Raw genomic sequence first — 115,343 nt, 5'->3', positions numbered from 1 at the left:
ATCTAAGCGGACACCGGGTATATCATAAGAGATTGCTTTTTGAGCAATCGTCTTCGAATTCATTTGTTTTGAAATAGGAAGTGAAATAGCATAGCCATTGTTTTGATTAAAGAAAACGACCGGCGCCTGATAAACGCTAGCGAAATTCAAGCCTTCATGAAAATCTCCTTCAGACGTAGCACCGTCACCAAAATAAGCGATTACTGCTTCCGACGTGCCTTTAAATTTGGCCGCCATTGCGGCTCCAGCAGCAAGAGGAAGCTGAGTGGCAATAGGTACAGATGGCGGCAATATTTTTTTCCCTTCTGGAGGAAGGTTGCCTTCTACTCTTCCATTCCACGAGGATAAAATGGCATAGGACTTTCCAAACGTAATGCTAGCCGCATGGTCACGGTAGGTTGGAAACATCCAGTCATCTTCAGCAAGGGCAAATGCACTGCCAACCTGTGCGGCTTCCTGGCCTTCAAATGGTGGATATGTACCTAGCCGGCCCTGGCGTTGCAGGCTCTTAGCTTTGCGGTCCAATGTTCTCATACAGATTAGCTGTCGATAAAACTTCTTTACTAATCCTTCATTGATAACGCTTTCATAGGAGGGGGCTGTTATCTCTCCTTTATGGTTAAGGATTTGCCGCATAGGAAAATGAGTATTGACTTCTTTTTCATACAAGTTGGGAGGAAGTATTGTTTTCTCAGCCACTCTCTACACTCCTTTTTAATTTCTTAATAAAATGAATTTTATAAATTATCTGTGATGATGTTCTACATCTTAATACATAAAAAAATATCGCGCAAATACCTACTTTAACGCGTTTTTTCTTTATGGTATCAGCCTTTTACTCTATTAAAGGATGAATACAAGAAACGGAGAGAGTGTGTTTAATAAAGAAAAAAGCCGGCAATTCCTATAGTAGGAAATTGTCGGCTTTACTTATTTTTTTACAAGAATACAAAATAAATAACAGCTGCAATAACAATCCGGTAGATGGCGAACGGCGTCAATTTGATTTTATTAATAAGTGCCAGGAAGAAGCGGATGGATAGCAGGGCAAAGATAAAGGCACTGATAAAACCGACGATAAAAAACGGAAGAACATCGATCGTAAAGTATTCCCAATTTTTAATGAGAGACACAGCGCTCGCTCCTGCCATGATCGGCATGGCCATAATAAATGTAAAGTCCGCCGCTGCTCGGTAGCTCATGCCAAGCAAGACGCCCCCGGAAATAGTAGAACCAGAGCGGGAGAAGCCGGGCCATAAGGCTATACATTGGAATAAGCCCATGAGAAAAGCCTGCTTGTACGTAATATCGTCCACCGTTTCTGCTTTCACCCGTCCCGGCGCAAGCCAGTCCGCTGCAAGCATGAGCAGGGCACCGGCAACGAGTCCGATTAATACGGTGTTTATGCTAAACAGATGTTCATCGATATAATCTTCAAATGCTAGTCCGAGTACCATTGCAGGGATTAGTCCGATAAAAATGTGCACCAATGTCAGCCTTGAGCCGGTTTGGTTAGCTGTCCCGCTGCTTTTTTGTAATCCAAGCAGATTAAGGATTCGGTCTTTAAAGACAAAGACAACAGCTAAGATGGAGCCCAGCTGGATGACTACTTTAAATGTATTAGCCACCGGCTCTGAAAACAAGTCCTTCGATTTCAGCAAAATATCATCTACAATAATCATATGCCCTGTAGAAGACACAGGAGCAAATTCGGTTGCCCCCTCCACAAGTCCGAGGATTAGAGCAACAAATAGTTCCCACAAATTCATTTTTTCACCTCAAAGAGTAAAATAAATAGCCACTTAACGATTGTAGGGCTACAATGAAAATATGTCTAGGAATTCGAATAAATGTCCTTATTTTTTTCTAATGCTTATCACAGTTGTGGAAAGGAAGGATCAGTTTATGGGGATACATAATTATTTTAAGAGTTTGTCGGACCTGGAGCAGCTGTTTAGGCTGCCGGGAAAGTTTAAATATCAATCGCATAACGTAGCAGCACATTCATTTAAGGTAACAAAGATTGCTCAGTTTTTAGCAACGATTGAAGAATTAGAGGGAATGGAGGTAAATTGGCGGGCCCTGTACGAGAAAGCTTTGAACCATGACTATGCAGAGTTGTTCACAGGAGATATTAAAACGCCTGTGAAATATGCTACCAAGGAATTAAAGGATTTGTTTTCACAAGTAGAAGAGCAAATGGCAAAAAAGTTTGTTGAGCAGGAGTTTCCAGAAGAATTGCAAGGCATTTATCTAGAACGATTTAAAGAAGGAAAAGACGATACACTGGAAGGGCGAATTTTGTCAGTAGCAGATAAAATTGATCTGCTGTATGAATCTTTTGGGGAAATTTTAAAGCGCAATCCGGAACCGCTTTTTTTGGAGATTTACAAAGAAGCCCTATCCACGATTATGGAATTTTCCGATTTGAATTGTGTAAAGTATTTTATCAAGAATATCTTACCAGATATGCTTTCTGAAGAATTTATTCCGTACAATGAATTGAATTACATGACAGAAATGATTGTTAAAAAATATGAAAAAAAGTAACTTGTTTTTCGGAAAAGGGCTTTCTAAACCGGTCGTATTTCAGTATGATGTAGGGAGTAAAAGCTGCTTGCTGGGAGTGAAAACATGGTAGGTAAAATGATAATGGCAATGTTTTTGCCCGGCTTTCTCGTTGTTTTTTTTACGAGAGTAACATTTAACCATTTTTTAGGCCTGGGCTTAACTGTTGCTTTAATTGCAGCCTCTGCTTATAAAGGATATACACACACATGGCCACTCATTATTATTGATGCTGCTTCATTGACGATAGGTTTTTGGCTGTCCAATCTGATGATGAAAAAAAGAAAACAACCTAAATAACAGATTCCGGTACCATCAATGGTAGCCGGAATTTTTTATGGAGAAAAATAGAATATTGAACGTGTGACTTGTTTTAAAATACATGCTTGCTTTTTTATACCCCATAGGGTAATATGGGATTACAATAACATACCCTGTAGGGTAAAGGAGGGTCAAGCAATGTTTTTTCGTTCTTATTTTGATGAAAAATTAGCTCAATATTCTTATATGGTCGCTTGCCAGAAAACAGGAGAAGCCATCGTGATTGACCCAGCGCGTGATATTACGCCTTATGTAGAAACAGCAAAAAAAGAGGGCTTCCGGTTAACAGCAGCAACTGAAACGCATATCCATGCTGACTTTGTTTCCGGAGCGCGCCAGCTGGCAAATGATTATGGTGTGACATTATATCTATCAGATGAAGGGGATGAAAATTGGAAATACCAGTACACTGATCACCTTTCTGCTAAGCTTGTAAAAGATGGCGATGTTTTCATGATTGGAAACGTGGAATTTAAAGTAATGCATACTCCTGGACATACCCCAGAAAGTATTTCTTTTATTTTGACAGACAGAGGCAGCGGTTCAGCTGAGCCAATGGGTATTTTCACAGGAGATTTTGTCTTTGTTGGTGATGTTGGCCGTCCGGACTTATTGGAAAAAGCAGCTGGAGTAAAAGGAACAGCTCATTCCGGAGCCGCACAAATGTATGAATCCATTCAAAAGTTTAAGCAGCTGCCGGATTATTTAGTTGTCTGGCCGGGGCATGGTGCCGGAAGTGCCTGCGGCAAATCGCTTGGTGCAGTTCCGCTCTCAACGGTTGGCTATGAAAAGGCGAACAACTGGGCCTTGCAGGAAATGGATAAAGAACAATTTCAAAAAGAACTGCTGAAAGATCAGCCAGAGCCTCCAAAGTATTTTGCGGTCATGAAAAAAGTTAATAAAGTCGGCCCTGCTGTGCTAACGAATGAAACAATTCCGTATGTAGAAAGCTACGAAAGCTTGGAGCAATATTTAAGTCAGGAAGATATCATTGTCATTGACACCAGATTCGGCAATGAGTTTGCTCAAGGACACATTGAAGGTACGATCAACTTGCCGTATACAAAAATCTTCACAAACTGGGCCGGCTGGATTCTTGACTATGATAAAAAGCTTGTCGTCATTGCAGCAAGAGAACAAACAACTGAAATTCAGCATTCTCTTGAGTCCATTGGGCTTGATAAAATTGTGGCATTTGCCAGCCCAAGAACAGTAAGTGAAGCACCTGATCTCGAAAAGTATATAAACATTGATGTTGACCAGTTAAAAGCTCAATATGAAAAGGATGATGTCTACGTAGTGGATATTCGTCAACAGGGAGAATGGGAAGCCGGACATATTCCAACCGCCCATCATTATATGCTTGGCTATTTGGAAGAGGAGGCAGCCAACCTGCCGAAAGATAAGAAGATTATTGTTCATTGCCAATCCGGGGCCCGTTCTGCAATCGGCACAAGTTTGCTCCAGGCAAAGGGATTTAAAAACGTCGAAAACATGGCAAGCGGTTTTGCCGGCTGGAAAAAAGAAAACGGCCCGATTGTACAACTATAACGAGGAGGAGTTTAAATGAACAAAGTAACCGTCTATTCAACAAATACTTGTCCATATTGCACGATGATGAAAAACTTTCTAAAGGAACAAGGTATCCCGTTTACTGAGGTGAATGTTCAGCAAGATCGGCAAGCTGCACAGAGACTTGTAGAAACGACAGGACAAATGGGAGTACCACAGACAGAAATAAACGGTCAGTGGATTCTTGGTTATGATCCAGATGCCGTGATGGAGCTGCTTAAATAATTGATTTAATCTGGGTGTCCAACAAGCATTGATATGCGGACACCCTCTGCTTTTTTAAGAACGGCCCAGAAATGTGCTGTTTCACGGAGATAATAGGAAGATACACTGCGTATTTTGATAAAATCTATTGTTATAATGTGTGGAGGTGATTCTCTGTGGAGTACGGCAAAGACTTGAAAAACCGATTGAAACGCATTGAAGGACAAGTGCGCGGGGTCATGGGCATGATGGAAGAGGGAGTAGACTGTACAGCCGTTGTTACGCAGCTAAGCGCAATAGAGAGTGCAATCAGCCGTGCAATGGGCCTCATTGTCAGCCGGAATTTAGAGCAGTGCGTACGTGCGAATATCGAGCAGGGAGAACCGACAGATTCTCTTGTAAAAGAGGCAGTTAACCTGCTTGTAAAGAGCCGTTAATTTTTTGATTGAAAAAATACCCCCATATGTAAAGGGAGAGCGAAGATGACGCTTATTTTTTATCTTATATTAGCTATCTTTATTTTTATAACCATTAAAAATATGATGCCGGCTGCAGGAGTGCGCAATGCCGCTGCTGACGAGTTAAAGAAGGAGATAAGAAAGAAAGATAAACAATGGATTGATGTCCGGACACCTGGAGAATTTAAAGCCAGTCATATCAAAGGCTTTAAAAACCTTCCGCTGCAGCAGCTATCTGCGCGCATAAAAGAACTAGACCCTGAAAGAGAAGTTGTTGTTATGTGCCAAAGCGGTATGCGCAGTCGGAAGGCAGCCCGCCTACTAAAGAAAAAAGGATTTAAGAAGATTACGAACATAGCAGGTGGTATTACCACGTGGAAATAGAGGGACAGGAAAGGGGAGACAAATGAATGGATTGGTCATTCGGATGGCTGGCAGCTCTTTTTTTTATTGGCTTTATTGGTTCTTTCCTGTCAGGGATGGTTGGAATTGGCGGCGCTATAATTAAATATCCAATGCTTTTATACCTCCCGCCCATGCTTGGCTTTGGCGCTTTCACTGCTCATGAAGTGGCGGGTATCAGTGCAGTGGAAGTGCTTTTCGCTTCGCTGACCGGCGTGTGGGCCTATCGGAAAAGCGATTATTTAAACAAAAAATTAATTATGTATATGGGGATTGCCGTGCTCGCCGGAAGTTTTGTCGGAGGATTTGGTTCGGAACATCTGGCGGAATCGACGGTCAACGTTATATATGGCTTACTGGCAGCCCTTGCTGCAATCATGATGTTTATTCCGCGGAAAAATGTGGATAATCGGTCGATGGAGGAAGTAGAGTTTAATAAATGGCTTGCTTCTTTCTCTGCTCTTATCATAGGGATCGGTGCCGGGATTGTCGGAGCGGCCGGCTCCTTTTTACTTGTGCCGATCATGCTCGTAGTTTTAAAAATCCCGACAAGAATGACGATTGCCAGCTCACTCGCAATCACATTTATTTCGTCGATTGGTTCGGCGGGTGGGAAGCTGATGACCGGACAAGTGATGTTTGTCCCGGCGCTTGTGATGATTGTTGCTAGCGTGATCGCCTCGCCGCTCGGCGCCAAAGCGGGACAAAAAATGAATATCAAAGTGTTGCAGTGGCTGCTGGCAATCTTAATAGCAGCTACGGCTATTAAAATATGGATGGATATCTTAATGTAAAAAAGCCTCTCTGCTTAAAGGAGAGGCTTTTTTTACGATGGAAAAATACAGGAACATACGTACGCTTATTAATAGCCATTCAGGTTTTATTTATGCTAAAATGGGGATTATGATTACTAACCTTAGAAAATTGCACAGACTTTAAGAGGATGTTTTAGATAAAAGAATCAATATATTTGCCAGAAGTCAGGGGGTTGAAAGGTGAAAAACCAATTTGAAATTGTGTCTAAATACAGTCCGCAAGGGGACCAGCCAGGAGCTATCGCCGAGCTTGTTTCAGGGATAAAAGAAGGGAAAAAACATCAAACGCTGCTTGGAGCGACAGGAACCGGGAAAACTTTTACGATCTCTAATGTAATCAAAGAAGTAAATAAGCCGACACTTGTCATTGCCCACAATAAAACACTTGCCGGCCAGTTGTATAGTGAATTCAAGGAATTTTTTCCGAATAATGCTGTTGAATATTTTGTCAGCTACTATGATTATTACCAGCCGGAAGCCTATGTTCCGCAGACGGATACGTTTATTGAAAAGGATGCGAGCATCAATGACGAGATTGATAAGCTTCGCCACTCAGCAACTTCGTCATTATTTGAACGGAATGATGTCATCATCATTGCCAGTGTATCATGCATTTACGGTTTGGGTTCTCCAGAAGAGTATCGGGATCTTGTCATTTCGTTGCGTAATGGAATGGAGATTGAACGCAATCAGCTGCTGCGCAAGCTCGTTGATGTGCAATATGAACGGAATGACATTGATTTCAAGCGCGGAACATTCCGCGTTCGCGGAGATGTTGTGGAAATTTTTCCTGCCTCCCGAGATGAGCATTGTATCCGCGTGGAATTTTTTGGAGATGAAATTGACCGGATCCGTGAAGTGGATGCATTGACAGGAGAAATCATGGGTGACCGTGAACATGTAGCCATTTTTCCGGCGTCTCACTTCGTTACGCGGGAAGAAAAAATGAAAATAGCGATTGGCAATATCGAAAAAGAGTTGGAAGAGCAACTCGCTATTTTGCGTTCAGAAAATAAATTGCTTGAAGCACAGCGGCTTGAGCAGCGCACACGCTATGATTTGGAAATGATGCGCGAGATGGGTTTTTGCTCGGGGATTGAGAATTATTCCCGCCACTTAACTTTGCGGCCCCCTGGTTCTACGCCTTATACGCTTCTTGATTACTTTCCAGATGACTTTTTAATTGTTGTCGATGAGTCGCACGTTACTCTTCCGCAAATCCGCGGTATGTTCAATGGTGACCAGGCGCGTAAGCAGGTGCTTGTCGATCACGGTTTTCGTCTGCCATCCGCCAAAGACAACCGTCCGTTAAAATTTGAAGAGTTTGAGGATCATGTAAATCAAATCGTCTATGTATCAGCAACGCCAGGACCTTACGAGATCGAACACACGCCGCATATGACAGAACAAATTATCCGCCCGACCGGCCTGCTTGATCCGACAGTGGATGTCCGCCCGATTGAAGGACAGATCGATGATTTATTGAATGAAATTAACGAACGAACTGCTCGGAACGAGCGGGTGCTTGTGACTACATTGACGAAGAAAATGTCCGAGGATTTAACAGATTATTTAAAGGAGATTGGTATAAAAGTTCAATACTTGCATTCGGAAATTAAGACGCTTGAACGGATAGAGATCATTCGTGATCTCCGGCTTGGCAAATTTGATGTGCTTGTTGGCATTAACTTGCTGAGAGAGGGACTGGATATTCCTGAAGTATCACTTGTAGCTATATTGGATGCTGATAAAGAAGGTTTCCTTCGCTCTGAGCGTTCACTTATCCAGACGATGGGTCGGGCAGCTCGCAATGCTGGCGGGCACGTCATTATGTACGCAGATAAAGTAACGGACTCGATGGCTAAAGCCATAGAAGAAACAAAACGGCGCCGGGAGATTCAGCAAACATATAACGAAGAGCATGGCATTACACCGCAGACCATTCAAAAAGATATTCGTGATGTTATTCGGGCCACCCACGCTGCTGAAGAAGTGGAGAGCTATGAAACAGCAGCTTCTAAGAAAAAACTTACACCTCAAGAGAGAAATCGCCTAATTGCCAACATGGAAAGCGAGATGAAAGCAGCAGCCAAAGCGCTTGATTTCGAATTGGCTGCCCAGCTGCGCGACGCATTGCTAGAGTTGAAATCGGAAGGATGACTTTGATATGGGAATAGATAAAATTACTGTAAAAGGGGCAAGAGCGCATAACTTAAAAAATATTGATATTACCATCCCGCGGGACAAGCTCGTCGTTTTGACGGGCCTGTCTGGATCGGGGAAATCATCGCTGGCGTTCGACACAATTTATGCGGAGGGACAGCGCCGCTATGTGGAATCTTTATCTGCGTACGCCCGCCAATTTCTTGGACAAATGGATAAGCCAGATGTTGATGCTATTGAAGGGCTGTCCCCGGCTATTTCTATTGATCAAAAGACGACAAGCCGGAATCCCCGTTCAACGGTTGGAACTGTTACGGAAATCTATGATTATTTACGTCTATTGTTTGCTCGTATTGGCCATCCGTTTTGTCCAGTTCATGGGGTCGAAATTACCTCTCAGACGATCGAGCAGATGGTAGACCGCATTATGCAATATGAAGACCGGACGAAACTGCAGGTGCTGGCTCCTATTGTTTCCGGCCGTAAAGGCACACACGTGAAAGTGTTTGAGGACATTAAACGGCAAGGATATGTCCGTGTGCGTGTAGACGGAGAAATGCGAGAAGTAGAGGAAGAAATTGAACTTGAAAAAAATAAAAAGCATTCTATTGAAGTAGTTATTGACCGTGTTGTTGTTAAAGAAGGCATTGAATCAAGGTTGGCTGATTCTCTTGAGGCCGCTTTAAAGCTTGGTGAGGGCAATGTAATTATCGATGTTATTGGCCGCGAGGAATTATTGTTCTCAGAGCATCACGCCTGTCCGCATTGCGGATTTTCCATTGGAGAACTGGAACCGCGCATGTTTTCTTTTAACAGTCCATTCGGAGCTTGCCCGACGTGTGATGGACTTGGGTCTAAATTAAAAGTAGATGTTGATCTTGTCATTCCTAATCCTGATTTGAGTTTAAAAGAACATGCGATTGCCCCATGGGAACCGACAAGTTCTCAATATTATCCACAACTGCTGGAAGCGGTCTGCCGCCATTATGGCATCCCTATGGATGTACCAGTAAAGGATTTATCGAAAGAGCAGCTTGAAAAGATTTTAAATGGCTCTGGACGGGATCGCATTCATTTCCGTTATGAAAATGATTTTGGTCAAATTCGCGAAAACCATATTATTTTCGAGGGAGTTCTTACTAACATTGAGCGCCGATATAAAGAAACAAGCTCGGATTTTATTCGGGAGCAAATGGAGAAATACATGAGGGAGCAAAAATGTCCGACATGTAAGGGCTACCGTTTGAAAAAAGAAAGTCTCGCCGTCAAAATTAATGGCCTGCATATTAGCGAAGTAACCGACTTTTCAATTGAAGAAGTGAAGCAGTTTTTCGCGGATCTGTCCCTGACAGAAAAAGAAACGCAGATTGCTCAATTAATCTTACGGGAGATCTGTGAACGGCTTGGTTTCTTAGTCGATGTCGGTCTTGATTACCTGACATTAAGCCGCTCAGCCGGTACGCTTTCAGGCGGGGAAGCGCAGCGGATTCGTCTTGCTACCCAAATTGGTTCGCGGCTGACAGGTGTTCTTTACATTCTTGATGAGCCATCAATCGGTCTGCACCAGCGGGACAACGATCGCCTGATCAGCACGATGCAAAATATGCGCGACATCGGTAATACATTAATCGTTGTCGAACATGACGAGGATACGATGATGGCAGCCGATTATTTAATAGATGTAGGACCGGGTGCTGGCGTACATGGTGGGCAGATTGTTTCAGCAGGTACGCCAGAAGAGGTGATGAATGATCCAGCCTCGCTGACCGGCCAATACTTATCAGGGAAGAAATTTATCCCGCTGCCGGCAGAACGCCGCAAGTCGGATGGACGATGGGTTGAGGTGACCGGGGCAAAAGAGAACAATTTACGCAATGTAAAAGTTAAATTCCCGCTTGGAACATTTATTGCTGTTACAGGCGTTTCTGGTTCAGGTAAAAGTACGTTAATCAATGATATTCTGCATAAAGCACTTGCTCAAAAGCTGCAGCGTTCCAAACAAAGGCCAGGTAAGTATGGGACAATCAAGGGGATTGAACACCTTGACAAAGTGATTGATATTGACCAGTCACCGATCGGGCGGACCCCGCGCTCAAATCCAGCCACATACACAGGTGTGTTTGACGATATTCGCGACGTATTTGCTACGACGAATGAAGCGAAAGTTCGGGGCTATAAAAAAGGTCGTTTCAGCTTTAATGTCAAGGGTGGCCGCTGTGAAGCTTGCCGCGGTGACGGGATTATTAAAATTGAAATGCATTTCCTGCCGGATGTGTATGTACCGTGTGAAGTCTGCCATGGCAAGCGTTATAACCGTGAAACGCTTGAAGTGAAATATAAAGGCAAAAACATCGCTGATGTGCTCGCTATGACAGTCGAAGATGCGCTTGAGTTTTTTGAGAATATCCCTAAAATCAAGCGCAAGCTGCAAACCATCGCTGATGTTGGTCTTGGTTATATTAAGCTGGGCCAGCCGGCAACGACGCTGTCAGGAGGGGAGGCGCAGCGCGTAAAACTCGCTTCTGAATTGCATCGCCGTTCGACCGGACGTTCATTTTATATCTTGGATGAGCCGACGACGGGTCTTCATGTAGATGATATTTCCCGCCTGCTAACTGTTTTACAGCGCCTTGTCGAAAATGGTGATACTGTTCTCGTCATTGAGCATAATCTCGATGTGATTAAGACAGCCGATTATATCATCGATCTTGGACCTGAAGGTGGCGATAAGGGGGGAACCATTGTTGCAGTCGGTACACCTGAGGAAGTTGCAGAAGCAGAAGGGTCATATACCGGCCGTTATTTGCATAGAGTGTTAGCGCGCGAACGAGAAAGAGAGCAGTACATCGAAAGCTGAAAAGATTGAGCACTTTTCGGAGGCTATCCGTATAATTGGCTTCCGCACGGCTATCAGTCTAATTAGAAACGCTTGTTTTTCGAGAGTAAGGTCCAATGGAGAGCCTGTGAAAATAAAACCAAGAAAGCAAGCGTTTCGTAACAGCTTAGGAAAAGAATGAAACCTTTTTCTTTTATCTTCGTAAGAATGAACAGAAAACCAATTCCTAATGAATGGAGTGCCTGAAATGAACGAAGAGAAAAAAAGAATTTTGGAAATGGTAGAAGCAGGCTTAATTTCAGCAAGTGAAGGGTTAACCTTGCTGGAGGCGCTTGATAAGGAGCCTTCCCAGCAGGCCCGTAAAGAGCGCAGAGATAATTTCTTTGATGAATTGCTCAACTTGGGCCAAAAGTTGACTGGCAGCGGAGAAAAGCAAAGTGAGCAATCACATAGCCAAGCAGACAGTTCTGTTAACCAGCCGAAAGACAAGCTGTTTCAATTTGTTCAGTCCACTGTACAAAAATTAAAAGACTTTGAGTTTCCACTTGGAAAAACAGTAGAATTCACTCACACATTCCAAGAAAATGATTTTTTACCGAAGCGCATTAAGGCAGAGACTGCAAGCGGCAGCTTCACTATTAAGCCTTGGCAGGAAAATGGGGTAAAAGCAGAGTGCCAGATCAAGATGTACGGGGCGGATAGTGAGGATGAAGCGCGGGAGTCATTTATTAAAAATAGTGTCTTTTACGCACGTGAAGATAAGCTCTCATTCTCAGTCGGTTTAAAACTGATGAAAGTTGATACGGTTTTGTATGTGCCTGAAGCGGCTATTAACAACATTTCTGTCAAGTTGTTTAATGGGTCATTTAGCATGCGTGATATGGAAGTGCAGGATCTCGAGGTAAAAACAGCAAACGGCAAAATTGAAGTAAAGAAATCACAAGTAAATGAATTTGAAGCAGAAACAGGTAATGGCCAAGTTTATTTTATTGACTGTGAAGCAAGGAAAGTAGAAGCCAGTTCCTTTAATGGAGCCGTTCACGTAGTCGGTTCTGTTGGCTACACGGAGATTAAGTCATTTAACGGAAATGTGCTTTGCGATTTAAAGTCTGATGCAGCCCATACAGTAAAAGCCCAAGCTGTGACCGGCAATATTGAAATATATGTGCCTGAACATATGGCAATGAAAGGGATTTTACGCACAAATCTCGGCTCTTTACATCTTCCTGAAACGGGGCTGAAAAAAGTAACGGAAAAAGAGGAAATGGTTCAGAAGCTTATTCGTTTTGAAAGTGAAAAGGAAACACTTGGGCAAGTGACGATCGAGGCAGAAACGAAAACGGGATCTGTTTCTGTCAAGACAACAGCTTTTCATGAAAACGATAATAGCGGAGATGATGAACCACCGTCTATTTTTGAAGGTAAGTGATTAAGATGAATTGGATTATAGGCATTTTAGTGAATGCAGTGTTGTTTATTGCCATTTCAGGCTATTTTTCGGGACTGCATGTAGATAATTTTTCATCAGCGGTTATCGCCAGTTTTATCTTATCAATCCTAAATATGATTGTTCGGCCGCTGCTTGTTCTTTTTACTTTGCCTATTACCTTTTTAACACTCGGGCTGTTTCTATTTGTTATCAATGCTATCACCTTGCTTTTAACAGACAATATTATGGGATCGGCGTTTGACATTGCCGGTTTTGGAATGGCATTGTTCATTGCGGTGATTATGGCATTAGTCAATCTTATCCTTCAGGTGACAGTATTTAAAAAAAATAAATAACTGTTCCGGAAGAAAGCCAGGTAACTCTCATTCTCTTTGTTCGACTAAATGTTTGAAGAGAAGAGGAGAAGCCTGGCTTTTAGCTGTTAGCGAATAGACAGCTTATATATTTTTTCTATAGCTTCGACTATTCCACGGGCGCATAGTTCTCTATACGTGTCTGTTCGCAGAAGGCGTGCTTCTTCAGCGTGGGTCATGAATCCTGCTTCCACAAGAACAGCTGGCATGAGAGTCTTTTTGAGTATATAGAAGTTTGCGGTCTTTACCCCACGGTTTTTACGTCCCGTGAGCGCAACCAGGCGTTTCTGGATGGCTGTTGCTACAGTTTCTGCCTGTTTGGGGCGTGAAGAATGGATAAACGTTTCAATACCATTAGCGTTATTCCAGTCGTTTCCATAAGCATTTGCATGGATGGATAGAAAGAGATCGGCTTTCCAGTTGTTTGCTTTCCACACCCTTCTATCGAGGAGGACATCTTCTGTGTCTGAGTGAGAGAAAGTGATACTTGCTCCTCTTTCCTCCAGCTTTTTTCTAATCAAGATAGCCACACTTCGGTTAAATTCAAATTCCTTCATGCCATCCGGCGTTCTTTTGCCTGGAGTAGAATAGCCATGCCCCGCATCGATCATAATTTTCATCAGCTTTCCTCCCTATCATTTTTTCATTTTATACATGCTGATTAGCAAAGAAAAAGGACACTTTAACAGCCTGTAAATAAAAAATTCTAATTCTTCATTTTAATTGCCCCCCGCAAAAATGTTACAATGGAATCAGACTGCCATGATGAGGAGGAAAAACAGTGGCTAAAGTGCGTACATCTGATTTGCTAGAAAACCTAGACTTGGAGCTAATTAGCGGTGAAGACGGCATCCATCGTCCGATTATAACGAGCGATCTTTCTCGCCCAGGACTTGAGCTTGCCGGCTTTTTTGATTATTATCCAAAAGAGCGTGTGCAGCTGCTTGGCATGACAGAGCTGACCTTTTTTCAAAAGCTTCATCCAGATGAAAAGCTGGAGAGAATGGAAAGGCTATGTGATGACCAGACACCAGCAATTATTATCTCACGTGAACTGGAAGTGCCGAAAGAATTAATTGAAGCTTCTGAACGGCATGCAGTCCCCGTAATGAAGTCAAAACTGACTACTACAAGGCTCTCCAGCAAACTGACGAATTACTTGGAAAGAATGTTGGCACCGACAACAGCCGTTCATGGTGTGCTTGTTGATATTTATGGTGTAGGCGTGCTCATTACCGGGCAAAGTGGTGTCGGTAAAAGTGAGGCCGCCCTTGATCTCGTTAAAAGAGGGCATCGCCTCGTGGCCGATGACTGTGTAGAGATCCGCCAGGAAGACAACGATACGCTTGTCGGCAGCGCACCGGAACTTATTGAGCATTTACTTGAGATTCGCGGGCTCGGCATTATTAATATCATGACCTTATTTGGCGCGAGTGCTATTAGGAGTACAAAAAGAATTACCCTGAATGTCCACTTGGAGCTGTGGAATTCTAAAAAACAATATGACCGTCTGGGCATTGAGGAAGACAAGCTGAAAATAATTGACACGGAAATCACAAAAATCACTATTCCTGTCCGTCCAGGCAGAAATATAGCCGTTATTATTGAAGTAGCCGCAATGAATTTCCGCTTAAAACGTCTGGGAATTAATACAGCGAAGGATTTTACAGATAAGCTAGCCAATGTCATCAGTGAGCGCGACACTGATTTTATGTAACAAGGGCTGCAAGCAGAAAGGGGAAAAAGAATGGAAGGCTATCCGCTTGATCCGATTGCGATCGCGATTGGGCCGCTTCAGGTTCATTGGTACGGTCTCATTATCGGTCTTGGTATTGCACTCGGTTTTTATTTAGCTGTAAAAGAAGGCGACCGGCTTGGGTTGCCAAAAGATACATTTGCCGATTTGCTGATTTGGGCCATCCCGATTGCTATTATTTCAGCACGTATTTATTATGTTTTATTTCAATGGGAATACTATTCCCAGCATCCGGGAGACATCATTAAAATTTGGAATGGCGGAATTGCCATCCATGGTGCGTTAATCGGTGCAGTTGTTACCACTGTTATTTTTTCGAAAGTCAAACGTGTTTCGTTCTGGAAGCTGGCTGATATAGCGGCCCCCAGCATCATTTTAGGGCAAGCAATTGGCCGCTGGGGAAACTTTATGAATCAGGAGGCCCATGGCGGCGAAGTGACAAGGTCTTTTTTAGAGGGCCTGCACTTGCCTGACTTTATTATTAATCAAATGTATATAGACGGTCATTACTATCACCCGACTTTTTTGTATGAATCGATATGGAATTTTGTCGGTTTGATATTGCTGTTAAGCTTGCGGAAAGTGAATTTAAAGCGGGGAGAATTGTTTTTATCTTACGTTATTTGGTACTCCATCGGGCGTTTCTTTATTGAAGGACTCCGGACAGATAGTCTGATGCTGACTGATTCACTGAGGATTGCTCAGGTGATTTCACTTGTCCTTTTAGTATCAGCTGTCCTTATTTTGCTTATCCGCCGCAGGCAAAAAGGCAAACAGCTGCCTTACAATAGTTTAGTGAATGAATGAACAAGGGGGATAATATGGGGAACACGTTAAGAAACGGTCTGTTTTCAGGGGTAAAAACAACATGGCTGCTCGGTAAAATTATTTTTCCAATTACCCTCATTGTCACGCTGCTCCAATATACACCGATATTGCCGTGGCTGATGAATGCGATCAGCCCAGTTATGCGGATATTTGGATTATCAGGTGATGCTTCCATTCCGCTTGTGCTCGGCAACTTTTTAAATTTATATGCGGCCATTGGAGCCATTTTATCATTGGATTTGACAGTTAAAGAAGTGTTCATTTTAGCTGTCATGCTGTCTTTTTCACACAATCTGTTTATTGAATCAAGCGTGGCTGCTCGGGTTGGCGTAAAATTGCCCGTCATTTTAGCAGTAAGGCTAGGGCTTGCGGTTGCATCCGCCCTGATTATTAACTTGGTTTGGCGTGGAGGGAGTGGCATAGCGCAATATGGTATGGCTCCGCCGCTGCAGGCAGAACCCAATGGCTGGGGGGAAATTTTCATGCTTGGTCTTGAAAAAGCAGGGTATGGCATTTTTCAGCTGGCTTTAATTGTTATGCCCTTGATGCTCGCTATCCAAATTTTAAAGGACTTAAAGTGGCTTGATGCCTTTTCGCGCTGGATGGCTCCTGTGACCCGTTTACTTGGAATGAAAGAAAATACGTCTATGACATTGGCATCCGGCTTGCTTTTCGGACTCGCGCTCGGATCTGCTGTCATGATTCAAGCGGTGAAAGAGGATGGGGTAAGCGGCAGGGATGTGACGCTTGCAATGATTTTCCTAGTAGCATGCCATGCAGTCGTAGAAGATACGGTAATATTCATGCCGCTCGGTATTACAGGTTGGCCATTACTCGCTCTATTTTTAATTCGCTTAGTTACAGCTATTCTACTGACGCTTGTTGTGTCTTCCCTATGGAAGCCGACTGAATTGGTTCAAAGAAAGGAAGCAAAACTATCATGACAAAAATAACAACATTGCTTTTTGATTTGGATGGTACCCTTATTAATACAAATGAATTAATTATTTCTTCTTTTTTGCATACGTTGAATCATTATTTTCCTGAACAATATAAACGTGAAGACGTTTATCCATTTATGGGACCCACTCTCGTTGAAACGTTTTCCAGTATTGATGCTGAACGTGTAGAAGAAATGGTGACTCGCTACCGAACATTTAATCTTGAGAACCATGATTTGCTCGTCACTGAATTTGACGGTGTATATGAAACAATTCGTACATTGAAAGAAAATAATTTTAAGCTCGCTATCGTTTCAACCAAGCTGCGAGACACAGTCATTAAAGGGCTTAAATTAACTAACTTATATCCATTTTTTGATACGATTGTAGCTTTAGACGATGTCACTCATCCGAAACCACATCCAGAACCGTTATTAAAAGCATTACAGGAGGTTGGTTCTCAGCCAGAGGAAGCGATGATGATCGGCGATAACTTCCACGACATTGAAGGGGGAAAAAATGCCGGTACCCTAACAGCTGGTGTAGCCTGGTCTGTTAAAGGAAAAGAGTTTTTGCAGTCTTTTCAGCCGGATTATATGCTCGATGCGATGCCTGATCTTTTAGATATTGTAAAGATCGGGGTACCGGAAAAGTGAGAAAGACGAAACGGTATAAAGTGGAAGGGGCCAATTCGCTCTGGAATATTTATAAAACCGTCTCGTTTTGGAAAACGTTTAAAAATACAGCAATTATTGAAATCGGCCGTTTTATCCCTTTTATGAGAGTGAAAAATAGCCTATACCGCACATTTCTTGGCATGAAGATTGATAAACAAACAGCGCTTGCCTACAAGGTAGTCCCAGATATTATGTTTCCGGAACTCATCTCGATTGGCCGCAATACGATTATTGGCTATAACACCGTTATTCTCGCCCATGAATATTTAATTGAAGAATATCGTCTTGGAGAAGTGATCATCGGTGATAATGTAATGATCGGTGCCAACAGCACCATACTTCCTGGTGTAACGATTGGGGATGGCGCCATTATTTCAGCTGCTACACTTGTCCATCGCGATGTGCCGCCTGGTGCTTTTGCTGGCGGGAATCCGATGCAGATAAAAGAAAAGAGAGAGCCCGTTAAGCCTTAAGGCTTAACGGGCTTTTAATTGTTCATTTGCTGCACTGTCTGATCTGACATCGCATTTTTCCTCTTCTAAAATATTTGCTTTCTATGATAAAATTTCGAAATAAAAGGATGTGAAGTTATGATAAATATCGTTACTTTTGTGATTATGTCTTTCTTTTTGGTTATTCTTCCGGGACCTGATAACGTAATTTTAACGAGAAATACGTTAAGAGAAGGGAGGAAAGGAGGGCTAAGAACCATTTTAGGGATCTGTTTGGCGCTGTTAGTTCACACATTAATAGCAATCATTGGATTATCTGCTATTATCGCCAGTTCCGCTTATTTATTTTCAATATTCAAATTTGTAGGTGCTACTTATCTCATTTACTTAGGTGTGAGAGCCTTTTTATCCGTCAGAGATAACAAATTAAAGGCCCCTGCTCTAAGTGAAAGCTGCCAAGCGGCAGACGAAAATTTCTTTCGGCAAGGGTTTTTAACCGATTTGTTAAATCCTAAAGTGGCTGTATTTTTCTTAACATTTTTACCTCAATTTGTAGAGCCGCATGTGCACAGCTTTGTTCCCTTTCTTCTGTTGGGTTTTATTTATACAGCCCTAACTTTTCTATACTCTCTTTTTTTCATTTTGCTCATAGATCAAATAAGTGGGTTTATGCAGAAACAATCCACTCAAAAAGTCATTCAGGGAGTATCGGGCGCTGTGCTTGTAGGCTTTGGTTTAAAGCTTGCTTTTGAAAAGGCCCCTGCATAAGAAAAGCTGAAGTGATCCAATCCTAATAGGATCACTTCAGCTTTTTTATTTTAAAGGGAAAGTTAAAGGGAATGGCGTATTTATTTCTCTTGACGGAAATTGTCAGAAACGTTAAACTACTTGTAATTACTTCATCATGTTAGCATATTAGCGAACTAAAGCATGCTGCGTGAAATCTACAGATGATCGGGTGATAGACCATGTCGAAGCTGTTAATGTTTGAAAAACCTGTCGGGATGCGTGACACGCTCCCTCATATATATGAAACGAAGCGAAAGCTAAAAGAAACAGCGGAAACAGAGATGAGAAGCTGGGGATATCGATTTATTGAAACACCTGCTTTGGAATATCATGAGACCGTAGGAGAAGCCTCTGCTATTTTGGATCGCCAGTTGTTTAAATTGCTTGATCAGCAAGGAAATACTCTTGTGCTGCGTCCCGATATGACAACGCCGATTGCGCGAGTGGCGGCCTCAAAGTTATTGAAGGAACGTGTGCCGTTGCGGCTCGCCTACTCAGCGAGCGTCTACCGAGCACAGCAGCGTGAGGGAGGAAGAGCAGCTGAATTTGAGCAGATTGGTGTAGAAGTGATTGGTGACCAGACGGTGAGCGCCGATGCAGAGCTTATTGCACTGCTTGTATCTATCCTAAAGAAAACTGGTATGGAGCGTTTTCAAATTTCTCTCGGCCACATTCGCTTTACGGACGAGCTGTTCCGCCAAATTCTTGGTACAGAAGAGCGGGTTGAACATCTACGCCGTTTTTTATACGAAAAAAATTATGTCGGCTACTGTGAACATGTAAAAAGTCTCCCGCTTTCTTCCATTGACCAGCAGCGCCTTCTGCGTTTTCTAGATTTAACAGGGGAACTGAACTGTCTTGAAGGGGCGGCTGATCTAATTGAGGGCGGGGCAGGTAGCGAGGCGATTGCTGAATTGCGCGGTTTATATGAAAGATTGCAAGAATATGGTGTAGCGGAGTATATACAATTCGATTTACCGCTCGTCAGCCATATGAGCTATTATACAGGGTTAGTGTTTGAAGTTTACGTTGATGGAGCCGGAACATCGGCGGGCAACGGAGGCCGTTATGATCATTTGCTCGAAAAGTTCGGCCAGCCAGCCAGTGCTACAGGATTCGGACTTCGTGTTGATGTATTGCTTGGCGCTCTTGAACAGCTGGAAGAGGAAGAAAAAGTACATTGCATCTTATTCAGCAATGAGCGCCGAGTAGAAGCTATTCAAGAGGCAAGAAAACGTCGTGAAGCAGGAGAAGCGGTGCTTTTGCAGGATGTAGCCGGCGTAGAAGATGTAGACCGGTTTACAGAAGCATGCAAGAGTGTCTCCTTCTTCGTAGGAAAAGCAACAAGCGGAAGGGAGTTCTGATCGCCATGTTAACAATTGCGATGCCCAAAGGGCGAATTTTTGAAGAGGCAGCTGAACTGCTCCGTGAGTCAGGCTATCAGCTGCCTCCGGATCTCGATGAATCACGCAAGCTAATTATTGAAGTGCCGGAAGAGCATTTACGCTTTTTTTTAGCGAAACCAATGGATGTGGCAACATATGTCGAATATGGTGTCGCAGATCTCGGAATTGCGGGCAAAGATGTGCTCCTTGAAGAGGAAAGAGATGTGTATGAGCTGATCGATTTAAAGATCAGTCCATGCTACCTGGCTGTGGCTGGTTTGCCTGATACTTCTGTGGATGAAGTAGCTCCTAAAGTGGCAACGAAGTATCCAAACGTCGCTTCTTCTTATTTTCGCGGAAAAGGGGAGCAAGTTGAAATTATCAAATTAAACGGTTCTATTGAGCTTGCTCCAATGATTGGGCTTGCAGATCGGATTGTTGATATCGTATCGACCGGCCGGACTTTAAGAGAAAATGGGCTTGTTGAATATGAAACAATTGTAGATATTACTTCCCGGCTAATTGTTAATCCAGCCAGTTATCGTTTAAAGGGTAAGGAAATTAGCCAGCTTGTCAGCCGGCTGTCAGAAATTATTGCAGAAAAGGCAGTGTGAAAGAGATGAAGATCCAAAATATCACACAAGAATTATCGTTAAAGCGTTCTGTGGATAATGGAACGAATGAACAGCGTACCGCTGTACAAAAAATTATTCAAGCAGTCCGTGCAGAGGGAGACGCTGCGCTGTTAGCCTACACGAAGCAATTTGACGGAGCAGAACTGAACAGCATGAGGGTCACGCGTGGTGAAATTGATGAAGCCTATAACGAGTTTCCTGAGGAGATCACACAAGTGATTAAAGAGGCGGCTGACAATATTTTTACGTTTCATCAAAAGCAGCTGAGGGAAACGTGGACTTATACAGATCAGAATGGGACAATGCTTGGCCAAATGCTGACACCGCTTGACTCCGCTGGTGTATATGTACCAGGGGGAACGGCTGCCTACCCATCCTCTGTGCTCATGAACGTTCTGCCTGCAAAGGTTGCCGGAGTGAAGCGGATTGTGATGGTCTCGCCTCCTGGTCCTGATGGCCGTTTGCCAGCAGGAGTTCTCATAGCTGCTGATATTGCGGGAGTAGAAGAAATTTATAAAGTTGGCGGTGCTCAGGCAGTGGCTGCACTCGCTTATGGAACTGAATCAATCCGTCCAGTCGATAAGATCACTGGTCCCGGCAATATTTATGTAGCATTGGCGAAACGTGAAGTGTTTGGTGATGTGGATATTGATATGATTGCCGGACCGAGTGAAATTGCCGTTCTCGCTGATGAAAGTGCAAGGCCAGCAGAAATTGCGGCAGATTTATTGTCTCAAGCAGAGCATGATCCGCGTGCAAGCAGCGTGTTGGTTACACCTTCATGGAAGCTCGCTGAAGAGACGGCAGCAGAAGTTGAACGACAGCTTTCGGGCCTTCCAAGGGAAGAAATTGCCCGGGAATCTATTGAAAACTATGGAGCCATTTATGTCGCAAAAGACATGAAGGAGGCGATAAGCGTAGTGAACCAGCTGGCGCCGGAACACTTAGAAATCATGACAGAGAACGCGCTGGATGTCGTGAAAAGCATTCGCCATGCCGGGGCCATTTTTATTGGTCGCTTCAGTTCTGAGCCTATTGGCGATTATTTTGCAGGCCCTAATCATGTCTTGCCAACAAACGGAACTGCCCGTTTTTCTTCACCGCTCAATGTGGATGATTTTATGAAGAAATCGAGTTTAATTATGTATAGCGAGAAAGCTTTCAATGAGAATGTTGATAAAATCGCTGCTTTTGCCCGCTTAGAGGGACTCGAAGCTCATGCCCGAGCTGTAGAGGCACGCAAAGAAAAATAAAGTAAACAAAAGATATAGCAAAACTAGCAGAAGAAGGAGTGGCCCAGTTGAGTAACCGGACGTCAGAATTAACCCGCAACACGAATGAAACCAAAATACAGCTTGCTTTTTCTATCGATGGTGAGGGCCAGGCAGATATTCAGACGGGCGTGCCGTTCATGGATCATATGCTTGATTTGTTCACAAAGCATGGCCAATTTGATTTAACAGTCAAAGCCGACGGAGATGTGGAGATAGACGATCATCATACAACAGAGGATATTGGTATTTGTCTTGGGCTTGCTTTGAAAGAAGCCCTTGGTGACAAAAAAGGAATTAAACGTTATGGAAATGCATTTGTTCCTATGGATGAGACGCTTGCCCAAGTGATTGTTGATTTAAGCAACCGTCCGCATTTTGAGATGCGCGGAGAGTTTCCGGCGCAAAAGGTCGGCACATTTGATACGGAACTTGTCCGCGAATTTCTCTGGAAGCTTGCTTTAGAGGCACGAATGAACCTTCATGTCATCATTCATTACGGCAGCAACACACATCATATGATTGAAGCGGTCTTTAAAGCACTCGCCCGGGCGCTCGATGAAGCAACAATCGTGGACCCGCGCGTTAAAGGCGTGCCATCAACGAAAGGAATGTTGTAAATGATCGGCATCGTTGATTACGGAATGGGCAACTTGTTCAGCGTCAGTAAAGCGCTTGAGAGGATAGGTGTGCCTTATATTATTAGTGAGTCGCCGGAAGAACTGAATGAAACGAAAGGATTGATTCTGCCGGGAGTTGGTTCTTTCAGAGATGCTATGTCTTTATTGAAAGAAAAAAAACTCGATAGCTTTTTGCATACATATGTAGAAAGTGGCCGTCCGCTTTTAGGTATTTGTCTCGGCATGCAGCTATTGTTTCAGGAAAGTGAAGAAAACGGCCGGACACAGGGCCTCGGATTGTTAAGAGGGAGTGTGGTACGTATTCCGATTGACAGCGGTGACAAAGTAAAAGTTCCGCATATGGGATGGAATCAGCTTGCTTTTCATCTAGAGTCGCCTGTACTTCACGGTGTGGAAGAAGGCTTTGTCTATTTTGTCCACTCTTATTATGTGGACGGGATGGATAGAGAGTCGCTGCTTGCCAGCACCGTCTATAGCGTAGAAATTCCTGCTGTTGTTGGGAATAACAATGTGTTCGGCATGCAATTTCACCCTGAGAAAAGCAGCCGGGTCGGCATGCAGCTATTAACGAATTTTACAAAAGCAATGGAGCAATCGGAGGCGATTATATGAGCTTTACCATCTACCCGGCTATTGATATGCGCGGCGGCAAGTGTGTCCGTCTAAAGCAAGGCGACTACAGTCAGGAAACCGTGTATGGTGATTCTCCTTTTGATATGGCGAAATCATTCGTGGAAGAAGGCGCAGAATGGATTCACATGGTTGATCTGGACGGAGCGAAAGACGGCAGGCGGATCAATGACCAGTTTGTGATTGAAGCAGCACAAAAGCTTGAGGCGAAAGTGCAGATTGGCGGAGGCATTCGTACAGAAGAAGATATTCGCCATTATTTAGAAAATGGGGTTGATCGGGTCATTATTGGCAGTCTTGCTGTTTCAGAGACGGAGCTTGTTAAACAATGGCTCAATAGGTTTGGTGACAAGATCGCTATCGGTCTTGATGCAAAGGATGGATTCGTTGCCACGCATGGCTGGATTGAAACGTCTTCTTTAAAGGCGGTAGATCTTGGCAAGGAGCTGGCAACAGCCGGAGCAGAAACCTTCATTTTCACAGATATCGCCACTGATGGAATGCTCTCTGGACCCAATATCCAAGCGGTAGCCGAGCTTGCCCGGAAAACTGGTAAACGTGTGATTGCTTCCGGAGGCGTCAGCTCGCTCCAAGATTTAAGGGAAATTAAACGCTTTGAGCAAGAGGGTGTCAGCGGAGCGATTGTAGGAAAAGCTATTTATACCGGCCAATTTACTGTTCGCGAAGCGCTAAAGGAGGCAAGAGGCCAATGATCACGAAACGGATTATTCCATGTCTCGATGTGAAAGACGGCCGTGTTGTGAAAGGTATTCAGTTTGTTGAATTACGCGATGCCGGTGACCCAGTGGAGCTGGCGAAAGTGTATGATGAACAGGGGGCAGATGAGCTCGTATTTCTTGATATTTCTGCTTCTCACGAAGGCCGGAAGACAATGGTGGAAGTTGTTCAGGATGTTGCTTCGCAGCTTGCCATTCCTTTTACAGTAGGCGGAGGCATTAATTCACTTGAAGACATGAAACGCATTTTGCGTGCGGGGGCTGATAAGGTTTCGTTAAACACGGCAGCTGTTCTTGATCCGGAACTTATCACAATCGGTGCCGATTACTTTGGTACACAGTGTATAGTTATCGCAATTGATGCTAAGTGGGACGATGAGCTTGGCTCATGGCGGGTTTATACGCATGGCGGCCGGCAGGCGACTGAGCGAGAAGTCATTAGCTGGGTTCGGGAAGCAGTTGAGCGAGGAGCTGGTGAAATTCTGCTGACGAGCATGGACAGTGATGGTGAAAAACGTGGATTCGACCTTGCGCTGACGAAAGCAGTCAGTGAAGCAGTTTCCGTCCCTGTCATTGCTTCTGGTGGGGCAGGAGATGCCAAACACTTTTTTGAAGTGTTCACAGAAGGGATAGCAGATGCTGCGTTAGCTGCTTCTATTTTCCATTACAAGGAAACAAGCGTGAACGAAGTGAAAAACTTTTTGAAAGACCGGGGAGTGAATATACGATGAGTGTAACCGTGGAAGAGATTCGATTTGATGAGAAAGGGCTAGTTCCTGCTATCATCCAGGATGCCACTACATATGAAGTGCTAACGCTTGCTTATATGAATAAAGAGTCTTTGCAGCGGACGATAGACAGCGGCGAAACATGGCTGTTTAGCCGTTCACGTCAAGAACTGTGGCACAAAGGAGAAACGAGCGGCCATACCCAAAAGGTTGTGAACATTAAATATGATTGCGACCAGGATGCACTCGTCGTACTTGTAAAGCCGGAAGGGCCTGCCTGTCACCTTGGAACAACAAGCTGTTTCGAGCAATCTTTATATGGTGAACAGACGGAAATGCTGCCGTATACTATTTTGCAAAAACTAGAGGAAGTGATTGCTGACAGGGAGCAAACCCGTCCGGAAGGAGCATACACGACTTATTTGTTTGAAAAAGGCGTCGATAAGATCCTAAAAAAAGTTGGAGAGGAAGCAGCCGAAGTGATTATTGCGGCGAAGAACCGTGATAAGGATGAACTACAGTGGGAAGCGGCTGATTTGCTCTATCACCTGCTTGTCCTTCTTCGTGAGCAAAAGGTAGAGCTTGCTGATGTGTTAGGTGTGCTTGCTAAGCGCCATGAAGAGAAGAGCGGCAAATAGAGTCGAATAAAGCTGTCCTGAAGCCTTGGAGATAGGCTTCAGGACAGCTTTATTCTTGTGAAATGAGAATCCACACAGGCGGATGAACGAAGTGTATAGAACAATGACTGACGTGTATCGCTGCCTATCTGCCGTACTTGCATCTTATTTTTATTCTTGTTTCTTTTCTTCTTTATTAACGAGGCTTTGACATCTATGATATACTCAATAGGTTAATTAACAATGCTCGGAGGACTTACATGACAAAACACTCAAAGCTACGGAAAGAAAAGGGAAAGGTCATCTCTTTTTTGCCGACAGGTGAGTATTACTATACAAAAGGCTTGAAAGCACTGCGGAAGAGAGAGCTGTCAAAAGCGAAGAAGTATTTGTCACGCGCGATGGATTTAGAGCCGATGGAACCAATGATCGCTTGCCAATTAGCGATTGTAGAAACGGAGCTCGGCAATTTTGAACAATCAAATGGCTTGCTGCATTTTGTGCTGGATGATCTAGATCCGCTGATCAGTGAGTGCCATTATTTTTTAGCTAATAATTATGCTCACTTAGGCTTGTTTAAAGAAGCTTTTAAGCACGCCAAGGCATATTTGGAGCAGGACGAAACCGGGGAATTCACAGAGGATGCCGAAGAACTACTCGATTTAATTGAGCTTGACAGTGAAGAAGGTTTTGATGAGTTGGATGAACAGGATGAGTTGATTGCTCTGCAGGAAGAGGCTCGTTATCTGCTTGAGGGCGGCAGTTTCGAGAAAGCAATAGAATGCTTGGAGGGATTGATTGCTAAGCATCCGGATTTTTGGCCCGCTCATAACAACCTGGCTCTTGCTCATTTCTATCTTGGAGAAATTGAAGAAGCCCATGGAGTGTTGGAAAGCGTATTAGAGAAGAACCCAGGGAACTTACATGCCCTATGTAATCTAGCTGTTTTTTTCTTTTACGAAAAGCAATACGGTCTGTTGAGACAACTGGTGGATTTGCTAAGAAAGACATACCCGCTTTTGCCGGAGCAGCAATTTAAGCTCGGCGTAACATTTGCTCTGATCGGCCAGTATGAAGATGCTTATCGATGGCTTAAAAAGCTTCAAAAAAGCGGTTTTGAAGGCGAGCCGGCTTTTTATTATTGGCTCTCTCACTCAGCTTACTTTTCTGGCCGGCAAGAGGTAGCAGAAAACGCCTGGAAGCATATATTGAAGATGAGTCCGGAGAAGGCTGGGCAGGAGCCGTGGGCGAGTAAAAAGGCGGAGCAGCTTGGCCATGAGCAGCAGCCTGCTTCAATTGTAAAGCGGTTGAATAGTGAATATGAAGAAGAGCGTTTTTTCGGTATCTTTTTACTTTCCATAACAGAGGATCAAAAGAAAGTAGTGAGCCATCCTGACTTTTGCGATATTGAATCACTCGCTTTCCGTGAGAAGATTTACCTGGCGGATGTGCTTGGCATGTCGGTGGATATCAAACTAAAGGAAGAGGCTCGCATTAGTCTGGCGCATGACACAGCTCTAACTCTCTATAAGAAGTTTCAGCCGATCGGTACAGAAGAAGCTGGTTTATTTATGCTTTGGTTCACTGTTTTTGGCGAAATAGCAGAGGAGCAGACACGCTTGAAAAATAAAGAAGCATTTGCAGCAGCCACAGAGTATATGTGGCGCAAACTTCGCGGTGAGAAAGAATCGCAGACAAGCCTGGCAGAAAAGTATAACCTCTCTGCTTCTACATTGCAAAAGTATATCAAGTACGTGCGCGAACGATTATAGATTATAGTGATAATGAGCAGAAAATTAGACGAAAGTCCATAGATTGATTAGGATAGAAAGAGAATAAATTATACGATTTAGGGTATCTATATAGTACCGAAGGAAAAGGAGTGGCTAGCTTTGGCAGCAGAAGATAAAATTTATGATGTCATTATTATCGGCGCGGGACCAGCAGGAATGACAGCCGCTGTCTATACATCGCGTGCGAACCTTTCTACGCTAATGATTGAGCGCGGCGTGCCTGGAGGGCAGATGGCAAACACAGAGGAAGTAGAAAATTATCCGGGGTATGACCATATTCTCGGTCCGGATTTGTCTACGAAAATGTTTGACCATGCGAAAAAATTCGGCGCTGAATATGCGTATGGTGATATTAAGGAAATTGTCGACGGCAAAGAGTATAAAATCATCAAAGCAGGTGCAAAAGACTTTAAAGGCCGCTCAGTAATTATTACGACAGGAGCCGAATGGAAAAAGCTCGGCGTACCTGGTGAAAAAGAATTAACAGGCCGTGGCGTCTCATACTGTGCGGTTTGTGATGGTGCATTCTTCAAAGAGAAAGATCTTGTTGTTGTTGGCGGCGGCGACTCGGCCGTTGAAGAAGGAACATATTTAACCCGCTTTGCTAAAAATGTAACGATTGTTCATCGTCGTGATGAGCTTCGTGCCCAAAAGATTTTACAAGATCGGGCATTCAAAAACGAAAAAGTGGATTTTATTTGGAATCATACAGTAAAGGAAATAAATGAAAAAGACGGAAAAGTCGGCAGCGTCACACTCGTGTCTACAGAGAACGGCGAAGAGCAGAAATTTCCGGCTGATGGTGTGTTTATCTATGTAGGTATGCTGCCGCTTTCAAAGCCGTTTTTGAATTTAGGCATTACTAATGATGCTGGCTATATCGTGACAAACGAAAAAATGGAAACAAAGATACCTGGCATTTTCGCGGCAGGTGATGTGCGTGAAAAAACACTCCGCCAGATCGTAACAGCAACTGGGGATGGAAGCATCGCAGCTCAAGCGGCCCAAAACTTTGTGGAAGAATTGAAAGAAGAGTTAGGGGTAGAAGCGTAAGTTTAACAGATTGTTAATCGGCTCGTAATGAAGCTGCAATAAAAATATGTTACATTAATTGAGTAATCTGATACACCCCCTATATTTAATCATATCCCTTTTGACGAGGTTGTTCCGATAACCGGCACTGACTTCCGCGGCTGAAAGCAGCCGCTGGAATTGCCGGTATGGAGCATCCTCTTTTTTTAGGTTCTCGGCTTAATAGAAGGTTCTGTTATGAAGAAAAGGCTAGCTTTTCTATATTATCTTCTGTTTTTAGAGCGGAAACGTTTTCTTAGCGGAACCCATCATTGAGATCAATGGAGTGAACATAGTATAATAATAAGAATGAGAGAAGAGACGGATTACCCGGTTTCTGTTGGAAGCCGGACTTACCCGGAGGTGAAGAAATGTGCAACGTGTAACAAACTGCTTGTTGTTAAAAGATGATAAAGTACTGCTTCTGCAAAAGCCTCGTCGCAACTGGTGGGTCGCTCCGGGTGGGAAAATGGAGCCAGGGGAGTCGATCCGCGATGCTGTCATTCGTGAATATAGAGAAGAGACGGGTATTTATTTACGCCGGCCAGCTGTAAAAGGCATTTTCACATTTATTATTAAAGATGGTGACGATATTGTTTCTGAGTGGATGATGTTTACATTTTTTGCTCAGGAAAGTGATGGCGTATCGATTAAAGAATGCGAAGAAGGCCAGCTGGAATGGCACCCGGTTGAAAAAATAAAAGAACTGCCGATGGCGGAAGGTGATCGCCACATTTTAGAATACATGGTACATGGCACTGGGGTGATTTATGGGGCTTTTACATATACGCCTGATTTTAAGCTGCTTTCCTACCGGCTTGATCCAAATTAATAAAAGAGATATGTACAGAGCAAATTGCTGGCATAACCGCTAAAAGAGAGAGGGGAATGAGAATGAGCAATAAAGCGGGAAGCGAAATGCAGCTGGTTATTATTACCGGTATGTCCGGAGCGGGAAAAACAGTGGCTATCCAAAGCTTTGAAGATCTTGGTTTTTACTGTGTAGATAATTTACCGCCGACCTTGCTGCCCAAGTTTTTAGAGCTGATGAAGGACTCAGGCAATCAAATGAACAAAGTAGCAGTCGTAATGGATATGCGTGGCCGGGAATTTTTTGATTATCTTTTTCAAGCCTTAGATGAAGCGGCTGAGATGTCTTCTGTTACCCCTAAATTATTATTTTTAGAAGCAGAGGATTCTGTGCTTGTTCGCCGATACAAAGAAACGCGGCGCTCTCATCCGCTGTCACCGACTGGTCTTCCTCTCGACGGTATTCAGCAGGAACGCGCCCTTTTGGAGGATTTAAAAGGACGAGCGCATATTATCTATAATACGTCTGCCATGAAGCCCAAGGATTTACGCGAGAAAATTTTAAGTGAGTTCTCACTTAATAAGAAGTCAGTTTTCACTGTGAATGTGATGTCTTTCGGTTTTAAATATGGTCTACCTATTGATGCAGATCTCGTATTTGATGTCCGCTTTTTACCTAATCCGCATTATGTGGACCATCTTAGACCGCGCACCGGGCTTGAAGAGGATGTATCCAGCTATGTATTGAAATGGAATGATACACAGAAATTTCTTGAGAAAGTGATTGATCTACTTTCTTTCATGTTGCCTCATTATAAAATGGAAGGCAAGTCACAGCTCGTTATTGCGATTGGCTGCACCGGCGGCCAACATCGTTCGGTCGCTTTAGCGGAACACATTGGAAACTACTTTGCCAGCGATTATCAAACCCGGATTACTCACCGGGATATTAATAAAAGAACGGTTCAAGCGCCATGAGGCAAAAACAAGAAAAGAAAGTAGTAATTATTGGTGGCGGAACCGGGTTATCGGTCCTTCTGCGCGGACTAAAAAAGCATCCGGTTGATTTAACGGCGATTGTCACTGTGGCTGACGATGGGGGGAGCTCCGGACGTTTGAGGAATGAACTGAATATCCCTCCTCCTGGGGACATTCGCAATGTGTTAGCTGCTTTGTCAGATGTAGAACCGCTTGTAGAAACATTGTTTCAACATCGTTTTAGCACGAAAAATGAATTATCGGGGCATTCGCTTGGCAACTTGATGATTGCAGCGTTAACGTCAATTACTGGTGATTTTGTTCATGCGGTGCAGGAAATGAGCAAAGTGTTAAATGTTCGTGGCAAGGTGTTGCCAGCAGCCAATCAAAGCGTTGTGCTTCATGCAGAAATGGACGACGGCACAGTGGTATCCGGGGAATCGAAAATTCCTTATTCCGGCAAGCGGATTAAGCGGGTGTTTTTATCACCGGAGGATATCCAACCTTTGCCTGAAACGATCCGAGCGATCAGAGAGGCTGATCTAATTATTGTCGGGCCAGGCAGCTTGTATACGAGTATTTTGCCTAATTTGCTTGTTCCGCAAATTGGCGAGGAAGTATGCCAGTCACCTGCCAAAAAAGTCTATATCTGCAATTTGATGACCCAGGCCGGCGAAACGCTTGACTTCACAGCAAGTGACCATGTAAAAGCCATTTATGATCATATGAGCTGTCGCTTCATCGATACCATTTTAGTGAATAATGATCCGATCCCGGAATACATCCAGGAAAAATATAAAGAGGAAAGAGCAAGGCCAGTCTTTTATGATGTTGATTTATTAAAATCATTGGGCCTAAATGTTATTTTTGATGAAATTGCGATTCGTGAAGGTGGCGTGGTTCGCCATGATACAAATAAGGTTTCTGAGATTCTTTTTCGGCTCATTGAGGATAAAAATAAATGGAAGAAGGTGGCGTAGTTGTCATTTGCTTCTGAAACAAAGAAAGAGCTAACGACGCTGGAGGTAAAGGATTGCTGTGCTAGAGCCGAGCTTTCAGCGCTCATCCGCATGAATGGATCGCTCTCTTTCTCCAATCGTCTCCTTGTCGTCAATATTCAGACAGAAAACGCAGCGATTGCCAGGAGAATTTATGTACTGTTAAAGAAAAACTATGAAGTAGAAGTAGAATTGCTCGTACGAAAGAAAATGAGACTGAAAAAAAATAATATATATATCGTTCGCTTAAAAGAAAGAGCGCGTGATATTCTTGAGGATTTAGCGATTATTGAAAATTCATTTTCTTTTGTGCACAATATATCTTCGTCCTTAATTGAAAAAAATGCTGTCGTCGCTCGTATTTACGCGGTGCGTTTTTGGCAGGAGGATCTGTAAATAATCCTGAAACATCTTCTTATCATTTAGAGATATTTTCGCTTTACAAAGAGCATAATGATGCTTTGTGCGAGCTGATGAATAGCTTTGACTTAAACAGTAAAACGCTCGAGCGTAAAAAAGGATTTATCACCTATTTAAAAGAAGCAGAAAAAATCACCGAATTTCTTAATATTGTAGGGGCTCACAGTGCATTGTTGCGCTTTGAGGATGTCCGCATTGTGAGAGACATGCGCAATTCCGTTAACCGTCTTGTGAACTGCGAAACGGCTAATTTAAATAAAACGATCGGTGCGGCTTTGCGCCAAGTAGAAAACATCCGTTTTATTGAATCATCTGTCGGTTTGGATGTATTGCCAGACAAATTGCGTGAAATTGCTGAATTGCGTGTAGCCCACCAAGATGTCACTCTCAAAGAGCTTGGTGAAATGGTATCAGGCACGGCAATCAGTAAATCGGGCATCAATCATCGGTTGCGCAAGATTGATGAAATCGCTGAAAAACTACGAGCAAATGAACCAATTAATAAATAATTGAAAGAGGAGATAGTTATGATTGAAAAAACAACAGAAGTTCAATTGAAAACAGGACTGCAAGCACGGCCAGCTGCATTATTTGTTCAGGAGGCAAATCGCTTTTCTTCGGAAATTCATCTTGAAAAGGAAGGAAAGAAAGTCAATGCTAAGAGTATTATGGGAATTATGAGCTTAGCGATTAATCGCGGTTGCACGGTGACATTGTCTATTGACGGCCGTGATGAAGAAGAAGCAATGGCAGCCCTTGTTGAGTTCGTTGAAAAAGAAGGGAACTACTAAAAATAGCGGGCGATGTGCAGAAGCGTTTTACAGATGTGCAAAGCCCGGTGGCCACTACATAAATACTTTGACATCATATTTCTTCAACCGATGACTTTATATCCATGTAGAAAGCAAAAGGGCTGCTCCAAAGCCAGCGGGTTGCTGGTTTTTAGAGCAGCCTTTTTTATTTTACTTGTTAGGAAGTTCGTTGCGTGTCAAAATTTTATCAATCAAACCATACTCAAGTGCGCGTTCAGCAGTCATAAAGTTATCGCGGTCTGTGTCTCTGGCAATCACTTCAAGCGGCTGTCCAGTGCGATCGGCTAGAATTTGATTTAATTTATCACGCAAGAAGAGAATGCGTTTAGCAGCAATTTCGATTTCAGTTGCCTGTCCTTGTGCTCCACCAAGAGGCTGGTGAATCATGACTTCGCTGTTTGGAAGAGCATAGCGTTTGCCTTTTGCTCCAGCTGCCAGCAGGAAAGCTCCCATAGATGCTGCCATGCCGATACAAATCGTTTGAACATCCGGCTTAATAAACTGGATGGTATCATAGATAGCCATGCCGGCAGTGATGCTTCCGCCTGGGCTATTAATATAAATGGAGATGTCTTTTTCTGGATTCTCTGCCTCAAGGAACAAGAGCTGAGATACGATAGAATTGGCTACATTGTCATCAATTCCACTGCCAAGCATAATGATGCGGTCTTTCAATAAGCGTGAATAGATGTCATAAGCACGCTCTCCGCGATTCGTCTGTTCAATAACTGTAGGGATTAAATTCATTTTCTTTCCTCCTTGAAAAATGAAATAGTTAGAAATTCTTATGTAGTAGTATCATACATTGATGGTCAATTAAGGTCAAATAATATGGCTTATTTGGAAAATGATTCTTCTTCATAGATTTCTATTATACCCACTTGAATTCCTGCTAAACCTGTAAGAAAAGCAACAGAACTTATTTGTGAGAAAACTTTCAAATAATGATTGCTTTTGCTAAAGGTTTCCGCTATAATTTTGTAGTGTACTGATTAAGCCCTCGTGGTGCAACGGATAGCACGTGAGATTCCGGTTCTTAAGATGTGGGTTCGATTCCTGCCGAGGGCGTACAGCAAGCAAAGCTCCACGGTTTTCCTGGCTTAGTGCCATGAGGCTGTGGGGTTTTTTTATTAGGTCAAATAGTGATGCATAGTTCTCTAGCCATCAACAACGATCAGTTATGAAAGGACCGTCATAAAAAAGGAAGTCAAACAAGCGATAAGCTAGCTGTTTGATCAAAAGGCTAAATAGCGAGCAAGGAACTATAGATGGGCTGCTCATTATCTAACTTTTTATGTAAACCCATTAAAAAGTATATAATATCCATTTATGTTATAGAACTAACAAAATAAAGGTTTTCTACTCTTTATTTTAGAACTTTTTCTTTGCGGCTTGATTTCCTTAGTTGGTTGCTGAAAACCTTACTCTGACGCGGATCGTTTAATTTATTTTGCTGTGACTTCCCCGTTTTATGTAACGCAGTGAGTGAAAAATTCTAAATTTTCATTCTCAAATTTTGATCCTGTTGTATAATAGAGTAGGAAGGGGGAGAGGAACTTGAGTATGCATTTAAAGCCCGGACTTTGGCAGCAGCAAACGATGAAACTCGCGATGACTCAGGAATTAACACAAGCAATTGCTTTGCTGCAATACTCTGCCCAGGAGTTAACCGAATTTTTAGAAGCGAAAACAATGGAGAATCCATTTATTCAATTAGAAGTATCCGAAATGAAAGCGCTTCAGCCGAAAGAGAAGGCAGGAACGCGCAAAGGGAGACTAGAAAAGAAAGAAGACAAAAACTGGGTGGAGCATTTAGCTGATCACTCCCAGACACTTACAGACTATTTAAGAATGCAGCTTTCGATCGTGCCGATGACTGCGGATCAAAGGCGCATACTTGATTTTTTATTATATAATATGGATGAAAACGGCTATATGTCGATTACAGTTGAAGAGGCTACACAAATGTGTCGCTGTCACGAAGAGGCGGTGGCAGAGGTATGGGAGTTAATTCGCGATTTGGAACCTGCGGGTGTTGGAGCGGCGAATTTACAAGATTGTTTGCTTTTGCAACTCGAACGCATGAAAGATGTGCCACCGCTTGTCCCAGCTATTATTAAAGATTACTTTGTTGAATTTGCTGAGAAAAATTGGCGTCTTGTTGCCAAAAAGCTGAGCGTTGACGTGAAGGAGATTCAAGAGGCTGCTGATTTTATTCAAAAGCTCAATCCAAAGCCTGGCTCTCGTTTTCACTATGAACAGCCAACCTATGTCCGTCCCGATTTAACGGTTGCGCTCAAAAACGATTCTATTGAAGTACATTTGCTGGAAGATGAAATGCCGAAAATTGTGTTTCAGAAAGATTATTTTGACGAGCTGGCAAGCCATAAAGATGAGCAGTTAAAGGAATTTATGAAAGATAAGCAGAAAGATTATCTTTGGCTCTTAAAAAGTCTAGAGCAGCGCAAAAGAACGATTCAGCGTGTCGGCCTAAAGATTGTCGAAAAGCAAAAAGATTTTTTCTTCTATGGGCCTAGCCGCTTGCAGCCGCTCACAATGAAGGAAATTGCTGATGAGCTTGAGATTCATGAATCAACTGTCAGCCGGGCTGTTCGGGGGAAATATATGCAGACTCCCTACGGCACATACGAATTAAAAACATTTTTCCCAGCAGGCTTGTCCGGCGGGACAGAAGAAACAGCTTCAGCTGCACAGGTAAAATCAAAGATTACTGAGCTTGTTAACGGCGAAGATAAGAAAAAGCCGCTTTCCGATCAAGAAATTAGTAATCTTCTAAAAGAAGAAGGATGGAAAGTATCACGAAGAACGGTTGCAAAGTATCGGGATCAGCTCTTTATTCCTTCTTCATCAAAAAGAAAAAGATACGACTGAGAATAGAGGAATAAAACGGATGAAAGAAGTTTGTTTTTATACGCGGCCCCAATGCCGGCTCTGCGAAGAAGCGAAGCGTACGTTGGAACTGGTACGGGAAGAAACGCCGTTTCATGTTCGTGAAATTAACATTGATGAAAGTGATGAGTTAACTGAAAAGTATGGTTTAATGATTCCGGTTATTGAATTAGATGGAGAAATTGTGCAATTTGGGGATGTAGACTATCCTACCATTAGACTTAAGCTTGATTCCTAGATTATTCATTAAAGAAAATTCATATCAATTGCTTTTCAGTACCTTCCCTGTTAGAATGTTTGGTGTAACAGGGATTTATTTTTTTATCCTAGGTGGGACACAATTTTAATGAAAGGGACAAAAAATGTCCCTGTTTCAAACGAGGGGTTTCAGATGCAAACAATTATTGATATTCAAAAAAAAATTGTGCCTGATTTGCTTGATGTTTTACAAAAAAGATATGAAATCTTGCAGTCGATCCGCTTGTCACAGCCAGTTGGCAGAAGATTGTTAGCGCAATCGCTCGGATTTACAGAGCGAACACTTAGAGCAGAGGTGGATTTTTTAAAAGCACAGCGCTTAATTGACTACCGCACAACCGGCATGGTTCTAACAGAAGAAGGTATGTCTGTTCTTGAAGAATTACAGGAGTTGATGGGCAGTATAAAGGGTATACATACGATGGAAGAGAAGCTGAAAAAGCAGTTCGGGCTGGATGAAGTAATCATTGTTCATGGAGACAGCGATCAATCCTCCTGGGTAAAAAAAGAGCTTGGAAAAGCATGTGCAAATAGTATAAAACAGCGTCTACTGGCAAATAATATCATCGCAGTAACAGGGGGAACAACAACGCTCGAAGCAGCTGAGGCAATGACAGCAGATTTTGCTGGCCAAAAGGACGTGGTTTTTGTACCAGCAAGAGGGGGACTTGGTGAAGATCTCTTAAATCAGGCAAACTCCATCGTAGCAAAAATGGCAGCGAACACAGGCAGCAAACATAAATTGTTGTACGCGCCTGATCAAATTAGCCGGGAAACCCATGAGTCGATCTTAAAAGAACCAACTATTAAGGAAGTGCTTGAGCTTATTAAGTCTTCTACTCTCGTCTTGCATGGAATCGGTGAGGCAATTACGATGGCGAAGCGCCGAAACACCCCTGAAGAGGAATTTCAGAAAGTTAAAGACGGAAAGGCAACTGCCGAAGCGTTCGGTTATTACTTTAATGAAGAGGGAGAGATTGTTCATAGAGTGTCAACAATTGGTTTGCAGCTCGATGATCTTGCCTCCGCCCATGATGTGATTGCAGTCGCTGGCGGAACATCAAAAGGAAAAGCCATCCGTTCTTATCTGCGTGGAGCACCGAAGATTACAGTGCTCATCACAGATGAAGCGGCAGCTGAGCAGCTATTAGCTGAACACTAATTTTGTTGGAGTCAAATAAACAGCTGATATATGTTCAAAGGCTGTTCACTATAAAATTTTTAATAACTTGAAGAGGGAGCGATTTATATGACAGTAAAAGTTGGTATTAATGGATTTGGACGTATTGGACGTGTCGTTTTTCGTGCGGCGTTGAAAAATCCTTCTATAGAAGTGGTAGCGGTGAATGATTTAACAGATGCAGAGATGCTCGCCCACCTTTTGAAATATGATACCGTACACGGCACATTAGAAGAAGATATCGCCGTAGAGGGAGAATATATTGTTGTTGGCGGCAAAAAAGTAAAAGTAATCGCTGAGCGTGATCCTGCCCTTCTTCCTTGGGGAGAGCTTGGCGTAGAAGTGGTTATTGAATCAACTGGTCGTTTTACAAAACGGGAAGACGCTGCAAAGCATTTAGAAGCAGGAGCAAAGAAAGTTGTTATTTCAGCACCAGCAAAGGATGAAGATATCACAATTGTAATGGGTGTAAACCAAGATAAGTATGATCCGGCCAACCATCATGTCATTTCTAATGCATCTTGTACAACAAACTGTCTGGCACCATTTGCAAAAGTGCTAAATGATAAATTTGGTATTGTGCGTGGCATGATGACAACTGTCCATTCTTATACAAATGATCAGCAAATTCTAGATTTGCCTCATAAAGATTATCGCCGTGCACGTGCGGCAGCAGAGAATATTATCCCAACAACAACAGGAGCGGCGAAAGCTGTTTCGCTCGTGCTGCCTGAATTAAAAGGCAAGTTAAACGGCATGGCGATGCGTGTGCCAACACCTAATGTTTCTGTTGTTGATTTGGTTGCTGAACTAAGAACGAATACGACGGCTGAAGAAGTAAATGATGCATTGCAAGCGGCAGCTGAAGGTGAGTTGAAAGGAATCCTTGCTTACAGTGAGGAACCACTTGTCTCACGTGATTATAACGGAAGCACTGCTTCTTCTACAATTGACGCCTTATCTACTATGGTGCTAGAAGACAATATGGTGAAAGTGCTATCCTGGTATGATAATGAGACTGGTTACTCTAACAGAGTGGTCGATCTTGTTGATTATATTGCTCAAAAAGGTCTCTAATTCGAATAGTGTGATACTAATAAGAAAATGTGTTATATTTTTCAATATCTTTATTGGAAAATGATAACCCAACATCTATAATGTAAATGGGATGAAAGGGGAGCGGGGAAAAAAAGATCCCCTCCTTTTTATTTATTTTTCTATTGAAGAGGGAGGACCTTTTTAGATGAACAAAAAGACGATGAAAGATTTGGATGTGAAAGGAAAGCGTGTGTTTTGCCGTGTGGATTTTAACGTGCCGATGAAGGACGGTGTCGTAACGGATGATACACGTATTCGGGCAGCGCTTCCAACCATCCAATATTTGTCCGACCAAGGGGCGAAAGTCATTTTGGCAAGCCATCTTGGCCGTCCGAAAGGCGAAGTAAAAGAAGAATTACGCTTAACGCCTGTGGCAGCCCGTTTGTCCCAGCTTTTTGGCAAAGAGGTAAAAAAAGTCGATGAAGCCTTTGGAGAAGCAGTTCAGCAAGAGATCGCCGCAATGAAAGACGGAGAGGTCCTATTGCTGGAAAATGTCCGCTTCTATCCAGGAGAAGAAAAAAATGATGAAGAGTTAGCAAAGCAATTTGCAGCACTTGCTGATCTTTACGTGAATGATGCCTTTGGCGCTGCTCACCGGGCCCACGCATCAACAGAGGGGATTGCCCATCATCTCCCAGCAGCTGCAGGCTTCCTTATGGAGAAAGAGCTAGATGTTCTCGGTAAAGCGTTATCTGATCCGGAGCGGCCCTTCACCGCAATTATTGGCGGCGCTAAAGTGAAAGATAAAATTGATGTCATTGATCATTTGCTTGATAAAGTGGACAATTTAATCATTGGCGGTGGTCTCGCTTTTACGTTTGTTAAAGCAAAGGGCTATGAAATTGGGAAGTCACTGCTTGAAGAAGACAAGATTGAACTGGCAAAGCAATTTATGAAAAAAGCAGAAGAAAAGGGTGTTGCCTTTCTAATGCCGATTGATGCTGTGGTTGCCGATAAGTTTTCTGAAGACGCAGAAGTAAGAGTCGTCGACATCGAAGACATCCCAGCGGATTGGATGGCGCTTGATATTGGTCCGAAAACGAGCAGCCTTTACCAAGCAGCTATCAACTCATCCAAGCTGGTGATCTGGAATGGACCAATGGGTGTATTTGAAATGGATGCTTTTGCTGAAGGAACAAAGGCAGTGGCCAAATCTCTTGCGGAAGCAGAAGGTACATATTCAGTCATTGGCGGCGGAGATTCTGCAGCAGCGGTTGAAAAGTTTCATTTGGCTGATAAAATGAGCCATATCTCAACAGGTGGCGGTGCTTCGCTTGAATTCATGGAAGGTAAGCAGCTTCCTGGGATTGTAGCTTTAGACGACAAGTAAAATCTATGAAAATAAAGAAAGGATGAAGCTTTATGCGCAAACCTATTATCGCAGGCAACTGGAAAATGCATAAAACAGCAGGAGAAGCAAAGAGTTTTGCTGAAGAAGTAAAAAACCTCGTGCCGGATGCTGTCGTAGTCGATAGTGTCATTTGTGCCCCTGCTCTGTTTTTAGACCAGCTTGTCCAGACGGTACAAGATTCCGATGTGGAGATTGGTGCCCAAACGATGCATTTTGAAGAAAGCGGAGCATTCACTGGTGAGATTAGTCCGAAAGCTCTCGCAGATCTTGGTGTAAAATATGTGATTATTGGTCACTCTGAACGCCGTGAACTGTTTAATGAGACAGATGAAACAGTGAATAAAAAAGTGCTTGCTGCTTTCAAAGCGGGGATCACGCCAATCGTATGTTGTGGTGAAACACTTGAACAACGTGAAAATGGGGAAACAAACCGTTTGGTTGCAAGCCAGATTGAAAAAGCGCTCACTGGTTTGACAGCAGAGCAAGCAGGAGAAGTTGTTATTGCCTATGAGCCAATTTGGGCCATTGGAACAGGTAAATCTTCCACAGCAGAAGAGGCGAATGAAGTATGTGCTCATATTCGCCAAACAGTCGCCAAAAAGTTTTCACAGGAAGCAGCTGATAGTCTGCGCATCCAGTACGGTGGCAGTGTAAAGCCAACTAACATTAGTGAATTTATTGCTCAGTCGGATATTGACGGTGCGCTTGTAGGCGGAGCTAGCCTGGAGCCTGCTTCGTTTTTGCAACTGCTGGAGGCTGTCAACCATGGCTAAATCACCTGTTGCATTGATTATTTTGGATGGCTTTGCCTGCCGGGCCGAGACAAAAGGAAATGCAGTAGTCCAGGCAAAAAAGCCAAATTTTGATCGCTATTGGGAGCAGTTTCCCCATGCGACCTTAACAGCGAGTGGGGAAGCGGTAGGTCTTCCTGAAGGCCAAATGGGAAATTCTGAGGTAGGCCATTTAAACATTGGGGCTGGCCGTATCGTCTATCAGAATTTAACACGCATTAATATCTCTATTCGTGAAAAAGAATTTTTCAAAAATGAAGCCTTTTTGCAAGCGATTCAACATGCGAAGAAGCATGGATCCGCTCTTCACTTGTTTGGATTGTTATCTGACGGCGGCGTTCATAGCCATATTGAGCATCTATTTGCTTTGTTAAAGCTTGCGGCACAAGAGGGGCTTAAGAAGGTATATGTTCATGCATTCTTAGATGGCCGTGATGTCGGTCCGCAGACGGCAAAGGGATATATTGAAGAAACACTTGAAAAAATGCAGGAATATGGAGTGGGCCAATTTGCCACCATTTCCGGCCGCTATTATGCGATGGACCGGGATAAGCGCTGGGATCGGGTAGAGAAAACATACCGCGCTATGGTTTACAACGAAGCACCATTTTTTGAGAATCCACTTGAAGTGGTGGAGGAATCTTATGCAAATGGCATTTATGATGAGTTTGTAGTGCCAGCTGTGTTAACAAATGAAGCGGGCCAGCCGGTGGCGAAAGTAGAAGATAATGATGCCATCATCTTTTTCAACTTCCGACCAGACCGGGCGATTCAATTATCAAATGTGTTAACAAATGAAGAGTTTGAAGGATTTGATCGTGGCGATCAGCTGCCGGAAAATCTCTACTTTGTTTGTATGACCCCTTACAGTGTGACAGTTAAAGGCGTGATTGCTTTTAACAATGTCGACCTGACTAATACAATCGGGGAAGTGTTATCTGCTCATGGGTTAAGCCAGCTGCGCATTGCGGAAACGGAAAAATACCCGCACGTTACGTTCTTTATGAGCGGGGGCAGAGAAAAAGAATTTTCGGGAGAAAAAAGAATTTTAATAAATTCCCCGAAAGTAGCGACCTATGATTTAAAGCCAGAAATGAGCGCCTATGAAGTAACAGAAGCGCTTCTTGATGAAATTAATAATGACCGTCAGGATGCCATTATTTTAAACTTTGCTAATCCTGATATGGTTGGCCATTCAGGGCTGTTGCAGCCAACAATCAAGGCGGTAGAAACAGTCGATGAGTGTCTGGGACGAATCGTTGATTTAATTATTTCCAAAGGCGGAGCTGCGATTATCACTGCAGACCATGGAAATGCTGATGAAGTAATCACGTTAGAAGGGGAGCCGATGACGGCTCATACAACAAATCCAGTGCCAGTCATTGTTACAAAGAAAGGCATAGAATTGCGGGAAGGCGGCATTCTTGGTGACTTGGCACCAACTATGCTTGATTTGCTGAAAATAGAGAAGCCAGCAGAAATGACGGGTACATCTCTAATTAAAAAATAAATGTTTTGTAAAAAAGGAGAGAATGTTATGCCAATTATTACTGATATTTACGCACGTGAAGTGTTAGATTCCCGTGGAAATCCAACAGTAGAAGTAGAAGTTTACACACAATCCGGAGCTTTTGGAAGAGCGCTTGTTCCATCCGGCGCTTCTACAGGAGAGTACGAAGCAGTAGAGCTGCGTGATGGCGATAAAAGCCGTTATCTTGGCAAAGGGGTACTGAAAGCAGTTGAAAATGTGAACGATGTAATCGCGCCGGAACTAGTCGGCAGCTTTGAGGTACTTGATCAAATCGGTATTGACCGTGCCATGATTGAATTAGATGGAACAGACAATAAGGGCAAGCTTGGAGCCAATGCGATTCTAGGTGTGTCTATGGCTGTAGCTCATGCCGCTGCTGATTTCCTCGGTGTTCATTTATATGAATACCTTGGCGGTGTGAACTCTAAACAACTGCCAGTGCCGATGATGAATATTCTAAATGGCGGTGAGCATGCGGATAACAACGTTGATATTCAAGAGTTCATGGTCATGCCAGTTGGAGCAGAAAGCTTTAAAGAAGCACTTCGTATGGGTGCGGAAATTTTTCATAGCTTAAAAGCCGTTTTAAAAGAAAAAGGACTAAACACTGCAGTGGGTGACGAAGGCGGATTTGCTCCAAACTTAAAATCAAACGAAGAAGCCTTGCAAACCATTATTGAAGCGATTGAAAAAGCAGGTTATACACCTGGAGAACAAGTGAAACTAGCAATGGATGCTGCTTCTTCTGAGTTCTTTAATAAAGAAGACGGTAAATATCATTTAAGCGGAGAAGGAGTTGTGAAAACTTCTGCGGAAATGGTGGATTGGTATGAAGAAATGGTTTCTAAGTATCCGATCATCTCTATTGAAGATGGCTTAGATGAAAATGACTGGGAAGGCCATAAAATGCTGACTGAACGCATTGGAAATAGAGTTCAGCTTGTCGGCGATGACTTATTCGTAACGAATACGAAGAAGCTTGCTCAAGGAATCGAACAAGGAGTAGGCAATGCCATCCTTATTAAAGTAAACCAAATTGGTACATTGACTGAAACATTTGATGCTATTGAAATGGCTAAACGTGCGGGCTATACAGCCGTTATTTCCCACCGTTCCGGTGAAACGGAAGATGCAACAATTGCTGATATCGCTGTTGCGACAAATGCCGGCCAAATTAAAACAGGCGCACCATCCAGAACAGACCGTGTAGCTAAGTATAACCAGCTTCTTCGCATTGAAGACCAGCTTGGAGAGCTTGCTCAATACTTAGGCGATAAAACATTCTATAACTTGAAAAAGTAAGGCAAATTAGGGCCGGCCTCCCATCCTTTTAAGTGATGGGAAGCTGGCCTCTTGTTATTTTATTCACATTTTTGTTTTTTTGTGTTAAACTTGGTGTATTCGTATGCTCGTTCATGGAGGTAGAAACATGCTGCACACTTTGTTAGTAACTCTGCTTGTGATTGTATCGATTGCGTTAATTGCTGTTGTGCTGCTGCAATCTGGAAAAAGTGCCGGGTTGTCCGGGGCGATTTCCGGCGGAGCGGAACAGCTTTTTGGTAAACAGAAAGCACGTGGGATTGATTTAGTCTTGCACCGTATAACGGTTGTGTTAGCGATCTTGTTTTTTGCTTTAACAATTGCTGTATCTTATTTTGGTTTGTAATGCAAAAAGGGCTGACCCGAAAGCCGGTTTTTACCGTTTTTCAGGACAGCCCTTTTTTTATTAATATCGGTTTTTATATCGTTGACCGGATCACCAATAAACACTCGTCAGGCACAGATCCTTATTTTGAAATATTATTTTACTTGTCGTTTCCTGCTCTTGGAGCAATGGATTCTGCTAAAATCTCATTTTGTTCATCAGCAAACTGTGGTGGTTGTTTTCGGAAGCCTTTCGTCATATACAGCAAGTAGGAAAAGCCGATGAGGGCCCAGATGATTCCTAATGTTAGAGAGTGGATGTCCAAGTTCACCCATAGCACACCAACAATCGCAGCTCCAATTAAGGGCATAACCAAATAATTAACAAATCCTTTCACTGTTTTATGCTGTTTCTTCTGAATAACAAAGTAGCTAATGACAGATAAGTTAACGAATGTGAAAGCAATCAAGGCGCCAAAATTGATGAGCGAGGTAGCTGTCACAAGATCAAGAAAGATCGCTGATAAAGAAACTATTGCTGCAATAATAATATTAAACATCGGCGTGCGCCATTTTGGGTGAAGATAAGCAAACCATTTTTTCGGAAAAACATTGTCTCTTCCCATAACATACAGCAACCTTGACACACTCGCTGTAGAGGCGAGTCCGGATGCGAGTGTATTGACGAAGGTAATGCCAAGAAAGATGGATTGGAACAAAGCGCCTCCCACATATAAAGCGATTTCAGGAAGAGCGGCTTCCGGATCGTTAAATCTGGAATTGTCAGGGAAAAACACCTGAATAAAGTAAGAAGTAAGAATGAAAATAATGCCGCCCCAAAGCGCCGTGAAGAAAATCGCTTTTGGAATCGTTTTCACTGCATCAGGCGTTTCTTCCGATAAGGTGGTAACCGCATCGAACCCTAAAAAAGAAAAACAGAGAATAGTTGCTCCGGCAATGAGGGGCCCTATTTCCATGCTATCACCAAAGAAAGGCTGAGATGTTAACAGTTGACCGGTTCCTTCACCATTGCTAAGCCCTCTGATAACAAGAAATACAAATACAACCATAATGGCAATCTGTATTAAAACAAAGAGTGTATTAAAATTGGCAAGAATGTTGATGCCTCGCACGTTTATTAGCGTGACAAGCCCGACAAAACCGACGACCCATACCCATGAAGGCACGGCCGGAAATAAGGCATTCAAATAAAGTTTAGTCAGTAAAGCATTGACCATTGGTAAAAATAAATAATCAAGCAGCGAAGACCAGCCGACTAAAAATCCGAGATGAGGATTAATGGCTTTTTGAGTGTACGTGTAGGCTGAACCGGCTGAGGGAAAGACTTTGACAAGCTTTCCATAGCTGGCTGCTGTGAACAGCATCCCCGCTAAAGCGATAAAGTAAGCGGCAGGCACGTGGCCGCCAGTAATGTCTGACACAATCCCGAATGTATCAAATACAACCATAGGGGCCATGTAGGCCAGCCCAATCATGACCACTTGCCATAACTTTAAGGATTTCTTTAGACGAATGTTTTCATTCAAGGTGCATCCTCCTTTTGTAGCATAAATTTGAAATCTCCAAACATTCTTACAATTTTTGTGCCAACTCTAAGAGAAGGACGAGAATAAATTTAAATTAATTAAGGAAAAGGCGAGCTTTTAAAAATATATTTTAAACTATTATTAGGTTTATTTAATGCATTATTTTTTGTTAATTCTATTCATTTTTGCATAAATTATTATTAAGTGAATAGGAAAATTAGATGATGAAGGACTTTTTATTCATTTGACGAGTTTTAGGATTTGGCACAAATCTTGCAAAGGTGTAAAAAATATAAGGGATAAAAATTGAATTTATAAATATAAAAGTCGATGAGGAAGAGAGTAATCATTATGAGGGACTTAGCGAATCAGGGATAGTGAAAGCCTGGTCGAAATCAAATGACGAACCGCACTTCTGAGACGCTTGTCTGAAAAGATGGTGATAGGGCAAGCCGGGTATTTCCGTTACCAAAGATGAGCCGGTTCCGTTATGGAACAAAAAGAGTGGTACCGCGGGAAAGAAACTCCCGTCTCTTCATGAAGAGACGGGAGTTTCTTTATTTTTATCATAAGGAGAGAATGATGATGATGTATAGTAACGAATTTGCACAAGCTCTGTATGAGGCATTAGAGGGAAGAATGGCGAAGGATCACTTGCAGCCATTAATTGAAAAGCCAAAGCATTTGGAACGTGGGGATCTAGCCTTTCCATGCTTTTCCCTGGCTAAAATTGAGCGAAAGTCGCCACAGTTGATTGCCGAAGAGATGAGCCAAAAAGTAAATTCTCCGCTTTTTGAGAAAGTAGAAGCGGCTGGGGGCTATCTTAATGTGTTTCTGAACAAACAAAAAGTAACTGCTCAAGTGCTGGAAGAGGTATTAGCGAAAAAAAATCATTTTGGCGCATCAAACAGTGGAAAAGGAAAAACTATTGCCATTGACATGTCTTCACCTAATATCGCCAAGCCATTCTCCATGGGACATCTTCGTTCAACGGTGATCGGCCATTCCCTTGCCCTCTTATTAGCCGAGTGCGGTTACAAGCCTGTGAAAATTAATCACCTCGGTGATTGGGGCACACAATTTGGCAAGCTGATTACGGCTTACAAAAATTGGGGAGATGAAGCTAAAGTAAGAGCAAACCCAATTAAGGAACTGCTCGCTTTGTATGTAAAATTTCATGAGGAAGCAGAAACGGACGTCCAGTTGGAAGCGGAAGGGCGCGAATGGTTTAAGCGGCTCGAAGACGGCGACGAGGAAGCAGCTAGGCTGTGGAAGTGGTTTAAAGACGAATCGCTAAAGGACTTTTCACGGATTTATGAACTGCTGGGCATTGATTTTGATTCATACGCAGGAGAGGCATTTTACAATGACAAAATGGACCGGATCGTCCATTTACTAGAGGAGAAAGGGCTGCTTATGGAGTCAGAGCAAGCTCAAGTCGTGTCGTTGGAAGAAGAGAATCTCCCTCCTTGCCTGATTAAAAAGTCGGACGGAGCGACCTTGTATGCCACAAGGGATCTGGCAGCCGCTCTTTACCGCAAAGAGACGTACGATTTTGAAAAGGCCCTTTATGTGGTGGGTGGAGAACAGAGCCTGCACTTTAAACAACTAAAAGCCGTATTGAAAAAATTGGGCTTTGACTGGGCGGACGACCTGGTCCATGTGCCGTTCGGTATGATGCGTAAAGACGGCAAGAAGATGTCGACGAGAAAAGGACAGGTGGTTTTGCTTGAAGAAGTGCTGCAGGAGTCTATTGCCCTTGCCAAAAAGAATGTCGAGCTGAAGAATCCCAACCTGTCGAATAAAGAAGAAGTAGCGAGACAAGTTGGTGTGGGTGCCATTATTTTTAACGATTTGAAAAATTACCGAATGAACGACATTGACTTTTCATTGGAGGATATTTTGCGATTTGAGGGAGAGACGGGGCCATATGTGCAATACACGCATGCAAGGGCTTGTTCTATTCTGCGAAAGGCTGGCTGGAATGCTGAGAAAGAAACGTCTATTCGATTGTCCGGTGAAAAAGAGTGGGAAGTGGTCGGCCTGCTGATGGCATTTCCAGAAGTGATTGAAAAAGCAGTAGTGACCTTTGATCCTTCACGAGTTGCCAAGCATATTATTGATCTGGCGCAAGCTTTTAACAAATACTACGCAGAAGTGAAAGTGCTCCAGGAGGATGAACAGAAGGAATCTCGCCTTGCTTTCGTTTTGGCTGTCACTCAAGTTCTAAAGACGGGGCTGTCATTGCTTGGTATTGAAGCGCCGGATGAAATGTAAAAAAACTCTATTTATCTCAAAATAAAAGTTGTGGACAGAGCGGAAAACGAATCAATATGTTTTCCGCTCTAAAACAGTGGGGTCCACACAGAAAACTATTTTAAAAAGTTTAAAATAGTTTGACTTTTCCTCAAACTGGTTTTATAGTAAAACTAACTACCGGTAGTTAGTAACATTTTATAACAATAGGAGCTGACAAAAATGAAATATCCACTTTCACCTGATGTAAAGCCTGAATTTTGTACGACTGGCACGTTTATGCGTTTGCCTTCCTCAAATGAAAATGCAAAGCTGGCGATCTTAGGAATGCCCTTTGATACAGCTGCTTCTTTTCGCGTTGGAGCGCGCTTTGCACCTCAAGCTATTCGCCAGGCCTCAATGACACTTTTTCCTTATCATCCGATTCATGAGGTATATCCGTTCGATGATTGCAATGCCATTGATATAGGAGATGTGCCCGTTATCCCTCATAATATCCATCGCAGCTATGAACTGATCGAAAATGCGATGGTCGATTTAATGAAGCAAGGAATCATTCCTATTGGTTTAGGAGGAGACCATTCTGTGACGCTGGCTAACCTTCGCGCTGCAGCCAAAATACATGGACCGGTTGCTTTAATCCACTTTGATTCCCATACAGATACATGGGATACATATTACGAGGAGAAGTACTGGCACGGTTCCCCGTTTATCCGGGCGCATGAAGAAGGATTGCTGCAACCAGATAAAGTATTTCAAATTGGTATTCGAGGAACATTAAATCACCCAGGAGATATGCAAGCGAGTTATGATTTAGGATATCAGGTAATCACAACCCCTGAACTTCATGAACGCGGATTCGAGAGTGTGCTAAAGCAAATGAAAGAGGTTATTGGCGACACACCGTGCTTTTTAACATTTGACATTGACTTTGTGGATCCTTCTTGTGCTCCAGGAACAGGAACATTGGAAGTGGGCGGTTTTAATAGTCTCGAAACATTGAAAATGGTTCGCTCCCTCACAGGATTCAATTATGTTGGCTTTGATTTGGTAGAAGTGCTGCCTACTTACGATCCAACGCAGATTACGTCCTTGTTAGCGGCTACACTTGTCCATGAATTTGCAAGCCTTACCGCATTAAATATTAAAGATAAAAACAAGGAAAACGTTCTAGCTAAGTAGTCTCGAAAGAAACACACGCAAAAAAATAGGTAGCTCCTCAAATTGTATTCATAGGGAGGGAAGGCTTCACCATGAATAGGTCTCCAGCATTGAAACGCTCGCTCACGTTGCGCCATGTAATTTTATTTGGGATTGCTTTTATGGCTCCGATTACTGTTTTTACAACATACGGCATTGCCATTAAAAGCACACACGGAATGATACCAGTTGCTTATATGATTGCCTTGATTGTCATGATGTTTACTGCATATAGTTACGGAAAGATGGTTCAGGAATTTCCGATCACAGGGTCAGCTTATACGTTTGTGCAAAAAGGAATCAATCCATCACTCGGTTTTCTTGTGGGATGGGTGATTTTGCTGGATTACCTATTCAGCCCTATGATCAGTGCCTTGCTTTTTGGAATTTTTGTGAATGCTTACTTGCCGGTTCTTCCTATCGGCGTATGCATTCTTTCTTTCATCGTAATTGTAACCGCTATCAATATTTTTGGGATTAAGATTGCGGCGAATGTAAATGCACTCCTTGTCTTTTTTCAAATTCTTTTTATCGTGGCTTTTTGTCTTTTATGTATAAAGGGACTTTTAGAAGGAAAAGGAAGCGGAGAGCTTTTCACATCTGCTCCATTTTTTGATCCAGAAGTTAAATTTGCAAGTTTATTAGCGGTTGTTCCTCTTCTTTGTTTTAGTTTTCTAGGCTTTGATGCCATAACCACTTTAGCGGAAGAAACAAAAGATCCAAAAAGAGTCATGCCCAAGGCGATTTATGGGATTGTCTTGATAGGTGGAGCATTGTTCGTTGCTTCTACTTATTTTGCCCAGTCTATCTTCCCGAACTTCAGTACATTTAAAGATCCTGAATCAGCTGCTGTTGAGATTTTTATGTACGCCGGGGGAATTTCTTAAATGCTTTCTTTCTCTCTGTAACTATAACAGCGAGTATTGCTTCAGCCGTCGCCTCCGGCGGCAGCGGAGCGCGTATCCTATATGCAATGGGAAGGGAAAACATCCTTCCAAACAAGATATTCGGTCACCTTTCAGCCAAGTTTCAGACACCTGTTTATAATATATTAATTATTGCTGCTATTGCGACGAGCGCTCTGTTTTTGAGTATAGAGACAGCTACTTCCTTTATTAATTTCGGTGCCTTGTTCGCTTTTACTTTCGTGAATCTTTCAGTGTTTGTCCATTACTTTATTAAAAAGAAACAACGTTCAATAAAAGGTCTATTGCTGTATATGCTTATCCCGTTAATGGGCGCCGGCACGACGGCTTTATTTTGGACGAAGCTAGACATTCATTCCATGACTTTGGGGAGTGTTTGGCTGCTCATAGGGCTCGGTTATCTTCTACATCTAACGAAAATGTTCAAGCAGCGTCCGCCTGAATTACACTTTGAGGAAACAGAATATGAAATGAGAATAGTCGAATAAGTAATTGCTAGATTTATAACTTACAAAAGAAAAGGGGACATTATGTTGAATAAGCAAAAAGAAGCGGATATTGTTCTTAGCAGTGAGGCTATATTTACAGGGCTTGAAAGCAACCCGCAGCCAGGGGCGATTGCCATTATTAATAATAAAATTGTAGCAGTCGGTTCGAAAGAAGAGCTGCGTCCATTTATTGGAGCAAACACAAAGGTGCTTGACTATGGAAGCCAATTAATTATGCCTGGTTTTCATGATTTTCATTTGCATGCGATGATGGGAAGTCTTGCATTGCAATGTGTGAACCTTTTTGATGCACGCTCGGAAGAGGAAGCGGTCGAAATGGTACGGCAGTATGCAGAACAGCATCCGGATGAACCTTGGATTATTGGTTTTATGTGGGATTCTAGCTATTGGGAGGACAAAAGGCTGCCGAGCCGTTTCTCCCTGGATCGGGTATTCCCGGACCGGCCAGTTGTATTATTTCATGCGGAGGGCCATTACTCATGGGTAAACAGCAAAGCATTGGAGGTTGCCAATATTAATAAGGATACGAAAAATCCTTCTTACGGAACCGTTGAAAAAGATGATAATGGGGAACCGACGGGCATATTAATTGAAGAAGCTTCTTCATTGGTAACGGAATATGCCTATGATCTTCCGAAAAATAAAAAAGCTAGTTTATTTAGAAATTTTCTTAAAGAAGCAGCTAGTTACGGGGTTACATCCATCAATAATTTGTATGGAACAGAAACATTGAGCAAGCTGGATGATTTTGAACTGTTCCGGGAATTTGAAGAGAATGACGAACTAACTGTGCGCATGCATCTTTTTCCACAGCTTGATGGCAACATTGCGCATGCGAAACAACTGAGGGAGAAATATCAGTCAGCCAAATTACGGGTTGCTGGATTAAAGCAGTTCATTGATGGGGTGGTGACGAGCCGGACGGCTTACATGCTCCAGCCTTACGCGGATCAGCCGGACACTTGTGGACATGCAGCTTTCCCTTCAGACCAAATAAAAGATTGGGTCATCGAGGCGGATAAAGAGGAATTTAGCATTCGTTTTCATGCTATCGGGGATGGGGCTATCCGTTTAGCTCTAGATACGTTCGAAGAAGCACAAAAAGTGAATGGAGCAAGGGATTCCCGCCATGCGATTGAACATATAGAAGTCATTGACAGAAATGACGTTTCCCGCTTTTCTTCATTAGGAGTAATCGCTTCTATGCAGCCGGATCACATGGCTTTATCTGAGCGTGGGGTCTATACGGAACGAATTGGCAAAGAGCGAGAGAAGGATGTTTTCATTATTAATACGCTGCAAAAATCAGGAGCACAGCTTGCCTTAGGAACTGACTTTCCGATTGATTCCTTAAATCCCATGTTGCAAATATATCGGGCTGTGTCGAGAATTGACAGCGGTGGAAAAAATGTATGGAATCCTGATGAGCGGATTACTGTATCTGAAGCTCTGCGTGCATATACGTACGGTTCAGCATTTGGCACATTTAGAGAGCATGAATTAGGAACGCTTGAAGCGGGAAAGCTGGCTGATATTGCCATTCTGGACAGAAATATTTTTGATGTGCCTGTAGAAGAAATTCTTGATACGAAAGTGGAAATGACGATCATTGACGGAGAAATTGTTTACTCTAAACAAGAACAACCATCTTTCAATTAAAAAAGGGCCTGTCTTTAGTTCGATTGACTAAGGGCAGGGCCTTTTTAGTTAAATTATTAAGGAAACACTTAGACTAAACAGTGAGAATCGTTTATCATTTTGTTAATGAAAGAAAAGGATTCGGAGGCTGCCAATGACAAAAGATAAAATTATCGCTATAGCGATTGCGCTGTTTGCTAAGAACGGATATGAAGGCACGACCTTAGCAGAGATTGCCAAGGGAGTGGGAATTCAAAAGCCGTCCATCTATAACCACTTTAAAAATAAAGAAGAGATATTTTTAACGATTTATAAGAAAATTTTGTGGAGTCATATTGAGGATGTAAGGCGGCTGATGGAGCGTATAAAAGAAGAGACGTCTGAAGAACAACTGAGACAAATTATGCTGTTAACGGCGCAAGATTACATAGATGATGAGGAAAAAACTACTTTTTTGAGAAGAGCAGTAGTCTTTCCGCCAGAGTCACTGAAAGAGCTTGTAAATGAGGAGTTTTTGTTATCGGAGGAAGCCTTGTCCGCTATTTTGCGCTCAATTTTCACACAAGGAATAGAAGCGAAAGAAATTCGTGAAGAAAACATAGAAGATTTAATCATTGCTTATTATTGTTTGCTTGATGGCATTTTCATTGAGCTGTCTTTTTACGGAGCAGAAAAGATGGTCCCAAGACTCCAAAATATATGGAAGATTTTTTGGGCCGGTATAAGCAATTAAAGAGCTCTCTTTCCATAGATGATTCATAGGAACATATGTGATGAACAGCGGCCTTTTCCCTGTATTCCACAGGGAAAAGGCCGTTGAATTTTCTTGGGAACACTAGATTCTTGCGTCTTTTTAGAGGGAAGAAGCTTTTTTATTGAAATGAGACAGGCCTCACGCTGGTTTCTAAGGGCATTATTTCGTAAAATGATAATGAATGTCTGTGGAACGGTTCATACTAGAGAAAAGGGGTTTTTGAATTATGAAATTACGTTTGCCGAAACCATTTACGTTTGAAGCTGGAAAGCGGGCGGTGCTTTTGCTTCATGGGTTCACGGGGAACTCTTCCGACGTGCGAATGCTCGGGCGCTTTTTGCAAAAGAAGGGATATACATCGCATGCTCCGCATTATAAAGGGCATGGAGTTCCGCCGGAGGAGCTTGTTCATACTGGTCCGCAAGACTGGTGGCAGGATGTGATGGATGGCTATGAGCATCTAAAAAATCTTGGCTATGAGGAAATTGCTGTGGCTGGCTTGTCCCTCGGCGGGGTATTTTCTTTAAAGCTCGGCTATACTGTTCCTGTGAAAGGAATTGTGACGATGTGCGCGCCGATGTACATTAAAAGTGAAGAAGTGATGTACCAGGGGGTTTTAGATTACGCCCGCCAATTTAAGAAGTTTGAAGGGAAATCGGAAGAGGTAATTGAACAAGAAATAGAGGCGTTCAAAAAAACACCGATGAACACGTTAAAAGCACTGCAAAACCTCATTTCGGATGTGCGTGATCATATCGATATGATTTATGCGCCCGCCTTCGTCGTTCAGGCTCGCCACGATGAGATGATTAATCCGGAAAGTGCCAACATCATTTACGATGAAATTGAGTCAACAATGAAGGAAATTAAGTGGTATGAAGAGTCAGGCCATGTGATTACCATTGATAAAGAAAAAGAACAACTGCACGAGGATATTTACGACTTCCTGGAAAAGCTGAACTGGAACGACTAATACAAAATGTAAGGAGGGACTGCTATGGATCAGCAAAATGAGCTTGTTGACAGATTATTGACATATATGAAGGAAGAGTCCTACAAGCCGCTCACTGTTAAAGAGCTGGAAGAGATGATGCAAATTGAAGATTCTGCTGAGTTTAAAGATTTTGTGAAGGCTCTTGTATATATGGAAGAAAAGGGATTGGTCGTTCGGACCAGAGCGAATCGCTACGGGCTTCCTGAAAAAATGAATTTAGTACGCGGTAAAATTTCCGGACATTCAAAAGGCTTTGCTTTTTTAGTGCCCGAAGAACAAGGAATGGACGATATATTTATTCCTCCGCATGAAACAAATGGCGCATTAAATGGCGACATTGCGCTTGTGAGGGTGACTTCGGAAACGAGCGGATCACGACGAGAAGGGACGGTTGTCCGCATTCTTGAGCGTGGAAAAACAGAGATTGTTGGTACATACACTGACAGTAAGCATTTTGGTTTTGTCATCCCCGATGATAAAAAGTTTGCGAGTGATATTTTCATTCCGAAGGAGGCTGCTCACGGGGCAATTGAGGGCCACAAAGTGGTTGTGAAAATTACTTCTTATCCGGATGGGCGTAAAAGTGCTGAAGGGGAAGTCATACAGATTCTTGGCCACAAAAATGACCCGGGTGTAGATATTATTTCAATTATTTATAAGCATGGCTTGCCACAGGAATTCCCTGAGGAAGTGATGGAACAGGCAAATGCTGTACCGGAAACAATTAGCGAAAAAGAGATAGAAGGCCGACGGGATTTGCGCGAAGAAACGATTGTCACGATTGACGGCGCCGATGCGAAAGATTTAGACGATGCCGTGACTGTGACAAAGCTCGATAATGGAAACTATAAGCTCGGCGTTCATATTGCTGATGTCAGTTATTATGTGACAGAAGGTTCTCCCATCGATGAGGAGGCGTATGAGCGAGGTACGAGTGTTTACCTCGTTGACCGCGTCATCCCAATGATCCCACATCGTCTTTCTAATGGTATTTGCTCACTGAACCCAAAAGTGGACCGGCTGACACTCTCGTGTGAGATGGAGATTAACTCATCCGGCGAAGTCGTAAGCCACGAAATTTTCCAAAGTGTGATTAAGACAACTGAGCGAATGACGTATAGTGATGTAAATGATATTCTTGTTGATAAAAATGAAGAACTGCGGTCGAAGTATGCACCGCTTGTACCATTATTTGAAGACATGGAAGAGCTGGCGGCTATCTTGCATAAGAAGCGGGAGAAGCGTGGTGCCATTGATTTTGACTTTAAAGAATCGAAAGTCATTGTTGATGAAGACGGCAAGCCGGTGGATGTCGTGCTGCGTGAGCGGTCCGTTGCCGAGCGGTTAATTGAAGAATTCATGCTGGCAGCGAATGAAACAGTAGCCGAACATTTTCATTGGATGGATGTACCGTTCATTTATCGGATCCATGAAGATCCGAAAGAAGATAAGCTGCAGCGTTTCTTTGAATTCATTACGAACTTCGGATTAGTTGTCAAAGGCACGTCTAACTCTGTACATCCGCGCGCTTTGCAGGAAGTGCTTGAGGCGATCCAAGGCAAACCGGAAGAAGTAATCATTTCTACCGTTATGCTTCGTTCCATGCAGCAGGCGAAATACTATGATGAAAGCCTAGGGCATTTTGGATTATCGACAGATTATTATACGCACTTCACTTCACCCATTCGACGTTACCCGGATTTAATTGTGCACCGTCTAATCCGTACGTATTTAATTGAGAAGCAGGTGGATCCGGCTACTCAGGCAAAGTGGGAAGCACGCCTGCCGGAAATTGCCGAACATACATCGAACATGGAGCGCCGGGCTGTGGATGCCGAACGTGACACAGATGAACTGAAAAAAGCAGAATTCATGCTGGATAAAATTGGGGAAGAGTTTGACGGCATTATTAGTTCTGTCACCAACTTTGGGATGTTTGTTGAGTTGGAAAACACCATCGAAGGCTTGATCCATGTCTCTTATATGACGGATGATTACTATCGCTATGATGAACAGCAATTTGCTATGATTGGTGAGCGGACGGGAAATGTTTTCCGCATCGGCGATCAAATTACCGTCAGAGTGAGAGATGTAAATAAGGACGAACAATCCATTGACTTTGAGATTGTTGGCATGAAAAATATAAGAAAACGTCCTGCTGTTCAGACAAAAACGATTAATGGAAAATCACAAAGCAAAAAAGCAAGCGGCCCGCAAGGCAACAGCGATGAAGGAGCGGGCGGCGAATGGACGAATCAGCCGCCAAACAAAAAGAAAAAACGCGGTAAATATTATGAAGGCGTAGCAAAAAAACAAGCGAAGAAAAGACGCCGGAATAAAGGATAACAGGCACCCGGCAGCTTCCAGGCTGCCGGGTCGGACTGAATAACGGAAGGTGAAGAAAAATGCCAAAGGGAGAAGGAAAAGTAGTTGCGCAAAATAAAAAAGCGCGCCATGATTTTTTTATCGAAGAAACGTTTGAAGCGGGGATCGTACTTCAAGGAACGGAAATTAAGTCAATCCGTGCTGGAAGAGTAAATTTAAAAGACGCGTTTGCCCGCATTCAAAAAGGGGAAGTGTTTGTATATAACATGCATATCAGTCCCTATGAGCAGGGAAACCGCTATAATCATGACCCGCTCAGAACGAGAAAGCTGTTATTGCACCGCAAACAGATTGATAAGCTCATTGGGGAAACAAAGGAAGCAGGTTATTCAATTGTCCCGCTGAAAATGTATTTAAAAGACGGTTACGCCAAGCTGCTAATCGGTCTGGCTAAAGGGAAGAAGAAGTTTGACAAGCGGGAAGACTTGAAGAAGAAAGAAGCAAAGCGCGATGTAGAGCGCGCGTTTAGAGAGCGGCAGAAAGGGTAAAGGGCGAACAACTGTTGCTTTTTCTATGAAAAATGGTATAATAAGAACTGTAGCTGAGCTTCGGACATTTGGTCCGGTTCCTATTTTATAATGGGGACGTTACGGATTCGACAGGGATAGTTCGAGCTTGGGCTGCGAGCCGAGGGGATCGTCCTCGTAAAAACGTCAAAGCCAATAATAACTGGCAAACAAAACAACAACCTCGCTTTCGCTGCTTAATAACAGCTGATAGCGGTTCCTCCCTCCATCGCCCATGTGGTAGGGTAAGGGACTCACTCTTAGTGGGCTACGCCGTAGTTCTCCGCCTGGGGACAAAGGAAGAGATCAATCAGGCTAGCTGTCCGGCCGCCCGTCGGTAGGCAAAAGGTACAGCGAAATCCGAATATATCGACTACGCTCGTAGACGTTCAAGTGCCGTTATCTTTGGACGAGGGTTCGACTCCCTCCGTCTCCACCATACATAACTTGGTGGATAACTCATAGAATGTAAAGGACTTACCATTCATGGTAAGTCCTTTTTGTGTTTGGTTAATAAATGAACTGTTTTGGATAATATAAGGTCAAATTTAGATAATAAAATTAAAGATTTGGCTGATAAATAGAGAAATCGGCTAATAAGTTAACTAACTTCGCTAGTATAGCCTGAAAAATTAGTTTTCTCTCTGTGAAATACTCTTTTTAAAAGAAGGCTTTTCTTAACTAATCTAGAATGACTATTCTTATAAAGGAGGCAGAGGGAATTGATTGTTAAAAAGAGAGACAAACCATTGAAAATTTTAAAATTGGAGGCGTTGCTAAGAAGACTTCCATCAGATCATCCTTATATCTATAAAATCAAGAAGGATCTGGCAAAGAGCTATGCAGGATATCGTGGAGAGAAGTCTTTAGATTACTATTTCAAGATTTTGCCGGAGCGAAACTATTTTATTTTTCATGATATTAGGCTTCCCTTTAAAAAAGGGCTGTTTTTTCAATTAGATACACTAATTTTAACCCCTTATTTCTTCTTAATCCTCGAGGTGAAAAACATTTCTGGAATTCTCACTTTTGATCAAACCTTCCACCAGCTTATTCGAACACTTAATGAAACAGAGGAAGCATTTCCAGATCCTATTCTCCAAGTGCAAAGACAAGCTTCACAGTTCATGTCATGGCTGTCAACTGTCAACTTTCCAACTGTTCCTCTTGATACTTTAGTGGTTATCAGCAACTCTTCATCCGTTATCAAATCTGCTCCCGCAAATAAAGTAATCCGTCCAGATATGATATTTGATACAATGCAAAAATTATATAATTTGTATCCTGATAGAGTAAAAAACGTAAAAGAACTTCAAAAACTCTCCATTCTCCTATTGGAAAGTAACACCGAATGTAACCAAGATGTATTAAAGCTCTATAACATTGATCAATTGGATATACTGCCAGGTGTTTATTGTGATTATTGTAAAGCTCTTTCCATGATAAGAAGCAGGGGAGGATGGGTTTGTCGAATTTGTGGACAGCTGTCCCGGCAAGCTCATATTCAGGCATTAATAGATTATTACTTACTTCTCGGAGAAACGATCACTAATCAGCAGTTTCGGCGTTTTCTAAGTTTTTCTTCTATTTCTGTTGCAACAAAATTACTAGCTGAATTAAAACTTGAGCATAAGGGGGTATGGAAAAGCCGGGCCTACTATTTACAGGGTCTGAATCGGCATTTAAAAAGGGACTAATAAAATATCACTGAGAAGCTTTACTAACCCAGCGCATAACAGCAGTAATGACATCTTCTAGTTCTTTGCCGATTGGGGTTAGTTCATAGATCACTTTTCTTGGGGAGGATTCAAATGTTTTCTTCACAACTAGTCTCTCATTTTCTAGCTCGCGCAGTCGTTCTGTAAGGAGCCGATCAGAAATGCCGGGGATTTCGTTTAATAATTCGTGATACCGTTTAGGGCCTTTCAGCAGTGTATAAATAATGACTCCCATCCAGCGCTTTCCGATGAACTCGATCGTGTGGTGAAAGTTATCGCAAATAGTGGTCTTATCTTTGTACTGAGAACAATTCAACTCATTTTGTTCGCTCATTCTATAACCTCAATGTTTTTATATAAATTTTAGCATATAGTATTTGACAAACCAAGCTTACTAATAGTAAGCTTGGTTTTGAACTTACTTAAAGTAAGTTCAATTAGGAGGGAAAGAAAGTGACAATAACTATGCAAAGTTTATCAGAAGTGATTCGCAATCGCCATTCTGTTAGAAAATATGATCCAACTTATAAAATTTCGAGAAATGAAATAGAAGAAATGCTGCAAGAAGCGATGCTAGCTCCTTCATCTAGCAACCTTCAGCCATGGCGCTTTATCGTTATTGATAATGAGGAGGTAAAGAAGGAACTAAGAGCCATTGCTTACAACCAAGAGCAAGTGGAGACATCTTCCGCTGTCATTGCTGTTCTAGGCGATGTAGAAATGTATAAAAATGTTGAAAAGGTATACCAAAGCAGCTATGAAGCTGGCTTTATGGATGAAGCGAGTATGAATAAACTGATTCAAAACACATATAATACGTATCCTAATGCGCCAGTTGAAGCAAGAGCCAATATTGCTTCATTTGATGCAGGGCTCGTCTCTATGCAGCTTATGCTTATTGCCAAAGCGAATGGTTATGATACGGTAACTATGGGCGGCTTTGATAAGCAGAAGTTTGCTGAGCGGTTTGATGTACCGGAACGCTACATTCCAATTGTTTTAATCGCTATTGGTAAAGCTGCTGCGCCTGCTCATAAAACGACTCGTCTTCCGCTGGAAGAAACAGTTCGTTTTATCTAACTAAATAGACGTTATTTAATAAAAGAGCATTTTCTGGTTTTTCAGAGTGCTCTTTTTATATTGCTTTTTCCTATCTTTATAAATTGAAAAAGTGGTTGACAATTATAATTATTTTTAATATTCTAAACAAAAATAGCGGATGACGATTGTGGGAGAGCGCGAGCAATAAGCCACCGAAGGAGCAAGTTCCAAAAAGACCCTTGGAGCTAATCTCTCAGGTAGAAGAACCACAATGGGACGCACCTCTGGAGAGCGCGTTTAGGTACGCCACCAAAGGGGAAGACTCTACGATCAATAAGAGTTAAACTCTCAGGTAAAAGGACAGAGAAGGGAAATGTTGCCCTTTTCTGTCCTTTTTTGTGTGCAGAAAAAGGTAGCGAGAGATAAATGTACAGCACATGTTTAAAAGAGGAAAGCTGAATAGGAGGCAAGGAAATGAGTTTGCAAAAAAATGATTTTACTATTTTTGAGGCGATTGAGAAAGAAAAGAGACGCCAGCATGAGACATTGGAATTGATTGCATCAGAAAACTTTGTCAGCCCGGATGTATTAGAAGCTATGGGAAGTGTAATGACGAATAAGTACGCGGAAGGATATCCGGGAAGGCGCTACTATGGGGGCTGTGAATTTGTCGATGTGGCGGAACGGGCAGCGATTGAACGTCTGACAAACCTATTTGGTGCTAAATATGCCAATGTGCAGCCTCACTCGGGGCGCAGGCGAATCTCGCCGTCTTTTATGCACTGCTTCAGCCTGGCGATAAAATCATGGGCATGAATCTTTCGCATGGCGGACATTTAACTCACGGAAGCCCTGTGAGTATTTCTGGCAAATGGTTTGAGGTTGTTTCTTATGGAGTAAAGGAGGATACGCAATTAATTGATTACGATGAATTAGAGGAGATTGCCCATAAAGAAAAACCGAAATTGATCATTGCCGGGGCGAGCGCTTATCCGAGAACGATTGATTTTGCCCGCTTTAAAGAGATTGCCGATCAAGTGGACGCGAAATTGATGGTGGACATGGCGCATATCGCCGGGCTGGTGGCAGCAGGGCTTCACCCTTCTCCTGTTCCTTATGCAGATGTTGTGACAAGCACTACCCACAAAACATTGAGGGGGCCTCGGGGAGGAATTGTGTTAACGAACGGCGAGGAAATCATTAAGGCTATTAACAAAGCAGTATTCCCAGGAATCCAGGGAGGCCCCCTTATGCACATTATTGCAGCAAAAGCGGTAGCTTTCAACGAAGCATCGCAGCCGGACTTTAAAGAGTATGCCAAGCAAGTTATCCGAAACAGCCAGGCACTGGGCGAAGCGTTAAAGAGGGAAGGAGCTGCTCTTGTTTCCGGGGGACAGATAACCACCTTGTCCTGCTGGATGTGCGTCCGTGGAGTCTGACTGGAAAAGAAGCAGAGCGTTTGCTTGAGGAAGCAGGTATTACCGTAAATAAGAACACGATTCCTTATGATCCGGAAGGCCCGTTTGTGACGAGCGGAGTGCGGATGGGAACAGCTGCGTTAACTACGCGCGGCATGAAAGAAGAGCAAATGGAGAAAATTGCTCAGGTGATAGCCGCCGTGTTGAAAAACAAAGGGGAACCGGCGGTACTGGCACAGGCAAAAGAAACAACGGCCTCTATTTGCGAAGCTTATCCATTATTCCAACAGTCAGTCAACGTATAGGAAAGGAGCAACAAAATGGAATTTCAAAGCTGCTTTGACATTATCGGGCCTATTATGGTAGGGCCGTCAAGTTCTCACACCGCTGGCGTTGTATCGATTGGCAAATTTATTTATGAATGGTTGGGCGGGTGTCCTGAAGAGGCGGATATTGTCTTCTATGATTCCTTTGCTGAAACCTATCAAGGGCATGGAACGGATAAAGCACTGCTTGGCGGTTTACTTGGCATGGGGACGGATGACTCGGGCATTCGGGATGCTCTGAAGCGGGCCGGGGAGGTTGGCCTGGATTATACGATTGAGCCGCAAGGAAGCTGCTTATTTTTTGACCATCCGAACACGGCTATGGTTACAGCTAGACGGGGGAACCAGCTTGTAAAAGTAGGCGGTGCTTCTCTCGGAGGCGGGTTATCGAAAATCTTTATGATCAACGGCCGAATGGTCGATATTCGTTTGAGCACGAGCGATGATTTTTCGGTGCTGGCTAGAAACTATCAGATATATCGATTAAGAGAAGAAATTGCGAGGAATGCCTGATGGAGATCTTATCAATGAAACAGCTTCTGAAGTCTTGTGAAAAGGAGCAGAAAAGTATCGGTGAAGTGATGCTGCTGCTAGAAGAAAAGAAATCAGGCAAAAATCAACAAACGATTCTTCGCATGATGGAAGAACGGCTCATCAAAATGAAGGAAGCGGTCGACAGTGGAACGGAGGATTCCTCATCCGCGCCGAGCGGAATTTCCGGAGGAGATGCCGTAAAAATGCGAGATTACGTACGCGGAGGAAAAACGCTTACAGGCAGCTATATTAGTCAGGCGATGACTTTCTCACTGGCTACTTCGGAAAGCAATGCCAGAATGGGAGTCATTGTGGCTACGCCCACTGCCGGAGCAGCAGGCATTTTGCCAGGCGTGCTCTTTTCGCTTCATCACAATGACGGAACGCCCTTTAAGGAGTTGGTTATGGGACTGTTTACCGCCAGCATGCTCGGCTATGTGATTGCTAATCGTTCGTTTATTTCCGGGGCTGCTGGAGGATGCCAGGCGGAAGTGGGCTCGGCAGCCGCCATGGCTGCTGGCACCATCACTGAATTAAAGGGCGGCAGCCCAGAGCAAGCTGTGCATGCAACGGCGATAGCGATGAAGTCTCTCTTAGGATTGGTTTGTGATCCGGTGGCAGGGCTTGTTGAAGTGCCTTGCATTAAACGGAATGCGATCGGTACATCCATTGCTTTTTCGGCTGCAGACTTGGCTCTTGCAGGAGTAGAAAGCCGCATTCCATGTGATGAGGTAATTGAGGCAATGTACAAAGTGGGGAAAGATATGCCAAGAACATTAAGAGAAACGGCTCTTGGCGGTCTTGCTATGACTGAGACTGGTCAGAGGATAAAAGAACAGCTCTTCTGCAGTAAGAAATAAAGCAATTTATGGATGGGAAAGACGATTGCTATATAAAAGGGATATCAGTGTTTATTTATATAGAAGTAACGATGACAGAGAGCAGCTTGAATAAAAGTGTTGTCGGTGGGAGAAAAAATGACTATTGCTTGGGGGAGCGGTAGCCATTTACAGGAAGAAGCTCAGTAAAAAGGCAGTGACTGTTAGGATAAAGACACCGGCTTATAAATGGGGTATAAACTGTTTTTTGATATATATGTTAGTTAAGTAGGAAGCGATTGGATTTATAAAATAAAGAGAACGTTTGAGGGGAAAGGGAGAAAAACAGATGACAGAAGCAACAGCGAATCTACTATATAGCGAAGAACATGAATGGGTACTTCAATTAAGTGAAAATCGGGTAAGAATTGGTATTTCTGATTATGCCCAAAAGCAGTTAGGGGATATTGTATTTGTAGAAAATCCAGAGATGAATGACGAAGTAACGGCCAATGAATCTATGGGAACTATTGAATCTGTTAAGGCGGTGTCAGAATTATTTTCTCCTGTCTCAGGCACGGTTATGACTGTTAATGAACGGTTAGAGGACAATCCTGAATTAATTAACGAGCAGCCTTATAAAGAGGGCTGGTTGATCGAAGTGGAGATGTCTAATCCGGAAGAACTGAAGGTGCTGCTAAGTGAAGGCGACTATGAAGCGTTTATTAATGAAGGAGAAAAATAAGGCCAGCAACGCTTGATAGAGAAAGAACTGGCAGCCAGGTATTAGAACTACTAAGAAAAACGATAAGAGAGAAGGCAAAGTGTGAATAGGTGATCCGAGAGCGCACAAGCCCAGGCGGCTGTTTCAAGCTGTAAGTATCATAGTCAATATTTACTGTCGCATGCAGGGTTCTTCCTGCATGCGTTTTATGTTCTCAAGGTTACAAAGGATGAATTAAATGTTGACGATAAAAATCTTCATAAGTACAAGAATTTTGGTTTATATACAAGAGAAAGAATATTGATTATTTTAAATATTCGTGATATATTTAAAAATTTGAATAAAAATATTGTTGTGATAACATAGTAGTTGTAAATGTGAATGGAGGTGGAGGATTTGTTTCAAGTTGGCGACAAGGTTTTTTATCCAATGTATGGAGCAGGGGTGATTGAAGCCATAGAAGAACGAGAAATCCAAGGGAAAACACAAGAGTACTGTGTTATTGCCATTCCTCTTAGTAAGATGGATGTCATGATTCCTGTAAAGGTGATCAAGAAATCACGAATCCGTTCGATTACTAGCAGAAAAGTAGCAAAAGAGATATTATCCGACTTTGATAATAAGGTATCTGATTGTTCGCTTTCGTGGAAGGAAAGGTTAAAAAAGAATACGGAAAAAATGAAGACAGGGGAAATGCAGGACACAGCTGAAGTAGTTCGAGACTTGCTTCATTATGAACGGGAAAAAGCGCTTAACTCTGTTGAAAAGCAGTTGCTTGACCGTGCCAAGCGTATTCTAATTAGTGAATTAATCATGATAAAAGATATTACGGAAAATGAAGCGGCAGAGTTACTGAAACTCACAAGTTGACGTAAAAGGGAAATGATTTTTCAAGCATGGTGGTCTGGAACATCTTGATTTAGAGCGTCCTGAATTTTTAGGATGCTTTTTACACTGATAAAATATTTAAAAGATTAATATTGAAGAAAAAAGTTAAAGATTCTTTGCTGACATCTAGAATAATGTTATCTCAATATGGATCTACCAAGGAAGGATCAGCTTATATCAAGAGTGAGAGAAGGTATCGCCCTTTTTATAGAAAGCGCTTTAACTATTTTTAAATCTTCAAAATATTTTACAATAATATATTGAAATTACAGAGCAATAGAAGTAATATAGTTCTAGCGATATATTGCATACTTCGAATAGGATCTTTATTGAGCGAAAATAGATTTTGTAATTTAGAAAGGAATAAACTATATGAAGTCGAAATTATCATTTTCAGCTTATCTTGCAATTGGAGTTATGTTGTTTGCACTGTTTTTTGGAGCGGGTAATCTTATTTTTCCAGCGCAGCTTGGCCAAAATGCCGGCACGAACGTTTGGCCAGCGGTTATTGGCTTTTTAACAACTGGAGTAGGGCTGCCGTTTCTCGGAATTTTAGCGATGGGCTTCTCGGGCAGTTCTAATCTTCAAGAACTGGCAAGTCGTGTCCATCCGATATACGCAGTTATTTTCACTTCGCTTCTTTATTTAACGATCGGACCATTTTTCGCCACTCCGCGTACAGGTACAGTCGCTTACGATATCGGTATATCTCCGTTTGTAGGTGAGGGCTCTGCACAAGTAGGGTTATTGATTTTTACTCTAGTGTTCTTTGGTGTTACGATGTGGCTGTCATTAAACCCTTCAAAGATTGTTGACCGGGTTGGAAAGATTCTATCACCAGCACTGATTATACTGCTCTTGATCTTATTAATTACTGTTATTGCTAAACCTATGGGATCTATTGAGGCTCCTCAGGAAATGTATGCAAACGGGGCATTTGTGAAAGGTTTCTTAGAAGGATACAACACAATGGATGCGCTCGCTTCGCTTGTCTTCGGAATTATTGTTATTAATGCGATTCGCTCCATGGGTGTGACATCCAAAGGAGAGGTATTATCCGCAACAATTAAAGCGGGGACTGTGGCAATCTTTTTCCTTGCCATCATCTATGTAGGTATTGCTTATTTAGGTGCTACAAGCACAGAGAAATTCGGAGTTTTTGATACGGGGGGCCCTGTTCTTAACAGCGCAGCTTCTTATTATTTTGGAAGCTTCGGAACAGTCATGCTGTCAGTGATCATTATACTGGCATGTTTAACAACAAGTATTGGGTTAATTACAGCGTGTGGCGAGTACTTCCATACTTTGTTCCCGAAAGTAAGCTATAAAAAGTTTGTTGTTTTCTTTTCATTGTTCTCATTTGTCATTGCGAACTTTGGGTTATCCAACATTATTATGTACTCAATTCCAGTCTTAATGTTCCTGTATCCGCTGGCTATTACTTTAATGTTGTTAACATTCTTATCGCCGTTGTTTAATCATTCACGGGTTGTTTATGTAGCAGCCACAATAGTAGCATTGCTAATCAGTACAATCGATGGCCTCAAAACATTCTGTGATTCATTCAGCATTCCATACTTTAATTGGATGAAAGCGGTAGTGTCATTTTATGAGCAAGTATTGCCGTTATACGGCCAGGGACTTGGCTGGTTGTTGCCAGTTTTAATCGTAATCGTCATTACAGGAGTGATTGTCCGTCTTCAAAAGTTATCAACTGTTGAAGCTTAATAAAAGCCGGCCCCCTCTCAAGAGAGGGGGCCGGCTTTTATGTTTATAGTGATTTGAGAGAGCGAAATTCTTCGATCGAACGAAGCCAGTTCTTCCTCATGCTTGCCGCAGCCCCTGTAGCATCCCGATCCTTTAAGTGTTTAATGATCGCTGCATGTTCTTCTATCGTCTTTTCCGTTAAAACAAGCGAACTGTGAAAAAATAATCTTCGAACATGTGATTGTAAAGATGGAATCATTTTAAGAAGATAAGGGTTGTTGGCTGTATCGACAATAATTTGGTGAAACTCTTCATCAATTTTTAGAGCACCAAAGTAATTTTTTGAACGTACAGCCTCAGCTAATTGTTCATTTGTCAATTCTAGCAGCAGGGTTGCTTCATCTGTTAAATGGGGGACAGCCAGTTCAGCTGCCAATGCTTGTAATGCTGCTAAGGGTGGGAGGATATCTTTCATTGATTCTTCTTCCACTCTTGTCACTTGTGTTGATTTACCTGGGTACATTTCTACAAATCCTTGTGCTTCAAGAAGCTGCAGCGATTCACGAATTGGAGTTCTGCTGACACCTAAAGCCTCAGCAAGCTCTTTGTCATTCAATTTTTCGCCCGGACGCAAGGTGCCGTCAATAATCCATTGTAGCAGCTGGCTGAATGCGCTTTCTTTTGCTGATTTTCTTACCAGCTTTGAATGATCAGTAGGTATTGGCACTGGAATTCACCATCCTGCATAAATTCTATATTTTCTCTATATATTATACAGGTAAACTACCTGGATAGGAATATGCAATATATTAATCTCTTATTTTATAAGGTAAACCGGTAAGAAACTTACCGTCAGATAAATTTTTCCTAATGATAATTATTATGGAATAAACAAATTTCAGGTTTATGAATAAACGGAAAAGTCAATAGTAATATATATAAAATATGTGTCTAAATTAGAAAAGATTATTGACAAAAATGTGAATTTGAGAAATAATAGAAGAAAGGGAGATGGATAAAATGGAAACTAAACGGAAGATGTTAAATGCAGTAAAGTACATCGGTGGTACAGTGCTTGCTCTTGGGATTTTAACTTTCTTAATCGGTTTCTTTGGAAGCGATTCCAGTGTGTTAACTCCTATGGGCATTGGGGCAGTTGTAGGAGCAGTTTTCGTCTTTTTAATAGGGGTATTTTTTGTAGCATCTGAAGAAATGCTTGATAAAGCTTATAAAGGTATGGAACCTTATAGAACAAAGTAAAGAGCGTCGCTTTAGAGACGCTCTTTTTTTTGTGTCAAGGCTTGATCAGCCAGTAATGGATCTTTTATAAACCTGCATCCAGGTGCTGTCGGGCGGAATGCAATTCTGGTGTGATGGCTTGATGGCCTGTGGCCCGTGCCAATCCGTAAGCGGGCATATTTCCATACATACATTCGTATTGTCCTTTAGGAACAATATATGTCTCATGATAAATGCCTACCACACCATTATTTCCGATTTTTTGATTAAACTCTCTCCATGCGGTAAGGTGGTTCTGTCCTTTTGCATAATCCATCAATTCGTCTGCAGAACGCCAATATTGCACCATGATAGTTGTTCGCAGTCCAAAAAACGATTCCATAGACAAAAAGCCAAGATCTTTATTTGTATACAGCTCTCGAATCATAGCTGGCATGGCTTTGAATACGGGCAGCCATTTATGAATAGCCCACCATTTATTCACTCGCATACCGATAATAAATACGACAACCTCCTCATTTGAACTGGCAGTGTAACGCCCGGGGAAAATTTTTTAGGCATATGATCCCTCCTATAACTGGTCAATTTTCTTCATAGAACACTCACACCATTCAATCGCTGCTTTTGTTGTCCTTTTTCCATAGTCCAATGTCATAAGCCAAAATTGGGCCTCGTGTTTGTCAGCATAGCTGCTATTAATCATGTGTTCAATGCTTTGATAGGTCTGATATCGCTCATGGAGCTTTTTTAAGTATTCTGAGAGCTGAGCATAAATAATGTTCTTCTCCTCGTGCTGGCTAAAAAACAGCTTAAGTAAAAATTCATTTTTTTCCGTTGGTAGCTCTTTGAAAGGCGCCTGAATCCATTCTTGGAGAGCTTGCTTTCCTTTGGGCGTTATATAATACTCTTTTTTATCAGGTTTTTTGTCTTGTAAAGTTGTTTCCACTGTTGCAAACTCTTCATCAACCAGCTGTTTTAGAGTAGGATATATTTGTCCATAGCTGACTTTCCAAAAGTAGTTTAAACTTCCATCAATCATTTGTTTGATAGAATATCCAGAGCGGCATCCAGTCGTCAGTAGCCCAAGTATTGCATACTTTGTTTGATTTTCTCTTGCCATTGTATCTCCTTATATCAATTAGTTATATATCATTTAGATATATTATATTGGATGAACAGCAAAAAAGACAGACTTTTAGGATAATATTCAAATCTTTCTTGGCAAATTGTCTGGATGATGATTTTAATTTTTAGAAGTGTGTGATTGCTGTATGTGAAAAAGAGTGAGTGTTCATTTATCAGGCTTGCCAATGCAATTGGCAAAAGCAGAAGAGGGTTTAATGGTCTATTCCACTATCCTATCGATTGAAGGAGCCTCTCTATTTGTCTGACTTCTTTTCCTGGAGTGGAGGGGGATCAATTTTCTTTTTTATCGGGCCGTTTGCCACTTTATTCATCAGGAGCTAGTTCATGACAGGCATCTGGCCCACAAATGTTTATTTTTATTAGTTTATGAAAAAAGAGTTTGCTTAACAAAAAGCTCTTGTTAAAATTGGGAAGAAGGCTATTTAATTTGTGATTTTTATGGGGAGGATAAGTGAATGTTTAAGAAAATGGCTGCCGATGCACTTGGCTTATCGGACATTGGAACGATTATTTCACCGGCGGATTATGATAAGACAGATGCTGATGACTATGTGATGCATGAAGATGATGAAAAAATTTATTTTTTAATTAAAACAAAAGCAGATGAATACTGTTTTACGAACCTCGCTTTGATCCATGTAGATGGGGAAAGCGCAGTGTCTTCTAAAAGAACGTTAAAACGTTATCCGTATGCTCAGCATAGAATCTCTAATGTTGTGCTTGAAACAGCCGGTAAAATTGATATGGATGTTGAAATTAAATTCCAACTAGGAAATCAGGCATTTGATATTGATGTTCGAAAAGACCAGATTGAACAATTAAAAGATTTATACAAAGCTTTGCTGCGCATTGCAGAGATTACTCACGAGAACAGCGTATACATAGATATGGCTTCAAAAAGCCTTGATAAAGCAGCAAATATTTTGCAGAACTCACGCACAGATGAAAAACAATTAGGAACTACTTATCGGGAATTGACCGACTTCGGTTTTACATGGATGACATCTGTCCGAGAGCAATATCACTTAAAGGATTTCGGGGAAATATTTGAGAAGTATATCAATAATTAATACACAATAAAAGCCCATCTGCTAGATGGGCTTTTATTGGTAGACATTATATACTTGCAGGCTGTTCACATGCTATTGAGCTACTTTTACTTGGTGATCTTCATGTTCATGCAAGCCCTCTTTGTTTTCTACATGAACTTTTACAGTAAATTCGCCAGCTGCAGCGAATGTATAGGCACCAGAGTACTCGCCGGGTTTCGTTTCTTTCACATCCACCCAATCGTGCTTATCAGGATTGGCCTTGTTCCAGATTTCATAGCGGACTTGTGCTTTTGCCAAAGGCGCTTCTTTCATTTGCAAATGAACGGTTAATGAAGTGGGGACATTCGCTTTTACGTTTTCAGGCTCCATGAAGTGCATAGCAAAGCCTTCTGCATGCTCTCCGTGATCATGACTGTGTCCGGCTTGTTTTTCATGCTCATGGTGATCTTCAGTTACCCCTTTTCCGACAGTCACTGGCTTTAAAGGCATTGTATGAAGGTCTCTTGCCTGCACATGTACTTGTACAGTAAAGAGTCCATCATGGTCAAAAGCAGTTTTTGCTTCGTATGTGCCGTCTTTATTGTTTTTTGCCTTGATCATTTTGCTTTCTTCTTTTTTGCCTTCTTCCCATACCTCAAACTTCACTTCATCAGCATCGGCTACTTTTTCATCACCTTGCGATACAGTGGCTTTCATAGCGATATTTTCGTTAACAGCTGCTTTTTCGGGAACATCAAGCACTGCTTCCAGCGGCTCTACCTTTTTCTGTACCGTCTTTGGTTTCTCCACTTCCTTCTTATCTGCCCCGCTATTACATGCAGCTAGTGCCGTCATAGCAAAGACGACGGCTATCATCCAGAATAGTTTCTTCATGTCCATTCCTCCAATTTATCAGTCTTTAATGAAAAGAGCCTCAGCTATTTGACAAGGTTTTTTTTATGTCTTTAATCATGTCATCACTGTGAGCTCCTAAGGTAAAGCTGTACTCCTCTACAATTTCTCCATGTTGATTCACTAAGTAAAAGTTTGTGTTATGAATGACCTGATTTGATGATTCGGGTTTTTGAATGAGCGTTTGAAATTCCTCTCTGCCGAACGTCTCGATTTGCTCTTGAGTATAACCGGTGAGCATCTGCCAATTCGACTCATCTTCTGTAAAACCAGCTATATACTTTTTTAACTTGTTCGGTGTATCCACAGCCGGATCGACACTGAAGGAGACAAGCTCCACAGGAAGGTCTTCTGCTCTCAAGCGTTTTTGCAAAGCAGCCATATTGGCTGTCATCGGTGGACAGACAGTGTCACAATTGGTAAAGATAAAATTAGCGACCCACACTTTTCCTTTCAGGCTTTCGCTGCCAAACGCTTTTCCATTTTGATTAGTAAAGGTGAATGATTTCATTTGATAGGGCTTGGTTTTATCCAAGCCGCAGCCCGAAAGCGCGATTAATGTCATGCTTAGTATAAGCAGCCATATTTTCTTCATGCTGCGCACCTCTTTTCGTCCATCACTCATCGCCTGGAGAAAAAGAATACTTGAACCAAGCGTAAACGATGGTTGTGAAGTTTATGTGAGAAATCCTTAGCAATTTTTAAACAACAGGATCAACAAGCAACGGCAAGCGGATAGAAACAATGATTTCTTGGGCTGCCCGTCCGTTGCGAATGGAAAAAGTTCCGCCGTGCAGCCTGACAATTTCTTTTACGATAGAGAGGCCAAGGCCGGTTCCACCAGTTGCCCGGCTTCTGGCTTTATCTGTGCGAAAAAAGCGTTCACCTATGCGTGAGAGATCTTCCTCTTGAATGCTGATGCCTTGATTGATTACTTGTAGGAGCATGTCGTTATCTTCTGCTTTTAAGTCAATGATTAGGGTGCTTTCTTTAAAGGAATATTTAATGGCATTATCCAGTATGTTGTAAATAACCTGCTGAATTCGCTTTGCATCACCGTCAATGATGAGATCTTCCTGGAAATTCACTTCCGTTCTAATCTTTTTTTCACTCGTATGAATGTCAAACAAGTGGAGCGTGTCTAACAGCAGCTGGGCGACAGCGATAGGTTCCTTATCGAGCACGTACATGCTTTCCTGGAGATGATCAAGATCAACTAAATCATGGATTAATTTTTTTAGGCGATCGGTTTCTTTTTCCATCGTATTCAAATATTGCTGGGCTTCTTCGGGCGAAGTATATATTTCCTGCTTTAACGCCTGTGTATAACCGCTGATGTAAGTTAATGGTGTTCTTAACTCATGGACGACATTGGATAAAAACTCTTTTTTCCGGATATCCTGCTTTTCCAAGGAAGAACTCATTTTGTTAAAGGCTTTTGCGAGCTGACCAACCTCATCGTTGGCACGAATGGGCAGGCGATTCGAATAATTCCCCTTAGATACCTCTTGTGAGAATTGCTGAATTTCTGTGAGCGGCTGAAAGAGTGATTGTCGGATCCGGTTAACGACAAGAAACAAGAGCAAGAAAAATATAGTGCCTGTTAAAATTAAGATGGGCAGGCTGCCCTGGAATACTTCTTGAATAGCTGCCAGCGGCACGTAAATATAAATAAATCCGATCAGTCCCGTTTCGCCCATAATAGGGAAGATGGCGCCGATAATTTCCCGGTTAAATTCTTTTACATAGCCTTCTTTCATGACATAGTTGCCTTGTTCTAACCGCTTTTGGTCTTGTTTATTGACAAGCGCTTCATAGTTGATTTTATAAGGGAAGTAGGTGGAAAGCTCGTCCAAATTGTCAACTGCAATAATCTCGTATTCAGATACGACATTGTACCAATGAATTTTTTCAATAATTTCTTTACTTAAAGTACCGTAGTGATAGTGGGAAGCTGTCCTTTCGCCCTGATAAATGACCGATTCCCTTATGCTATTCAAGTACAAGTCTTTATACAAAAAGTGCAAAAAGAAGAAGGCGAAAACAATGGTGAAGACGATACAGGACAAAATAAGAAATAGCACCTTTTGACTTAATGTAAAATTCTTTCTCACTAGGACACCTCAAATTTATAACCGATTCCCCAGACAGTTTGAATGAGAGCAGACTGATCCTTTAGCTTTAACCGCAATGTCTTCACATGAGTATCCACCGTTCTCTCGCTGCCGTTGTATTCCTCACCCCAAACGGAATGAAGCAGTTGCTCCCGAGAAAAAACTTTTCCTGGATGCTGTGCTAACCAAGAAAGCAGCTCATATTCTTTTAATGTTAATGAGAGAGAGCGCCCATTCACTGTTACTTTGTAAGATTGCATATCAAGAGTGAGCGGTCCGATCGTATAGCGATTTGTTTGCCGGGAAGAAGGATTGGTTCTTCTTAAAACAGATTCAATCCTGGCTAGCAGCTCACCAGGGTGAAAAGGCTTTACGATATAATCATCGCCCCCCAGTTTTAAGCCATGAATTTTATCCCATTCTTCTCCCTTAGCTGATAAAAAAATAAGCGGTAAATCATATCTTCTTTTGATCTCTGCTGCGAAAGTAAAGCCATCCATATACGGCATCATGACATCTACTATTAATAAATCAGGTACTTGCTTATCGATAGCAGAAAGAGCATCTATTCCGTTGGATGCTTCCATAACGGCATAGCCTTCTTTCTCCAAAAAGGTTTTTAAAAGCTGCCTCATTGTTTCTTCATCATCTATGATCATTACCGTTAATCCATTCATATATATCCCTCACTTTCTCTTCTTATTGTATCCATTATTTGTGAAGTTTTGGTGTGATTAGGCGGTGAAAAAGTTAAATTTCATGTACAACGAGATAAAAACTCCAATAAAAGCATTGACTGATTAGTCAATGGGTAGTATGGTTATATTGACTGATCAGTCAATAAGAGAGGCATAGGAAGAGGGGGAGAGATACAGTGGGAATTGTAGAGCTTCATAACTTAACGAAATCATATAAAAACAATCGGGGGATTGTAGATGTTTCTTTCTCGATCGAAGAAGGAGAGATCTTTGGGTTTATCGGTCCGAATGGAGCCGGGAAAAGCACAACGATTCGCACGTTGTTGAACTTTATTTATCCGACGAGCGGTCATGCTACTATTTTTGGAAAAGATATCGTGAAAAAATCGAAGGAAATTCGTCGGCACGTCGGCTATTTGCCATCTGAAGTTCATTACTATGATGATATGAAAGTGATTGACTTATTGACTTACTCGGCCCGCTTTCATAAAAACTTTAAAGAAAAAAGAATGAAGGACTTGGCTACCATACTTGATTTGAATTTAAATAGGAAAATTGAGGATCTTTCTTTCGGAAACCGCAAAAAGGTGGGCATTGTCCAAGCGCTTTTGCATGAACCACAGCTTATTATTTTAGATGAACCGACAAGTGGACTTGACCCATTGATGCAGCATCATTTCTTTGACTTGCTGCATCAAGAGCAAAAGCGCGGGGCAACGATTTTTTTCTCTTCTCATGTTTTAAGCGAAGTGCAAAAGATGTGTGATCGTGTGGCCATTATTAAAGAAGGCCAGCTTGTGAAAGTAGAAACGATGGAAAGCTTAACGAAAAATAAAATGAAGAACGTGACAATTGCAATGGAAGGCGCTGATCAGCTTTTAATAGAATTCGACGGAGTGATCAGTCGCGAAGTGAAAAGGAACGAACTCAAACTTCTCTACAATGGAGACATTCAATGGCTTCTCAAGCAATTGAACAGCTTGCCTCTGCAGGACGTGTTGATAGAGGAGCCGTCGCTTGAAGAAATCTTTATGCATTATTACGAAAGCTGAGGGGAGTATACATGATTATTCAAAGGGAATGGAAGCGTAGCCGCAAATCATTAATTATCTGGAGCTTGATTTTAGGGGGGCTGGTTATTTGGCTGCTAAGTATTTTTCCTCAATTTGCTGAGCAGCAAGAAGACATGGAGAAATTATTCGAGGCCTACCCGGATTCAATGAAAGATCTATTTAAGATGAACGAGCTCAGCCTTAGTACATTAATAGGTTTTTATGGAATAGAAGTATACATGATGACAACGCTGCTCGGAAGTATTTATGCAGCCATATTGGCTTCCAATATGCTGGCCAAGGAGGAAAACGACAAAACAGTTGAGTTCTTGTTATCAAAGCCGGTAACGAGAAATGAAATTGTGGGACAAAAAGCTGCTGTTGTGATTATTAATGTGTTTATTTTAAACATAGTAGTAGCTATGGCTAGTCTGATAGGCTTCCAATTGGCAAAAGGATATGAGGTGCCGTACAAAACATTTGCTTTATTAGTAATCGGAGCACTCCTGCTTCATCTCACCTTTGCAGCTCTCTCCTATTTGCTATCGGCTGTTATGAGAAAAACAAGAAATACATTGGCTGTCTCTATTGCTGTAGTCATCATCACTTATTTTTTAAACATGATGTCAGGTCTCTCAGAGGAACTGAATGTAGTGAAATATATGAGTCCGTTTTATTACATTGAGGCCGCTTCTATTATTAACGATCACAAGCTGGAGCCTGCTTACTCATTAATTATGGTAATGGTATGCTTGCTTAGTCTCTTTGCTGCGTTTATGGTATATAAGAGAAAAGATATTTCTGTTTAATAATGAAAGTACGAGGTGTTCAGCATTGTATGAAGCTTTTGAAAAGCAGCCTCAGGCTAAAAAAGATTTAATATTGAAAGTAGCCATTGAAGAGTTTGTGAAAAATGGCTATGAAAAAGCATCTACCGATATTATTACAAGCCGGGCCGGTATTTCTAAAGGGATTCTTTTTCACTATTTTAAAAGCAAAAAAAATCTGTATGTATATCTCGCATCCCATGTGATTGATCTGACAACGAAAAAAACGGTAGAGTCACTTGATGATATCCGATCTGATGATTTTTTTGAACGGATTAAAGAAGCTGTCTGGTTGAAACAAGAAGTGACAGCTCCTTATAAACAGGAGATGCAGTTTATCACGGATGTTCTGTTGCACCCGCCGAAAGTGGTTAAATCAGAGATTGAGGATTTATTAAGAAGAAAGCATGAAACCTATGGAATTGCTTTGATGCAAAGCCGCTTGTACCCGAAAGAATTGATCGATGAGAGCAGGCTGCGGCCAGGAGTGTCTAAGGAAAGGGTCATCCAAATGACAGCCTTTATCGTAGAGCAGCTTTCAGCAAAATATCAGACGCTTCAAAAAAATAAGCAATATAACTTTTTTGAGAACCCGGAACTGTTAATGAGTGAGCTTGATGCTTACCTCGATATTGTGAAACATGGTGTGTATAAAGCGGAATAATGAAAGGGACTGGCGAGTGCTAGTCCCTTTATTGTGCTTTTCTTCTCTTGCTAATTAAAAAAGTAATTTGTGCCATGGTAAAAGGCAAGGAAGATTTTTTCCGATAGGCAAGATATTTCGCTTCCCAGGAATTCGTATACTTTTCTTTAAACTTTCTTAAGCCTTGAAACTGGTAAAAAAACTGGCCGTGTAAAAAGATTTGGGCAGCAATTTTTTCACTTAAAAAAGAAAATTTGGAGGTGCCTACATTAGAAAGTGGGGCCATTCCCAAGTGGAAAAATAGATAGCCTTGGCTTTTCGACCATTCGAACAAGGAAAGAAAGATAAAGTCCATAGTGCCAGCAGGAGCACCTGGCTGAAATCTTATTAGATCTACAGAGATAGTCCGTCCGCCGTCGTATATTGGCATGAGGCTTGCAAATCCTACTATCTCATGGTTGGCTGTTTTCAAGATAGCTATTTTTGCTTTGTTGAGATAGTCTTCATCAAAAAAGCCAAGAGAAAATCCTTTTTCTTCTCTTCCTTGCAGCCACTGCTGTGAGACGTCGTTCAGTTCAGCTATGAGTTCTTTTTCAAAGGGAGGGTCAATTATTTCAAAGCGGTAATTCTCTCGTTCAAATTTATTTTTTACCGCCCTTTCTCCTTTCATCTTTTTTCCTGACAAAGTAAAGCTTTCTAAATGAACAGCCGCTTCCTCACCTAGTTTAAAAAAATCATAGCCATATTCATGAAGAGGAGGGAGCATGTCATTGCTCACTTCATAAAAAGCGAGTGTGTAGCCGTAAAGATCGGCCATTTTTAGAAATTCCCCAATTGCACGAGGAAAGTCTGCTTCTTCCCCGATTGGATTGCCGAGAATAACTAACTTATCAGCATATTTCTGATAGGAAAACAGCACTGTTTTTTCCTTGTTCCAGTACACATATTTATCATGCAGAAAAATCAAATGAGCCAGCACATTTCCTTTATAGTTGGAAAGATGATTGAAAATTTCTTCTTCTTGAGCTGCTGATGTCTCTGGAATCCATAGCCTAGGCTTACGGATCAGGTAGCCGATAGTTAAAATAAAAAAGGCGATAAGCAAGCCAATGGCCGCGCTAAGAAATAAATCGGTGTAACTAGTAATGATGTAAGGAGCTAATGCTTTCGGTACATTGAGCTTTGCCGAAGGCAGATTAAAATAGCCAATCAATAAATACATGGAAGTGATGATCAAAAACACAGTGAGATCAAACAGAGCCTTGCCCCAGGTGAGCACATAGCTTTCTCTATAAAAGCTGCCTTTCGAAGCTTTTAAAAGAAGGGCAACCGCTAGCATAAAAATGGCTTCCTCATAATCAATTCCTTTAAACAGCGAGAAAAGCGCAGCGAAGCCTAAAACGATCATCGTCAGTTGATAGGCACGTTTCACGTTGTAATTAATTCCCCGTGACAGGCCGAGTAAAATAAAACCAGCGGCCACTGAAAGCTGATGAGAGAGATTCATGATAGGGAAAGATAAAATTTCATGAGCAATCTTTATCCTTTCTAGAATCCCCGGCACAGCTGCAGATAAGAGCAAAATGAGTCCTGAAACAAATACAAGAACAGTCAGCAAAACATGGCTGATGTTCTGGATAACAGTGTTTGGCAAGTTGTCCCACGATTGATTCCATTTGTTCCAATAATCTTTTACAAATAGGGCTGCAGCCAGCAAAAATGGAAGCAAGAAATAACCTGCACGGTAAAAGATAAGCATCACAAGAACTTTTTCATCCAGTATGTCTAAATTCTGTGTTCCCCATATAAAAACCAAGTCAAACGATCCGAGTCCTCCAGGGATCATACTGGCTATACCTGCACAGGAAGCGATAATAAAAACAGGCACAAGTTCATAAAAAGGCAGAGGGATATCCAGTATAATGCTCAATATCCAAATAACCGAGAAAGCTAAGGACCATTCCAGCAGTGAAACGAGTAAAAGAGTGACAGCAGACCGGAGATTGATTAAAGAGCCTTTTCCCTGTCGGTTTTGATAAAAATAAAAAAGGGAGAAAAGAGGCAAATATAATCCAACTGCCAGCACAGCTAAAAACAGCCACTTTGTATCAACAATGAGTGGAAAGTCTTTGTAAGCAGTGGGGATCGTCCACGCAATCAAAGAAATGCCTGTTAAATAAAAGAGTGAAACAGAAGTAATAGCTGTTAGAAGCCTTCGCTTATCCAAATCATGCTTGTTATAAAAATAAGTCCGGAGCATCACTCCCACGAGGCCGCCAAAACCAATTAAGTTGGAAAAAGAATTAGTAATGAACGATTGTTTTATGAGCTTTTTTGTTTGGATTTTAATATTCAGAATACGAACTAAAACAGCATCATAAAAAAACATTGGAAAGATACCGCAGAAAGGCACAAGTAAAATAAGGGCCGTCTCTACCGAATTTAAATGCTTTATCTCGGAACGGATCAAGCGAATATCTAGCCCGTTAGCAAACTGTTTGATCTCTATTAAAGCAATTATAAATAAAATAACTGGAAAGCCAATTTTAATAAATTGAAAGAGTTTTTCCTTGTTAATACGCAGCATAAGTTACACCTATTTTCCGTTTACTAATTGTAGTGAAAAGGGAGAATGCACCTATAATTCTTATTGTAGCCGTCACCTGATTGCCTCAAACAAATTCCTAAAAAAGGATAAGCCCTCAAGGCACAACAGTTACATTTTACATATAGAGGCAGGAATCTACAATGAAATGTCGAAAAAAGTATTAGAATATATATGGAAACAGCTGGAGGGTACATAAAACAAATGGCCCGGTCATACATTAAATTGCCGGCTGATTCTGCAGGTTATATTCATATTATTCTGTATATTGGCAACATTTAGCCGATAAATAAATAGGAAAGTAGAGTGGATGGGATGAAGAAATTTAGTTTGGTAAGTTTCATGCTTGTATTCATTTTCATGCTTGCAGCATGTGGTGGAGACAAAACGGCCAGCACAAACGGGGACGGGAAAAAAGGGGAAGAAAAAAAGGAGTACACAGTGGGGATAGATACGACGTATCCTCCATTTGAATATGAGGAGGGCGGCGAGTACAAGGGAATTGATATTGATTTAATCCATGCCATTGCCGAAAGCCAAGATTTCAAGATTAAGCTCTCTCCGATGGACTTTGGGGGAATTATACCGGCTATGCAAGCGGGACAATTAGATGTAGCGATTGCAGGAATGAGTATCACTGATGAAAGAAAGAAAGTGGTTGATTTCTCAGAGCCATATTTTGATGCTGGCATTACGCTTGTTGTAAAAAAAGATAACAGCAGCATTAAGAGTGTCAGTGATTTAAAAGGAAAAACAGTAGCTGTGAAAAAAGGGACGATTGGCGCGAAGTTTGCTCAAGAAAATGCTGACAAAGAAGGCTTTAAAGTGACACAGTTTAATGATAGCCCAGCCATGTTTCAAGAAGTAGCCAATGGCAATGCGGACGCTTTAATTGAAGATTATCCAGTCATTGCTTATGCCATTGCCCAAAAGGATCTTGGTTTGAAAATCGTCGGCGACCGCTTGAATGGTGATCAGTACGGAATTGCTGTCTTGAAAGGTGAAAACAAAGAACTTCTTGAGAAAATCAATAAAGGATTGGCTGAATTAAAAGAAAATGGAAAATACGAGGAGATTTTGAACACGTATCTTGCGGAGTAAAGAAAGTTGAGAAGCGTGTAGATGGGTCACATGGAAAGTGAAGATCAAGCATATTCGAACATCATCAGCTTGGAAGCGCGCAGATAGCGCGCTTTCTTCTTAGAAGGAGAGAGCGTAATGGAGACAATTACTAATTCATTGCCGTATTTAATGAAGGGACTTCAAGTCACCCTTTATATCTTTGTCATTGCTATCATTTTAGGATTCATTCTTGGCCTAATCATGGCACTCTTGCGGCTTGCCCCGCTAAAGATTTTGAACTGGATTGCCAAAATCTTTATTGATGCTATCCGTGGCACACCGTTTCTGGTTCAGCTATTTTTCATTTACTTTGGTTTGAACTCATTGGAGTGGATTTCCTTTGATAGGACAACTGCTGGCGTCATAACCATTGCAATTAATGCTGGTGCCTATTTTGCTGAAATTATCCGAGCAGGCATCCAATCGATAGACAAAGGACAAACGGAAGCTTCCAGATCTATTGGCTTAACAGGTATTCAGACGATGCGCTATATTATTTTACCGCAGGCGTTCCGAAGAATGCTACCAGCTTTGACAAATCAGTCAATTATCAGTTTAAAAGATACTTCGCTCTTATCAATTATCGGCATCGCTGATTTAATGCAACAGGGATCTGTTCAGGTTTCTGCAACGTTTGAAGCGTTTAAAATCTGGCTCGTTGTTGGAATTATTTATTTTGTCGTTATTTATTTATTATCCGTATTAGGTAATTTCCTTGAAAGGAGATTTGAATTACGATGAGCATGATTGAAGTAAAGAACTTAAAAAAATCATTTGGTTCGCTGGAGGTGCTAAAAGATATTAATGCTGCTATTGAGGAGCGGGAAGTAGTATGCGTGATTGGGCCATCCGGTTCAGGTAAAAGCACTTTTCTCCGCTGTCTAAACCGGCTTGAGACGATTACGGGCGGAAGCGTAGTTATTAACAATTATGACATTACGGATCCAAAAGTAAATATCAACAAAGTAAGACAAGAAGTAGGCATGGTATTTCAACAGTTCAACCTTTTTCCTCACATGACAGTAGTAGAGAACATTATACTCGGGCCAATGAAAGCGCTTAACAACAGTAAAGAAGCAGCGATCAAAAAAGCACATGAATTGTTGGAAAAGGTTGGACTGCAAGAAAAGGCGACAAGCTATCCTGGCGAATTATCAGGCGGTCAAAAGCAGCGAGTTGCCATTGCGAGGGCACTGGCGATGAATCCGAAGATTATGCTGTTTGATGAACCCACTTCCGCGCTTGACCCGGAGATGGTCGGGGATGTGCTTGCGGTAATGAAGCAGCTTGCCCAAGAAGGGATGACGATGGTGGTCGTTACTCACGAAATGGGCTTTGCCCGGGAAGTGGGTGACCGTGTCATTTTTATGGACGGCGGGTATATAGTTGAAGAAAATAAACCGTCAGAGCTATTCGGAAATCCCCAGCATGAGCGGACGAAAGCGTTCTTAAGCAAAGTGCTATAAAAAGAATTTCAGCAGGGAAAGCACACTGGTAGAACTGGTTAGCAATGGCTAAATAAGCCCCGGGCAAGTGACATGCCCGGGGCTTATTTATGTTGCTGTTAAAAACAAACCATTGACTTATTATAAACATTTTAATAATATGTTTATTAAATAGTAAACGTTTAGAAAGGTTGTTTGTTTTATGGATAACACAGAGCGGTTTTGGAACGCTTCATTGGAAGAATTAAAACGCGGATATGTTTACGAAGGGAGTCATTGTGTTTGTTTGCTTTGTGGGGAGAGCTTGGAAAAGGGAATTATTTATCCGCATGAAGGAACATTCTATGAAGCGGAACGATATATGCAGCTTCACATTAAAGAAGAGCATGAATCAGTTTTCTCGTATCTTATTGGTCTTAATAAAAAAATTACAGGGTTAACCGAACATCAGAATAGACTCCTTCAGTTGTTTTACGAAGGAAAAAGCGATGCAGACATTCAGCGAGAAATGGAAATTGGCAGTGCATCAACTATACGGAACCATCGCTTTACTTTAAAGGAAAAAGAACGGCAGGCAAAAGTTTTTTTAACGCTTATGGAGCTGTTGAAGGAAAAAGATGAGCATGCTCCTACTTTTGTGGATGTTCCTCCAACCGCAGTGAGGATTGATGACCGTTATAACATAACTGAGGAAGAACGGGCATTTGTACTGGAGAAGTATTTTCAAAATGGTTCGTTAACCACATTTTCTTTAAAAGAAAAACAAAAGCTGATCGTACTCAGAGAAATAGCGAAACAATTCCACTCTGGTAAACGATACAGTGAAAAAGAAGTAAATGAACGCTTAAAAGTTATTTATGGCGATTATGTGTTGCTCAGACGTTATTTAATTGAATATGGCTTTTTAGACAGGCAGGCAGATGGTAGTGAGTATTGGTTAAAACAATAAAGATACAAAGGAGCATCCATCATGGATCGAAAAAAAATACTAAAACAACAATATAAAGAAACGAAAATTGAAGCGGGCATTTACCAGATTAAAAATAAGAAGAATGGCAAGGTGTTTATCGGCAGTACAAGAAATTTAAAAACGCTCAATGGAAAACGTTTTGAATTAGAGGTGGGCACAAACACAAATAAACATCTGCAAAGTGAGTGGAAAGAGTTTGGCCAAGATACTTTTGAATTTGAAGTGCTGGAGGTCTTAAAAAAGAAAGAAACGGGCTATTTTGACGAAAAGAAAGAGCTGGAGAGACTGGAGGACAAGTGGCTCGCCAAATTGGAACCTTACGGCGAGCGTGGATATAACCGGGAAAAGCCAAATGATAAACAGCAAAGCTGAGCGGAATTGCCGACTCAGCTTTGCTGTTTATTCTGTATATTCATAGGCTTTCAATTTACGATAAAGCGTATTTCTTGATATGCCTAGCTGTTTGGCAGCTTGCGAAATGTTGCTGTTATGTGTTTTTAAAGCTTGTTCGATTAGTAGCTTTTCCGCTTCCTCCAACGTATAGGCCGAGGGTGGAAAGCTCGGAGCAGCGACTGTCGATGCTCTTTTCGGTGTTGTCTGCAATTTTAAGTGATGAGTATCAATCCAACGGCCATCAGCGAGAAAACTAGCCTGTGTCACAACATTTTTTAACTCGCGGACATTGCCGGGCCAGTCATAGCTAAGCAGCATGTTTTCTGCTTCATTAGTAAATTGCTGAGAGCGGCCGGATAGCCCTATGAGAAAATGGCGGGCGAGCTGAATAATGTCTCCCCGCTCTCTCAATGGGGGAATGTTCAGGCAGATTTCATTTAAACGATAATAAAGGTCGGCACGGAATGACCCTTTTTTCGTTTCCTCCAGTAAATTTCGATGAGTAGCTGCAATGATGCGAACATCAACAGGATAACTCTGATGATCACCGACGGGCATCACTTCCCGTTCCTCAAGAACACGAAGAAGTGCGCTTTGTGCCTGCAGCGGCATGTCGCCAATTTCATCGAGGAAGAGAGTGCCCCCGTCCGCCGCGCGGAATTTTCCGAGACTGCCAGCATGGTCCGCTCCTGTAAAAGCGCCTTTTTTATAGCCGAAGAGTTCGCTCTCAATTAAATTTTTAGCTAAAGCACTGCAATTGACGGCGACAAAAGGTTTGTCTGCACGCATGCTTGCCTGATGAACGGATTGAGCAAATAATTCTTTGCCTGTTCCGCTTTCTCCATGAATAAAAAGTGAAAAATCGGTAGCCGCTGCCCTCTGGGAGAGTTGGATGACCTGTTTAACTTTCGGGCATTCGGCAATCATCCGGTCAAAGGTGTAACTTTTACGGGCAGAGGTGTGAGGTTTGATCATGTAGGAACGTCTTGAACAATAACCGGATGTTGGATAAATAGATTCTGTATGTAACGAAGAGGGATTAAAAGCGGTTCCAATACAATTGTTTCCCAACAGCTTCTTTGCTTTTTTGTTAGCATAAATAATGTGACTGTCTGCATTTACAGTGACAATCCCTTGGGAGTGGGAGCTGCTTAGTTTTTCTGTTTCCCGGATAAGCAGTTCATTTTCTACTTTTACATGTTCGGTTAGCAGCCGATAACCAATCGCATCGGCAGCAAGCATAGCCATAATTAAAGCATTATCCTGTATATTCGAACTGCGTGAACTGAAGTTGACGACTGCGGTCACTTGTCCGGCCTCATCAAAAATAGGGCTTGCCGAACAAGTCAGCACTTGATTTTCTAGAAAAAAGTGCTCACTTCCATGGATATTGACGGGCATTTTGTGCTCAATGCTGAAGCTGACTGCATTTGTTCCGCGAAAAGTTTCTCCCCAGCATGTGCCGATTGCCAGCGCAGGATTATTCATGAGGCCAGGTTCACTTATTACTCCATACGAATGCAAAATGTAGCCTTCATGATCAAGCAGGTCTGCTCGATAGTGATAGTCTTTTAGAAATTGATCGAGCTGCCGGAATACGGCTTCTGAGGCACGAATGAGTCTTTCATTTTTCTCCAGCAACTCCTTAAGCAAATTTCCTTCCGCTTGATAAAAAATGGGCTTGCCGTTCCGGTCGAATCCAAGGTCTTGACAGCGTCTCCAAGAATATTTTAGCCATGTTTGCTTATCGTTCAGCGCATTTCTAATCATCTTTTGGGTCTCGCCTCACTATAAAGTAATGAATTTTCTAATAATTATACTATAATCCATTTATTTTATAAACTGCTTGTCACGAAAAGGGGCAATGTCACAGAGTAACACAGAAAAAGTGTCACTTTTTGTGACAGTAGAAAAAAACGGTGCTTACGAAGGCAATAAACACAAGGGACGTTCTATTGGCACAGAAGTTGCTAATAAGAGAGTAAATGAGTGAAAGGGGAGAGAGAAATGGAATTTGAATTTGGTATTCCAAGCCAGGTTACTTTTGGTGCGGGCAGTGTAAAAAAGATTGGGGAAGTGCTCGCAGAATTACATGCTAAAAAAGTATTGTGTGTATATGATCAAGGGGTTAAGCAGGCAGGGATTATTGATCAGGTGTTTACATATTTAGAAGAAAGCGGCGTAACCATTATAGAGTTTGCCAATGTTGTGCCTAACCCGCCAGATACGATTTTGGAAGAAGGCGCTGATTTAGCTGTACAGGAAAACGTAGACGCAATCATAGCCATTGGTGGGGGCAGTCCGATCGACGCGGCCAAGGCAATTAACGTATTAACGACAAATCCGGGCCCGATCCATCAGTATGAAGGGTTGAACCTGGTGAAAAATCCAACCAAGCCATTAATCGCTATTCCTACAACGGCTGGAACTGGAAGCGAGGTAACGGCTGTTACGGTTATTACAGATACAAAAGGAGCCAAAAAGATGGTTATTGGCGGCCGCCACTGCGGAGCAGATGTTGCGTTAGTTGATCCAGAGTTAACAGTGGGTCTGCCGCCCGCTGTCACAGCAGCAACTGGTATGGATGCCCTTACGCATGCAATTGAATCATATGTTTCCAAGCTTGCTTCAGTACCGAGTGAGATCAACTCTTTAAAGGCAGTGGAGCTTATTTATAACAACTTAGAAGAAGCTTATAAAAACGGCAGCAATATCGAGGCGCGCACAAACATGCTGCTCGGCAGCATGATGGCAGCCTATGCCTTTAACTCTGCTCTTCTAGGTTTGGTTCATGCCATTGCTCATCCGCTCAGCGTGTATTGCGGTCTTCCGCATGGTGTAGCAAATGCATGCATGCTTCCGGATGTGATGGAATATAACGCTCAGGATGCAACGGTACAAAAGCGTTTTAAAGATATTGCTCAGGTGATGGGATTGCCGATAGGGGGCTCTCTGATGAAGAAGCGGCCAACCAAGCGGTAGAAGCGGTGAGAAGCCTGTCGAAGGCAATTAATATTCCTACATTGGAAGAGGCTGGCGTGAAACGTGAACAGTTTGAACAGCTGGCGAAGGCAACATTAAATGAAGAGATCAGCACGATGGTAAATCCGAGAGAGGTAAACGAAGAAGAGGTTATGAAATTGTTAGAACTTGCTTATTCAGCAAGAAAGGCGGGAGTATAAATGGTAAAGCAATATCAGCTATTTATTGATGGGAAGTGGACAGACAGCGCATCAGGAAAAACATTCGAATCGGTAAATCCGGGGACAGGGGAAGTCCATGCTATAGTAGCGGAAGGTGGAAAAGAAGATATTGACCGTGCTGTCAAGGCAGCGCGCCGTGCATTCGAATCCGGTCCGTGGGCAGAAATGGCTCCGAGCGATCGTGGGCGGCTACTTTATAAAGCGGCCCAGCTGCTTTGGGAAAATGCAAATAAACTTGCAGCCATTGAGTCAGAGGACAATGGGCTGCCCATTAATGAGACGACCTTTATTGCGATGCCGGCTACCATCGATGTATTGGAGTTTTACGCTGGACTTGCCAATAAAGTGCAAGGAGAAACGCTTGCTTCTCCGGCCGGCCGTTTTAATTATACACTCAAAGAGCCGCTTGGTGTGATTGGCGCTATTGTACCGTGGAACTTCCCGCTTATGCTGACAATGTGGAAATTGGCACCGGCACTTGCTGCGGGTAACACGATTGTAATTAAGCCGGCAGAACAGACACCTGTCAGTATTTTGGAAATGGTGAAGTTATTTCAAGAAGCAGGCATTCCGGATGGAGTGATTAATGTCGTACCTGGTTTTGGTGCGGATGCTGGGGCGGCACTGTCTTCTCATCCACAAGTAGATAAGATTGCTTTCACCGGTTCTACTGCGACAGGGCGCTTGATCATGCAGGCAGCCAGTCAAAATTTAAAGCCGGTAAGCCTTGAGCTTGGCGGCAAGTCGCCGAATATTGTTTTTGAGGATGCCAATATAGAAGATGCGGTAAATGGTTCTATGTTTGGCATCTACTTTGCACAAGGGCAAGTATGCGCTGCTGGTTCTCGCTTGTTCGTTCAGGAGAGCGTCTACGACAAGTTCATGAGTGAGTATGTGAGAAAGGTGCAGAGCATCCGTGTCGGCAATCCGCTCGAGCAGTCTACACAAATGGGGCCACAAGTATCTGAGCAGCAGCTGAAGAGAATCGAGCAATATGTCGCTGCCGGCCTCGAGCAGGGAGCACAACTGACAACAGGCGGGGAGCGCTTTAAAGGAGCTGACGGAGGTTATTATTATACGCCGACAATTTTTGAAAACGTTACTAACCAAATGACCATTGCCCGGGAGGAAATTTTTGGACCGGTCGTTTCAGTTATTCGTTTCAAGGACGAAGAAGACGCATTGAAAAAAGCGAACGACACACTCTATGGTCTGGCATCTGGCGTTTGGACGAATGATCTAAAGCGGGCTCATCGTATGGCGCGCGGCTTAAAAGCGGGCACAGTATATGTCAACACATTTAGTATGCTGGATAGCACGGCGCCATTTGGCGGCACGAAGCAAAGTGGATTCGGCCGTGAGCTTGGTATACAAGCGATGGATATGTATACGGAAACAAAACATGTGTGGGTTGACCTTGGCAAGGAAGGATTGAACTGGTACGGCGTGTAAATAGTTAATTTTTCGCTTCATTAAGAGCTATGTGATAGATAAAAAGAGTGGGGCAACAAGCTATTAAACAGCTTGTTGCCCCACTCTTTTTGTAGGAAAAATGTCTCTATTTTGGCGGAATTTGTTGAAATTTGAAAGGTGTGTGCTAGAATATGTTCTGGGTAAAAGATACTAATTTATTAACGGGGATATTAGGTTATAATACCCTATTTTTAACCTTTTGATAAGGTTTATATACCTGTTTGTATAGATTGGAAACGAGGGGATAATCACCAGTATTATAAATAAAGCTTTTAAAGTTCAGAGTGTTCTGTAGGAATTTGGACGGTCTTTTTTATATGAATCGACAGCCATCTTTTAGCCAAATACAACAGGAATGGAGAAGCAAAATGTTTGGATTACTTAGAAAGAGTTTTTTAGCGAGAATACTAGCCACATCAATGTTAAATATTTTTTTAGTTGGTCTTACACTTATTGTTTGTAGTTATGTCATTCAAGGACAAGTACTTGAATCGCAAGTACATAGCCAAGCAACGAAAATTATGTCCGGCACTTCCCAAAATCTTAATAGTGAAGAAATCATGGAGGCAGCATCAGATAGCAATGAGAATTCAAGTGTTCATAAAAAACTTCGGAGCTATTTTGATACAGTCTCTGCGAACAATCCGCAAGTTTCTCAGGCCTATATATTTGGAACTGAACTGGAGGGTGGAAATAAAACTTCAATTATTTCTATGCCAACAGCTGTCTTAGAAACGTTTAAAGAGGCAGATTTAAATATAGGTGATTTATATGAACAGCCAAAAGTGATCAGCGATTCGGTCAGAAAAATGCTGTCTACAGGAGAGGTCATTTATACAGATGTTTATACGGATGATTACGGTACATGGATGTCCGTTTTAAAGCCATTCAAAAATGAACAAGGAAAAATCACTGCTTACTATGGAATTGATATTGATGCAAGTATTGTGGCTAAAGGAAAGAAAGATTTACTCTTATACAGCTCTCTTGCTCTTTTAATTATTCTTGCTATTTTGTTAACCGTGCAGTTCTATCTTGTGCGCAAGTCTATTCTTCCTCTCAGAGAATTAGGGGAGGGCATCGAGAAATTTAGCCAAGGAAGCTTTGAGATCTCATTGAAAGAAGGCGACGATGAGATTGGAAGATTGAACAAGAAGTTCAATGAAATGGTGGTTGCTATGCATCAAATTATCCAGGCGATCAAGGAAGCATACGAGCGCAACGCCGACTATTCCGGAAAGCTTTCTGAAGCTGTTAAGGAAGGGAGCGACCATTACAGTTTCGTTGTATCTGAATTACAGCAAATTTCAGAGCAGATGAAGAATCAGGAAACGGCTACGATCGATAGTTCTTCCTCCATCAATGAAATTGTTTCAGGGATTTCAGCCATAGCCGATTATTCAGCTGACGTCAGCAGTAAAGCAGAAGAGTTAGAAACTCGCGCTCAAAAAGGGAACAAAGCAGTAAAGGATATTATTTCACAAATGAATTCAGCAGAACAATCCGTTGGAAACTCCTCTCAGGCACTTCAACAGTTAGATGAGAAGTCCACTGAAATTTCCGGGATTGTTAATTTGATTAGTGAGATTGCTGAACAAACAAATTTACTTGCCTTAAACGCAGCGATTGAGGCGGCACGGGCAGGTGAGCATGGTAAGGGGTTTGCAGTAGTGGCCGACGAAGTCCGCAAACTTGCAGAACAATCCCGTATATCAGCGGAGCAAATTAAGGGGCTAATTTCTATTATTCAGAATGAGGTAGATAAAGCCGTTTCATCCATTTCTGTTGGAGTAGAGACTGTTTCAACTAGCGTGAATAGCAGCGGTGAACTGACACAAATATTTGCCCACATTATGGATGATATTCACAAGGTAAGCAGTCAGGTCCAAGAAATTTCTGCTTCTACTCAGCAAGTTGCTGCCGAGTCTGAGGAAGTAGCTTCTGTTATTGAGCAATTAAGCGGCATTGCCAAACATAACACGGAGACTTCTGCAGGTATTAGCCAAATGACTGAAGCACAAAAAGGGAACATGGAGCTTATTGCTGACGATGCTGAGGAGATGAACAAGCTCTTCCAAAAGCTACAGCAATCCATTTCTATGTTCAAAATTTAACAACGATATTGGAGGTATGAATGAATGTCCCAAGTTTTACTTTCTTCAGAAATGACATCAAAAGATTATTGGGAGAAGGAATTGAAAAGTCCGCTGCCGCCTTTGAACCTGCCGCTTGATAAGCAAAAACATCTCTTGAAAGAGAGTCAGTTTCAAACCTTCTCTATGCCATTGGAATCATGCGCTGTAAAAGATGTATTTACATGGGCAGAAAGAAATAATAGCAGCTTTCGTACGTTCTTTATTTCTGCGTATCTCTTTTTGCTGCATCGGTTGGCGAATGAAGAAGAAATCATGCTCGGAATATCTGTTGACGGAGAAAGTATCGCACCCATAAGAGCAAATTTTGCGGGTTGCCAATCATTAGCGGATGTTCTTAATCAAGTGGCACAAAAAGTAGAAGATGTCTCTTTGCATCAGCACTTTAACTGGAGGGAAGTGCTCAAGAAAGAGGAGGAGCCCGGTTACTATACAACTTTCTCTTTTGGCAACCTTCCTGGAATAGAACAAACGAATCTAGGTTTTGGGCTGTTTACCGATGGCGCGGATTTATCATTGTTAATTGAATATAACTCCTCCCTTTTTATGGAAGAAACGATCAAACGATTTTCTGCGTACTTTGAAAATATTGTCGAATTTATATTAAACGCTGACGATCTGAATGTTCCTTTTCAATCGATTCCTATCATTACGACTGAAGAGAAAATGATGTATAAGCGTTTAAATGAAACGGCTGCTTCATTTAACGAAGGCACAGTGATCCATCAAGTATTCTCAAAAACAGCTGAGCGTTTTCCGGATCAAACAGCCGTTTCTTCCAACGGATTCAGCATCACTTATGCAGAGCTGGAAGAACAATCAAATCAAGTAGCGCACATGCTTTTGCAAAAAGGTTTAACTAAAGAGGAGCTCGTGCCTATTTTTATGAAAAGAAGCATTGGAACCATCGTTTCCATACTCGGCGTGTTAAAAGCAGGCGGAGCCTATGTACCGCTTGATCCGGATCATCCAGTTGAACGCAACAGTTACATTATAAAAGATACGAATTCGTCCATTGCCCTGGTGGATTCTGCTTATGTTGATTCATTTAGAGAATTGCTGCCTCAAGGCAAAAAATACTCTATTTTTTCAGAGACCGATTTTGCGGCGTATCCTTGCAGTTCTATTGAGGTAGAAGCGTCATCTGAACAGCTCGCTTATGTGATTTATACATCAGGCTCTACAGGACGGCCTAAGGGCACGCTCATCCGCCATCGAGGTGTGATCAATTTAATTAACTGGTCTACACAGGAAATGACATTTACGGAGAAGGATGTTCTTTGCCAATTTGCGCCTTATAGCTTTGATGCTTCTATTTATGATACGTTCAGCGCGCTATTTAACGGAGCACGACTATATTTGCTTTCCGACGAAGAAAGAATGTCAGTGGAAGCTTTTGCAGAGGCTATTGAGCGAGAGGGAGTAACATCTATCGCTATCTTGCCGACCATCTTTTTTAATGAACTGGTCGCAAAGCTTTCAAGTGAAGGAGTTAAAAAGTTTAAAAATATTCGTCAAATTACAATTGGCGGCGAAGCATTAATCATGGAAACAGCTTTCGCTTTCCATGAAAAATTCGGCAAGCATATTGCTATATACAATATGTACGGGCCAACGGAATGTACGGTTATGTCTGCTTTTTATAAAGTAAACGAGGAAATGCTAGATACGCCTACCGTACCAATTGGGCATCCACTCCATAACCATGCTGTTTATATCGTAAATGATGAAAATCAATTGTGTCCGATTGGTGTGCCGGGCGAGCTGCTTATCAGTTCGGCAGGAGTAGCACGTGAGTATCTGAATCAGCCTGATAAGACGGAGGCTGCATTTGTTCCGAATATATTCAATGACCCATTTAGTTCTGTTCTGTACCGGTCAGGAGACATCGTTCGACTGCTGCCTTCTGGAGAAATTGAATATGTGAGTCGAAAAGATTCTCAGATAAAAATCCGAGGACACCGTATTGAAATTGGTGAAGTAGAGGACGCGTTGACGAGTTATGAGCTGATAAAAGATGCAGCCATCATTCCCAAAGTGGATGAAGATGGGCTAAATGTTCTTGCAGCTTTCTATACAAGTGTGGCAGGAGAGGAATTATCTCAATTAGAAATACGGGATTTTCTTTTGCAGAAGCTACCTAAGTATATGGTGCCGACTTATATTCAATATATAAAGGAAATGCCGGTCTCGCCTTCCGGGAAAATTGACCGACGGACTTTATCAACTTATGAGCTCATGAAACAAGAGCAGACAGTTGCTAAGAATTTACCGCGGACAAAAATAGAAAAGGTAATTTCAGAAGCATGGAAGACAACTTTAAAGCTGCCTGCTATCGATATTTACGATAACTTCTTCGAAATCGGTGGTCACTCGCTTAAAATCCTGGAAACTCTCGTTCTATTAAAACCAGAGTATCCTCAACTAAAAATTAATGACTTTTTTATGTATCCGACCATCGCTGAACTTGCTTCCCGGGCGCTAGAGTTATCCGCTGTTACAGCAAATACTGAAAAAACAGCCGCTGTTCATGAAATCATTGATTTACCGGAAAGGCCAATAAAGATTGGCTCTGGAAATTCAGCTCAGTTGCTTGCGACTCAACACGTACTGTTAACGGGAGCAACCGGTTATTTAGGATCTCATATTTTACAGCAATTACTATCGCAAACGGAAGCTAACGTTTACTGTTTAGTGCGCGGTGATTCTGCTGAGCAGGCAAAAGGAAGACTGTGGAATATTCTTACTCATTATTTTGGTGAAGAGATAGAAAAGGAAGCACAGCGCATTACTGTGATTATAGGAGATTTAGAGAAAGAAGACCTCGGGTTGTCTGCAGAGGATCGAAGCTATTTAGAAACGTGCATCGACAGCATTATCCACTGTGGAGCGGATGTTAGGCACTTTGGAGAGGTTGATCACTTTTCTCGGGTTAATAAGCAAAGCACAGAAGCTCTTTTGAAGTTTGCTAAAGAGAAAGAAGGGCTGCGTTTTCACTATATTTCTACTTTAGGCATTCCGGAGGATCTTGCTTTAGAAGGAAAATGGGATAGCCTACAAAGTATGGATGACTGGATGAATGCTTCCTTAACAAATGTCTATGTAAACAGCAAGCTCGAATCGGAGAAACTATTATTTGAAGCTGCGTCAAAAGCGGAGATTCCAGTTACGATTTATCGCGCCGGCAATCTAACTTGCCATTCACAGACTGGAAGATTCCAAAAGAACATTGACAGCAATGCCTACTACCGAATGTTAAAAACGATGCTGTCCTTGAAAGTTGCACCGAAGGTAGAGTGGTATGTGGATTACACACCTATTGATTACGCAAGCGAAAGCATTGTTGCCTTGGCGGTGCAGCCGGAATCGGCCGGACGGGTGCTTCATATTTGTAACCAAGTACAAATCCATTATTCGGATATGATTGAGCAATTAAGAAAATGCGGTTATAACATTGAATTGAAGGAGCCAGAAGCATACGAAAATTGGCTGTTTGGCGACAACGATATCGATCCTGAAATTTTACAGTTGACTATAGCTCAGCTTGAAGGAGACGGGGCAAAGGACTCTCCCTACCGCTACTCATGCCCGGAAACAAAGAAGTTGCTTGCAAATACAAATGTGGCATGTCCGGAAATAGATGAGAAGTTTTTTGAGAAAATGATCTCATACGCTGCAAAAGTTGGTTACTTTCCGCGCCCATAGTGATAGCAGCACCTATATAGACAAATGACATATTGAATAGCGCTTGCTTTCATGGATGCTTTCTTGTTTGCTTTTGGGCAGACGTGCATCCTGAAAGACAAGCGTTTTTTCTTGGTCCGGGGATCCTATCGATAAGATGTCCCCTTATGCTACTAATTTAATATTTTTAAGGAGCTAAGCGCATTGATTGAGCTTTTTATTGTCGAAAGAACAGATATAGAACTGATTCCATTTGCTCTTTACTCTGTTTTAACAGATGAGGAGAAGAGTTATATTCTTCGTTATCGAAAGAAGGAAGATCAGATTAATTCTTTAATTGGCACTTTACTAGCCCGGTACTTAGCAGAACGTCACCAAATTATAGATCAACCGATAAAAAGAGCGGCGAATGGCAAACCTTATGTTGCGAATTTTGAGGGACAGATAAGCATTTCTCATTCCGAGGAATTTATCGCTTGTGCTGTTCACCCAAATGGCAGGATTGGCATTGATATAGAAAAGATCCGTCAAATAGATTTTGCGGTCGCGACAGAGTTTCTTAGTCCAAATGAACATCGTTTTTTTCAGACAAGAGAAAGTGAGGAGGAAAAATTATCAGCGTTATATACCTACTGGACACTGAAGGAGTCTTTTTTCAAAGCAGAAGGAACAGGGCTGACAGGAGGTTCGCTTACAGCTGTTGAATTTGAACTATCCAACCCGCCTGTTTTACGATTACCTGCTGAATTAGCTGGAACATGGAAGTTTGCTTACGCAAACCTGTCCCGCGCCTATCGCTGTTCAGTTTGTTATTCTTCTGTGAAACCGATGAATCTTCTCTTTGAAAAGATTTGCCTAGACGAACTAACGGCCTATTTTGTTAAAAGCGGTACAAGAAATTAAATAATATTTCATTCTTAATAAGTGTTGTCGGAGGAGAATGTTCAGTTATTTATTTTAACAGCACAAAGCAAAGCGGTCTTAGTCGTGGTGTACAGGCTATAGAGGTGTATATGGAGGCTTAATTATTAAGATAGAAAGAAAGCTGGATCTGAAAGGATAGTTTTTCTACTCTTTCAGATCCAGTTTTTTCGGAATTTTTAATTAGCATGAACGTTATATGGATGGTTTACTATTCTGGTTCTGAAGTTATCAAACAAAAAGTGTTTAATAATTATTATTTTTTAGTAAGTCTTTGTTGTAGGAAAATAACGGAACATTCATTATGATAAGGATAACAGAAAGAATTTTCTGACAAATGGAGGTTTTTATTATGATGAATGGCCAGGAGTATATTGAGAGTCTGCGAGATGGACGTGTTATTTACTTAAATGGAGAAAAAATTGAGGATGTCACGATTCATCCGGCTTATCAAAATTCCGTAAGATCGATGGCTCGTTTGTATGATGCACTTCATCAACCGGACACAGCCTCGATTTTAACAACAAAAACAAAGGAGGGGCATTTAACACAAAAGTTTTTTAAACCGTCTACAAGTGCCCAGGAACTGCTGGAGGCCCGGGATGCCATCGCTGAATGGTCCAAGTTAAGCTACGGGTTTATGGGCAGGACACCTGATTATAAAGCAGCCTTTACTGCTCATTTGAAACCATATGCTAACTTTTATAAAGGGTTTGAAGACAATGCACGCCGATGGTATGAAAAAACAACGAAGGAAGTGCCATTTTGTAATCATACGATTATTAATCCGCAAATGGACCGGTCCAAACCGCTTCATGAGAATCAAGATGTCTTTGTTCGTGTAGTAGAAGAACGGGATAATGGCATCATTGTAAGCGGTGCCAAAATGGTCGGTACATCGGCCGCCATTACCAATTATAATTTTGTCGCAAACTATTCGCCCGTTGATCTGGCGAAGGATGATCTTGACCACGCTTTAATTTTCTTCGTTGAAATGAACGCACCAGGGCTGAAGATAATTAGCCGGCAATCATATGAGCTGATAGCAGCAAAGTTAGGTACTCCGTTTGATTATCCCTTATCAAGCCGTTTTGATGAAAATGATGCCGTTATCGTACTTGACCGGGTTTTCGTACCGTGGGAAAATGTACTCGCTTACCGGAATGTGGAAATTGCAAACGGCTTTCGCGGCAAAACCGGCTGGATGAATCGGTATACGTTTCATGGGTGCACTCGCTTTGCAGTGAAGCTGGACTTCATGGCAGGCTTATTAATGAAAGCGACAGAGGCATCCGGTACAAAAGGGTTCAGAGGAGTGCAAGCGAATATTGGCCAGGTGCTCGCCTGGAGAAATATGTTCTGGTCACTTTCCACGGCTATGGCAACAGATCCAGAAAAGGGAGACAACGGCGTTGTTCTTCCGAATGGACAATCGGCCGCAGCTTACCGGGTTCTGGCTCCAATGGTGTGGCCAAGAGTAAAAGAGATCTTTGAAACAGTAGTAGCGGGAGGGTTGATTCAACTTCCATCCAGCGCGAAAGACTTTGAAAATCCGGAAATCCGCCAGTACCTGGACCAATATTATAAGGGAACGGGAATTGATGCGTTAGAACGAGTAAAACTCATGAAATTGATTTGGGATGCCCTCGGCACAGAGTTTGGTGGTCGCAACGAGTTGTACGAGCTCAATTACGTCGGAAACCATGAGAATATTCGGCTGGAGACGCTTAGAAATGCTGAGTTGTCAGGTCAAACGGCAAAGTACAAAGCATTTGTTGATCAGGCAATGAGTGAATACGATCTTTCTGGATGGACGACTGACACATGGGTAAATGCACACAAAAGCCCGGTTGGCACAGAGTGATAATTAAACCATGCAAGAAAAGCAGGTGATGGTGCATGAGTAATCAGACCTTTCCCGAGACTTCCCTCCATCTGTCAGAACGAGAGGGGATTATACAGTTGGATGATGAAAGAATCGTTCTGACCTCTTCCGCTGTTTTTGGCACGCTTCGTAAAGACTTGGCAGAAAACATCGGGAATGAACGGATGAAAGGGTTTCTTATTCGCTATGGTTGGAACCTTGGAGTCAATGATGCGAAGCGAGCGTTAAAAAAGGACTTTTCTTCCATAGAAGAAGTGTTAAGACAGGGGTCCGTTTTTCACGCATTGAAGGGTTACACGAAAGCAAAGACAACGAAATTCCAAATTCACTTTCATCCCGATAAGAAGGTAGAGGATGTGCATGTTGAAGGAATATGGTACAGCTCATACGAAGCAGAGGAAAATAGTAAACAGTTTGGTGTGGAAAAGCATCCTGTTTGCCATACACTGATCGGCTATGCAAGCGGGTACTATTCGACAGTCTGCGGACACACAGTTATTTTTAAAGAAATTGCTTGCAAAGGGACTGGAGATCCCGTATGCCGTTATATTGGCAAGTCTCTTCATTGTTGGCAGGGAAAAGCGGATGAAGAATTAAATTATTATGAGAATCAGACAATTGTAAAGGAACTGGAAGTTGCTTACAATATGTTGCTTGAAGAACGCAACAACTTAGAAAAGGCAGCGATCATTCATGAAAGGCTGACAGAAGAAGTTATCAATGGAAATGATTTGCAGTCTATTGCAGCAGCTGTTTATGAAACAACAAGTTGTCCTCTCCTAATCGAAAACACTTACTTTGAGAAGCTTGCTTGTGCTGGGATAACAGATGAGGAATATGCAAAGATAGAGGCTGGCTTTAAAGAGCTGCTACATCAAGGCGATGATAAGGTAACGATTAAAGAAACGAAAAGACTAAAGGATGAGCAGCACCAGCGTTTAATTACTCCGATCCGGCTGCAAAAAAAGATATTGGGCTATTGTTCATTCATTTATGAAACCAGTGTTAGGGACTTTCCTAAGGTTGATTCAATGATATTAGAGCGGGCAGCTACCGTTTGCTCTCTTTATCTATTAAATGAAAAAACGAGCTTTGAAGCAATGGAAAGAATGAAAGGACATTTTCTTGAACAAATACTAAATGGTTACTTTCCGTCGAAACAAGAAATATTAAAGCGGGGCGGCTATATGAATATTGATTTGAGCCTGTCTTTCCGGATGATTGTATTAACTTATCAGAGCAGACAAAGCCATCCGGTTAATGAACTGTTTTTTCATGAACAATTAATGGAAACAATCTTTCACTATTTTAAGCGCCAAAAAGTCCAGCTTGTAACTGGTCAGCGAGATGGAAACATTATTTTGCTCATTCAAACAGATTCTCTAACGACAGAGAAAAAGCTTCCTGAATTATGCAGTTGTCTCATTGACCATCTCGGTGGCGTATACCCAGCTTATTTGTTTCGAATGGGCGTGAGCACAAAAGGAAAACAAATTGAGCAAGCTGCTACTTACTATAAGGAAGCAATCATTGCTTTGAAGATTGGCGCACACAACGAAACACTCTTTCTCTTTGAAAATTTAGGAGTAACAGGGATCTTGCTAAGCTCGCAAGATAAGGAAGCTGTGAAGCAGAAGGCTCATTATTTATTAGGGCCGCTCTTTGAAAGTGAGGGAGCAAAGAAGAATGAGCTTGTTAAAACACTTTATATATTTTTAAGCAATGGTGGAAATCTTGAGAAAACCATGAATGACTTGTCCCTTTCGATGAGTGGATTGCGCTACCGGGTTGAAAAAATAGAATCCTTGCTTGATAAAGATTTGCGAGATCCGCAAGTAAGCTATGAATTGCTGCTAACACTAAAAGCCCTCATTGTTGCAGGTGACATTACTATTTTATAGGACCTATTAAAGCTGAATACACTAGTTGATTGTAGTGGAAGGCGGCGACTTCAACGGAAAAAGTGAGCTCTGGTTAGACCCTATAGGAGCGCGCGACGAAGAGGCTCACAGACCGCCCGCTTGCAGCGAAAATCAATAATCAACTATTTTTATAAAAAAGAGTGCCTCAAGAGATGTACTCTCTTTTTATTTCTTCTTTTAAATAGAAGAAAAAACAGGAAACATGTTAGTGATGAGCCGATCAGTGCATAAATAATATTGGCATACATGTCCAAAAAGAGAACAATCTTTTCCCACGACTCGCCAAAAAAGGCACCTGCCGAGACAAGAAGAAGATTCCAGACAAATGTACCGACAGAGGTCAAAAACAGAAACAATGAAAACCTCATCCGTGCCATACCGGCAGGGATAGAAATAAGACTGCGGACGAGTGGAATAACCCGGCAGACGAGAACTGTCCAATAGCCATAATCGTTAAACCATCGGTCCGCTTTGTAAATATCTTTTTTATCCAGATGAAGAATACGACCCCATCGGTCAATGATTTTCTCGAGACGCCCTACATCAAGCAAATTGCCGATTTTATATAAGATAACTGCTCCGGTAAGCGACCCTGCTGTAGCCGCCAATACGACCCCCGGAACTGTTAGCGTTGAGAAAGTGGTCATCGTCCCGCCGAAAGTGAGAATGACCTCAGAGGGAATAGGGGGGAATATATTTTCAAACGCGATTAAGAGGAAAATACCGACGTAACCATACTGCTCCATCATTTCAACCATCCAGCTTTGCATACAAGTACTCCCTCCAGTAAATTTTTGCTATTGTTCTACTATGATATGAAAGAGTTGCCCAAGAAAGTCTGTTTTAGATAAGTAAATAATAATGATCACAGATTTGGAAGAAGAAAAGACAGAGGGAGCGGCAGCCAGCTTCGGATATAACTAGTGGTCATCTGTCTATCATTTTATTTTTCTTGTGCACAGCATTAAAGCAAAAGAAGCAGAGTATATGAAACTATGTACAGTAAATGAGAGGGAGTGGCTTTTTTGATTTTCTTAAAGATCAAGAAACGGTTACTTTTGTAGTATTGTCGTTTGGCAATGGTTTTTAAAGGAATTTCACTAGGTAGATAGTGTGGTTTAAAAATAAAAGTTGTATATTAATAAAGATTCAGAAATATATTAATTAAAAGAAAATTAAGTCTAGACTAAATAGTTAGTTTAGATTAAAATACTATTGTGTAATACTAAATATTTGATTTTTTACTAATGATGAAAGAAGGAGAGAGTTACAATGTACCGCTTTCATTTGTTAGAAAAATCAGAAAATAGGGGGATTATTATGAGAAAGAGATTAAAGAAAAAGCTTCCTCACATGCTTTTGTCTGCGACTTTAGTAGCGGGTATATTATCTGGTTGTGCAGGCGGAGAATCAGGAAGCGGTGGTTCTGGCGGTGGCGGAGATGTCATTAAAATCGGAGCCAACCTCGAATTATCAGGAGCAGTAGCTTCTTATGGACAATCCATTGGCAAGGGAGTAGACCTCGCTGTTGAAGAAATCAACAAAGATGGCGGGATTGACGGTAAAAAGATCGAAGTAGTTAAAATAGATAATAAATCGGATGCAGCGGAAGCAACCAACGCGGCGATCAAGCTGACAAGCCAGGAAAAAGTAACAGCTATTATCGGAGCGGCAACAAGCGGTAACTCTGTAGCGCAAGTTCAAATAGCTGATGATAACAAAACGGTTCTTCTCACTCCTTCGGGCACGAGCCCTAACGTGACAGTAGGGACAAACAATAAAGTAAATGAGTTTATTTTCCGTACATGCTTTATTGATCCATTCCAAGGAACAGTGGCTGCCAACTTTGCAGCTAAAGATTTAAAAGTGAAAAATGCCGCCATCTTTGCAGATAGTGCAAGTGACTATGCAAAAGGCCTAGCTGCTTCTTTTAAAGAGACTTTTGAGAAAGCCGGCGGAAAAGTTGTCGCGGAAGAAGCATACGTAGCTAAGGATACTGATTTCCGCTCTACGTTAACACGCATTAAAGCAGCGAATCCGGAATTCGTATTTATTCCTGGATACTATGAGGAAGTTGGATTAATTATCAAGCAAGCACGTGAAATGGGCATTAAAGCGCCATTTATGGGCGGCGATGGCTGGGATTCACCAAAGCTTATTGAATTAGCCGGTGCTGATGCGTTAAATAACACATTTATCACCAACCATTATTCTTCTGGAGACCCAGATGAAAAGATTCAAAAATTCGTAGAAGCATTTAAGGCTAAGAATAAAGATCAATCACCAGATGCGTTTAATGCTCTTGGTTATGATTCTGTATATCTGTTGGCGGACGCAATCAAGCGTGCGGGAAGCACTGATTCAACAAAAATTAAAGACGCTCTAGCAGAAACAAAAGATCTGTCACTCGTTTCTGGTAACTTTACGATTGATGAAAATCACAACCCGATCAAAACGGCAACTGTTCTAGAGTACAAAGATGGCAAGCAAGTCTTTAAAACAAAAATTAACCCTTAATATGAACAATTGTCCATCATGCTAGTATGTGAGAAATGGGAGGAGCATCCTCCCATTTCAGTTTTTTCGTCGGTAAAAATAAACAGGATGCAAAAGTTTGTTTAAAAGGAGTGAGAATCATGGAATGGGTACAGCAGATTGTCAACGGTATATCACTCGGCAGTATCTATGCATTAATAGCCCTTGGCTATACGATGGTTTATGGAATCATTAAATTAATTAACTTCGCCCATGGGGAAGTATTCATGATCGGAGCATTTATTGGATTTTACGCGATTGGCGGCTGGGGGTTAAGTTTTCTGCCGGCCCTTTTGCTTGCTATGGCGGTTTGTGCTGTAGTGGGAGTCGTTATCGAAAGGGTAGCTTATAAACGCCTTCGCAATGCCACCAGAATTGCTGCTCTGATTACAGCTATCGGGGTATCACTTTTTATTCAATACGGGGTTATTTATATTCGAGGAGCCCAGCCGGAAGCTTATCCTAACGTTTTTCCCAGCAAGACATTTGAGATTTTTGGAGTAAACATTAGCAGCCAGTCTTTATTAATTCTTTCTGTTTCTATTATTCTTATGATTATCTTACAATTTATCGTTCATCGCACAAAAATGGGAAAAGCTATGCGTGCGGTTTCTTACGATGCAGAAGCAGCCCGATTGATGGGGATCAACGTTGACCGAACCATTTCTTTTACATTTGCAATCGGCTCAGCACTAGCAGGGGCAGCCGGAGTCATTTTTGGAACTTATTACACAAAGATTGATCCATTGATGGGAGTTATTCCAGGCTTAAAGGCATTCGTAGCGGCAGTATTAGGCGGAATTGGTATCATTCCGGGAGCGATGGTTGGCGGACTTGTGCTTGGAGTAGTTGAAACAATCGTCAGTGCCTTCGGTTATTCACTGTGGAGAGATGCCGCCGCCTTTATCATCTTAATATTAATTCTTATTTTTAAACCATCGGGCCTCTTTGGCAAAAATACTAGAGAGAAAGTGTAGGTGGGGCAGATGAAAAAAGCTAAAGGGTTTTGGTTATTTATTATTCTCTCAATAGTGATTTATGGAGTTGTACAATTTTTAATTAATTCCGGATCATTAAATCCGTTCTATGCTAATACGTTAATATTTATAGCTATCAATATTATCTTAGCAGTCAGTCTGCATTTAGTTATAGGAATTACCGGTCAATTCTCGATCGGGCATGCCGGATTTCTGGCTGTAGGCGCTTACATTTCTGCTATCTTTACGATGAAATTGGAATTTCCTTTTGTGGCCGCATTAATTGTAGGCGGAATTGTCGCTGCTTTAGCAGGCTTAATGGTTGGAATTCCGAGCCTGCGTTTAAAAGGAGATTACCTGGCTATTGCTACATTGGGATTTGCAGAGATTATCCGGATTGTTTTTCTAAATATTGATTATGTTGGCGGGGCTGCAGGAATGCAGGTTTCCCACTTTACAGATTGGACATATACTTTTATTTGTCTTTTGATTACTATTGTCGTTATTGTGAACTTTACGAACTCACGGCATGGACGTGCCTGTATTGCCATTAGAGAAAATGAAATCGCGGCAGATGCAATGGGGATTAATACGACATACTATAAGGTCGTTGCTTTTGCTCTTGGCTCCTTTTTTGCTGGGATTGCCGGCGGGCTGTATGCTCATAACTTCTATATCATTCAGCCGACAAACTTTGGTTTTCTAAAGTCTTTTGATATCTTGATTTTTGTTGTTTTAGGTGGTCTCGGCAGTTTGTCGGGAGCTGTTATTTCAGCGATCTTATTAACGATTGTCTCTACTTTCCTGCAGGACTACCCGGAAACGCGCATGATTATTTATAGTCTTGTACTTGTCATTGTCATGTTATATCGCCCTCAAGGATTGATGGGAACAAAAGAGATTACGGATTACTTTGGCAAATGGACAAATGCGAAAGGAGGGGACTCATATGGCAAGTAAACCGTTGCTACATGTCGAAGGTGCAGGCATTCAATTTGGCGGTTTAAAAGCTGTGTCAGGCATAAATATCGAAATTCATCAAGGGGAACTGATTGGGCTGATTGGGCCGAACGGCGCTGGAAAAACAACGACTTTCAACTTGCTCACAGGTGTATATGTGCCAACAGAAGGTGATATCTGGTTTGATGGAAAGCGCATTAATGGTTTGCTTCCTTATCAAATTACCCGTGGAGGGATTAGCCGCACCTTCCAAAATATTCGCCTCTTTAATGAGCTTTCTGTTCTTGATAACGTAAAAGTTGCCTATCACTCCCTTGCTAAGCATTCGATTTGGAGTTCCGTTTTACGTCTTCCCTCTTATTTTAGAGGAGAAAAAGAGATGGAAGAGAAATCAATCCAGTTTCTTAAAATTTTTAAACTAGATCATTTAAAAGATGAGGTCGCAAAAAATCTCCCTTATGGTCAACAGAGAAGGCTAGAAATTGCGAGAGCGCTGGCAGCCGGTCCGAAGCTGTTATTGCTTGATGAACCGGCCGCTGGGATGAATCCGCAAGAGACGGCAGAACTCATGGACTTAATTGCCTTTATTCGTAAAGAATTTAACTTGACTATTTTATTGATCGAACATGATATGAAGCTGGTAATGGGCATATGTGAACGGATTTATGTGCTGGATCACGGCCAGCTAATTGCTGAGGGCGAGCCAGAGGTTATCCGGAATCATCCGAAAGTTATTGAAGCGTATTTAGGTGAGGAGGTGGAGAGTGCCAATGCTTAAAGTGAATCAGATCAATGTCAACTATGGAAATATCCGGGCGTTAAAGGGAGTCTCCCTTGATGTAAATGAAGGAGAAATCGTTACTTTAATTGGTGCCAACGGAGCGGGGAAGAGTACATTGCTTAAAACGCTGTCCGGCTTGCTCAAGCCAAAAGAAGGAACGATTGAATATCTAGGGAAGTCAATCGCTGGAAAGCCTGCACAAACAATTGTTAAAGCTGGCATTTCCCATGTACCTGAAGGACGCCGGGTGTTTGCCAACATGACTGTAGAAGAAAATTTGGAGCTCGGTGCTTATTTAAGAAATGACTCGGCAGGCGTTCGTCAGGACTTTGAAAGGGTGTATGAGCTGTTCCCGCGACTCGAAGAGCGGAGAAAACAGTTATCCGGAACACTTTCCGGAGGAGAGCAGCAAATGCTGGCGATGGGCCGGGCTTTGATGGCTCGCCCGAAGCTCCTTTTACTGGATGAACCTTCTATGGGGCTGGCTCCGCTGCTTGTTCAAACGATCTTCCGTATTATTGAGGAGATTAACCGCGATGGCACAACCATTTTATTGGTTGAGCAAAATGCCCATATGGCTTTATCAATTGCTAGCCGGGCATATGTAGTGGAAACAGGACAGATAGTCATTTCTGGAACAGCAGAAGAACTGCAAGCAAGTGAAGAAGTAAAAATGGCCTATCTTGGCGGGCACTAACAATAAATTTCATCGCCCCTATTATTTGCAAAACCCCAGGCTGCTTCAGCTGGGGTTTTAATTGTGTAAAATACTCGTTTGGTAGAGGCTTTAAGATGCTATCAAAAAGGAAGGAAGGTCTAGTGGAAGAGGTGGAGTAAGAAAGGATAATTACATCAAGCAGCAAGTACAAAACCGCTTGGAAAATTACTGCTGCCCTTGAAGTAAATCAGGCCACTGCTACTCGGAAGATTCGCAACAATTCAGAAGATTTTCTGAAACAAACATAGAAACAGGCTTGCTACATGAGCAAGCCTGTTTCTATGGAAAGAAAAAACGTCATTTAGCTATTCAGCTTCTCGTAAATTGCTAATAGTTGCTTGCGTTCTTCTGCTGTTAATTTTTCAAATAGCTGCTTTCGCAACTGTTGTCCTTCTTTGTACGCTTTCCTCAGCATTTCATATCCGAGTTTTGTCAGGTCAAGATAAAGAATGCGCCTGTCGTTTTCATCGGCGAGCCGGACGGCAAGTTTTTTATTGATCAGCTTCTCAGATAGATGGGTTAAAGAAGGAGGCGTTAGACCAAGGGCCTTAGCAATGTCAGACGGACGGCTTTTGCCATGTTCGTTTAAGTGACTGAGTACGAGAATATGAGAAATGCCGAGATTTTCATTAAACGTTCTATTCCATTGGATAATCAGTTTATTTGTTACCTGGTCCATTGTGTGCAAAAGCTCAAAAATCGATTCTTGCTCCATAAAATCCCTGCTTTCTATCGTACTTTTTCTATCATATCATATTAAAAGAAAAAGCCCCTTTAAAAAAGGGGCAAGATGGTTATTGAGCGGAAAAGCCGCCATCAATGACGAGTTCTGCTCCGGTAATATAAGAAGACTCATCGGAAGCGAGGAATAGAACAGCATTTGCAATGTCTTCAGGTTGTCCTAAGCGCTGCAGCGGAGTAGCAGCTACCATTTGTTCGACATAGCCTTTTGTTGCTTCTAAGTTCTTTGTCATCGGTGTTTCAATAATCCCTGGAAATACGGCGTTTACGCGAATGCCCGCTCGGCCGTATTGAGTGGCTGCCGCTCTTGACATTGCCCGGACAGAGCCTTTAGAAGCGGAATATGGATTAAAGCCCATGCCAATCTGTGCTGTGAAAGAGGAGATATTGACAATTGCTCCTTTCTTCTGCTCCTTCATGTAAGGAACAACATGCTTAATGCCGAGGAAGGGACCAAAGCCATTAATTGTCAGCATTTTTTGCCAATCATCAATGTTTACTTCTTCAACAGGCTTTTCTGAGGAAATGCCAGCATTGTTCACAAGAATATCGATTTTGCCGAAGCGCTCTTTTACCTCTTTTAATAGCTGCTGCCAGTCCTCTTCAGAGGCAACATTCAATTTCATACCATGGATGTTGTCAAATTCGCTGCTTTTCTCCAGTGCAGCCTCATTAATATCGGCAGCAATTACAGTCGCGCCTTCTTGGCTAAAAAGGTGCGCCATGCGTTCTCCCATGCCTGAAGCACCGCCTGTGATAATAGCTACTTTATTTTCTAATCGTTTCATCATTATTCCTCCATTAACGTAGTTTAATGGAACCACCATCAACCATAATTGTTTGTCCAGTAATATAATCTGCGTCATCGCTTGCTAAAAAGACAGCCGTCCGGCCAATATCTTGTTCTGGTTTACCAAGTCGGCGAAGAGGGATCTTTTGAAGCATCTCATCGTACGCTTCTTTATTATTCTCGCGCCAATACTCTACACCTGGCGTCAAGGCAATTGGTGAGATAAGGTTGACGTTGATGCCGTCTGGCCCCCATTCATTGGCAGCTACGCGTGAAATGGCGCGGATAGCCTCTTTGGCTGCCGCATAGGAAGTTTGGGTAACCTGCCCTTCAAGGCCTGCTCCGGAGGCAAAATTAATGACTTTACCTTGTGTTTTTTTTAGCTCAGGATAGCAGGATTTCATGAAATTAAAAGTTGGATAAAAACCTGTGCCGAAAGAAAGGTCAAAGTGCTCCATGGTTGTTTCTGTAAAAGGAACATTTTTAGATGCGTGAGCATTGTTTACTAACACATCAATTCTACCGAAGTGATTAACGACCTCGCTTACAATGGTTTCAATGTTTTCTTGTACAGATATATCTTTAATAAAAAGAAGACCCTCATTTAATTGATTCACTTCTGTTAAAGTTTTTTTACCGTTTTCTTCATTCACGTCAACGATGGCTACGTGAGCACCCTCTTTTGCCATTGCTAGTGCAATGCCACGGCCGATGCCACCTGCACCGCCAGTTACGATGGCTACTTTTCCTTCAAGTTTCATCAGTTTCCCTCATTTCGAAATATATTTAGATATTTAAATATTTTACTCTTAAATAGTACCTGAAAATAAAACGATGGACAAGAAAATTGCTCATGAACAAGAAAAAACCAGGGCCTTTATGGCCGCTGGTTTATTTATCATCTTTATGGATGTCTGTTTCTTCTGCCATTTCAGTAGCTAGAGCAGGATTTTGCTGAATTTGACTTCTGTTTTGATCTTGTGTAAAAACGCGTCTCATCATATAAAAGTGGAAGAGAACTTCTGCAGCGGCAATCACCAGTGCTGTAGAGAAGCTAGCCCATCCAAGTGAAATATTTTCGTTAATAACGACGCTTCCGATCAGCCAAATACCGATATATGCTAAGCCAAAGTCAGCAACGGCTGCTGTCATATTTCCATAACGAGGTAAAACAAACAAATCGCCGATAATATAGGCAGCAATAGTTAAAAGAATACTTATGGTTAGGATTTCCCCGAAATCAACTCCGTAAAATACACCCATAATGATCCATACAGCTGCTGTTACTGCGACAAATTTGATCAATAGCGCCTTCGTATGTTCCATGCACTCACCCTCCTTATAAAGGTAGTGTGATTCTTAGCCAAAAAATTATTCTCTATGATCAATATCTATCCTAAAGAGAAAAAATAAAAAAACGGATTGCCTGTGTAAGACAATCCAGATAGTTATGCTTACATTTTTTGGGCCAACGCTTGATTAGCAAGGGCGACATCATTTTGCAATAATTTGTTTAAGTCGTATGAAGGATAATACCCCCTTTTATACATGTAGTTATAGATGGAAGTATGGGCTTGAATCGCGCCATTCAACTGTTTAACGAGTACGGTTCTTAAGGCGGGGGTAGCCGTTTCTGTAATAGCAATAGCTAGGTTTCGGACCGCTGTTTTAAGGAAGGCAAGAAGGTCCCCAGCATAAAATGGCAGTTCATCTGCTCTTGTTTCTTCTTCGCGTCCGGGATGTGGCACCATTCTGTAAAATCGGAGCAATTCCTGAATATTACCGGTGAGACTATTAATGGTCTGCTGATAAATAGTTCTTAATTCTGGGTCTGTAATTTTCGGAAAGGTTTTCTTTAGCTTCATCAATCCGAGCGATTGAAATACAGTTAGTTCATGTAATTCCATTGTTTCATGCCAAGCTAAATGACGTTGTCTATTCATAAAAGATCTCCTCCTATTTAGTGCAGTCCCAGTATTATATGCGGCATTTATACTTCGGGAATTTGTCTGTTTTTGCTTGTATAAATCAAAATAAGCAGCTGCATACTAACGGCGTACCACTCAACTACAGGAGGGATTTACTTTGATGAATCAAAATGAACAGACTCATACGAACATGCATGCAGGTGCCGTTTCGCCACAAATGAATCACGGAGCTCACGAGGTGCTTGATGTTCATGAAGTCTTATCCGGTGCGGTAGGTACGATGAATGAATACATGATGCTTCGTTCTCACGTGAAAGATCAGGAGCTGCGCGATATTCTTGACCGTCAATACCAATTCATGCAACAGGAGTACAACACAACATTGGATTGCTTCCAGTCCGGTCAGGACCCGGCTGTGCCGACACAAAGTTATAAAATGAAGCAGGATAATGACTTCATCTACGGCTTAACACCAACCCAGCCGAAAAAACCAATGCAATCGACATCTGAAATTAACGATGCGTTTATTTCCGGTGCCATGCTGGGGTCCATGAAGTCAACGGCTTCCATGAAAACAATGGCTGCTCTGGAATCAACAAATCCGGTTGTACGCCGTGTGCTGGCTGATTCAATCCCGAACTGTATTGAGATGGCATACGAGTTGTCTATTTATCAAAATAAGCATCATTACTATCAGGTGCCGCAATTTCCGCAGCAGGATATGCAGCAGATGATGCAATCATATGCACCAGCAACAGGTGCACCAGGCAATATGTCGACTCATTAATTAGCAAGAGCGCCATCCCTATCACACGGGATGGCGCTTTAAATTGTGTATCTACCTATTTATCTTTAAAGACAATGGTGGTTTATTCACTAAAGAGAATCAATAAGCTCTATCTGCACTTTTTCTTCTTTTATGTATAATGGAAAAAAGAGGTGAAGAGTTTGAATCAATTTACAGATTTAGGAGTCAGCACAGTATGGGCTGGAAAATTAAAAGAAAAGAATATCGAATCACCCACCCCCGTGCAAAAAGAAGCAATCCCACTTTTGTTAGAAGGAGAAGATGTGATTGCTCAAGCAAAAACAGGAACAGGCAAGACATTTGCTTTTCTATTGCCCTTGCTTGAAAAGATAAATATTCAAAAAGGTGAGATTCAAGGATTAATTGTCACGCCAACAAGAGAGCTGGCCTTGCAAATAACGGAAGAATTGCGCGGATTGCTGACAGAAGAGAGCGGCGTACATATACTTGCTGCCTACGGTGGACAAGATGTGGAACAGCAGATTCGGCGGCTTAATGAGCAAGTGCATATTGTGATTGCTACGCCAGGAAGATTACTCGATCATATTCGCCGTGGAACGGTTGATTTAACAGACGTGTCGATGCTTGTGCTCGATGAGGCTGATCAAATGCTTCATATCGGTTTTTTAGATGAAGTGGAGGCTATCATTAGAGAGACACCTTTTACAAGGCAAACGGCTTTATTTTCGGCAACCATGCCAAAAGATGTCCGTCAGCTGGCGAAGAGATATATGAGAAATCCACGCTCCGTTCATGTGAAGAGCAAAGAGGTAACGGTGGAACAGACGAAACAGTTTGTGATTGAAACGACCGACCGCCGTAAGCAACAGGCACTGTGTGAAGTGATTGATGAGGCCCAACCTTTTTTAGGCATCATCTTCTGCCGGACAAAACGACGCGTCAGCAAGCTATGCGATGAGTTAAAGGCAAAAGGCTATAATATTGATGAATTGCATGGAGACTTGTCTCAGGCGAAAAGAGAAAGGGTCATGAAAAGATTTCGTGACGCTGAATTGCATTTGCTTGTGGCAACAGATGTGGCATCCCGCGGGTTGGATGTAGAAGGAGTTACCCACGTATTCAACTATGATATCCCGCATGATATGGAAAGTTATATCCACCGGATCGGGCGTACAGGAAGAGCCGGAGAAAAGGGAGAAGCCTATACGTTTGCTGCCTTGAAGGATAAAGACTTCCTTCGTCTTATTGAAAATGGACTGGGTCGGCCGCTTGAACGGAAAATCGTTGAGCAGGCTGCTCCGCCCGTGGATAATAAAAGAAATCAGAGGCCCATTGGTTCTTCTAAAAAGGATCGACCGTCAGCCAGACAACGGCAAGGGAGAAAAAATAGGCGTAAATAAAGGAAGGGGGTGACCGAGAAGTTTTTGGTCACCCTTTTTGTCTTTATACGTGCTCGTTTGGTTTCTTTGCCGCTTTCGCTCGAAACGGATACCACCAATTCCAATCGCCCAGCAGCTTCATTAAGCTTGGCACAAGGAGGAGGCGGATGATCGTCGCGTCAATCGCAATAGCAAGAGCTATGCCAATGCCAATTTGTTTTACAGGTACAACACCGGTAAAAGCAAACGCCCCGGTGATCACAATCATAATTAATGCAGCGGCAGTAATAACTCTACTCGTGCTGGCAAGTCCCTCCACGGTAGACTTAGTATTATCTCCTGTATTCAAGTAATATTCGCGAATCCGGGAAATTAAAAAGACTTCATAATCCATGCTTAAGCCAAAAACGAGACTAAAGACGAGCACCGGCAAAATTAACGAAATGTCCATTTCATGAAGTCCGAGATGCCCTCCCTGAAATAGCCAGACGAGAATGCCGAATGTGGAGGTAAGCCCAAGAACATTCATTAAGATAGCTTTAAGCGGAATAATGATTGAACGGAAGGCGAACATAAGAATGATAAATGTCGATGATAAAATAATCGCGAGAATAGGACCGATTTTATCAAAAATCTCATCATAAATTTCTTGATTGAACTTTGGCTGTCCACCGAATTGAATGTTTACTGGCCAGTCTTCTTCGCTCCACTCGCGGGCCAGCCTTTGGGCAGCGTCTGAATTTGCTTCCACATTCAAGTGGATGGGAACTAACAGCTTGTCCCCTCGAACAAACGGTTGGACAGCTGGTTCCAGCTTTGCTTTCATTTGCGGCTGCTCAAGAGCGGCTGCGACTTGCTGGGGTTCTGATAGTTTGCTGATCGAAAAGATTGACTCGGCTTCATTTACTTCCTTTTCAGAGAGGAAAGAGTCTATTAGTCCCTTCATTTGCTCCAGGCCAGCTTCATCTAGCCAACCATCCTTTCGTTCAGCAACAGCATAAAGGATACTTTTATTTCTTTGCATGAAGTCCCGTTCAATTTTCTCATAGGCTATTCGTGAGTCAAAGGTTTTCGGCAAGGAATCGGCTGTCGGTATGGATAGCTTCATATCCTGTACAGGCATAACACCGGCGATCAGAATGGCCGTTGCGGCGATGGTAATTAAGACCGGACGCTTCATTACCATAGAGGCAAATGCCCGCCAGCGGCCACTATTATCTTTGTCTGTCCGAAGAATGCGCCACTTATAAATTCGGTCGTCAAGAATGTATAAAAGGGCCGGTAGTAGTGTAAGTGATCCGAGCACAGCAATAGCAATGACGACCATGCCGCCAATAGCGACATTCTTAAAGATATCCACATCAATCAACATCATGGAACCGAGACCGATAAATACACAGACAGCTGAGAATAAAATGGAATGCCCTGCCGTGTTAATCGTTACGATTAAGGCTTCTGTTTTCGGCTGCTTCTGGAATTCTTCTTTATAGCGATTAATGAACAGGAGAGAGAAATCGATAGACAGGGCGAGGCCGACCATCGGTGCAATGTTTAAAATAAAAATCGCCAGCTCTACTTCTTTTCCAATAAAGGTAAGTAAGCCGAAACCAATAACAATAGTTATCCCTCCGACGATAAGTGGCAATATAGAAGCAGTAAGTGTACCAAATGAAAGCAAAAGAACGAGCAATGCAACAGGGAGGCCAATAAGTTCTGCCTGTTTTAAATCATCTTGACTCGCTTTATTAATATCTTCAGAAATAACAGGTCCTCCTGTTAAGGTGATGCCTTCTTTTTCTTTTACCTGCTTTTTTATATCGCTAATAATGGCTGGCATTTCTGCTGTCTTGTCATCAATATGTATCATCGCATAAGCGGTATCTTTTTTCATAAGTGACGTATTGTCTAACGGTGATTCAATCGCTGATGCAAGGCCTAACTTTTTTATTTCAGTCAGTGTATATCCAATTTTGTCTTCAAATGCTGCTTTTGATTCCTTTTTCTCTTTTTCAAACAGCACCATAATTGTTGATTCAGGGAAATCAAACGTATCAGTTAAGTCTTTCTGGACTTGCTCATACTCTCCGTCTGTCCGAAATCCATCACCCTCAAGCATGGAAGGAAGTTTAGTCGCAAAAACCCCCATGATAATCGCGGCAGCAAGCCACAAAAAAAGAATGACTTTATGGAAACGGACAAGAAAGGAAGGAATATTCCTCATAGCCACGTTCTCCTTTTTGTCTTAATCATACGGTATCGCGCTTTGTTATGGAATGAAAAAGAGTGAAGAAGGCCAAACTAGAGATGTGGATAAAACACAAAAATGAAAGATGTAGCCAGGAGGTTATTATGGGAATTTTAAGTGGAAACCCTAAGAACGAACCAATGCATTATGGAGAAGTAGTCGGTGTATGGACGGCCCTCATGAAAGCTAACGGAGCAATCGGAGTTCAACAGACATTGCTTAATCATGCGGGCGATGAAAAGTTGAGAGAGCTCATAGAAGAATCTATTCGGCAAGCACAGTCAGAAGCAGCACAGCTTGAGCCATTATTGAAAGAAAATGGGGTCGGACTTCCTGCAGGACCGATGGAACGCCCACAAGCAGATGTGAACAGCATTCCTCCTGGAGCCCGTTTTCAAGACCATGAAATTTCCACTATTATGTCAGGCAGTATTGCTGCTAGCTTAGTCGCTTGCAGTCAAATGATTAGCCAGTGTATCCGCGAGGATATTGCTGCAATGTTTTTACAATTTCACAATCAGAAAGCTGCTCTTGGTGGCCGTTTTCTTCAGTTAAATAAAGAGAATGGCTGGCTTATGCCGCCGCCGCTTCATCAAAGCCGACCAATTACAGAAGGTTAAATAAATCGGCTGTCTTATAGATGATTATTTCATCACTTTAAGACGGCCCTTTCTTTTACTGGGAAATATGTTAATTAGCTATTGACAATGAGAAGCATTATCATCTATCATTGTTAGTGAGAATGAGTATCAATACAAGCGTGAAAGGGGAGCAAGTGTATTTGCGATAATAGGCATTGAGGGATGAAAAGAGCGTTCACAAATTGACCATTTATTCCGAAAATAATGCTAACTTTACAATGGATTCTTGCATAAGCAAGTATAGTTTTGTAAAATATGAAGCGAAGAGCTGTCAAAGAAAAGTATGTTTGGGTGAGGAAGAATAAGTATCTTCTGGAGGAAGCGTTAGTCTATAGGCTGTGAAAGCCCCATCTCTAACTGACAATGTGCTTAAACATGGTTTTATTGAACATCAGGCCTATCCCAGCAACAAGTTAATCTATTTAACTAATGGCAGCAAGGACTGCTAGATAGACTATTTAGTAGATAAAAAGAGTTGGGGAGTTACTTGTACCTGAAGCATTGAACAAGATACGAGTAAGTTTAACGCGATTTAAAAACGATGATATAAATGAGTGCGCTCAATTATATGCTTGTTTAAATAAGTTTCTTCATCCGGTGAAGATTATTTTTTCGTTATTTGTTGATAATGAATTTCATTATCGTCATCCATTTAGCTGATAGCTTAAAAATTTCTGTTGCGGCAGTAAGATAAGGGACATGGTTATGAAAAAGAGATATTTAGTGATTGCGCTGATCATTCTATCGATTCTTTCTATATTTATCGGAGTCACACACATTTCTCCGCTACAATTGTTTAATTTAACAGATGACCAGGCGCAAATTGTTTGGAAAAGCCGGATTCCGCGGCTTGTAAGTATTATCATCGCTGGAGTGAGTTTAAGCATTAGCGGTTTGATCATGCAGCAGCTGAGCAGAAACAAATTTGTTTCACCAACCACTGCAGGAACATTAGATGCTGCACGACTTGGAATTTTAATTTCACTTATTTTATTTACAGCCGCAAGTCCGATTGAGAAAATGATTGTTGCTTTCATTTTTGCACTGGCTGGCACATTTCTGTTTATGAAAATCCTCGATAAAATTAAATTTAAAGACACGATTTTCATCCCGCTTGTCGGGTTAATGTTCGGGAATATTTTAACGTCGATTTCTACTTTCTTCGCTTATAAATACGACTTAATACAGAATATGGCTGCCTGGCTGCAAGGGGATTTCTCAATGGTCATCTCAGGACGCTACGAACTTCTTTATATTAGTATCCCGCTTTTAATTATTGCTTACATATATGCGGAACGCTTCACACTGGCTGGCATGGGAGAAGATTTTGCCATGAATCTCGGCTTGAATTATAAGCGTGTCGTTAATATCGGGCTCGTAATTGTTGCTTTATCTGCAACTCTGGTTGTTTTAACCGTCGGCATGATCCCGTTTTTAGGCTTAATTATTCCTAATATCGTATCGATTTATAGGGGAGACCATTTAAAGAAGAGTTTGTCACACACAGCGTTACTTGGAGCTGTTTTCGTCCTGTTTTGTGACATTATCGGCCGGGTGATCATTTATCCGTACGAAATTCCAATTGGGTTGACTGTCGGTGTCATTGGAAGCGGCATCTTTTTATATTTGCTGATGAGGAGAAAGGCTTATGAGTGATAAGAAAAAGTTACTTATCCTGTCGGCGGCCGCTGTCCTGTTGATTGTTGTTTTTATGTTTACCGGTCTCGGAAACAATTGGGATTATGCTTTGCCGAAAAGAGGACTAAAAATCTTTGCGATTGTTCTGACCGGAGCAGCTATCGCATTTTCTACATTAATTTTCCAAACGATCACAAATAACCGTATTTTAACGCCAAGCATTTTGGGCTTAGACTCGCTTTATATGCTGATTCAGACCGTTCTGATCTTTGCGTTCGGTTCCACCGATTTAACATGGATGAACAAACAAGTCAACTTTGTTGTCTCTGTTATCCTAATGGTGTTCTTTGCCGGTATTCTTTACAAAGTTTTATTTAAACGTGAAGGAGAAAATATTTATTTCCTTTTATTAGTTGGTTTAATATTTGGAACGTTTTTTCAAAGTTTCACCTCTTTCATGCAGGTACTGATTGACCCGAACGAATTCCAGATTATTCAAGATAGAATGTTCGCAAGCTTTAATAATGTTCAGACGGATGTTTTAACACTCGCTGTCATTGTCCTTGTTTTGACATCCCTTTATTTTATTCGCTTTATGAAGTATTTGGATGTTCTGGCGCTTGGAAAAGAACATGCTATCAATCTGGGAGTGGACTATGATTATACAGTCAAACGGCTGTTAGTCGTCGTTGCCATTCTAATTTCAGTATCCACTGCGCTAGTTGGCCCGATTACATTTTTAGGTCTGCTCGTTGTCAATGTTACTTACGAGATGTTCCGCACGTTCAGGCATTCCTACTTATTAGCTGGTTCTATCCTAATTAGTATTATTGCTCTCGTGGGCGGTCAGTTGATTGTGGAACGAGTATTCACTTTCAGCACGACATTGAGCGTTATTATTAACTTTGTTGGCGGTGTGTACTTTATTTACTTACTGTTAAAGGAGAATAAAAAATGGTAGAAGTTAAAGGTGTATCGAAACGATATGGAAGCAAAGCTGTCATTGATCAAGTCTCCGTCTCGATTCCAAAAGGAAGAATTACTTCTTTCATCGGACCAAACGGTGCAGGAAAGAGTACATTACTGTCGATGATTAGCCGGCTTATTACGAAGGATGAAGGCGAAATATTGATTGATGGTGAAAGCGTAAATCAGGCAAAGAGCAAAGAATTAGCGAAAAAAGTGGCAATTTTAAAGCAGACGAATCATTTAAATCTTCGATTGACGATTCGTGAGCTTGTTTCCTTCGGTCGCTTTCCCTACTCACAAGGCAATTTGTCGAGAGAGGATTGGAAGCATGTAGACGAAGCAATTCGCTATATGGAGCTCGAAGATATGCAAGATAAATATATTGACCAATTGAGCGGCGGTCAGCGTCAGCGGGCGTTCATCGCGATGGTTATCGCTCAGGATACAGAATATGTTTTATTAGATGAGCCGCTTAATAACCTCGATATGAAGCATTCTGTGCAAATTATGAAAGTATTGCGGCGACTAGTAAATGAACTAGGAAAAACGGTTGTTATCGTCATCCATGATATTAACTTTGCTTCCTGTTATTCCGATTATATCGTAGCCTTAAAAGACGGCAAAGTCGTTAAAGAAGGCACAGTGAATGAAATGATGGAGCGGAATGTGTTACGCAACATTTATGAAATTGATATGAAAATTGAAACAGTGAATAACGAAAAAATTTGTGTATATTTTAAGTAAAGGCAGAGGAGAAGAGAGATTATGTGGAAAAAGCTATCATTACTTATGATCACAGCGATGCTAGTCGCTATTATGGCTGCTTGCGGATCAAATGAGGACAAAGAAAAGAGCAGCAGCAGTGAGCCGAAAAAAGAAACAGAAGAGGTAACAGTTAAGCATGAGCTTGGTGAAACGAAAGTAAAGAAAAACCCAGAAAAAGTAGTTGTCTTTGATTTCGGTTCCCTGGATACACTTGATAAGCTTGGTGTAGAAGTAACGGGGCTTCCTAAAGAAAATATTCCTAAATATTTGTCTAAGTATGAAGAGGATAAGTACGAGAATGTTGGAAGCTTAAAAGAACCAGACTTTGAAAAAGTAAACGAATTGTCTCCTGACTTGATCATTATTTCTGGCCGTCAAGCTGAATTGTATGATCAATTTGCTGAAATCGCTCCAACTATTTATTTAGCTGTTGACCCAGCTGACTTTATGAACTCATTTAAGAAAAATGCCACAACATTAGGTGAAGTTTTCGATAAAGAAGAGGAAGTAAAAACAGAATTGACGAAAGTAGAAGATGAAATTAGCAAGCTGAAAGAGCAAGCTTCAAAAGATAAGAAAAACGCTTTAGTCGTATTGGCTAACGATGGCAAAGTGAGTGCATATGGACCAGGTTCCCGTTTCGGTATCATTCACGACGTATTCGGTGTAACTCCGGTTGATAAAAATATTGAAGTATCTACTCACGGTCAAAGCATTTCTTTTGAGTACATTGTAGAGAAAAACCCTGACTACTTATTCGTAGTTGACCGCGGCGCTGTTGTTGCTGAAGGAGGCGGATCATCCGCTAAGCAAGTGATCGAAAATGATTTAGTGAAAAATACGAAGGCTTATAAAGATGGCCACATTGTTTATCTAGATCCTGGTTACTGGTACTTATCTGGCGGTGGATTAGAGTCTGTTTCTGCCATGGTGAAGGAAGTACAATCAGCATTAAAATAAGTGATTTAATTTTAACCTCCGGCAAGCCGGAGGTTATTTTTGTTTAAAAAAAGCCAAACGTGGAATAACATACTATCTTCATAAAGCCGGTTACAACCGGTGATTCAAATAAAATAGCAAAGGTGGTAGTTTATGTTTTTCCATAAGAAAGAACTTCAATTCCACGCAAAACCAGATAAACCGGATCCGGTGTACGCCAAACAATTGCAAGAAATTCTTGGCGGGCAGTTCGGCGAAATTTCAGTTGCTATGCAATATTTATTCCAAGGATGGAATACGAGAGGGAACGAGAAGTATAAAGACCTCATTTTAGATACAGGAACAGAAGAAATTGGCCATGTGGAAA

General features: G+C 42.0%; 108 protein-coding genes, 1 tRNA gene, 1 other RNA gene, 3 pseudogenes, 2 riboswitches and 1 other annotated feature (2 of these 116 only partly in view). Of the genes and pseudogenes, 91 read left to right on the top strand and 22 right to left on the bottom strand.

Features of this window, described 5'->3' with window-relative positions; translation table 11 throughout:
- Together pdhA and CJ483_RS10575 are read right to left on the bottom strand one after the other, a co-directional pair.
- Positions 1-636, bottom strand: partial view of a pyruvate dehydrogenase (acetyl-transferring) E1 component subunit alpha gene (pdhA, locus tag CJ483_RS10580; RefSeq protein ID WP_120037934.1) — the 5' portion only. The gene continues 417 nt to the left of window position 1, outside the view; only the first 636 of its 1,053 coding nucleotides appear in the window; its start codon is at positions 634-636; the stop codon falls past the left edge of the window.
- A gap of 302 nt (positions 637-938) precedes the next feature.
- Positions 939-1,769 (bottom strand): undecaprenyl-diphosphate phosphatase, encoded by an 831-nt coding sequence (locus CJ483_RS10575; RefSeq protein ID WP_120034729.1) that lies wholly within the window; start codon positions 1,767-1,769, stop codon positions 939-941.
- A gap of 136 nt (positions 1,770-1,905) precedes the next feature.
- Between CJ483_RS10575 and CJ483_RS10570 the strand changes: the two genes are divergently transcribed.
- The 11 genes from CJ483_RS10570 (at position 1,906) to CJ483_RS10520 (ending at position 13,124) form a co-directional block, all read left to right on the top strand.
- Positions 1,906-2,550, top strand: coding sequence for a YfbR-like 5'-deoxynucleotidase (locus CJ483_RS10570; protein ID WP_120034726.1), 645 nt, complete (start codon positions 1,906-1,908; stop codon positions 2,548-2,550).
- Positions 2,551-2,634: 84 nt separating this feature from the next.
- The gene (locus tag CJ483_RS10565) at positions 2,635-2,868 is read left to right on the top strand and encodes a CsbA family protein (RefSeq protein ID WP_120034724.1); all 234 of its coding nucleotides are present in this window, start codon (positions 2,635-2,637) and stop codon (positions 2,866-2,868) included.
- Positions 2,869-3,027: 159 nt separating this feature from the next.
- Complete coding sequence (locus CJ483_RS10560) at positions 3,028-4,440, top strand: MBL fold metallo-hydrolase (RefSeq protein WP_120034722.1); 1,413 nt, start codon at positions 3,028-3,030, stop codon at positions 4,438-4,440.
- Between the two features lie 15 nt (positions 4,441-4,455).
- Positions 4,456-4,686 carry a glutaredoxin family protein gene (locus CJ483_RS10555; RefSeq protein WP_120034719.1) on the top strand — a complete coding sequence of 77 codons (231 nt, stop codon included), beginning with the start codon at positions 4,456-4,458 and terminating at the stop codon, positions 4,684-4,686.
- Between the two features lie 155 nt (positions 4,687-4,841).
- Positions 4,842-5,102, top strand: coding sequence for a metal-sensitive transcriptional regulator (locus tag CJ483_RS10550; protein WP_120034717.1), 261 nt, complete (start codon positions 4,842-4,844; stop codon positions 5,100-5,102).
- Positions 5,103-5,147: 45 nt separating this feature from the next.
- The gene (locus CJ483_RS10545) at positions 5,148-5,507 is read left to right on the top strand and encodes a rhodanese-like domain-containing protein (protein ID WP_120034715.1); all 360 of its coding nucleotides are present in this window, start codon (positions 5,148-5,150) and stop codon (positions 5,505-5,507) included.
- 26 nt (positions 5,508-5,533) lie between these two features.
- Positions 5,534-6,319 (top strand): sulfite exporter TauE/SafE family protein, encoded by a 786-nt coding sequence (locus CJ483_RS10540; RefSeq protein ID WP_120034713.1) that lies wholly within the window; start codon positions 5,534-5,536, stop codon positions 6,317-6,319.
- A gap of 201 nt (positions 6,320-6,520) precedes the next feature.
- Positions 6,521-8,500 (top strand): excinuclease ABC subunit UvrB, encoded by a 1,980-nt coding sequence (gene uvrB, locus CJ483_RS10535; RefSeq protein WP_120034711.1) that lies wholly within the window; start codon positions 6,521-6,523, stop codon positions 8,498-8,500.
- 7 nt (positions 8,501-8,507) lie between these two features.
- The gene (uvrA, locus tag CJ483_RS10530) at positions 8,508-11,360 is read left to right on the top strand and encodes an excinuclease ABC subunit UvrA (RefSeq protein WP_120034709.1); all 2,853 of its coding nucleotides are present in this window, start codon (positions 8,508-8,510) and stop codon (positions 11,358-11,360) included.
- 226 nt (positions 11,361-11,586) lie between these two features.
- The gene (locus CJ483_RS10525) at positions 11,587-12,768 is read left to right on the top strand and encodes a DUF4097 family beta strand repeat-containing protein (RefSeq protein ID WP_182917020.1); all 1,182 of its coding nucleotides are present in this window, start codon (positions 11,587-11,589) and stop codon (positions 12,766-12,768) included.
- 5 nt (positions 12,769-12,773) lie between these two features.
- Positions 12,774-13,124 (top strand): phage holin family protein, encoded by a 351-nt coding sequence (locus CJ483_RS10520; protein WP_120034705.1) that lies wholly within the window; start codon positions 12,774-12,776, stop codon positions 13,122-13,124.
- An 86-nt stretch (positions 13,125-13,210) separates the two neighbouring features.
- Here CJ483_RS10520 and CJ483_RS10515 read toward each other — a convergent pair whose 3' ends face one another.
- On the bottom strand, positions 13,211-13,762 hold the full coding sequence (locus CJ483_RS10515; RefSeq protein ID WP_120034703.1) for an N-acetylmuramoyl-L-alanine amidase: 552 nt from the start codon (positions 13,760-13,762) through the stop codon (positions 13,211-13,213).
- A gap of 161 nt (positions 13,763-13,923) precedes the next feature.
- Between CJ483_RS10515 and hprK the strand changes: the two genes are divergently transcribed.
- From hprK to CJ483_RS10410, 21 genes and pseudogenes are all read left to right on the top strand, one after another.
- A complete protein-coding gene (gene hprK, locus CJ483_RS10510; RefSeq protein WP_120034701.1) occupies positions 13,924-14,859 on the top strand; it encodes an HPr(Ser) kinase/phosphatase in 936 nt (311 codons plus the stop codon).
- Positions 14,860-14,889: 30 nt separating this feature from the next.
- On the top strand, positions 14,890-15,705 hold the full coding sequence (lgt, locus tag CJ483_RS10505) for a prolipoprotein diacylglyceryl transferase (RefSeq protein ID WP_120034699.1): 816 nt from the start codon (positions 14,890-14,892) through the stop codon (positions 15,703-15,705).
- A gap of 14 nt (positions 15,706-15,719) precedes the next feature.
- Complete coding sequence (locus CJ483_RS10500) at positions 15,720-16,670, top strand: nucleoside recognition domain-containing protein (protein WP_120034697.1); 951 nt, start codon at positions 15,720-15,722, stop codon at positions 16,668-16,670.
- Complete coding sequence (ppaX, locus tag CJ483_RS10495) at positions 16,667-17,323, top strand: pyrophosphatase PpaX (RefSeq protein WP_120034695.1); 657 nt, start codon at positions 16,667-16,669, stop codon at positions 17,321-17,323. Before CJ483_RS10500 ends, ppaX begins: the two co-directional genes overlap by 4 nt.
- The gene (locus CJ483_RS10490) at positions 17,320-17,817 is read left to right on the top strand and encodes an acyltransferase (RefSeq protein WP_120034693.1); all 498 of its coding nucleotides are present in this window, start codon (positions 17,320-17,322) and stop codon (positions 17,815-17,817) included. The genes ppaX and CJ483_RS10490 overlap by 4 nt, the downstream gene beginning before the upstream one ends.
- A gap of 117 nt (positions 17,818-17,934) precedes the next feature.
- Complete coding sequence (locus CJ483_RS10485) at positions 17,935-18,564, top strand: LysE family translocator (RefSeq protein WP_120034691.1); 630 nt, start codon at positions 17,935-17,937, stop codon at positions 18,562-18,564.
- Between the two features lie 200 nt (positions 18,565-18,764).
- On the top strand, positions 18,765-19,949 hold the full coding sequence (locus tag CJ483_RS10480) for an ATP phosphoribosyltransferase regulatory subunit (protein WP_120034689.1): 1,185 nt from the start codon (positions 18,765-18,767) through the stop codon (positions 19,947-19,949).
- Between the two features lie 5 nt (positions 19,950-19,954).
- Positions 19,955-20,584 carry an ATP phosphoribosyltransferase gene (gene hisG / locus CJ483_RS10475; RefSeq protein ID WP_120034687.1) on the top strand — a complete coding sequence of 210 codons (630 nt, stop codon included), beginning with the start codon at positions 19,955-19,957 and terminating at the stop codon, positions 20,582-20,584.
- A 5-nt stretch (positions 20,585-20,589) separates the two neighbouring features.
- Entirely contained in the window at positions 20,590-21,858 is a 1,269-nt protein-coding gene (gene hisD / locus CJ483_RS10470; RefSeq protein ID WP_120037932.1) for a histidinol dehydrogenase, read from the top strand.
- Between the two features lie 47 nt (positions 21,859-21,905).
- Positions 21,906-22,496, top strand: a complete 591-nt coding sequence (gene hisB, locus CJ483_RS10465; RefSeq protein ID WP_120034685.1) for an imidazoleglycerol-phosphate dehydratase HisB — start codon at positions 21,906-21,908, stop codon at positions 22,494-22,496.
- A complete protein-coding gene (hisH, locus tag CJ483_RS10460; protein ID WP_120034682.1) occupies positions 22,497-23,129 on the top strand; it encodes an imidazole glycerol phosphate synthase subunit HisH in 633 nt (210 codons plus the stop codon). It begins immediately after the preceding gene.
- The gene (gene hisA / locus CJ483_RS10455; RefSeq protein ID WP_120034680.1) at positions 23,126-23,860 is read left to right on the top strand and encodes a 1-(5-phosphoribosyl)-5-[(5-phosphoribosylamino)methylideneamino]imidazole-4-carboxamide isomerase; all 735 of its coding nucleotides are present in this window, start codon (positions 23,126-23,128) and stop codon (positions 23,858-23,860) included. The genes hisH and hisA overlap by 4 nt, the downstream gene beginning before the upstream one ends.
- Positions 23,857-24,615 (top strand): imidazole glycerol phosphate synthase subunit HisF, encoded by a 759-nt coding sequence (hisF, locus tag CJ483_RS10450; protein WP_120034678.1) that lies wholly within the window; start codon positions 23,857-23,859, stop codon positions 24,613-24,615. Before hisA ends, hisF begins: the two co-directional genes overlap by 4 nt.
- Positions 24,612-25,250 carry a bifunctional phosphoribosyl-AMP cyclohydrolase/phosphoribosyl-ATP diphosphatase HisIE gene (gene hisIE, locus CJ483_RS10445; RefSeq protein WP_120034676.1) on the top strand — a complete coding sequence of 213 codons (639 nt, stop codon included), beginning with the start codon at positions 24,612-24,614 and terminating at the stop codon, positions 25,248-25,250. Before hisF ends, hisIE begins: the two co-directional genes overlap by 4 nt.
- Before the next feature lie 239 nt (positions 25,251-25,489).
- Complete coding sequence (locus CJ483_RS10440) at positions 25,490-27,001, top strand: tetratricopeptide repeat protein (protein WP_120034674.1); 1,512 nt, start codon at positions 25,490-25,492, stop codon at positions 26,999-27,001.
- Between the two features lie 120 nt (positions 27,002-27,121).
- The gene (gene trxB, locus CJ483_RS10435) at positions 27,122-28,075 is read left to right on the top strand and encodes a thioredoxin-disulfide reductase (RefSeq protein WP_259455610.1); all 954 of its coding nucleotides are present in this window, start codon (positions 27,122-27,124) and stop codon (positions 28,073-28,075) included.
- A 391-nt stretch (positions 28,076-28,466) separates the two neighbouring features.
- On the top strand, positions 28,467-28,925 hold the full coding sequence (locus tag CJ483_RS10430) for an NUDIX domain-containing protein (RefSeq protein WP_049664749.1): 459 nt from the start codon (positions 28,467-28,469) through the stop codon (positions 28,923-28,925).
- A 62-nt stretch (positions 28,926-28,987) separates the two neighbouring features.
- Positions 28,988-29,881, top strand: coding sequence for an RNase adapter RapZ (gene rapZ, locus CJ483_RS10425; protein ID WP_120034672.1), 894 nt, complete (start codon positions 28,988-28,990; stop codon positions 29,879-29,881).
- Positions 29,878-30,861, top strand: coding sequence for a gluconeogenesis factor YvcK family protein (locus CJ483_RS10420; protein WP_120034670.1), 984 nt, complete (start codon positions 29,878-29,880; stop codon positions 30,859-30,861). The genes rapZ and CJ483_RS10420 overlap by 4 nt, the downstream gene beginning before the upstream one ends.
- A pseudogene (gene whiA / locus CJ483_RS10415) lies at positions 30,862-31,808 on the top strand (DNA-binding protein WhiA).
- 18 nt (positions 31,809-31,826) lie between these two features.
- Positions 31,827-32,090, top strand: a complete 264-nt coding sequence (locus tag CJ483_RS10410) for an HPr family phosphocarrier protein (RefSeq protein WP_120034668.1) — start codon at positions 31,827-31,829, stop codon at positions 32,088-32,090.
- Positions 32,091-32,261: 171 nt separating this feature from the next.
- On the opposite strand, the gene clpP is transcribed toward CJ483_RS10410, so the two are convergent.
- Complete coding sequence (gene clpP, locus CJ483_RS10405) at positions 32,262-32,858, bottom strand: ATP-dependent Clp endopeptidase proteolytic subunit ClpP (RefSeq protein ID WP_120034666.1); 597 nt, start codon at positions 32,856-32,858, stop codon at positions 32,262-32,264.
- Between the two features lie 249 nt (positions 32,859-33,107).
- Between clpP and CJ483_RS10400 the strand changes: the two genes are divergently transcribed.
- From CJ483_RS10400 to secG, 10 genes are all read left to right on the top strand, one after another.
- A tRNA-Arg gene (locus CJ483_RS10400) sits at positions 33,108-33,179 on the top strand.
- Positions 33,180-33,674: 495 nt separating this feature from the next.
- Positions 33,675-35,003: an RNA polymerase factor sigma-54 gene (gene rpoN, locus CJ483_RS10395; RefSeq protein WP_120037928.1), complete on the top strand. Its 1,329-nt coding sequence runs from the start codon at positions 33,675-33,677 to the stop codon at positions 35,001-35,003.
- Between the two features lie 19 nt (positions 35,004-35,022).
- A complete protein-coding gene (locus tag CJ483_RS10390; protein WP_120034664.1) occupies positions 35,023-35,259 on the top strand; it encodes a glutaredoxin family protein in 237 nt (78 codons plus the stop codon).
- Positions 35,260-35,412: 153 nt separating this feature from the next.
- Complete coding sequence (locus CJ483_RS10385; RefSeq protein WP_120037926.1) at positions 35,413-36,441, top strand: sugar-binding transcriptional regulator; 1,029 nt, start codon at positions 35,413-35,415, stop codon at positions 36,439-36,441.
- 87 nt (positions 36,442-36,528) lie between these two features.
- A complete protein-coding gene (gene gap / locus CJ483_RS10380; protein WP_120034662.1) occupies positions 36,529-37,536 on the top strand; it encodes a type I glyceraldehyde-3-phosphate dehydrogenase in 1,008 nt (335 codons plus the stop codon).
- A 166-nt stretch (positions 37,537-37,702) separates the two neighbouring features.
- Positions 37,703-38,887, top strand: coding sequence for a phosphoglycerate kinase (locus CJ483_RS10375; RefSeq protein WP_120034660.1), 1,185 nt, complete (start codon positions 37,703-37,705; stop codon positions 38,885-38,887).
- Positions 38,888-38,919: 32 nt separating this feature from the next.
- Positions 38,920-39,681, top strand: coding sequence for a triose-phosphate isomerase (gene tpiA / locus CJ483_RS10370; RefSeq protein WP_120034658.1), 762 nt, complete (start codon positions 38,920-38,922; stop codon positions 39,679-39,681).
- Positions 39,674-41,209 (top strand): 2,3-bisphosphoglycerate-independent phosphoglycerate mutase, encoded by a 1,536-nt coding sequence (gene gpmI / locus CJ483_RS10365; protein ID WP_120034656.1) that lies wholly within the window; start codon positions 39,674-39,676, stop codon positions 41,207-41,209. The genes tpiA and gpmI overlap by 8 nt, the downstream gene beginning before the upstream one ends.
- Before the next feature lie 27 nt (positions 41,210-41,236).
- On the top strand, positions 41,237-42,532 hold the full coding sequence (eno, locus tag CJ483_RS10360; protein ID WP_120034654.1) for a phosphopyruvate hydratase: 1,296 nt from the start codon (positions 41,237-41,239) through the stop codon (positions 42,530-42,532).
- 130 nt (positions 42,533-42,662) lie between these two features.
- Positions 42,663-42,896 carry a preprotein translocase subunit SecG gene (secG, locus tag CJ483_RS10355; protein WP_120037924.1) on the top strand — a complete coding sequence of 78 codons (234 nt, stop codon included), beginning with the start codon at positions 42,663-42,665 and terminating at the stop codon, positions 42,894-42,896.
- Between the two features lie 139 nt (positions 42,897-43,035).
- Here the strand turns inward: secG and CJ483_RS10350 are convergent, their stop codons facing one another.
- Positions 43,036-44,421, bottom strand: a complete 1,386-nt coding sequence (locus CJ483_RS10350) for an APC family permease (RefSeq protein ID WP_142927224.1) — start codon at positions 44,419-44,421, stop codon at positions 43,036-43,038.
- Positions 44,422-44,742: 321 nt separating this feature from the next.
- Positions 44,743-44,959: a binding site (T-box leader), on the top strand.
- A gap of 47 nt (positions 44,960-45,006) precedes the next feature.
- On the opposite strand from CJ483_RS10350, the gene argS reads away from it, so the two are divergent.
- From argS to CJ483_RS10300, 10 genes and pseudogenes are all read left to right on the top strand, one after another.
- Positions 45,007-46,698: an arginine--tRNA ligase gene (gene argS, locus CJ483_RS10345; protein ID WP_120034652.1), complete on the top strand. Its 1,692-nt coding sequence runs from the start codon at positions 45,007-45,009 to the stop codon at positions 46,696-46,698.
- A 201-nt stretch (positions 46,699-46,899) separates the two neighbouring features.
- Entirely contained in the window at positions 46,900-47,859 is a 960-nt protein-coding gene (speB, locus tag CJ483_RS10340) for an agmatinase (protein ID WP_120034650.1), read from the top strand.
- 71 nt (positions 47,860-47,930) lie between these two features.
- Positions 47,931-49,291, top strand: a pseudogene (locus CJ483_RS10335) (APC family permease).
- Between the two features lie 42 nt (positions 49,292-49,333).
- Positions 49,334-50,971, top strand: coding sequence for an amidohydrolase (locus CJ483_RS10330; protein ID WP_120034648.1), 1,638 nt, complete (start codon positions 49,334-49,336; stop codon positions 50,969-50,971).
- Between the two features lie 133 nt (positions 50,972-51,104).
- Positions 51,105-51,683, top strand: a complete 579-nt coding sequence (locus CJ483_RS10325) for a TetR/AcrR family transcriptional regulator (RefSeq protein WP_120034646.1) — start codon at positions 51,105-51,107, stop codon at positions 51,681-51,683.
- 247 nt (positions 51,684-51,930) lie between these two features.
- The gene (locus tag CJ483_RS10320; RefSeq protein ID WP_120034644.1) at positions 51,931-52,677 is read left to right on the top strand and encodes an alpha/beta hydrolase; all 747 of its coding nucleotides are present in this window, start codon (positions 51,931-51,933) and stop codon (positions 52,675-52,677) included.
- 24 nt (positions 52,678-52,701) lie between these two features.
- Positions 52,702-55,044, top strand: coding sequence for a ribonuclease R (gene rnr / locus CJ483_RS10315; protein WP_120034641.1), 2,343 nt, complete (start codon positions 52,702-52,704; stop codon positions 55,042-55,044).
- 59 nt (positions 55,045-55,103) lie between these two features.
- On the top strand, positions 55,104-55,571 hold the full coding sequence (smpB, locus tag CJ483_RS10310; protein WP_120034639.1) for an SsrA-binding protein SmpB: 468 nt from the start codon (positions 55,104-55,106) through the stop codon (positions 55,569-55,571).
- 92 nt (positions 55,572-55,663) lie between these two features.
- Positions 55,664-56,028, top strand: a transfer-messenger RNA (tmRNA) gene (gene ssrA, locus CJ483_RS10305).
- A gap of 283 nt (positions 56,029-56,311) precedes the next feature.
- A complete protein-coding gene (locus CJ483_RS10300; protein ID WP_120034637.1) occupies positions 56,312-57,286 on the top strand; it encodes a nuclease-related domain-containing protein in 975 nt (324 codons plus the stop codon).
- A 7-nt stretch (positions 57,287-57,293) separates the two neighbouring features.
- Here the strand turns inward: CJ483_RS10300 and CJ483_RS10295 are convergent, their stop codons facing one another.
- The gene (locus CJ483_RS10295) at positions 57,294-57,641 is read right to left on the bottom strand and encodes a winged helix-turn-helix transcriptional regulator (RefSeq protein WP_120034635.1); all 348 of its coding nucleotides are present in this window, start codon (positions 57,639-57,641) and stop codon (positions 57,294-57,296) included.
- Positions 57,642-57,760: 119 nt separating this feature from the next.
- Here CJ483_RS10295 and CJ483_RS10290 point away from each other — a divergent pair, with 119 nt between their 5' ends.
- From CJ483_RS10290 to brnQ, 7 genes and pseudogenes are all read left to right on the top strand, one after another.
- A complete protein-coding gene (locus CJ483_RS10290) occupies positions 57,761-58,387 on the top strand; it encodes a nitroreductase family protein (protein WP_259455609.1) in 627 nt (208 codons plus the stop codon).
- 139 nt (positions 58,388-58,526) lie between these two features.
- Positions 58,527-58,627: riboswitch (glycine riboswitch) on the top strand.
- A 3-nt stretch (positions 58,628-58,630) separates the two neighbouring features.
- Positions 58,631-58,714: riboswitch (glycine riboswitch) on the top strand.
- Positions 58,715-58,822: 108 nt separating this feature from the next.
- A pseudogene (gene glyA, locus CJ483_RS10285) lies at positions 58,823-60,071 on the top strand (serine hydroxymethyltransferase).
- A gap of 15 nt (positions 60,072-60,086) precedes the next feature.
- On the top strand, positions 60,087-60,605 hold the full coding sequence (locus CJ483_RS10280; RefSeq protein WP_120034633.1) for a serine dehydratase beta chain: 519 nt from the start codon (positions 60,087-60,089) through the stop codon (positions 60,603-60,605).
- Positions 60,605-61,486: an L-serine ammonia-lyase, iron-sulfur-dependent, subunit alpha gene (gene sdaAA / locus CJ483_RS10275; RefSeq protein WP_120034631.1), complete on the top strand. Its 882-nt coding sequence runs from the start codon at positions 60,605-60,607 to the stop codon at positions 61,484-61,486. Before CJ483_RS10280 ends, sdaAA begins: the two co-directional genes overlap by 1 nt.
- Before the next feature lie 307 nt (positions 61,487-61,793).
- The gene (gene gcvH, locus CJ483_RS10270) at positions 61,794-62,189 is read left to right on the top strand and encodes a glycine cleavage system protein GcvH (RefSeq protein ID WP_120034629.1); all 396 of its coding nucleotides are present in this window, start codon (positions 61,794-61,796) and stop codon (positions 62,187-62,189) included.
- A 375-nt stretch (positions 62,190-62,564) separates the two neighbouring features.
- Positions 62,565-63,038, top strand: a complete 474-nt coding sequence (locus CJ483_RS10265) for a CarD family transcriptional regulator (RefSeq protein ID WP_259455608.1) — start codon at positions 62,565-62,567, stop codon at positions 63,036-63,038.
- A 390-nt stretch (positions 63,039-63,428) separates the two neighbouring features.
- Complete coding sequence (gene brnQ, locus CJ483_RS10260) at positions 63,429-64,784, top strand: branched-chain amino acid transport system II carrier protein (RefSeq protein WP_120034625.1); 1,356 nt, start codon at positions 63,429-63,431, stop codon at positions 64,782-64,784.
- Between the two features lie 43 nt (positions 64,785-64,827).
- Here the strand turns inward: brnQ and CJ483_RS10255 are convergent, their stop codons facing one another.
- Positions 64,828-65,490 (bottom strand): GntR family transcriptional regulator, encoded by a 663-nt coding sequence (locus CJ483_RS10255; RefSeq protein ID WP_120034623.1) that lies wholly within the window; start codon positions 65,488-65,490, stop codon positions 64,828-64,830.
- A gap of 293 nt (positions 65,491-65,783) precedes the next feature.
- On the opposite strand from CJ483_RS10255, the gene CJ483_RS10250 reads away from it, so the two are divergent.
- Positions 65,784-66,023 (top strand): hypothetical protein, encoded by a 240-nt coding sequence (locus CJ483_RS10250; protein WP_120034621.1) that lies wholly within the window; start codon positions 65,784-65,786, stop codon positions 66,021-66,023.
- A 64-nt stretch (positions 66,024-66,087) separates the two neighbouring features.
- Here CJ483_RS10250 and CJ483_RS10245 read toward each other — a convergent pair whose 3' ends face one another.
- Together CJ483_RS10245 and CJ483_RS10240 are read right to left on the bottom strand one after the other, a co-directional pair.
- The gene (locus CJ483_RS10245) at positions 66,088-66,552 is read right to left on the bottom strand and encodes a DUF4188 domain-containing protein (protein ID WP_259455797.1); all 465 of its coding nucleotides are present in this window, start codon (positions 66,550-66,552) and stop codon (positions 66,088-66,090) included.
- A 21-nt stretch (positions 66,553-66,573) separates the two neighbouring features.
- Positions 66,574-67,122 carry a PadR family transcriptional regulator gene (locus CJ483_RS10240; RefSeq protein WP_120034617.1) on the bottom strand — a complete coding sequence of 183 codons (549 nt, stop codon included), beginning with the start codon at positions 67,120-67,122 and terminating at the stop codon, positions 66,574-66,576.
- A gap of 481 nt (positions 67,123-67,603) precedes the next feature.
- Here CJ483_RS10240 and CJ483_RS10235 point away from each other — a divergent pair, with 481 nt between their 5' ends.
- The gene (locus CJ483_RS10235; protein ID WP_120034615.1) at positions 67,604-68,218 is read left to right on the top strand and encodes a PH domain-containing protein; all 615 of its coding nucleotides are present in this window, start codon (positions 67,604-67,606) and stop codon (positions 68,216-68,218) included.
- 72 nt (positions 68,219-68,290) lie between these two features.
- Here CJ483_RS10235 and CJ483_RS10230 read toward each other — a convergent pair whose 3' ends face one another.
- The 4 genes from CJ483_RS10230 to CJ483_RS10215 all read right to left on the bottom strand — a co-directional run bounded on the left by CJ483_RS10230 (position 68,291) and on the right by CJ483_RS10215 (position 71,882).
- The gene (locus CJ483_RS10230; RefSeq protein ID WP_120034613.1) at positions 68,291-69,073 is read right to left on the bottom strand and encodes a FixH family protein; all 783 of its coding nucleotides are present in this window, start codon (positions 69,071-69,073) and stop codon (positions 68,291-68,293) included.
- A 40-nt stretch (positions 69,074-69,113) separates the two neighbouring features.
- Positions 69,114-69,686, bottom strand: coding sequence for an SCO family protein (locus CJ483_RS10225; RefSeq protein WP_120034611.1), 573 nt, complete (start codon positions 69,684-69,686; stop codon positions 69,114-69,116).
- A gap of 106 nt (positions 69,687-69,792) precedes the next feature.
- Positions 69,793-71,205: a sensor histidine kinase gene (locus CJ483_RS10220; RefSeq protein WP_120034608.1), complete on the bottom strand. Its 1,413-nt coding sequence runs from the start codon at positions 71,203-71,205 to the stop codon at positions 69,793-69,795.
- Positions 71,205-71,882 (bottom strand): response regulator transcription factor, encoded by a 678-nt coding sequence (locus CJ483_RS10215; RefSeq protein WP_120034606.1) that lies wholly within the window; start codon positions 71,880-71,882, stop codon positions 71,205-71,207. Before CJ483_RS10215 ends, CJ483_RS10220 begins: the two co-directional genes overlap by 1 nt.
- Positions 71,883-72,079: 197 nt before the next feature.
- On the opposite strand from CJ483_RS10215, the gene CJ483_RS10210 reads away from it, so the two are divergent.
- From CJ483_RS10210 to CJ483_RS10200, 3 genes are read left to right on the top strand one after another with little or no spacing between them, the layout of a single operon-like run.
- On the top strand, positions 72,080-72,955 hold the full coding sequence (locus tag CJ483_RS10210) for an ABC transporter ATP-binding protein (protein ID WP_120034604.1): 876 nt from the start codon (positions 72,080-72,082) through the stop codon (positions 72,953-72,955).
- An 11-nt stretch (positions 72,956-72,966) separates the two neighbouring features.
- Positions 72,967-73,764 carry an ABC transporter permease subunit gene (locus CJ483_RS10205; RefSeq protein WP_120034602.1) on the top strand — a complete coding sequence of 266 codons (798 nt, stop codon included), beginning with the start codon at positions 72,967-72,969 and terminating at the stop codon, positions 73,762-73,764.
- A gap of 25 nt (positions 73,765-73,789) precedes the next feature.
- Positions 73,790-74,446, top strand: coding sequence for a TetR/AcrR family transcriptional regulator (locus CJ483_RS10200; RefSeq protein WP_120034600.1), 657 nt, complete (start codon positions 73,790-73,792; stop codon positions 74,444-74,446).
- Positions 74,447-74,474: 28 nt separating this feature from the next.
- On the opposite strand, the gene mprF is transcribed toward CJ483_RS10200, so the two are convergent.
- Complete coding sequence (gene mprF / locus CJ483_RS10195; protein WP_120034598.1) at positions 74,475-77,012, bottom strand: bifunctional lysylphosphatidylglycerol flippase/synthetase MprF; 2,538 nt, start codon at positions 77,010-77,012, stop codon at positions 74,475-74,477.
- A 333-nt stretch (positions 77,013-77,345) separates the two neighbouring features.
- Between mprF and CJ483_RS10190 the strand changes: the two genes are divergently transcribed.
- The 5 genes from CJ483_RS10190 to CJ483_RS10170 all read left to right on the top strand — a co-directional run bounded on the left by CJ483_RS10190 (position 77,346) and on the right by CJ483_RS10170 (position 80,939).
- The gene (locus CJ483_RS10190) at positions 77,346-78,131 is read left to right on the top strand and encodes a transporter substrate-binding domain-containing protein (protein ID WP_120037918.1); all 786 of its coding nucleotides are present in this window, start codon (positions 77,346-77,348) and stop codon (positions 78,129-78,131) included.
- Between the two features lie 117 nt (positions 78,132-78,248).
- On the top strand, positions 78,249-78,893 hold the full coding sequence (locus tag CJ483_RS10185) for an amino acid ABC transporter permease (RefSeq protein WP_120034596.1): 645 nt from the start codon (positions 78,249-78,251) through the stop codon (positions 78,891-78,893).
- Entirely contained in the window at positions 78,890-79,618 is a 729-nt protein-coding gene (locus CJ483_RS10180) for an amino acid ABC transporter ATP-binding protein (protein WP_120034594.1), read from the top strand. Before CJ483_RS10185 ends, CJ483_RS10180 begins: the two co-directional genes overlap by 4 nt.
- 181 nt (positions 79,619-79,799) lie before the next feature.
- On the top strand, positions 79,800-80,546 hold the full coding sequence (locus CJ483_RS10175; protein WP_120034592.1) for a DUF2087 domain-containing protein: 747 nt from the start codon (positions 79,800-79,802) through the stop codon (positions 80,544-80,546).
- A gap of 21 nt (positions 80,547-80,567) precedes the next feature.
- Positions 80,568-80,939, top strand: a complete 372-nt coding sequence (locus tag CJ483_RS10170; RefSeq protein ID WP_120034590.1) for a GIY-YIG nuclease family protein — start codon at positions 80,568-80,570, stop codon at positions 80,937-80,939.
- A gap of 27 nt (positions 80,940-80,966) precedes the next feature.
- Here the strand turns inward: CJ483_RS10170 and CJ483_RS10165 are convergent, their stop codons facing one another.
- On the bottom strand, positions 80,967-82,730 hold the full coding sequence (locus CJ483_RS10165) for a sigma-54-dependent Fis family transcriptional regulator (protein WP_120034588.1): 1,764 nt from the start codon (positions 82,728-82,730) through the stop codon (positions 80,967-80,969).
- Between the two features lie 94 nt (positions 82,731-82,824).
- Here CJ483_RS10165 and CJ483_RS25045 point away from each other — a divergent pair, with 94 nt between their 5' ends.
- From CJ483_RS25045 to CJ483_RS10130, 9 genes are all read left to right on the top strand, one after another.
- On the top strand, positions 82,825-82,953 hold the full coding sequence (locus tag CJ483_RS25045) for a hypothetical protein (RefSeq protein WP_259455607.1): 129 nt from the start codon (positions 82,825-82,827) through the stop codon (positions 82,951-82,953).
- Between the two features lie 14 nt (positions 82,954-82,967).
- A complete protein-coding gene (locus tag CJ483_RS10160; RefSeq protein ID WP_259455606.1) occupies positions 82,968-83,942 on the top strand; it encodes an iron-containing alcohol dehydrogenase in 975 nt (324 codons plus the stop codon).
- A gap of 5 nt (positions 83,943-83,947) precedes the next feature.
- Positions 83,948-84,142, top strand: coding sequence for an iron-containing alcohol dehydrogenase (locus CJ483_RS25040; RefSeq protein WP_259455605.1), 195 nt, complete (start codon positions 83,948-83,950; stop codon positions 84,140-84,142).
- Complete coding sequence (locus tag CJ483_RS10155; RefSeq protein WP_120034586.1) at positions 84,143-85,615, top strand: aldehyde dehydrogenase family protein; 1,473 nt, start codon at positions 84,143-84,145, stop codon at positions 85,613-85,615.
- Positions 85,616-85,953: 338 nt separating this feature from the next.
- Entirely contained in the window at positions 85,954-87,750 is a 1,797-nt protein-coding gene (locus tag CJ483_RS10150; protein ID WP_120034584.1) for a methyl-accepting chemotaxis protein, read from the top strand.
- Between the two features lie 24 nt (positions 87,751-87,774).
- On the top strand, positions 87,775-91,494 hold the full coding sequence (locus CJ483_RS10145; protein ID WP_120034582.1) for a non-ribosomal peptide synthetase family protein: 3,720 nt from the start codon (positions 87,775-87,777) through the stop codon (positions 91,492-91,494).
- A gap of 183 nt (positions 91,495-91,677) precedes the next feature.
- Positions 91,678-92,376, top strand: a complete 699-nt coding sequence (locus tag CJ483_RS10140) for a 4'-phosphopantetheinyl transferase family protein (RefSeq protein WP_182917018.1) — start codon at positions 91,678-91,680, stop codon at positions 92,374-92,376.
- Between the two features lie 370 nt (positions 92,377-92,746).
- Positions 92,747-94,258, top strand: a complete 1,512-nt coding sequence (locus CJ483_RS10135; protein WP_120034578.1) for a 4-hydroxyphenylacetate 3-hydroxylase family protein — start codon at positions 92,747-92,749, stop codon at positions 94,256-94,258.
- Between the two features lie 35 nt (positions 94,259-94,293).
- Positions 94,294-96,180 (top strand): XylR N-terminal domain-containing protein, encoded by a 1,887-nt coding sequence (locus CJ483_RS10130; protein ID WP_120034576.1) that lies wholly within the window; start codon positions 94,294-94,296, stop codon positions 96,178-96,180.
- A 149-nt stretch (positions 96,181-96,329) separates the two neighbouring features.
- Here the strand turns inward: CJ483_RS10130 and CJ483_RS10125 are convergent, their stop codons facing one another.
- Positions 96,330-96,971: a DedA family protein gene (locus CJ483_RS10125; protein ID WP_120034574.1), complete on the bottom strand. Its 642-nt coding sequence runs from the start codon at positions 96,969-96,971 to the stop codon at positions 96,330-96,332.
- Positions 96,972-97,521: 550 nt separating this feature from the next.
- Here CJ483_RS10125 and CJ483_RS10120 point away from each other — a divergent pair.
- The 5 genes from CJ483_RS10120 to CJ483_RS10100 all read left to right on the top strand — a co-directional run bounded on the left by CJ483_RS10120 (position 97,522) and on the right by CJ483_RS10100 (position 102,151).
- Complete coding sequence (locus tag CJ483_RS10120) at positions 97,522-98,718, top strand: ABC transporter substrate-binding protein (RefSeq protein ID WP_120037916.1); 1,197 nt, start codon at positions 97,522-97,524, stop codon at positions 98,716-98,718.
- 119 nt (positions 98,719-98,837) lie between these two features.
- Complete coding sequence (locus CJ483_RS10115; RefSeq protein WP_120034572.1) at positions 98,838-99,713, top strand: branched-chain amino acid ABC transporter permease; 876 nt, start codon at positions 98,838-98,840, stop codon at positions 99,711-99,713.
- Between the two features lie 9 nt (positions 99,714-99,722).
- Positions 99,723-100,673, top strand: a complete 951-nt coding sequence (locus CJ483_RS10110; protein WP_120034570.1) for a branched-chain amino acid ABC transporter permease — start codon at positions 99,723-99,725, stop codon at positions 100,671-100,673.
- Positions 100,663-101,451 (top strand): ABC transporter ATP-binding protein, encoded by a 789-nt coding sequence (locus tag CJ483_RS10105; protein ID WP_120034568.1) that lies wholly within the window; start codon positions 100,663-100,665, stop codon positions 101,449-101,451. The genes CJ483_RS10110 and CJ483_RS10105 overlap by 11 nt, the downstream gene beginning before the upstream one ends.
- Positions 101,444-102,151 (top strand): ABC transporter ATP-binding protein, encoded by a 708-nt coding sequence (locus CJ483_RS10100; RefSeq protein ID WP_120034566.1) that lies wholly within the window; start codon positions 101,444-101,446, stop codon positions 102,149-102,151. Before CJ483_RS10105 ends, CJ483_RS10100 begins: the two co-directional genes overlap by 8 nt.
- A gap of 322 nt (positions 102,152-102,473) precedes the next feature.
- Here the strand turns inward: CJ483_RS10100 and CJ483_RS10095 are convergent, their stop codons facing one another.
- From CJ483_RS10095 to CJ483_RS10075, 5 genes are all read right to left on the bottom strand, one after another.
- Positions 102,474-102,887, bottom strand: a complete 414-nt coding sequence (locus CJ483_RS10095) for a MarR family winged helix-turn-helix transcriptional regulator (RefSeq protein WP_120034564.1) — start codon at positions 102,885-102,887, stop codon at positions 102,474-102,476.
- Positions 102,888-102,966: 79 nt separating this feature from the next.
- Positions 102,967-103,701, bottom strand: coding sequence for an SDR family NAD(P)-dependent oxidoreductase (locus CJ483_RS10090; RefSeq protein WP_120034562.1), 735 nt, complete (start codon positions 103,699-103,701; stop codon positions 102,967-102,969).
- A 13-nt stretch (positions 103,702-103,714) separates the two neighbouring features.
- A complete protein-coding gene (locus tag CJ483_RS10085) occupies positions 103,715-104,464 on the bottom strand; it encodes an SDR family NAD(P)-dependent oxidoreductase (RefSeq protein ID WP_120034560.1) in 750 nt (249 codons plus the stop codon).
- Between the two features lie 130 nt (positions 104,465-104,594).
- The gene (locus CJ483_RS10080) at positions 104,595-105,029 is read right to left on the bottom strand and encodes a YndM family protein (protein ID WP_120034558.1); all 435 of its coding nucleotides are present in this window, start codon (positions 105,027-105,029) and stop codon (positions 104,595-104,597) included.
- A gap of 128 nt (positions 105,030-105,157) precedes the next feature.
- Positions 105,158-105,646 (bottom strand): spore coat protein, encoded by a 489-nt coding sequence (locus tag CJ483_RS10075; protein ID WP_120034556.1) that lies wholly within the window; start codon positions 105,644-105,646, stop codon positions 105,158-105,160.
- Between the two features lie 142 nt (positions 105,647-105,788).
- Between CJ483_RS10075 and CJ483_RS10070 the strand changes: the two genes are divergently transcribed.
- Entirely contained in the window at positions 105,789-106,418 is a 630-nt protein-coding gene (locus CJ483_RS10070; protein ID WP_120034554.1) for a spore coat protein, read from the top strand.
- Positions 106,419-106,570: 152 nt separating this feature from the next.
- Positions 106,571-107,800 carry a DEAD/DEAH box helicase gene (locus CJ483_RS10065; RefSeq protein WP_120034552.1) on the top strand — a complete coding sequence of 410 codons (1,230 nt, stop codon included), beginning with the start codon at positions 106,571-106,573 and terminating at the stop codon, positions 107,798-107,800.
- 43 nt (positions 107,801-107,843) lie between these two features.
- On the opposite strand, the gene CJ483_RS10060 is transcribed toward CJ483_RS10065, so the two are convergent.
- Positions 107,844-110,000: an MMPL family transporter gene (locus tag CJ483_RS10060; RefSeq protein WP_120034550.1), complete on the bottom strand. Its 2,157-nt coding sequence runs from the start codon at positions 109,998-110,000 to the stop codon at positions 107,844-107,846.
- A 128-nt stretch (positions 110,001-110,128) separates the two neighbouring features.
- Here CJ483_RS10060 and CJ483_RS10055 point away from each other — a divergent pair, with 128 nt between their 5' ends.
- The 6 genes from CJ483_RS10055 to CJ483_RS10030 form a co-directional block, all read left to right on the top strand.
- Positions 110,129-110,644, top strand: coding sequence for a DUF3231 family protein (locus tag CJ483_RS10055; RefSeq protein ID WP_120034548.1), 516 nt, complete (start codon positions 110,129-110,131; stop codon positions 110,642-110,644).
- Positions 110,645-111,370: 726 nt separating this feature from the next.
- Positions 111,371-112,321: an ABC transporter permease gene (locus CJ483_RS10050; RefSeq protein ID WP_120034546.1), complete on the top strand. Its 951-nt coding sequence runs from the start codon at positions 111,371-111,373 to the stop codon at positions 112,319-112,321.
- Positions 112,314-113,264, top strand: coding sequence for an iron chelate uptake ABC transporter family permease subunit (locus CJ483_RS10045; RefSeq protein WP_120034544.1), 951 nt, complete (start codon positions 112,314-112,316; stop codon positions 113,262-113,264). Before CJ483_RS10050 ends, CJ483_RS10045 begins: the two co-directional genes overlap by 8 nt.
- Positions 113,258-114,016 carry an iron ABC transporter ATP-binding protein gene (locus CJ483_RS10040; protein WP_120034542.1) on the top strand — a complete coding sequence of 253 codons (759 nt, stop codon included), beginning with the start codon at positions 113,258-113,260 and terminating at the stop codon, positions 114,014-114,016. The genes CJ483_RS10045 and CJ483_RS10040 overlap by 7 nt, the downstream gene beginning before the upstream one ends.
- A gap of 21 nt (positions 114,017-114,037) precedes the next feature.
- Positions 114,038-114,997 (top strand): siderophore ABC transporter substrate-binding protein, encoded by a 960-nt coding sequence (locus CJ483_RS10035; protein ID WP_120034540.1) that lies wholly within the window; start codon positions 114,038-114,040, stop codon positions 114,995-114,997.
- A gap of 132 nt (positions 114,998-115,129) precedes the next feature.
- On the top strand, positions 115,130-115,343 hold the start of the coding sequence (locus CJ483_RS10030) for a manganese catalase (RefSeq protein WP_120034538.1). Its footprint extends 611 nt past the window's final position; 214 of the gene's 825 nt are visible here — the first part of the coding sequence; the start codon lies at positions 115,130-115,132; the stop codon falls past the right edge of the window.

The organism is Bacillus sp. PK3_68, assembly GCF_003600835.1.
GTDB lineage: Bacteria > Bacillota > Bacilli > Bacillales > Domibacillaceae > Pseudobacillus.
This window is presented reverse-complemented; position numbering and strand designations above follow the sequence as displayed.

Excerpts from the sequence above, each read along its gene's own strand:
- CJ483_RS10520 (WP_120034705.1), top strand. The coding sequence starts at position 12,774 with ATGAATTGGATTATAGGCATTTTAGTGAATGCAGTGTTGTTTATTGCC.
- CJ483_RS10150 (WP_120034584.1), top strand. The coding sequence starts at position 85,954 with ATGAATCGACAGCCATCTTTTAGCCAAATACAACAGGAATGGAGAAGC.
- CJ483_RS10325 (WP_120034646.1), top strand. The coding sequence starts at position 51,105 with ATGACAAAAGATAAAATTATCGCTATAGCGATTGCGCTGTTTGCTAAG.
- CJ483_RS10575 (WP_120034729.1), bottom strand. The coding sequence starts at position 1,769 with ATGAATTTGTGGGAACTATTTGTTGCTCTAATCCTCGGACTTGTGGAG.
- CJ483_RS10180 (WP_120034594.1), top strand. The coding sequence starts at position 78,890 with ATGAGCATGATTGAAGTAAAGAACTTAAAAAAATCATTTGGTTCGCTG.
- CJ483_RS10050 (WP_120034546.1), top strand. The coding sequence starts at position 111,371 with ATGAAAAAGAGATATTTAGTGATTGCGCTGATCATTCTATCGATTCTT.
- CJ483_RS10215 (WP_120034606.1), bottom strand. The coding sequence starts at position 71,882 with ATGAATGGATTAACGGTAATGATCATAGATGATGAAGAAACAATGAGG.
- CJ483_RS10525 (WP_182917020.1), top strand. The coding sequence starts at position 11,587 with ATGAACGAAGAGAAAAAAAGAATTTTGGAAATGGTAGAAGCAGGCTTA.
- CJ483_RS10225 (WP_120034611.1), bottom strand. The coding sequence starts at position 69,686 with ATGAAGAAAATATGGCTGCTTATACTAAGCATGACATTAATCGCGCTT.
- CJ483_RS10540 (WP_120034713.1), top strand. The coding sequence starts at position 5,534 with ATGGATTGGTCATTCGGATGGCTGGCAGCTCTTTTTTTTATTGGCTTT.
- sdaAA (WP_120034631.1), top strand. The coding sequence starts at position 60,605 with ATGGAGATCTTATCAATGAAACAGCTTCTGAAGTCTTGTGAAAAGGAG.
- CJ483_RS10160 (WP_259455606.1), top strand. The coding sequence starts at position 82,968 with ATGGAATTTGAATTTGGTATTCCAAGCCAGGTTACTTTTGGTGCGGGC.
- CJ483_RS10125 (WP_120034574.1), bottom strand. The coding sequence starts at position 96,971 with ATGCAAAGCTGGATGGTTGAAATGATGGAGCAGTATGGTTACGTCGGT.
- lgt (WP_120034699.1), top strand. The coding sequence starts at position 14,890 with ATGGAAGGCTATCCGCTTGATCCGATTGCGATCGCGATTGGGCCGCTT.
- CJ483_RS10420 (WP_120034670.1), top strand. The coding sequence starts at position 29,878 with ATGAGGCAAAAACAAGAAAAGAAAGTAGTAATTATTGGTGGCGGAACC.
- CJ483_RS10295 (WP_120034635.1), bottom strand. The coding sequence starts at position 57,641 with ATGAGCGAACAAAATGAGTTGAATTGTTCTCAGTACAAAGATAAGACC.
- CJ483_RS10205 (WP_120034602.1), top strand. The coding sequence starts at position 72,967 with ATGATTATTCAAAGGGAATGGAAGCGTAGCCGCAAATCATTAATTATC.
- CJ483_RS10560 (WP_120034722.1), top strand. The coding sequence starts at position 3,028 with ATGTTTTTTCGTTCTTATTTTGATGAAAAATTAGCTCAATATTCTTAT.
- hisG (WP_120034687.1), top strand. The coding sequence starts at position 19,955 with ATGTTAACAATTGCGATGCCCAAAGGGCGAATTTTTGAAGAGGCAGCT.
- CJ483_RS10375 (WP_120034660.1), top strand. The coding sequence starts at position 37,703 with ATGAACAAAAAGACGATGAAAGATTTGGATGTGAAAGGAAAGCGTGTG.
- CJ483_RS10040 (WP_120034542.1), top strand. The coding sequence starts at position 113,258 with ATGGTAGAAGTTAAAGGTGTATCGAAACGATATGGAAGCAAAGCTGTC.
- CJ483_RS10565 (WP_120034724.1), top strand. The coding sequence starts at position 2,635 with ATGGTAGGTAAAATGATAATGGCAATGTTTTTGCCCGGCTTTCTCGTT.
- mprF (WP_120034598.1), bottom strand. The coding sequence starts at position 77,012 with ATGCTGCGTATTAACAAGGAAAAACTCTTTCAATTTATTAAAATTGGC.
- CJ483_RS10500 (WP_120034697.1), top strand. The coding sequence starts at position 15,720 with ATGGGGAACACGTTAAGAAACGGTCTGTTTTCAGGGGTAAAAACAACA.
- CJ483_RS10055 (WP_120034548.1), top strand. The coding sequence starts at position 110,129 with ATGGGAATTTTAAGTGGAAACCCTAAGAACGAACCAATGCATTATGGA.
- CJ483_RS25045 (WP_259455607.1), top strand. The coding sequence starts at position 82,825 with ATGTCACAGAGTAACACAGAAAAAGTGTCACTTTTTGTGACAGTAGAA.
- CJ483_RS10410 (WP_120034668.1), top strand. The coding sequence starts at position 31,827 with ATGATTGAAAAAACAACAGAAGTTCAATTGAAAACAGGACTGCAAGCA.
- CJ483_RS10095 (WP_120034564.1), bottom strand. The coding sequence starts at position 102,887 with ATGGAGCAAGAATCGATTTTTGAGCTTTTGCACACAATGGACCAGGTA.
- rnr (WP_120034641.1), top strand. The coding sequence starts at position 52,702 with ATGGATCAGCAAAATGAGCTTGTTGACAGATTATTGACATATATGAAG.
- CJ483_RS10080 (WP_120034558.1), bottom strand. The coding sequence starts at position 105,029 with ATGGAACATACGAAGGCGCTATTGATCAAATTTGTCGCAGTAACAGCA.
- CJ483_RS10185 (WP_120034596.1), top strand. The coding sequence starts at position 78,249 with ATGGAGACAATTACTAATTCATTGCCGTATTTAATGAAGGGACTTCAA.
- CJ483_RS10105 (WP_120034568.1), top strand. The coding sequence starts at position 100,663 with ATGGCAAGTAAACCGTTGCTACATGTCGAAGGTGCAGGCATTCAATTT.
- rpoN (WP_120037928.1), top strand. The coding sequence starts at position 33,675 with ATGCATTTAAAGCCCGGACTTTGGCAGCAGCAAACGATGAAACTCGCG.
- CJ483_RS10555 (WP_120034719.1), top strand. The coding sequence starts at position 4,456 with ATGAACAAAGTAACCGTCTATTCAACAAATACTTGTCCATATTGCACG.
- CJ483_RS10175 (WP_120034592.1), top strand. The coding sequence starts at position 79,800 with ATGGATAACACAGAGCGGTTTTGGAACGCTTCATTGGAAGAATTAAAA.
- CJ483_RS10155 (WP_120034586.1), top strand. The coding sequence starts at position 84,143 with ATGGTAAAGCAATATCAGCTATTTATTGATGGGAAGTGGACAGACAGC.
- hisIE (WP_120034676.1), top strand. The coding sequence starts at position 24,612 with ATGAGTGTAACCGTGGAAGAGATTCGATTTGATGAGAAAGGGCTAGTT.
- CJ483_RS10090 (WP_120034562.1), bottom strand. The coding sequence starts at position 103,701 with ATGAAACGATTAGAAAATAAAGTAGCTATTATCACAGGCGGTGCTTCA.
- argS (WP_120034652.1), top strand. The coding sequence starts at position 45,007 with ATGATGTATAGTAACGAATTTGCACAAGCTCTGTATGAGGCATTAGAG.
- smpB (WP_120034639.1), top strand. The coding sequence starts at position 55,104 with ATGCCAAAGGGAGAAGGAAAAGTAGTTGCGCAAAATAAAAAAGCGCGC.
- CJ483_RS10110 (WP_120034570.1), top strand. The coding sequence starts at position 99,723 with ATGAAAAAAGCTAAAGGGTTTTGGTTATTTATTATTCTCTCAATAGTG.
- gap (WP_120034662.1), top strand. The coding sequence starts at position 36,529 with ATGACAGTAAAAGTTGGTATTAATGGATTTGGACGTATTGGACGTGTC.
- uvrA (WP_120034709.1), top strand. The coding sequence starts at position 8,508 with ATGGGAATAGATAAAATTACTGTAAAAGGGGCAAGAGCGCATAACTTA.
- hisF (WP_120034678.1), top strand. The coding sequence starts at position 23,857 with ATGATCACGAAACGGATTATTCCATGTCTCGATGTGAAAGACGGCCGT.
- gcvH (WP_120034629.1), top strand. The coding sequence starts at position 61,794 with ATGACAGAAGCAACAGCGAATCTACTATATAGCGAAGAACATGAATGG.
- CJ483_RS10100 (WP_120034566.1), top strand. The coding sequence starts at position 101,444 with ATGCTTAAAGTGAATCAGATCAATGTCAACTATGGAAATATCCGGGCG.
- hisD (WP_120037932.1), top strand. The coding sequence starts at position 20,590 with ATGAAGATCCAAAATATCACACAAGAATTATCGTTAAAGCGTTCTGTG.
- eno (WP_120034654.1), top strand. The coding sequence starts at position 41,237 with ATGCCAATTATTACTGATATTTACGCACGTGAAGTGTTAGATTCCCGT.
- CJ483_RS10170 (WP_120034590.1), top strand. The coding sequence starts at position 80,568 with ATGGATCGAAAAAAAATACTAAAACAACAATATAAAGAAACGAAAATT.
- hisH (WP_120034682.1), top strand. The coding sequence starts at position 22,497 with ATGATCGGCATCGTTGATTACGGAATGGGCAACTTGTTCAGCGTCAGT.
- CJ483_RS10075 (WP_120034556.1), bottom strand. The coding sequence starts at position 105,646 with ATGAATAGACAACGTCATTTAGCTTGGCATGAAACAATGGAATTACAT.
- CJ483_RS10230 (WP_120034613.1), bottom strand. The coding sequence starts at position 69,073 with ATGAAGAAACTATTCTGGATGATAGCCGTCGTCTTTGCTATGACGGCA.
- CJ483_RS10045 (WP_120034544.1), top strand. The coding sequence starts at position 112,314 with ATGAGTGATAAGAAAAAGTTACTTATCCTGTCGGCGGCCGCTGTCCTG.
- CJ483_RS10545 (WP_120034715.1), top strand. The coding sequence starts at position 5,148 with ATGACGCTTATTTTTTATCTTATATTAGCTATCTTTATTTTTATAACC.
- CJ483_RS10480 (WP_120034689.1), top strand. The coding sequence starts at position 18,765 with ATGTCGAAGCTGTTAATGTTTGAAAAACCTGTCGGGATGCGTGACACG.
- CJ483_RS10440 (WP_120034674.1), top strand. The coding sequence starts at position 25,490 with ATGACAAAACACTCAAAGCTACGGAAAGAAAAGGGAAAGGTCATCTCT.
- CJ483_RS10115 (WP_120034572.1), top strand. The coding sequence starts at position 98,838 with ATGGAATGGGTACAGCAGATTGTCAACGGTATATCACTCGGCAGTATC.
- brnQ (WP_120034625.1), top strand. The coding sequence starts at position 63,429 with ATGAAGTCGAAATTATCATTTTCAGCTTATCTTGCAATTGGAGTTATG.
- clpP (WP_120034666.1), bottom strand. The coding sequence starts at position 32,858 with ATGAATTTAATCCCTACAGTTATTGAACAGACGAATCGCGGAGAGCGT.
- CJ483_RS10060 (WP_120034550.1), bottom strand. The coding sequence starts at position 110,000 with ATGAGGAATATTCCTTCCTTTCTTGTCCGTTTCCATAAAGTCATTCTT.
- speB (WP_120034650.1), top strand. The coding sequence starts at position 46,900 with ATGAAATATCCACTTTCACCTGATGTAAAGCCTGAATTTTGTACGACT.
- CJ483_RS10190 (WP_120037918.1), top strand. The coding sequence starts at position 77,346 with ATGAAGAAATTTAGTTTGGTAAGTTTCATGCTTGTATTCATTTTCATG.
- CJ483_RS10485 (WP_120034691.1), top strand. The coding sequence starts at position 17,935 with ATGATAAATATCGTTACTTTTGTGATTATGTCTTTCTTTTTGGTTATT.
- gpmI (WP_120034656.1), top strand. The coding sequence starts at position 39,674 with ATGGCTAAATCACCTGTTGCATTGATTATTTTGGATGGCTTTGCCTGC.
- CJ483_RS10385 (WP_120037926.1), top strand. The coding sequence starts at position 35,413 with ATGCAAACAATTATTGATATTCAAAAAAAAATTGTGCCTGATTTGCTT.
- CJ483_RS10135 (WP_120034578.1), top strand. The coding sequence starts at position 92,747 with ATGATGAATGGCCAGGAGTATATTGAGAGTCTGCGAGATGGACGTGTT.
- CJ483_RS10390 (WP_120034664.1), top strand. The coding sequence starts at position 35,023 with ATGAAAGAAGTTTGTTTTTATACGCGGCCCCAATGCCGGCTCTGCGAA.
- CJ483_RS10320 (WP_120034644.1), top strand. The coding sequence starts at position 51,931 with ATGAAATTACGTTTGCCGAAACCATTTACGTTTGAAGCTGGAAAGCGG.
- tpiA (WP_120034658.1), top strand. The coding sequence starts at position 38,920 with ATGCGCAAACCTATTATCGCAGGCAACTGGAAAATGCATAAAACAGCA.
- CJ483_RS10330 (WP_120034648.1), top strand. The coding sequence starts at position 49,334 with ATGTTGAATAAGCAAAAAGAAGCGGATATTGTTCTTAGCAGTGAGGCT.
- rapZ (WP_120034672.1), top strand. The coding sequence starts at position 28,988 with ATGAGCAATAAAGCGGGAAGCGAAATGCAGCTGGTTATTATTACCGGT.
- CJ483_RS10085 (WP_120034560.1), bottom strand. The coding sequence starts at position 104,464 with ATGAAACTTGAAGGAAAAGTAGCCATCGTAACTGGCGGTGCAGGTGGC.
- CJ483_RS10235 (WP_120034615.1), top strand. The coding sequence starts at position 67,604 with ATGTTTAAGAAAATGGCTGCCGATGCACTTGGCTTATCGGACATTGGA.
- CJ483_RS10515 (WP_120034703.1), bottom strand. The coding sequence starts at position 13,762 with ATGAAAATTATGATCGATGCGGGGCATGGCTATTCTACTCCAGGCAAA.
- CJ483_RS10165 (WP_120034588.1), bottom strand. The coding sequence starts at position 82,730 with ATGATTAGAAATGCGCTGAACGATAAGCAAACATGGCTAAAATATTCT.
- CJ483_RS10570 (WP_120034726.1), top strand. The coding sequence starts at position 1,906 with ATGGGGATACATAATTATTTTAAGAGTTTGTCGGACCTGGAGCAGCTG.
- CJ483_RS10280 (WP_120034633.1), top strand. The coding sequence starts at position 60,087 with ATGGAATTTCAAAGCTGCTTTGACATTATCGGGCCTATTATGGTAGGG.
- CJ483_RS10035 (WP_120034540.1), top strand. The coding sequence starts at position 114,038 with ATGTGGAAAAAGCTATCATTACTTATGATCACAGCGATGCTAGTCGCT.
- CJ483_RS10240 (WP_120034617.1), bottom strand. The coding sequence starts at position 67,122 with ATGGCAAGAGAAAATCAAACAAAGTATGCAATACTTGGGCTACTGACG.
- ppaX (WP_120034695.1), top strand. The coding sequence starts at position 16,667 with ATGACAAAAATAACAACATTGCTTTTTGATTTGGATGGTACCCTTATT.
- CJ483_RS10250 (WP_120034621.1), top strand. The coding sequence starts at position 65,784 with ATGGAAACTAAACGGAAGATGTTAAATGCAGTAAAGTACATCGGTGGT.
- CJ483_RS10120 (WP_120037916.1), top strand. The coding sequence starts at position 97,522 with ATGAGAAAGAGATTAAAGAAAAAGCTTCCTCACATGCTTTTGTCTGCG.
- CJ483_RS10145 (WP_120034582.1), top strand. The coding sequence starts at position 87,775 with ATGTCCCAAGTTTTACTTTCTTCAGAAATGACATCAAAAGATTATTGG.
- CJ483_RS10130 (WP_120034576.1), top strand. The coding sequence starts at position 94,294 with ATGAGTAATCAGACCTTTCCCGAGACTTCCCTCCATCTGTCAGAACGA.
- hisA (WP_120034680.1), top strand. The coding sequence starts at position 23,126 with ATGAGCTTTACCATCTACCCGGCTATTGATATGCGCGGCGGCAAGTGT.